Origin of the sequence: Blautia sp. KLE_1732_HM_1032 (assembly GCF_025147905.1) — a bacterium.
GTDB classification, from domain to species: Bacteria; Bacillota; Clostridia; order Lachnospirales; family Lachnospiraceae; genus Blautia_A; species Blautia_A fusiformis.
This window is the reverse complement of record NZ_CP102266.1, coordinates 3,384,029-3,499,371: the sequence shown is the minus strand read 5'-3', so window position 1 is coordinate 3,499,371 and position 115,343 is coordinate 3,384,029. Positions and strand designations below refer to the sequence as shown.

Here is a 115,343-nt window from a genome sequence, read left to right as displayed (position 1 = left end):
GCCAGGATATACGCCATTGTCATGAAGGTGGTGATACCTGCCAGAACCTCTGTTTTAGCGTCCGTTTTATTTGCGGACAGCTTGAAGATTTTTTCTAACATATTTCTTTCCCTTTCTTAAATATGTTTTTGGACAACATGTCTAGTTTATCATATAAAAATTTCATATGCAATTGTTAGTGTGCACAGATATGATTATAATAGGTGTTTTTTTGTAAAATACTTTTACAAGCAGGCAATTTGTGTGTAAAATACAGGAAAGAGAGTATTTAATTTACAGACGAGTTTATTTTGCAATGAAAGGGGGATGGATAATGTCTGAGAAAAAACTGCGGAATATTACAGATGTGCTCTGCTTTCTGATGATCTTTGGGTACGTGATGTATCTTGTGGCCACCTGGGGAAATCTGCCGGAGAGGGTGCCGATCCATTTTAATGTTCATGGGATCCCGGACCGGTATGGGAAGAAGGGCAGCCTTCTTCTGGAGCCGATTTTGGGGCTGCTGATCTTGGCACTTCTGATGTTCTGTCAGAGATTTCCACAGTGGTGGAATTATCCGGTTGAGGTGACAGAGGAAAACAGAGAGCATATCTTTGAAATCGCGTCAAAAATGATGTCTGTGATCAAGCTGTTATCCATTGGAGTATGTCTTGATGCCGGGATCAGCGGGAATCTGGGAACGGCACCTATGTGGCCGGTGTGGATACTGATCACAGGGATTTTCGTGACATTGATCCTGGGGATCCGGGGGATATATAAGGCTGGTAAAGAAACTGGCATGGATGAGGATGATAAATCGTGAAGCGGTTGCGTTTGTGATCATGCAGAAGAGTGGAAGGGAAATGTTCGATTTATTGTACTGAATATGGATGGAACCAGCGAAAGCGGATCGCGAATATCCGCTTGGCGAAATTATAATAAAAACAGGAAAGGAATCTCAGGAGCATATGGTAGATACAAGAACAGATGAGCTTTACAGAGCGCTTCAGGATAAGGGCTATCCCGATGAGCTGTGCCGGGAAATCGCCTATAAACATATGAATACCGATTACACAGCTACACGGATGCTGGGGTATTTATACAGGGTGACAAGTCCCAGAGTGGAGGATGTGATCGATGAGATGTTGGCGATCTTAAGTGACAGGGAAGCCATCGTCCGGAAGAAAGAGCTGGAGCACGCCCAGGCTACGATCAACAGCGTGTATCGGGAGGGTTTGTAACGGAAATCCCGGAGCTGTGCCAGTGCTGGCGGATCAGAAGCTTCATCCTTTAAGGAAAATCAGGAGATCATGGCTCTGGAGCATCATCTCCTTCCGCAGAAATTCATCATTGATAACTACATCAATATGAACGCACACTTTAATTTTATCCGTTTCTTTTAAACAGTATTGTTATTACGGTAGTGATTACTCTGATCGTAATTTATGCAAGTAATTGAAGATGGACAAAATAGTAATTGTATTAACTGATAAACCATAGTATAATACAAATATGAACACAACATATAAATCAAACAACAATGTCGTCTATTCCTGTAAATACCATGTAGTATGGTGTCCAAAGTATAGACGAAAAGTATTAATTAACGGTGTGGACGTCCGGCTGAAGGAGCTGCTCACAGAGTATGCTGCAAATCTTTCTGTAGACATTCTGGAGATGGAGATCATGCCAGACCATGTTCATATGCTTTTGGAAGTAGATCCTCAGTTTGGCATCCACAAAGCTGTAAAGTCATTTAAAGGCTATACGTCCAGAATTTTAAGACAGGAATTTCCCTATCTTAAAACGAAAATGCCGACTCTCTGGACAAACAGCTATTTTGTATCGACGGTAGGCGGTGCTCCGCAGGAAACAGTAAAACAGTATATTGAAAACCAGAAAACATCGCAGAGACAAAAGGATAAGATGGGATAATGCAAAAAGGAATTAAATTTAGGATCTACCCGAACAGAGAACAGAAAAACTTCATCCATCAGACCCTGGGATGTTGCCGGTTCATCTACAACCGGGGACTTGCCATGCGTAAGGAAGGCTATGAAAATGGGGAAAAGATCGGCTATTCCCAGACTTCCGCCATGCTGACTGAACTGAAAAAGCAAGAGGAGTTTGCCTTTCTGAAAGCAGCAGATTCCATTGCATTACAGCAGTCTTTGCGGGATCTCGACCGGGGATTTGTGAATTTCTTTGAGAAACGGGCTTCCTATCCAACCTTCAAAAGTAAACATAACCGGTTCCAGTCATACAGAACGGTAAATCAAAAAGATAATATTCGTATTGTGGGAAGATATATCAAACTTCCGAAACTTGGATTTGTTAAAATACGGCAGTCGATGGAAGTGGAAAAGATTAATCACGTGATCATTGAGCACACACCGGCTGGAAAATATTTTGCGGTTTTAAATGTTGATTTTGAACCGGAACCACGCTCAAATGCTGGCGGAACGATAGGGATTGATGTCGGGATCAAAGCGTTCTACTCCGACAGTAATGGAAATACGGTATCAAATCCCAGATATCTGGAACGCTCAATGCGAAAACTCATAAGAGAACAGCGCAGGCTTTCCCGAAAACAAAAAGATTCCCATAACCGCGAGAAGCAGCGGATCAGGGTGGCAAGAGTGTATGAGAAAGTAACCAATCAGCGGAATGATTTCCTGCAGAAACAGTCAACGATGCTGGTGCGTGAAAACCAAACCATCTGTATTGAAGATCTGAATGTTAAGGGGATGATCCGGAATCATAAACTGTCAAAATCGATAGCGAGTGTTTCCTGGGCAAAATTTTTTGAAATGCTGGAATATAAAGCTGGCTGGTATGGAAATGAAATTCACAGAGTACCAACGATGTATCCGAGCAGTCAGACCTGCAGCTGTTGTGGCTACAGAAATCCACGGATAAAAAATCTGGGCATTCGTATCTGGGAGTGTCCCAAATGCCATGCGGTTCATGACCGGGATACGAATGCAAGTATCAATATTCTGAAAAAAGGACTGCAGATGCAGTCTGCATAAAGATAAAAACTGTACCGTAGGGCATACGGGAACAGTATAAATATAGCTTGTGGACACTGTGTAAGACATTGCAGTACCGTAAGGTGTTTGCCAATGCAGTAGTGGGAGAAGCAAGAATCCCCCTGCTTTAGCTGTGGGGAGTGTCAAACAGGTCTGCGCTATGAGGGTGGACGAATGGTGGATATGTACCGTACTCTGGACAGTATCCCGGTTCTTGCAAAAGCAGGCGGTATTCTGGTGATGACCGATGAGATCCGTGGAACAGAGGCGGAAAAGAATCCGGAAAGCCTGAATATCCGGGTATTCCCGGGTGCTGACGGAAGCTTCCGATTGTATGAGGATGATAACGAAACCTGTGCTTACGAAAATGGTGCCTGTGTATTTACGGAAATGGATTATAAGGAAAAGGATCAGGGAGTGTTTACCATTCATCCCGCACAGGGAAAAACAGAGCTGATCCCGGCAAAGAGAGCTTATACCGTGGAGTTCTGTAATTTTGCGAAAACAGGAACAGATACTGTGAAGGTTCTGGTTAACGGAGCAGAGACTGAGGCTGCTGTAAAATATGAAGAGAAGCTTCAGAAGATCTGTGTGGAAGTGGAAGCAGACACAGCGGCAGAGGTGCAGATCATTCTCGCTGGCGAAGTGGCAGACAATCAGACAAAAGAGCGTATCTTTGATTTCCTGAACCAGGCAGAGATCGGTTTTGTGCTGAAGGACAGATTATATCAGCTGATCACAGCCGGAAAGAAGCTGCCGGTTCTTTTATCTGAGCTTCAGTCCATGGAGCTGGACAAGGATCTTTACGGAGCACTGATGGAGATACTGACTGCGTAAAACATGAATAAAATTGCGTTTCCAAACCATACTATCATTATTATCAAAAGAAAGGATGATCATAATGATATTAAAGGAAAAAGAACGCACAGTGATCCAGGATCTTCAGACACAGGAAAAAAGCTGCATTGAAAAATACGGAAAATACGCACAGCAGGCCAGGGATCCGGAGCTTAAAAGCTTATTTCAGACTCTTCAGAAAAAAGAGCAGGAGCATTACGATTCCCTGAGCCAGGTGCTTTCCGGTACAGTTCCACAGGTAAACTGTAATGACAGTGACGGCCGTGATTACCAGCCAAAGGCTGCTTACACATCGGTGATGTCCTCAGAGGATAAGGAACACGATGCTTTTCTTGCAACAGACTGTATCGGAACAGAAAAGCTGATTTCCGGAGAATACAACTCGGATGTTTTTGCTTTTGAAGACAGTGGTGTGCGGAAGCTTCTGGCAGATATCCAGGTGGAAGAGCAGAATCATGCGGAGATGCTTTACAAATATAAGACTGTGAACGGAATGTTCTGATATATAAAAAAGAGGGAGGATTTCAGTAATGGAATTCTTCCTTTTTTTATTATATAATCAGGAGAACAGCAGGGAGAAATACTTTCCTGCAAAGAGAGGAGAAATAAATATGAAGGGAACCAGCTGCGAATACTGTGCAAACTATACATATGATGAAGAGTGTGACGAATATTATTGTGATGTCAATCTGGATGAGGATGAATATTATCGTTTTGTGAGCAGTGATTACAAGGAATGTCCGTATTATCGTTCCGGAGATGAATATAAGGTGGTACGTCATCAGATGTGATACAGAGTAACGGAAAAAACAGAGCAGAAGATAATGTGATAAGACAAATGCAGGTTTTCCACGAAAAGGAATGCGAGTTTTGTGGAAAATCTGCATTTTGATGTTTTGATATGTGCAAAAGGCTTCAAATTTGTAAAAATTAGCGTGTTTACATTTGAAAAAAATATCTTTATAATAAAAATATTGGTCTGACAGGTGGAACCTTTATACCATCCAGACGATGATAATGCTACAGGATTTTGTCTGAGACGAAATTTCGGGTAAGCGTCTGACAGACTTATAATAGATTTTTTGATTTGACGGAGGATGTGACAGATTGGATATTATAAAGAAATTCGGGGATATGGTGGGAGAGAGATCCATCAGGGATCCGGAAAAAGCACGAAAACTTCTTCTCACTGGATACCGGCTTCAGGAAAAACGTCTGCAGCTTTTTCCTGACAGGAAGCTTCCGGCTTCGGGACAGTATGTAGCCCGTGTAGTCATGCAGAATATTATCAAAGCCCTCGCAAAACCGGACGATACCGCTCTGGTGAGCATTTTTGTACCGGGAGAGCTTCTGACAGCAGCAGGGCTCACTCCGTATTCCGTGGAGGCAATGTCCTGCTTCATCGCCGGAACCAGATGTGAGCAGGCATTTCTGGCACAGACGGAATCAGAGGGCTTTCCGGAAACCATGTGCTCCTATCACAGAGTTTTTCTGGGAGCGTCCATGACAGGATTGGTACCGAAGCCCAAATGTACCATCTACACAAACCTTGCCTGCGATGGAAACATGATGACGTTTCCTTATCTGAAACAGAAATATCAGATCCCGGGCTTTTATATTGACGTACCCTATGAAAAAAATCAGGATTCCATCAGCTATGTTGCAGATCAGCTCCGTGAGCTGAAGAAATTCTTGGAGGATGTAGGCGGGAAAAAAATCTCCGAGCAGTCGGTACAGCGTGCAGTTGCCAACAGCAATGAAGCGGCCTCCTATTACAGCAGCCAGCTTGCCCTCAGAAAGGATCACGATCCGGTGACTTCCCTGACAAATGAGCTGTATGCGATCTTTATGTGCCATCTTCTGGCGGGCTCAGAGGAATCCCTGAAATACACAAAAATGCTTCTTGAGGATGTGAAGAAGGCACCAAAGGGGGAAGGGCTTCATATTTTGTGGATGCATATGATGCCGTTTTTGCAGGAGCCGGTAAAGGCTGTATTTAATTACAGCCAGAACGTGCATATCCGTGCCTGTGATTTTGTTGCAGACGGTTTTCAGCGGATGCAGGCCTCGGATCCTTATGAGGCCCTTGCGGAAAAAATGGTCAACTGCATTTACAACGGAAGTGTGAAGCAGAGGATCCGGCGTGCCCAGGAGCTGGCGAACCTTACAGAGGCAGACGGCGGGATCCTTTTTGCGCATTGGGGCTGCAAGGGAACCATCGGAGCTTCCAGCCTGATCAAAAATTCTCTGGAAAATGCAGGACTTCCAACCATGGTCCTGGACGGTGACGGCTGTAACCCGGCCAATTCCAGTGACGGCCAGGTATCCACACGACTTCAGGCATATCTGGAAATGCTGTCAGAAGGTAAGGAGGAAAAACGGTCATGATACATTACGTCTGTAAATATACACCGCTGGAGCTGTTTAAGGGCTTTGGCGAGGAATGTGCGGTTCTTGAGGAAATGCCGGAGAATTTTGAGCTTTCGGACCAGATCGCCCATGCTAATCTCTGCGGCTTCGGAAAATCTGTGATCCAGGCAGTGCTGGAGGGAAAGGTAGAGCAGCTTGTTCTTGTTAACTGCTGTGATTCCATGCGCCGTGTGTACGACATTGTGGAAAGTACCGGTAAATGTAAATTTCTGTACATGCTGGACATGCCTCATGAGGATAACGACTGTGAAAAGGTGAAGCTTGCCCAGGGCATCCACCGTCTGAAGAAAGCTTATGAGAAATTTTCGGGGAAAACCTTCGACAGAAGTGGATTTCTGAATGCTTTTTCCCATGAGCCTGTGGATAACCAGCCGTATATCGGTGTTCTGGGTGTCCGTGTCAGCGGCATCTTGGAAAAAATGATCCGGGATAATATCCGCATGGATGTGGAAAACCTGACCTGTACAGGTGGAAGACGTCTTGCAGTGATCCGTGAGGAGCTGGAAAAAATGGAAGACGATGCCATGTTCCTGGCTTATGCGGATGCACTTCTTTCGCAGATGCCCTGCTTCCGTATGAACAACAGCACCCGAAGAAACCGGCTGTATCTGGATCCGAACCTGAAGGGGATCATTTATCATACTATTAAATTCTGCGACTATTACGGATTTGAGTATGCAAGTATCAAGCGTGATATCAAGGTTCCGCTTCTGAAGATCGAGACAGATTTTACAAGCCAGAGTGCAGGACAGCTCCTTACCAGAGTGCAGGCTTTTGCGGAGACCCTGGAAGGCTCTGAGGATATGGACCCATCAAAAGGAATCAGCGAGGAGATAAGGAAAAAAATGGAATCAGGAGTTTATTATGTGGCAGGGATCGACAGCGGTTCCACAAGTACGGATGTTGTGATCCTGGATAAAGACGGAAAAATTAAATCGACCATGATCATTCCCACAGGCGGCGGCGCTATGATGAGTGCAGAGAAGAGCCTGGAGATGGCCGTGGAAAAAGCAGGGATCAGGAAAGAAGATATCGTGCGTATCGTTACTACCGGATATGGACGTGCCTATATTGACAGTGGTGATGACAGTATCACAGAGATTACCTGTCACGCGAAGGGCGCTCATTATCTGAATCCGAATGTGCGTACAGTTATCGACATCGGCGGTCAGGATATCAAGGCGATCAGCATTGACGAGAACGGTGCGGTAAAAAATTTCCTGATGAACGATAAATGTGCAGCAGGAACCGGACGATTCCTGGAAATGATGGCCCGTACTCTTGGACTTTCCCTGGAGGAGATGAGTACCCGTGGCCTGGAGTGGAAAGAGAACGTAGTGATCTCAAGCATGTGTACTGTATTTGCAGAGTCCGAGGTAGTTTCCCTGGTTGCCCAGAATAAGGACGTGGCAGATATCATCCATGGTCTGAATGTATCTGTTGCTTCCAAGGTAGGAGCTCTTGCAGCCCGCCTTGGCAAAAAGAATCCGGGGGAATACATGATGACCGGTGGTGTTGCCAGAAATAAAGGTATCATCCAGGCATTGGAGGAGAAGCTGGGGGCGAAGCTTTATATCTGTGATGAGGCACAGCTTTGTGGTGCGCTTGGTGCGGCACTGTTTGCTTATGAGAAGTGTAATGCGGCACGGTGATCAGATCAGACAAGTTGCCTGCGCAGTAAATGCAGAGTGTGAATATCCTTTTGGTCAGGGGCGGCGTGCCCACTCACTGGGCGAACAGCCACAGTTCTTTCGGAAGTACCGGCTGAAGTGGGAGAGATTTGAAAATCCGCACAGCAGAGCCACCTGTTGAACAGGCAGAGCTTCGTTGGTGAGCAGATTTTTGGCTTTTTCCAGACGGAGCAGATTCAGGTCAGCATGAGGGGTGCTGTCAAAAAAATTCCGGTAACAGGAATAAAACTGACTTTTTTCGAGATTAGCCATGGCGCAGAGCTTTTCTGTTGTCCATGGCTTTTCGTAATTTGTAAGCATTTCCAGACGGATTTTTTGGAACAGGCTGCAGAGCTCCGAGTCTGAAGACTTGCCTGTATCTGTACTGCGGAGTTCCCGCGAGGCTGTGATCATCAGCTGGCAGAGCAGGGCATACTCGTAGTCCCGGGAAAAAACTTCTCTGTTCAGATATTCATGCTGCAGCTTCTGGATACAGTGATCGATCTCCTGGCAGTCACTGGGGTAAAAAATTTCGTTGCAGGGAAGTCCGAACCGTTTTGCCAGATTTTCTCCGCAGGAAAAATGGACATAACTGTTCCGGAATTTTCGCACAGCCTGATAATGCTGGGGATTTCCCGGAATATAAAAGATGCAGGCATTTTCCCGGGTGACAGTAAGCTGACCGCCCAGATAAACCTTCATTGGTGTTTTAAATAAAAGAAAAAGAAAATCTCCGCTTCCCTCCGGCCGGAAAATCCTGTCGTAATCTGAGTTGGAACGGTTGTATTCGCAGAAATTTAAGGTGAAATCCATGAAAATGCTGGCTCCTTTCATTACGTAGATCAGACAATCCGACTGTGGCATTGTAAAGAACTTTCTGTCTGGAAGTATAAAGTAAAGTGACAGAGGGACGTCCGTCTGGTAAGACTGTCTTTACGATAAATCTTACCGGAAAAAAAGTCAACTATTTCGGAAGATAATCACTGGTATGGATAGAACAGGATGGTAAAATGAAACATAGAAACGGTTGATTTCCGATCTGTCTGAGAGTGTGTGAGCGAACAGAGGCGTAAGAGCCTGTATATGGCGGAATCGGAAACAGAGTCCAATGCAGTGGCAGGCAGAAAATAATAATTTACAGGAGGATTTTTACAATGAAAAAAGCGCAGATCATCGTGGACAAATATTTCCTCACCGGAAAAACAGACAAAAGGATCTATGGTTCCTTTATAGAACATCTCGGACGTGCGGTTTATGAGGGGATTTATCAGGAAGGCAGCCCCCTTTCTGATGAGCAGGGATTTCGGAAGGATACTCTGGAACTGGTAAGGGAGCTTCAGGTACCGATCGTTCGTTATCCGGGCGGAAATTTTGTATCCGGATTCCGCTGGGAGGACAGCGTCGGACCGAAAGCTCAGCGTCCGTCCAGACCGGAGCTGGCCTGGGGTGTCATCGAGACAAACCAGTTTGGACTCAATGAGTTTGTGGACTGGTCCAGAAAAGCCGGCAGCGATGTGATGATGGCAGTAAACCTGGGAACAAGAGGACCGGAGGATGCGAAAAATCTTCTGGAATACTGTAACTTTAAGGGTGGTACCTATTACAGTGATCTCCGTAAGGCCCACGGCTATGAACACCCGCATGATATCAAATTATGGTGTCTCGGAAACGAGATGGACGGTCCGTGGCAGATGGGACATAAAACTGCGGCAGAGTACGGAAGAGTTGCAGCAGAGACTGCCCGCCTGATGAAATTTATGGATCCGGAGGTTGAGACTGTTGCATGCGGAAGCTCCAGTCTGGAAATGCCTACCTTTGGCTCCTGGGAGTATACGGTTCTTGACGAGGCTTACGATCAGGTGGATTATCTTTCCCTGCATCAGTACTATGGAAATGCATCGGGAGACACTGCCGATTTTCTGGCAAGCTCCAAGGGCATGGATGATTTTATCTCAGGAGTGGTTTCCATCTGCGATGCTGTAAAAGCAAAGAAGCATGGAAAAAAACAGATCAATCTTTCCTTCGACGAATGGAACGTATGGTACCACAGCAATGAACAGGATAAAAAGCTGGAAAAATGGGTACAGGCGCCCCATCAGCTGGAGGATGTTTATAACTTTGAGGATGCACTTCTTGTGGGAAGCATGTTGATCACACTTCTCCGTCATGCAGATCGTGTAAAGATCGCCTGCATGGCACAGCTGGTAAATGTTATTGCGCCGATCATGACATCCGATACAGGCGCATGGCGTCAGACGATCTTTTATCCGTATATGCTGACAAGTGTGTTTGGAAGAGGAACCGTCCTTAATACACAGGTTCTCACACCTATATATGAAAGCAAGACTTATGGAGAAGCTCCATATCTGGATTCTGTGTGTGTCTGGGATGAGGAAAAGGATACGCTGACGATCTTTGCAGTGAATAAGAGTCTGGATGAGGATATGGAAGTTTCCTGTGACTTAAGACAGTTTGAGGGATATAAGATCGTAGAGCATATTGTACTCAATAATGACGATCTTCAGGCAACCAATACAGAGGCTCAGCCGGAGAATGTAGTTCCTGTAAAAGCCAGTGCAGAGTGCTCAAAGCTGGACGGCGGAAAACTGGAAGCAGTTTTTGCAAAACACAGCTGGAATATGATCCGTCTTGCGAAATAAGGGTCGGTGAAGTATAGTAAAAGCAGTTACAGAAAATGTAAATCATGCTACATTATGTGAGGCCTTTTTTATGTACACACCTGCAAAGGAACGCTACGAAACTATGGAGTACAACCGCTGCGGTGAAAGCGGCCTGATGCTTCCGAAGGTGTCTCTTGGATTATGGCATAATTTCGGAGATACTTCTGATTATGAAAACATGAAGCAGCTGTGCTTTACAGCTTTTGACAATGGTATCACACAGTTTGACCTTGCCAATAATTACGGACCTGCCTATGGAAGTGCGGAACGGAATTTCGGCAAGATCCTGAAAGAAGAACTGATGCCATACCGTGATGAGCTGATCATCACAACAAAGGCAGGCTATGATATGTGGGAAGGCCCTTATGGAAACTGGGGCAGCCGCAAGTATCTTCTGGCGAGCCTTGACCAGAGCCTGAAGCGCATGGGTCTGGAATATGTGGATATTTTTTACCATCACAGAATGGACCCGGAGACTCCGCTTGAGGAGACTATGGGGGCGCTGGCAACAGCGGTTCAGCAGGGCAAGGCCCTTTATGTGGGACTTTCCAATTATGATGGAAAAACCTTAAGCCAGGCGGCAGCGATTCTGAAGGATCTGAAATGTCCCTTTGTGATCAACCAGAACCGGTATTCCATTTTTGACAGAACTGTGGAAGAAAACGGCCTCAAGAGAACCACCGGCATTTTGAAAAAAGGTCTGATCACCTTTAGCCCTCTTGCTCAGGGACAGCTGACAGACCGTTACCTGAACGGGATCCCGGAGGACAGCCGTATCCGCAAAGATGGAAGATTCCTTAAGGAAAGTGTGCTGACGCCGGAGCGTCTGGATCAGATCCGGAGACTGAACGATCTGGCAGCCCAGCGTGGAGAGAAGCTGGCTGATATGGCGCTTGGCTGGCTGCTTCAGCATAAGGAAGTTACCAGTGTTCTGATCGGAGCTTCCAAGCCGCAGCAGATCCTTGATAATGTGAAAGCGATCCACTGTGCACCGTTTAACAGCTGAGGAGTTGCGTCTGATCGACGAGATCTCAAAATAAGATTTATATACTTCCTGTTTTACTATGAAAAGTAGTGAAGCAGGGAGTTTTTTATGTCGAAATAATTGTTTAACTGAATCAGGAAAGTCTCCGGGTTACTGTTCACTGGTAATATTCCGCGAGGTGTTTTTTGTGAGCGAAGGTCACAGAAAACCCGAGACATACCGCGCGAATTTATGCGATTAGCATAAATTCTGTGCATCGCGAAGCGTGTTGCTGAGAACGGAGTGAACAGTAACGTCTCCGGCGGGAGTGCAAAGAGCAATAAGCAGTGGAGGTTTGACAACGGGATAGGTGTGTGCTATATTGAAAAACAGAAAAGAAAAGAGCCAGCGGGAGCTTGTGTGACAGGCTGAGAGGAAGATAGATCTTCGACCGTACCTGATTTGGGTAATGCCAACGGAGGGATTGTGATTTGAGAGCGTGTCTCCGTGGAGTTTTCCATGGGATGCGCTCTTTTCGGATGCAGGAATGGAACTGGAATGGTCTGACAATGTGGGGATGTGAAAGTGACAGAGACTGCATGTGGAGCTTCTGTGAAAGAGCGGGCAGGAAGGGGAGCGCCTTAATGTCTGGCAGGAGAGTGATATTCCGGAGGATTTTTCCGGAAGGATCATGTAAGCGATGGGAATCCGTGTTTTCGGAGTGAGAGGAAGTAAGGGAACTTCGACCGCCAAAATCTAAGGGCAGACTGCAGCAGACGGGAAGCTTTTGCCCGGATCTGACAGGGCTCTGCCTGATATTTCAGGGAGGAAAAACACAATGGAAAAACAAAGGATGCACACGCTTCGTATGGTAATGCTGGCAATGATGGTTGCGATCGGTGTCGTTATTTCACCGATCCTGAGGATTGAGGGAATGTGCCCCACGGCGCATCTTGTCAATATCGTATGCTCGGTTCTGATGGGACCGTGGTATTCCCTTCTCTGTGCGACCATGATCGGCGTGATCCGTATGATGTTCATGGGAATCCCGCCACTTGCACTGACCGGTGCAGTATTTGGCGCATTCCTTTCAGGTGTGTTCTACAGACTTTCCAAAGGCAAGATCATCTGCGCGGTGATCGGTGAGATCTTTGGAACAGGTATCATCGGATCCATGGTTTCTTATCCGGTGATGGCATTCCTGATGGGAAGAGGCGGACTGACAGCATTTTATTATACGCCGATGTTCCTTGCAGCAACCACAATGGGAGGATGTGTTGCCTATATTTTCCTGAAGGCTCTGAGTAAAGCAGGTCTTCTGGTGAAATTCCAGGCAGCTTTGGGTTCAAAAACATATGAGACAAAGAATTTTACAACTGCGAAAGCGAATTAAAGAAGAAAAGCCGCTGATCCATTGCATCACCAATCCGATCTCGATCCATGACTGTGCCAACGTGGTCCTTGCAGTAGGTGCAAGGCCGATCATGGCGGAGCATCCGGCAGAGGTGACAGATATTACGGCATCGGCTGGTGCGCTGATGCTGAATCTCGGGAATATTACCGATGCCAGAATCGAGTCAATGAAGCGTTCTATGAGAACCGCGATGGAAAATAAGATTCCGGTTCTTCTGGACCTGGTAGGGGTTGCATGCAGTGATCTCAGGCTGGATCTGGCGAGGGAGCTTTTAAGGATCGGTCATCCGGCAGTGCTGAAGGGAAATATGTCAGAGCTTCTGGCTGTTTCCGGGCTGCCGTCTCATGCGATCGGAATCGATGCGGGTGTCGAGGATGCTCTGACTGAGGAAAATATCGATGGAGTCAGTGAAGTGCTTAAGGCTTTTTCCAGAAATAATCAGGCAATCGTGCTGGCTACCGGGAAACAGGATTTTGTTACGGATGGTGAACGGGTTGTTCTGGTACAAAATGGCAGTGCGGCGCTGTCCGGGATCACAGGAACCGGCTGTATGGTCGGTGCACTGACTGCGGCGTTTTTGCCGGGGTGCGAAGATAATATTGCGAAAGAGATGACGGATAGTATAGAGGCAGGTGTCTGGTCTGGCGTTGAGATGGAATTAAATGGGAGATCCGGGAATTATCTGGCTGCGGCAGTGCTTGGTACTGCACTTATGGGTATCGCCGGCGAGGAAGCGGAGAAGATTTCCCGCGGTCCGGGAAGCTTTCAGGTAAATCTGCTGGATGAGATCTATGGGCTTTCGGATCGACAGCTGCTGGATCTGTTGAAGATTGAAATGTACTGAAAAAGAGGGGATTAGGATGGATAGAAAAGATTTGGATGTAACGTTGTATCTGGTGACGGATAGTTCTTATCATACGGAGGAGTCTTTGCTCCGTACGGTTGAGGAGGCTTGTAAGGGTGGCGTGACTCTGGTCCAGCTTCGCGAGAAGAATAAGGGTGGACGGGAGTATCTGGATAAGGCTTTTAAGGTGAAGGAGATCACAGATCGTTACAATGTGCCGCTGATCATTGATGATCGTGTGGATGTGGCGCTGGCCTGTGATGCGGCTGGTGTGCATGTTGGAGCTTCTGATATTCCGGTTGCTGTGGCAAGGAAGCTGATGGGACCGGATAAGATCGTGGGGGCTACTGCCAAGACGGTGGAGGCTGCTGTGAAGGCTTATGAGGCTGGTGCGGATTATCTTGGTGTGGGGGCGATTTATCCTACTACTACTAAGGTGGTGACGATCCTTACCAAGGTTTCTACGTTGAAGGATATCTGTGAGGCGGTTCCGATTCCGGCGGTTGCGATCGGGGGATTGAATGCCGGGAATATGGATGTGCTTGAGGGTGCCGGTATGAGTGGTATGGCGGTTGTTTCTGCGATCATGAAGGCGGAGGATCCGAAGAAGAATGCGCGGGAGCTGAAGGAGAAGATTGTTGCTTTGATGGGAAAGTGATTTAGGAAATGAAAGGAGAGCAGTGGTGGATTTGAGGTTCATTGCTGTTCTTTTTTTGTTGAAATACGGGCTGGTTTTTCAAGGCGGCAGGGGAGGGTGGTTACTCCACCGGCAGATCTCTGTGTTCTACGCTGGTGGAGAATACGATCTGTGTTTTGGTGCGGCCGAACTGCTGGAGTTCGTTGATGAAGTGGTCCAGTTCCATGGTGGAGCGGAAGGCTACTTCGATGAGCATGGAGTAATCGCCGGTGACGCAGTTGCATTCGATGACGTTTGGGATGGACTGGATGAAGGGATAGAAGTCTTTTTTTTGGTTGGGTTCTACTTCCAGGTTGATGAATGCTTTTATATGATAACCGAGAAATACCGGGTTGATCTGGGCGTGGTAGCCTGTGATCAGCCCGTTTTTTTCGAGGTGTTCGATCCTGGCGGAAACAGCGGGGGATGAGAGGAAGACTTCCTTTGCGATTTCCTTTACCGGGGTGCGGGCGTTTTTCTGAAGCATTTCGATGATCTTTCGGTCGATGTTGTCGAGTTTGTGTTCCATGTAGAATGTCTCCTTTCGATGAAAAAATGTCATTTGTAACTGGTACAGAGCTGCGTAGGGAAGTGGATTGAAAATATGTTTTTCTGTATTGATTATACTGCGTGTGTTATCACAACACAAGAAACGACTTAATAAAAATAAGAAAAATAAAAGAAATTCTTAAAAAGATTAATATAAACTATTGAAAAACACGGATAGTCGTGGTTTTCTATTAAAAGTATTTACAAGCCACAAAGAAAGTGTTAGCTTCTTAGGCATCAGAAAAACAGCTGCTGATAAAAATGAAAATAACAGAATGATTTGTAAACAGTGAATATCCGTCGGACTGAAAAAGATGAGATCAGAGGGCGGAGCAAATCAGATGTGCACAGGATCAGAAGAAAGAAGAGGGATGACAAAATGAAAACAGAAACAAGACTGGAAGCAGATTCGATCGGAACTATGGAAGTGCCTGCAGAGGCTTATTACGGAGTTCAGGCTTTAAGGGCAAAACAGAATTTTCCTATTACAGGTACAAAGCTTCATCCGGTATTTATCAGGAACCTGGCACAGATTAAAAAAGCAGCAGCTATCACTAATAATAATGCAGGGCTTCTTCCGGAGGATAAGGCAGACGCCATTGTCAGAGCCTGTGATGAAGTGATCGCAGGAAAATTGGCTGAGGAATTTATCGTAGATGCCATTCAGGGTGGTGCCGGAACCAGCGCAAATATGAATATGAATGAGGTGATCGCAAACAGAGCCGGTGAGATCCTCGGATGTCCGAAGGGTAGCTATAAAATGGTCCATCCAAATGATCACGTAAACATGGCGCAGTCCACCAATGATGTGATCCCGACGGCCGGTAAGCTTACCGTTCTGGATCTTCTTGCACCTCTGGAAAAAGCACTGGTAAGACTTGAGAAGGAGCTTGCAAAAAAGGCAGAGGAGTTCGATGATGTGATCACTATGGGACGTACACAGCTTCAGGATGCAGTTCCGATCCGCCTTGGTCAGGTGTTCCACGGTTATGCGTCTATGGTTTCCAGAGACAGGAAACGTATCGAAAAGGCTCACAGGGAAATGTACACCGTAAACCTTGGAGGAACTGCAGTGGGAACTGCTATCAATGTTTCCGATTCTTATTTTTATAAGATCGTGCCAAATCTGGAAAAGCTTACAGGTTATCCGCTGAAACAGGCCGAGGACCTTTTTGATGCAACAGAAAATCTGGACGGCTTTGTTGCCGTATCCGGTGTAGTAAAAACCTGTGCGGTGGATCTTTCCAAGATGTGCAACGATCTTCGACTGATGTCTTCCGGCCCGAAAACCGGATTTGGTGAGATCAATCTTCCGGCAAAGCAGAATGGGTCTTCCATCATGCCAGGTAAGGTAAATCCGGTCATTCCGGAGGTAGTAAGCCAGGTTGCTTTCCACATCGTAGGACATGATACCACCATTACCATGGCGGCAGAAGCCGGACAGCTGGAACTGAATGCTTTTGAGCCGGTAGTTTTCTGTAACCTGTTTGAGTCCATTACCACTTTGGAAAAAGCAGTGGATACCCTGATCGTAAACTGTATCACAGGAATCACCGCAAACCGCAAACACTGCAAAGACTTGATGGAAAGCAGTGCAGGAATTGCAACGGCTCTTTGCCCGCATATTGGTTACAAGGCGTCTGCAACCATCGCAAAAACTGCAGTAAAAACTGGCAAGTCTGTCCGGGAACTTGTTCTGGAACAAGGGATCATGACTGAGAAAGAGCTGGAAGAGGTTCTTGATCCGTATCTGATGACAGAAGTCGGAGAAGAGCGGAAAGAGGATGAAGCAAGAAGGAAAGCCTGCTGAGAAAGTTATCTGTACCAACGTATGACGGGAACGTCTGATGCAGCAATTCATTTCAGAGCAGCTGAACCTGATGCGGGATTTTATGGAAATGCTATAGGCAGATCAGGAATGAGATATCAATGAGTACTATAAGGAGACTTGCCACAGTGCAGGTCTCCTTTTATAATGGAAGAAACGCGATAAGAAAAGAAGGGAAAGATACATGCTTAAACGAACAGCCATACGGGCACTTTGTAATACAACGGCATATCAGAGAGGTCTTGATATTTATCGTACCGGAAAGAGGATCCAGTCGCTGGATATTAAGTCGGAAGGAGCTGTGGATAAAATATCTGCAGCAGTGAAGGGAAGTGGGCGTAATGTATACAATACAGGCTTTCAGTATGATACAGAAGCGGACCGCATAAAAGAAGCATACTGTGACTGCCCGGCCTTTCGCAGCTATTCCGGGATCTGTAAGCATTGCGTGGCAGTGCTTCTGGAATATGGAGACCGTAAGGCCTATGAGCGTGTGGAAATCCGCAGACAGCAGGATGAGGAACAGAAGCAGGCAGAGTTATTCAGCGGAACAGCATTTCCGGCTGCTTTATCCGGACCAGGGCAGCCTGCAACGAAAACCACCGTTGAGCTGAAAAGCCTCCTTAATCGCCAGCTATACAGCCGTATGCTTCCGTTTTCCGGGGATCCGTATTTTGGCAGGGTGGAGCTGGAAACCTGCCTGAAATTTAATTCTGTGAGAAATTGTTTTACCGTGGAATTCCGCGTTGGCTGTGAGAAAAAATATATCCTCAAGGATGTGTTGGCCTTTGTGTGGAATCTGGATCATAATGAGAAGGTTTCTTATGGAAAAAATCTGGAATTTATCCATTCAGATGAAGCCTTTTCAGAAGGATCCAGAAGCGTGCTGGCCTTTATCCGGGAATGGGTCGAGAATCATCACGGCACTTACATGTCCAGATATGAACAGCTGAAGAATATAGCTGTGGAAAAGGTGAGGGATCTTACCGTTGACAGAAAAGAACTTGAAAATCTGCTTCTTATACTTGGCGAAAAAAGTTTCAAGTTCAAAATGAACAATGATCCGGAAACAACATGGCATTCTGCCAGAGAAATTCCGGACAGGACGCTGATGATCCGGAAGAAGGATCAGGGGTTATCTCTTGAGATCGCGCCGGTATACAGTGTGACAGGCATACGGTATCATATGTATTTTGATAATGCGAAGGTATATCTGGTTTCCAGGCAGGAGCTTGGAGCAGTGGAGGAATTTGTTGCCTGTCTGGAGCGGCTTCCTGCAGGCCGAGGCTTTATTGATGAACCGGATGTGCCTGCGTTTGTGCGTGAGCTGCTTCCTTCCCTGAAAAAATTTTTCCACTGTGATCTCAGGGATTTCCCGGAAGAAACAGGTCTTGAATGCTACAAGGCTGCATATGAGATCTATCTGGATGCGCCGGAGCGTGATTGGATCACCTGTAAGGCATTTTCTGTTTACGGGAAGGATAAATTTTCGGTTTTTGACCGAGATGTGTCTGCCCGCACCAGGGATATTCCGGGAGAGCTTGGTGTGTTTGCGCTGCTGTCAAAATATTTTAACGGATATGATGACCAGCGGATGGAGCTGGCATTGGATTGTCGTGCCGAGGAACTGGAATCTTTGTGCAGGGAATGTTCAGGGAAACCTGACAGTGTGAAAGATTCCGAAGAAAAGCTCTACCAGCTTCTTACTGAAGGGATCCCCGCCATGCAGAAAGTTGCAGCTGTCTATATTTCCCAGTCCATCAAACAGATGCGGGTGACAAAGCTGCCAAATATCCGTCTTGGCGTTTCTCTGTCAGCCGGACTTCTGAACCTGGATCTGGATGTGGAGGGGATGGATCAGGCGCAGCTTTTTGATATTCTTTCCAGGTACGATCGCAGGAAAAAATATTTCCGCCTGAAGGATGGCAGCTTTCTGGATGTTTCCGATGGTCAGCTCAGGGAGCTTTCTGCTCTGAAAAATGGACTGCAGATCAGTGATCGTGAACTGAAAAAAGGAAAGACTCAGGTTCCGGCCTATCGTGCTATGTATCTGGATAGTCAGCTGAAGGGCGGCGATCTGATCAAGGTAGAGAAGGATAATGCCTTTCGTGCGTTGATCCGGAACATGCAGACAATGGAAGAACATAAATTTCAGATTCCCAGGGAGCAGGAAAAAATCCTCCGGGGCTATCAGAAAGAGGGCTTTTACTGGATCAAAACTCTGAAGCATAATCAGTTTGGAGGGATCCTGGCAGATGATATGGGACTTGGAAAAACCCTCCAGGTGATCACATTTCTCTGGTCAGAATTTCAGGAATCTGCGCCGGGAGAAAACAGACGTGCCCTTGTGATAACGCCTGCTTCGCTGGTGTTTAACTGGATGAACGAGATCGAACGTTTTGCGCCGGGACTTCCGGCTACCGTTGTGACTGGTGATGTGAAGGAGAGGAAAGCACTGATCAAAAATGCGGGAGAACGGGAGGTTCTGATCACCTCCTATGACCTTCTGAAACGGGATCTGAAGGCTTATCAGAACCTGGATTTTGCTGTGCAGATCATTGATGAGGCGCAGTATATCAAGAATCACGGAACTCAGGTGGCAAAGGCTGTGAAGGAGATCCGGTCGGAATTCAGGCTTGCGCTGACCGGTACACCGGTAGAGAACCGGCTCAGTGAGCTGTGGAGTATTTTTGATTTTCTGATGCCGGGATTTTTGTATTCTTATGAGAAATTCCGCAAGGAAATAGAGCTTCCAGCTGTGCAGTACAGCAATTCCGATGCGATGGAGCGTCTGCAGAAAATGATCCGTCCTTTTGTGCTGCGGAGATTGAAGAGGGATGTGCTGAAGGATCTTCCGGATAAGCTGGAAAAAGATATGTTTTCCCCGTTGGAAAGCGAGCAGAAGGAACTGTATGAGGCCCATACGGAACGACTTCGTCTGATGCTTGGGATGCAGTCGGATGCGGAGTTTCGCACTTCTAAACTGCAGATCCTTGCAGAGATCACGAGGCTGCGGCAGATCTGCTGTTATCCGGGACTTGTATATGAAGGATACAAAGGGAATTCTTCCAAGCTGGAGATGTGCATGGAGTTGGTTCAGAATGCGGTGAATGGCGGACATAAGCTCCTGTTGTTTTCCCAGTTTACTACCATGCTGGATGTGCTGGCTGTCCGTCTGAAAAAAGCAAAAGTTTCTTTTTATATGTTGACCGGATCGACTTCCAAGGAAAAACGGGCGCAGATGGTACATGCATTTAATGAGGACGATACTTCTGTTTTCTGCATTTCATTGAAAGCAGGAGGAACAGGCTTAAATCTTACTGCGGCAGATATTGTGATCCACTACGATCCCTGGTGGAATCTTGCCGTGCAGAATCAGGCAACAGACCGTGCCCACCGCATCGGTCAGCAGAACGTTGTCAGTGTCTACCGCCTCTTTATGAAAGACACCATAGAAGAACGAATCCGGGCTCTTCAGGAAAGAAAACGGGAACTGGCTGATGAGATCTTAAGCGGCGAGGGAATCGGCCAGGCTTTGATTAGCAGAGAGGAAGTACTGGAGCTGCTAGGCAGGTAAAATTCTTAACTGAATCAAGTAAGTTCCCTGCTTCAATTACGAAAAGCAATAAGCGGTGAGGGGACTTGCTTGTATCGGGAAGAATGCAGGTTGTGAATATCCGCCTGACTCAACAAAAACACCCCCGATGGAAATCGCGTGTGTAAATCACATACGATATCCGTCAGGGGTGTTTTATTTAAAGTTTTATTTTATGCAAAAAACTTATCGTACAGACCAAAGAAGAAGATAAACAGAATGATCAGCGGCAGGATATAAGTGATGTATCCGCGCATCCATTTCCGGATTTTCATGCCTTTTCCGGTGTTGGCTTCTTTTGTGAAGTTTTCCCAGCCCCAGCCACGTTTGGAAACGCAGAAAAGCAGGTATACAAGAGAGCCAAGCGGAAGCAGAATGTTGCTTACCAGAAAATCTTCAAGGTCGAGAATTGCGCCGCCGAATACCTTGAGCCAGTCCCAGGACCATACATTGTATCCAAGTACGCATGGCAGAGACAGAAGGATGATGGCGATGGCATTTACAAGACTGGATTTTTTTCGGCTCCAGCCGGTAAGCTCCATACCGCAGGAAATAATATTTTCAAATACAGCCAGGATGGTAGAGAAAGCTGCAAATGACATAAAGATGAAGAACAGGCTTCCCCACAGTCTTCCAAGCGGAATGTGGTTGAAAATATTCGGCAGTGTGATGAAGATCAGGCTCGGTCCGGAAGTCTGGTCAACATTGAATGTGAAACATGCCGGGAAAATAATAAGTCCGGAGGTGATCGCAACAAAAGTATCCAGAAGCGCAATATTCATGGATTCACCAAGCAGTGCATGATCTTTTCCGATGTAGCTTCCGAAGATAGCCATAGCACCGATACCAAGGCTGAGAGTAAAGAATGCCTGGTTCATAGCACCGGTAATGGTAGAAATAATACCGATCTCTTTCATACGCTCGAAATCCGGGATCAGGTAGAATTTCAGTCCCTCTTTGGCACCATCCATGGTAAAACTGTTGATGGCAAGAACAACCATGATCACCAGAAGAGAGATCATCATAACCTTGGTAACTTTTTCAAGGCCGTTCTGAAGACCGCGGGAGCAGACAAAAACACCTGCAATAACAACAACGATCATCCAGAATCCCATAGTAACGGGCTGGCCAAGCATGTTGGTAAACTGTCCTGCAACACCGTCGGAATCAAGTCCCTGGAATTTACCGGTGGCTGTCATATAGAAGTAATTCAGCATCCAGCCTGTAACAGTGGTGTAAAACATCATCAGGAGATAACATCCGATCAGAGTGATATATCCATGGATGTGCCATTTCTGTCCTGGTTTTTCCAGTGCGTAATATGCTTTGACAGGACTCTTCTGGCTGGCACGTCCAACAGAAAACTCCATAGTCATAACAGGAAGTCCAAGAAGGGCCAGGAAGATCAGGTAAAACAGTACGAATGTGCCGCCACCGCCCTGTCCGGCCATGTAAGGGAATTTCCAGACGTTTCCGATTCCGATGGCACAGCCAGCAGAAATCAGAATGAATCCCAGACGGGATCCAAGTTTTTCTCTTTCTTTCATAACTCACCTCATTATTGCAGTATGGTAAACTGCTATTTGTATAAAGTCGCAGGTTTTATCTTAACACATTCCGGGATATTGCACAATAAAAAGAACTTGCATTTTACATAAAACATATGTTAGAGTAAAATGTAATTTTAATAAGATGAAGCGGTGAAACGTTACGCTTTAATGATATAAAGATCATATGCCGATAGAACCTGGATAACTGTTCTTTTCAGTCAGGGATACAAAGTTTTTTGGAGAGATTCCGTAATATTTCCGGAAACATTTGCTGAAATATCCGGAATCAGAAAATCCGCATAAAGAAGCTACATTTTGAATGGAAGGGCTGTCTTCCAGAAGAAACTGTCTGGCTTTTTTCATGCGGCAGACATTGATATATGAGGTAAGTGTAACTCCGGATTCCTGACTGAATACAGCAGAGAGATGCTGGGGATTGACAAAAAAATGGGAAGCAATGGTTTCAAGACGAAGATCCGGCTGATTAAAATTCAGACAGATATATTCCTGAACCTGGGATACAAGAGCTGACTTCCGCGGATTTTTTTCATCAGCAAGAGAATCCAGAACTGCCTTGCAGGTAGACTGGAGCAGTTGTTTTAACTGCAGGGCACTCTGGCAGTTCTGGTAAGTATTCAGGGCGTTTTCCAGAAGAGGAAAAAGCGTTTCACGCTGACTGCACTCCGTGATAAAACCGTCAAGTACAGTAAGAAAAGCAGCAGCTACACTCCAGGTCTGCCGGATATGGATTTTTTTGGTGATGATATCGTTGAAATATTCATCAATATATTTACAGAGAGCCGGTGAATTTTGCTGGCGCAGAAAGATCAGGATATCATTATAAACCAGAGGCTTTAATGTAAAATCACCGGAATGGGACTGGGGCGTGAAATAAAGAAATCCGGAAGAAGACGCAGTTCTGTTATGAAAAACAGAAAGAGCCTCTTCATAGGAATAGCGGATTCCTTCCACGCCTTCATGAGGTGTTCCACAGCAGAAAAAAGTGGAAATCTGTGCGATATTATCATATATCCCGGCAAGTCTGAGACAGGATTGTTCCAGATCGGTAAAAGAAAAATCAGAGCTTTTTTCCATGATGATATACTGTCTCATCTGAGAATAGTCAATGTAAATAAGCTCTTTGCACACAGGCTGTAAGATTTCCCTGCATATATTTTCCAGGATGGTGTGGAGCAGAGAAAAATCACCTTTTTCATCCCATATTTCCGGATTGGCATTGTGGATCTCCATAAGAATGGTAAGATAATCGGAAGTTTTATGAATCGGAATTTTTTCCAGATCATCCGGGGAAATGGTTGTTCCGCTGATCACCTTCTGGAAGAAATTAAGCTGCATTTGCCGTGTATACAGATCGCGGAACTGAAAATAATTATTCACATAACTGTTTCTGGAATTTTCCTGATCGATCTCGTCACTTACTTTCTGGAGTGTCTCCATAAGCTCCCGGTGATCCAATGGCTTCAGGAGGTATCCGCGGACCTGAAGAGAGATGGCTTTTTTGGCATAGTCAAAATCTTCGTATCCTGTGGAAAGGATGAACCTGGTATGACAGTCTGTTCCAAGAGCTGCGATCATATCCAGACCGCTCATAACCGGCATGGATATATCCACAAGGGCAATATCGGGTTTAACATTTTCAATAAGCCGGATTCCGGCCTGTCCGTTATTAGCTTCCCCTGCAATGTTATAAAGGTTTTGTTTTTCAAGAAAATTGATCAGAGATTTTCTGAAAAAAACTTCGTCGTCAATAATTACAAGTGTTTTCACTTTATATTTCCCCCTCGATCAGATTTTTTTGTCAGGTATTACTATGGTTACAGTGGTTCCCTTTTCAGGTGAACTTTCGATGGTGAGTCCGTAATTCTCACCGTAGAGAAGAGCAATCCTGTGGTTGATACTTGGAAGCCCGAAAGAATGTCGGGCAGTTTTGAAGTCTCTGATAGAACGGTTAAGTTCGGCAAGTTTTTCCGGCGGGATACCGGAACCATTATCAGAAACAGAAATACAGATGGTACCATTTCTGATAGAAACATTTAAGTGAATATGGCATATCTGGCTGGTAAGTCCGTGGACAAAAATATTTTCCACAACAGGCTGTATGGTCAGCTTGGGTATCTCTGCCCCATGATCCTCCCAGGACGGCTCATAGGTGATCTCGTAATCAACAAAATCCATATACCGCAGATTCTGGATATAAAGATACTGTTCTGTAAGAAGCAGCTCCTGGCGCAGAGGAATGATAAACTGTCCCTTTGAAAGAGAGTTTCTGTAGAAAGATGACATGGAAGACACTGCTTTTACTGCGGTATCATTCATGTCAAGTTCTATGAGAGACTTGATGGTGTTTAAAGTATTATAAAGAAAATGGGGATTGATCTGGGACTGTAAAAGACGTACTTCCATTTTCTGTTTGGCATTTTGTTCCTCATAGATATCGTTAAGTAATGTCTGGATCTTCTGCATCATAAGGTTAAACTGGTTATAGAGAACTGCAAGTTCATCATTTGAAGAGTAACTGGCAGAAATATTCAGCTTTCCGGCAGACGCAGATTTCATTTTTTCCACAAGTTTCTGTATAGGTGCGGTGACAGTACCTGTACATAATATGGAAAAAAATACAGATAAAATAAACACTACAATGCTGATCAGAAGAATGTTGTGCAGGATCACCATATGATCCAGAGTCAGGCTTTCCAGAGGAATCAGGTTGATCACATTCCAGTTCAGGTCAGGATAGGATTTGCAGATAAAAAGAGTGTCAGTGCCGTCTACGGAAAAAAACTGCCTGTCGGTTTCTGTCAGGGTTTTATAATTCTCTGAACTGATTTTTGTATAGGATGAGAAGTCTTTATAAATACCTCCGGATGAAGAAGAGGAAAGTATCTGTCCATTTTCATCAGTAATATAGAAATCCCTGGAAGAGCTGTCCGGAAGGTCGCGGAATGTAGAGGAAATATTTGTTTCTCTGATCAGAAGGACCAGGGCGCCCAGATATTTGGTGTTATCAATGTTTGTAATACTTTTTAAGGCTACAAAGGTTGGCTCCCCACTTATCTGGAAGGGTCCGAGAAACTGAAAGGCCAGATTAGTCTGAAGGCTGTCAAGGACTTCGGGACCTAAAATGGAATCAAGCTGATCTGTTTCTGTGGTACTGCTGTGAAACCAGTGGTTTTCTGTATCCAGGATATCCCAGGCATAGATGTTTTTGTGAAGTCCGATGATACGCTGGGCCTGGTCTGTAAGCTCGGAATTTACCAGAAAATGTTCCAGTGTGTTTTCGGGAACTGTGGGATTTTCTTTTAAAACATCGGCGATATTGCTGTTGATGGAAAGGGTGATGGCATAGTTTGATATATTATCGATCTTTTCTCCAAGGTTGCTGGTGATCAGGGATAGCTGCTGCTGACTGGAAAGTGCGGCACGCTTGATCAGTACTTTTTTGGATGCAGTATAAAAAAACACGGAAGTAAGCATGAGTATCAGAGAACTGAGCAGCAGATATGTAATAAAAAGCCTGCGTTTCAGACTGATTCCTAAAAATAAGTGAAACACCTTTTTTTTCAGATTTTCTATCATGGAATCCCCCCTCTGGTTTTATTGGCTACATTATATAATAAGGGAAAAATTCTCACAAGTGTGGGGGAAAGATTGGAGAAAATATTCCAGGTACAGCGAAGATTTTCCATGTATTTTTCCGGACGGATTTAATATAATGGTCTCATCGATAAGGAAAGCGGAACAAAATATTCAATCCGGATGAATAGAAATGTACCAAAAGGAGGACGAAAATGAAATTAAAAAAAGTGATGGCTGCTACACTTGCCACAATGATGTGTCTCTCTTCATTCAGCATGATGAATGTGTGGGCAAATAAAAAAGAGGATTCCGAACCACTTGTGATCAATTATATCAGTGCCAGGGGCGAAACAGATGCGGCACTGAAAACATTGAAGAAGCTTGCAGAAGATTATAAAAAAGATCACCCGGATTTTGAATTCAATGTAGAGTCTATTGCAGACAGAGAAACATATCTTCAGAAGATCAAGATCCTTGCATCCAGCAATGAGCTGCCGGACTGGTTTGACGCAGATCCGGAGGCATTTTTTGAAGGACTTTGCAAAAAGGATCTGATCTACAGTGTGGATGACCTTTATGATGAACTGGGTATCAAAGACAAGTTCTTTGATATTGCACTGAATTATCCGAAACTCAGTGACGGAAGCAATTACCTTATGACCTGGCAGGGAAATGTAGAGTATTTCTGGTATCACAAAGACATGTTTGAAAAAGCCGGAATTACTGAAACACCTCAGACACTGGAAGACCTCCTGGATGTGTGCAAGAAGCTGAAAGATGCGGGAATGACCCCGATATCCGCAGGAAATTACGACATGATCATGCGTTATCCTGCATTTAAGGCTTTCAGACTGGAAGGAAATGACTTCATTGACAATGCAAGAATGGGAAAAGAAAAATTTAATTCTGAGACAGGTATCGCAACAGCCCAGTATACACAGGATATAGCCCAGTATTTCAGTGAAGGATGGACAAGTTCAGATGCTACCGCACAGATGGATCTGTTTCTGAACAGTGGTGCGGCAATGTTATACACCGGAACATGGGATACACCGGATCTTACAGATGATGAGGGAAATCTTAAAGATGACATTTCCATGTTCAAACTTCCTGTAGACAGCGAAGGAACCGCTACAGGAGAAAATGATTACTATGCGAATTGTGGAATCGGAACTGCCATTCTCAAGGATTCCATGAGTGATGAGATGAAAGATTTCATCAGTTATGTATGGGATAATTTTGCTGATACGGCAATGTATGAGTTCAATATGCTTCCATCCATGATGCCAAGTGATTCGGAGAAGCTTCCGGAGCTTACACAGCAGATTTTAAGTGATCTTGAGAACTGCGGCACTTTTGCCCAGTGCTGGGATGTTCGTCTGGATCCTTCTACAAACGAGGTTTACAGAAAAGAGTTGGCAAGCCTTGGAATGGGAGAATCAACTCCTGAAGAGTTCTGCGAAAACATGGACAAAGCTGTAGAACAGTATGCATCTGATTATTTTGACACTGAAGAATAACTGAGAGAATACGCAGATGCGGAATTTTATCTGCATCTGCGTATGAAAGGGGAGAGGATATGAAGCCCAGAAATAAAATCCAGCCTTTACCGTTTGTTCTTCCTGCACTGTTCGTATATATTCTTACTGTTATCATCCCAATTCTGTGGTCAATGGGTTACAGCCTTTTTTCCTGGAATGGAATCGGTGATATGAAGTTTATCGGACTGGAAAATTATGTGAGGATGTTTCAGGATGAGACATTTCGTGAGGCTGTTGTAAATAATCTTAAATTTGTTGTATTGGGAAGTTTGTTCCAGTTATGTGCAGGACTGATCCTGGCAATTTTGCTTACACATATTTCCAAAGGTGGAAATATTCTGCGGGTTATTTATTTTATTCCATGTATCATTTCATCTATGGCGATCTGCCAGATTTTTTCCAAAATGCTTTCTGTCCAGCCCCAGGGCCTGGTTTGCTATGTGATGGAAAAACTGGGAATGGAACCTATCGCTTTGCTGGCAAATTCCCATACAGCGCTGATTACCATAACCCTGATCGATGGATATAAATACTGTGGTCTGTACATGATCATTTTTTATTCCGCATTTGTATCCATATCAAAGGATGTGATCGAGGCATCTACAATGGATGGCTGCAATGTTTTTCAACAGTATCGTTACATAAAGCTTCCACTGGTGAAAAATATATTCAGCATTGTCATTGTAATGCTTGTAAATGGTTGTCTGAAAACCTTTGATGTATTCTATATTCTTGACAATAAATCCAGATCAACAGAGATGGTGGCAACTTATATGTATAAAACCGCTTTTAATTCGGCTGACTTTGGCTATGGAAGTACATTGTCCGTTTTTCTGGTCATTGAATGTCTGGTAGCAGTAGGGATTATACAGAAATGCCTGGGATCGGCGAAAGGAGATGGGTCAGAATGATAAAATCAAGAAAAAATATACCTATTCGTGCTGTGTTCTATGTAGTGATCCTTATTTTTGTCATGATACAGGTCTACCCTATTTTCTGGGTTATCTGCTCCAGTCTGAAAACACCGGATGAAATGACATATACTGCACAGTATGCCCTGCCATCAGGATTTTATCTTGGAAACTATATCAGCGCACTGACGATCTCATCCATTCCAAGATATTTTCTTAACAGTACGGTTGTGGCAGTTCTCACACTTCTTGGCATCGTAGTCCTGGGATGCCCGGTTGCATTTGTGATCAGCAAGGTAAAGGTAAAATATGCCAATGCACTGATGGCATTTTTCCTGTTTGGAATGATGGTGCCTATTTTTTCCTGCCTTATACCCATGTTCCAGATTTATAACAGGATCGGACTGAGAAATACATACTGGGCACTGGTGCTTCCGCAGATCGGGTTCGGACTTCCAATGTGTATCTATCTTTACACCGGATTTTTTAAATTTATGCCGGATTCTCTTCTGGAAGCAGCAGTTATTGACGGTGCCACAATGGGAACCACATTCCGCAAGATCGTGGTACCTATGGCTAAAAATACTACAATGACAGTTCTTACATACAATTTTGTTTTTGTATGGAACGAATTTACATATGCCAATACATTTATCTCATCTTCTGATATGAAAACTCTGCCAATTGGCCTGAATGACTTTGTGGGGCAGTTCGGAAGAGTGGACTGGGGAAGTACATTTGCGGCGATCGTAATATCGATCCTGCCTACACTGATCGTGTATTTTATTCTTAACAAAAACATAATCGAAGGTATGGCTGCAGGTGCGGTCAAGAGTTAGGAGGCTGAAATGGAAACAAGGATTGAATTGAAACAAGGATGGAAAATTTTGCAGGATGTTCATGATACAGGGGAAAAGACCGGGCTTTATGCTGCCAGGGAAGCGGATACTTCCGTAGGTTCCCAGGTGTCTGAATGGGAGGAACTGGAGGAACTGAAACATCTGCAGCTTATCTATGCCAGACAGCCATATTTCGGGCGTGAACTGAGATATTTCAATCAGGCGCCCTGGTGGTACAAAACAGAGTTTGAAGTTCCGGATCAGAAAGTTACGGATGCTGTCCTTAAATTTACCAATGTTGATTATTATGGAAAAGTATGGATTAACGGAGAATTTCTTGGAGAGCATGAAGGATATTCCGCTCCATTTTCCTTTAATGTAAAAGATAAGCTTGTTTTTGGAGAGAAAAATTATCTCATTGTAAAGGTAAGTTCTCCATGGGATGATGAGGTGGAGCTGGATGCACAGGATTCCAGAACCCACCTGGTAAAAAGAAATATGGTAAAAGGTACCTACGAACATTCTGATACATTTATCCAGAGAGATGTAAATCCTGTAGGAATCTACGGAAAAGTGGAACTGATCCTGACAGAAGAAGGTGTTCTGGAAGATCAGACAGATCTGAAGTATGAACTGGATCCGGATGTAAGGAAAGCAGACGTATATGTGGAAACTGAAGCGCGAGGTCTGAAATCCGGGGAGACATATGATTTTAATGTAAAGATCCGGGAAAAAGAGTCCGGTCTTATAAAGGCAGAAAAAACTGTTCAGATAATGGCAGAGAAAGCAGAGACAGGTTTTAAATGTGAGCTTAAAGTGGAAGATGTCAGACTGTGGTCCACATGGGATCATGGTTATCCCTGGATGTATCAGGCAGAACTTACGTTAAGCAGGGGAAAAGACATACTGAGCAGCAGAACAACGAATTTTGCTTTTCGGGACATTCAGATTGAGCGTAATGAAAAAATAACAAGATTCTGGCTTAATAACAGGAAACTGTATATAAGAGGAACCTCTTATTTTCCGGATTGTTATATTTCTGCAATGACAAAGGAACGGTACCTGAGAGATCTTCTTAATGTAAAGGCGGCAGGTTTTAATCTGGTACGAGTACATGTCCACACAGAGCAGGAAGTTTTTTATGATCTGTGTGACGAGCTGGGAATTGCAGTTTTTCAGGATTCGGAGTACAACTGGACGCATCCTTCAACAGATGAATGGGCGCAGAGATTTGCAGATGTTTACAGAGAAAATGTGAAACTTCTGAAGCATCATCCGTCTCTGATCTGCTGGATCATTATGAATGAACCGGGATGTATTGATCCGGATGGAAATGTGAGAAGGAGATTTATGGAGGAAAATCCGGGACCTGCTTTGTACAGGGAAGTACAGAAGATGGATCCGGGCAGACCGATCATCAAGGGTTCTTTCTGCGAAGACGATCTGCTTAGCGGGGACAGCCATAATTATCTGGGTTCTTTATGCGGTGGAGAATATGCAGATATTTATGAGCAGACAGAAAAGCTGAATACAGAGTACGGATTTGATGCACCGGGCAGCAGTGAAAATCTGAAAACTGTTCCGGCGGTATATCATCGTCTGGAAAAACTGGTGGATGATATCCCGAAGATCCAGGAATATCAGTATAAGCTTCTGAAATATTATACAGAGCATTACAGGATCCAGAAATATGAACCTTGCTCAGGATATATACAGTTTATGTTTATCGATCTGTGTCCTCAGAGCTTCTACGGATTATATGACTGGTGGGGAATTCCCAAAAAGGGTCTTCAGGCTATACTGGAAAGCAACGCACCAGTGGGTGTTTTTGCAAAGCACAAAGACCATCTGGACAGTCTGTATATTGTAAATGATACAGATGGAGCTCTGGGAGAGTGTGAACTTACATGGATCATTACAGAAACATTGAACGGAGAACTGGTGGAAAAGGGAAGTGTTAAAGCAGAAGTTCCGGCAGACAGCCGTGTCATGGTAAAAACCTTTGAGAAAGAATACGGAAAAGGCAAGAAGTGGAACCTTACACTAATTCTTTCTGATAATAGCGGTAAATGTATGGCAAAGAATACCTATCAGGATATCTGTACTTTGCTTTCAAGAGTTGATGGGCATCCGGACCGTATGAGCCATGAGTTTGGAATGAGACTCTACTGGGCCTGAGCTATCTGCAGCTCACAGGCACTTTCATCCTTGACTTGTATCAAAAATCACAACATGTTATACTTTGTGTATAAAGGAAGATTTTCGGCGTGGAAGGAGCGATATTATATGCGTTTACAGAAAGTACAGGATGCTCTGAACAAAAAAAATATCAAATTCGAATACACAGAGGAAGATGGTTGCGGAAGTCTGGATTTCATGTTCCGTGGACTGAAATTCCATGTATGGGAATACGAGGACAACGGTTGGGGTGCCGAGACCAATATTTATGCGGCTGGAAGAAGTGAGGACATTGACGGAGATTATGAAGAGAAGATTTCTGCAGAGATTCTTTCCTGGCCGGATATGATCAATAACTGAATATAATAATATTGAATAAAGTGGCTGTAACTGAACGAATACGCTCAGTTACAGCTACTTTTTATCGGAGAAAAGTTTTCTGAAGAACTATAGCTGTACGTTCAGGTATTCACTGGGAAACATCTGACAGTTCTTTTTAAAAACCTTGCTGAAGTAATTTCCATTGCTGAAACCAAGATGCCAGGCAATGTCGTCGAGAGTTATATCCGTAGACTGCAGAAGCCGTTTCACCTCGGTGAGCTTTAACTGCATAGCATAGGAAAAAAGATTCTGACGTTTTTTTAAAACAATCTGGACAGATGCTCCTTACTTAGAAAAAAGATTCTGCAATATCGGCCAGGGAGATATTTTCCAGATAATGTGCATTGATATAATCAAAAACATCACTGATTACCCTACTGGTGAATGCAGAGCAGAGTTCGGGTGATGAAGCAGAATCGGAAGTCCCAGTTTTGCCTGCTTCACTTTCCAACTGAGAAATTGTGGCTGAAAGCGCATTGTTCAAATTCTGGGGATCAACAGGCTTCAGTATGTAATCAATAACACCAGCCTGGATCGCAAGTCTTGTATATTTGAAATCGCTGAATCCGCTGATCACACTGATTTTGCTGTCGATGTGAAGTTCTTCCGGCTTTTTTTAGAGCTGTATTCCGTCCATGACGGGCATTTTCATATCTGTGATAATAATGTCAGGATGCTCTTTGAGAATGATCTTCAGGCCATCTTCGGCATTATCTGCTTCCAGAAGATCACTGTTTGCTCGGATTTATCCCATGGTGTTTTGAACTTCCGGATAAGGAATATGAAGAAGCTTGGGAGCAGATTATGAATGTCTGTGGAACGGTCCATCTTAGCCATTTTCAACGACACAGACACAGACAGCAATGGCAAATCTTCTGAAAGATTATCCGCAGACTTATGTGACAAATATGGTCTATCCGTAAGGTTTTTGGTTGTTACTGAAAAAGATTTCATGGTTCAGGATTCCACATCAGTGACATTGATCTCATCCTGGAATCCGTCAGTATAATGCAGTTCATAATCTTCTGTGATAAAAACGGCCTGCACGCCTTTTTTCTCTGCAAATTTCAGCCCGTCTTTCAGGCCAAGGGCGAAACAGGTGGTGCTTAAGGCATCGCCGTCCACAGACTGGTCGGAGATGATCGTCACAGAAATCAGGCCGTTATCATAAGGATAGCCGGTTTGGGGATTCAGGATATGATGATATAATTTACCGCCCTGCTTAAAGCACCTCTCATAAATCCCAGAGGATACAACGGATTTTCCGGCGATATCCATAACAGCCTCTGTTTCATTGCGATCTGCAAAGGGCTTCTGGATGCCTACTTTGAAGGGAGTGCCGTCAGGCTTCGAGCCGATGCAGAGGACATTGCCGCCAAGGTTGATGATAGCACTGTTTACGCCTTTTTTTACCAGAAAATCTTTCAGGCGGTCTGCAATATAGCCTTTGGCAATGGCGCCTACATCGAACTGGATGTCATCAGAGGGAAGTGTGATATCCTGCCCGCCAATGGTGACGCCGTCGGAGCTGCACAGGGGGAGAACTTTCTGAATATCTGCATCATCCGGAGCCTTCGGGTCTTCTGCTGTGAAATCCCAGAGAGAGGTCAAAGGCGCAATGGCGATGTCAAAGGCACCGTCGGACTCCCTGGTGATATCGAGTCCTTCGGAAAGCAGAGCGGCAAGGTCTTCAGATATATGCCAGGTGTCTGCTGTGCCGCTGACCGGATATGGAGTAGTCTGCCGGTCGGTATTGGAATCTTTATCCGATGTATCTTTGCGGTGATTTAATTTATAAAGCTCGCTTTTCTCATTTGTCCGGCTGAAGACCAGCTCATATTTATCGCACAGTGCCAGACAGTCATCCAGGAGAGCTTTATCCTGAGAATCGTAAATTGTGATCTGTACAGCTGTATTCAATTTGATACTGCTGATACTGATGGGCTGATTTCCGGTGGTGGATGTATCTGCATCCGTGATATTTCCGCAGCCTGTGAAAAGGAGCATTGGACAGACAAGGACTGTGCACAATATTAAATAGAAGAAACGGGAATGCGAGCGGCTTCTTTTGGAATGAAAAAAATAAGTTGACATAATATTCTCCTGCTTTCTGATTGACTGACTTAACTGAAGAGCATTTATTTGATGCAAATCTATGTAGTACATGTGGATGGGGTTATTCACTTAACCGGATCAAGCAGCGACGCGGATTGCGGATATACGCTTGACCGACATCGGACAGATTTATGAAATCTCATTATACCATGTATTTCTGAAATCAGAAAGGCATATGCCTGTCGCAAAAATCATTGTATTTTGCAATAATATAAGATATAATTTCTCCGAAAAAAGGACATATTTGCTATGGATGCTATGGAGCCGAATGATTGACCGGAATTTTTACAGATAAAAGGAGAAAATTTTCATGATAAAAGTAATTGCAAGTGATATGGACGGCACACTTCTTGGTGATGACCACAGGATCGCACCGGAAACCCTTGCGGCGGTCAGGCGTGCCTGCGATGCGGGAATCCGCTTTATGGTTGCCACCGGCCGGAATTTCCCCGGTGCCATGGAGGAACTGAAGGGAACAGAGCTGACCTGTGATTATGTGGTGAGCAGCGGTGCTGAAGTACGAAATCCGCAGCAGGAGGTTGTAAAGAGTACACCGATCTCTATTGAGCTGTGTGAGGAGGTTTACAATACGGCAAAAAAATACCCGGTATCTGTAGCATTTTTTACGGATCGCTATGATTACCGTATTGGAACAAAGAAAGAAATTGAAGACGGGATCATTCAGCAGATCCGTCTTTTCAATATGGACATAGATACCAGCGAGGAGATTGTACGGAAATCCCCGCAGTACCGCAGGATCGCCGGAAACACGAAAGGGATTTCCGATATCCGTTCCCTGGAGAGCAGCGGTGCGCCGGTATATAAGATCTTCATTTTTGCGGCAGATGTGGAGCAGCTGGAGAAACTCAGCGATGAGCTGAAAGAAAATCCAGCCGTTGCAGTGGCTTCTTCCTTTATATATAATCAGGAGATTACAGCAGTAGAGGCGCAGAAAGGCCCGGTGCTGAAAGAATATATCGAGTCTCTGGGTTATACCATGGATGAGGTGATGGTCCTTGGTGACAGCCTTAATGATTATTCCATGATTTCCATGGATTTCGGCGCAACTGTTGCAATGGAAAACGCAGTTCCGGAGATTAAAAGAGCAGCAAAATACATCACAAAGAACAACAATGAATTTGGTGTGGCCTATGCTATTGATCAGGTTCTGGAACGCCAGGGAAAATAGTTTTTCCCCCTTTTGAAAAAGTGTCATATATATTATAATGTAGAAAGATGAATACAGAAAAGCGAAAGGCTTGCGTTCCGGTGTATGAAGCAGAGTGGAATGAGAAGTTTCGCTTTACAAAAAACACAGACAAAGAGAGGAAATCACGATGGAAAAAATGAAAAATGTTTATATTATGGATCACCCGCTGATCAAACACAAAATTTCAATGCTCCGTGATAAAAATACAGGAACAAACGAGTTCCGTAAACTGGTGGAGGAAATCGGAATCCTGATGGGATATGAGGCGCTTCGTGATCTTCCTACAGAGGAAGTGGAAATCGAGACACCGATAGAAACCTGTAAGACACCGATGATCTCAGGTAAGAAGCTGGCAGTGATCCCGGTCCTCCGTGCAGGACTTGGAATGGTAAACAGCATTCTCACACTGGTACCGTCTGCAAAGGTCGGACATGTGGGACTTTACCGTGATCCGGTAACACATGAGCCCCATGAGTATTACTGTAAGCTTCCTGAATCTATTGACGAGCGTATTTCAGTGATCGTTGATCCGATGCTTGCAACCGGCGGTTCTGCCGAAGCTGCCATTGATTTTGTCAAGAAACAGGGCGGAAAGAATATCAAGTTTATGTGCATCATCGCAGCTCCTGAGGGACTGAAACGACTTCACGAGGCACATCCGGATGTACAGATCTACTGTGGTTCCCTTGACAGAGAGCTCAATGAGAACGCTTATATCTGCCCGGGACTTGGAGATGCCGGAGACCGTATTTTTGGTACTAAATAATTTTGAAAAAATCTAAAAAAATACTTGACACACCCGGCACTGTTATGGTATTGTACCTAAGAACGCTGCCGAAGACAGTAGGTGCCGTAAGGCATAAGGATCAAAACGCCTACCGAGGTCCAAGTATTCTGAGTTAAGATTACACAAGGCCTTATTGCGAAGCAGTAAGGTCTTTTTTTAAACAGATTGACTTATTGCGACGGCGGTATACAAAATCTATAAGGAGGTGTACCATTTCATGGCAAAAGTAGAACTGAAACAACCAATCGTAGAAGAGATCTCTAACAGCATTAAAGACGCACAGTCTGTTGTACTTGTAAACTACAGCGGTCTTACAGTTGAGCAGGATACAATTCTTCGTAAAGAGTTAAGAGAAGCTGGTGTTCAGTACAAGGTATATAAAAATACCATGATGCGTCGTGCATTCGAGGGTACAGCATTTGAGAGCCTCAGTGATCATTTACATGGCACAAATGCGATCGCTATCTCCGAGACAGACGCAACTGCTCCGGCAAGAATCCTTGCTAAATATGCAAAACAGTTCCCGGCACTGGAGCTGATCGCAGGTGTAGTTGAAGGTAACTACAATGATCAGGCCGGAATTCAGGCACTGTCCACAATTCCTTCAAGAGAGGAACTTCTTGGAAAACTGCTTGGAAGCATGCAGTCTCCGATCGCAAACTTCGCTCGTGTGCTTAATCAGATCGCAGAGCAGAACGGCGGAGCTGACGCAGCAGCTGCTGAGTAATCCCAGCAACGTGCAATTGGCGGCATAACGACCGCATGATTATTAATTAAAATTTATAAATGGAGGGAAATTAAAATGGCAAAATTAACAACAGAAGAATTTATTGCAGCAATCAAAGAATTATCTGTATTAGAGTTAAATGACCTTGTAAAAGCTTGTGAGGAAGAGTTCGGCGTTTCCGCAGCAGCAGGTGTTGTTGTAGCAGCAGCAGGTGCAGCAGGCGAGGCAGCTGAGGAGAAAGATGAGTTTGACGTAGAGCTTACAGAGGTTGGCGCTAACAAAGTTAAAGTTATCAAAGTTGTTCGTGAGGTTACAGGTCTTGGACTTAAAGAGGCTAAAGCTATCGTTGATGGTGCTCCGAAGGTTGTTAAAGAGGGCGCATCCAAAGCTGAGGCTGAGGACATCAAAACTAAACTTGAGGCTGAGGGAGCTAAGGTTACACTTAAATAATCCAGTCAGAATAAGAGCTTTGAGGCTGTTGTGCCTGCCGGTTTACCGGCGGCACAGCAGCTTTTTTAGTGAAAAAATCCAGGGTAAATCTTGCTTTTTGAAGAAAAAGAAAGGATAATAAAGGAGACAGGAAAGGGTGGATGGAATATGAAACGAAAAATAATGGCCTGTATCCTTGCTGCTGCGTTGGGAATCACAGGAGTTTCTTTTCCGACGGCAGCCAAGACAGTGTCTGTCGGAAAAAATGTAAAAAATATAAATGTAAACGTGAAAAATCCTCTGGATGAACTTCGGGCTCAGGAAGCTGCAATGCAGCAGCAGGAGGAGCTTGAAGAAGAGGAAAATATGCCGGAACAGGATCTGGATCCGCTTGTGCTGGATAACGATGGCAGTGTGGTTCCTGCATCACAGGCATCCTGGACAAAAATAGAGTCAGGTGCTGTAGAAGCAGTGGATGTATCAGAGGCACCGGGGGATGAGGAAATATCGGAAAATTCAACTGAAGACACATTTTCAGATGGAAGCACAGATGGAGATTTTGACACAAATAAGAATATTTCTGACAATGCAGCAACGGAAGCTGGCAGTGAGGATATTCAGACAGCAGATGGCAGTATCAGCGGAGAATTGCCGGCAGATTTTTCCGAAGGAACGGAGAATGGCGATAACGGTTCCGAAGAACTTCAGCTTCAGCAGGAAAACGGTAATGTAGAAAACGTCGCAGAGCCGGATAATAATAAAGCTGATGAAGGCGCAGGTCAGGCACAGGCTGATTTTACAGATGATGCCAATGCTGCTGGGGATTTTTCCGCAGGAGATGCTTCAGATGGAGAACTTGGAACTTATCAGACTGTGACTCTGGAAGTTGAGGAAGGACAGGATATCACAGCACCCTTGAACACACTGTTTCTTGAACTGAAAGATCAGGCCACAGATGAAAATCCCTGCAAGATCATAATTCCACCGGGAAATTATGAACTGACAGGTACACTTTGCATGTACAGTAATATGTACTTATATGCAAGAGACGCTAATATTACAAAAACGTCTACCACCAAACATCTGATCCTCCGTCTTGGAAATACCAAAGATTCAGAAGGCGGATATGATGGATATCGCAACATTGTGATCGATGGAGGAACCTGGGACTACAATTATCAGTGTGTGGAAAATAAGGATGCACCAGGCGGATTTGTGGGATTTTGCATTGGACATGCTACGAATGTTACGATTAAAAATGCTACATTTCTTAATAATCTGAAATCTCATTTTCTGGAATTTGGCGGAGTGAAAAATGCCAAGATCACAGGCTGTACATTCAGTGGCTATTATAAGAATTATGTGGAAGGCGGACAGGAATGTATTCAGATCGACTGCTGTACAGATGAGAGCAATGTTTTTCCGCAGTACAGACCTTATGATGGAACGACCTGTGAAGATTTTGTGATCGATGGAAATGTGTTCGAAGATGTCTTTACAGGGCTGGGAACGCACAGTATGATGTCCGGAAAAACATATAAAAGGATCACAGTTACGAATAATACTTTCCATAATGTAAAAAAACGCTGTATAAGGTTTATGAATTATGAAGATTCTACAGCAGAAAATAATACCATGGTAAATGTGGGAAATGGAGTGGACATTTCTTCTGTGAGCAGCAATACACACCAGACGCCAGGCTATGATGATGGGCCGGACATGCTGAAAAACAGGAATCTTCGTGTGGCAGGAAACTACATCAGTCTTGCCAGAACTACCAGTATTGGTGGAATTGCATGGATCTGCAGTGGTATAAAAGTTTCAGGCTATAATATGAAAAAAGATGGAGCTGTGCTCCCTAAAAAGATATATCCGGTGAAAGGTGTGACTGTAGAAGATAATCAGATCAGCGGATATGGAAACGGAATCAGCATGTCTCTTACTGACACAGATACCGTAACAGATAATCAGGTAACAATGAAAAAAACTTCTTCATATTCCAATTTTGGGATTTATGCCCAGGATTCCAGAGGAAGCGTTATCAGCAGGAATACAGTGTCCGGAACTGCAAATACGGGAATTTATCTCTCCGGTTCTGTCTATGCAGCAGGATCAGAACAGAGAAATCTTGTAGAGCAGAATACTGTTTCCGGAGCAGGCGGAGATGGAATTTATCTGCAATCTGTAAATACTTCATCCACTGCACAGAAGAATACTGTTAAATCAGTGGCCGGCTCGGGAATACGTGTAAATGCAGGAAAGAACAATAATGTTCTTGGTAATATCTGTTTATCCAACAAAAATCATGGCGTGAAAATTGAGTATGTGGCCGGCGGAGTAAGGGTAAAAAGCAATCGTGTGACATCAAATGCAAAAAGTGGTATTTTGCTCTGGAAATCAAAAGTATCCGAAGTATCAGGAAACCGTGCGGAGAAAAATAGGGGGAATGGTGTTTATGCATATGCATCTGTAATACCGGTCATGAAAAAGAATACATTTTGCGAAAACGGAAAGGTTCAGGCGGTATATGTAAAAAGCTGCAAAGGATGGAACGGCATCAACCGTCCTTCATGCAGAACTGTTACATCAAGAAGTACAGCTATAAGCGGAACTGCATCAGGCAGCCAGACAGTTATTGCATATGTGCAGCGTTCCGGAAAACAGACAAAGCTGGGTGTATCATCCGTAAACAAAAAGAAACAGTACGTTATTAAAATAAAGAAGCAAAAAAAGAATACTGCTCTGAAACTTGTCTCAAAAGATAAATACGGAAATACAGTAACAGTAAATACTGTTGTGAAGTAAGTATGTGTGATAAAAAAAGATTCTGTTCCGGATATCCATACATCGTATGTATAGAAGGAACAGAATCTTTTTTTTGAAAAATGTAAAAAAATCAAAAAAAGTGCTTGACACACTTTTTTTCTTATGTTAAAGTGGAGGATGCTATATTATGGCTAGATATGCCTGCCTAAAGGTCAGGCGGGATCATGTTGTAATAAATAATAAAAAAACAGGGGTGAAACGTCAATGGAAAAAAACAGAATTCGTTCTGTAAAAACTGGAAAAAGCATGCGTATGAGCTACCAGAGACAAAAAGAAGTCCTGGAAATGCCAAACCTGATCGAAGTTCAGAAAGATTCCTACCAGTGGTTTCTTGACGAAGGTTTAAAAGAAGTATTTGATGATATTTCTCCGATCGCAGATTACGGCGGAAAGCTCAGTCTGGAATTCATCGATTTCACATACGATGAAAAAGATGCAAAATATTCCATCGAGCAGTGTAAAGAACGTGACGTGACTTATGCCGCACCTTTGAAGGTTCGAGTAAGGCTGATCAATAAGGAAACAGAAGAGATCAACGAACACGAGATTTTCATGGGAGATTTACCGCTGATGACAGCTACGGGTACCTTTGTTATCAATGGTGCTGAGCGTGTTATTGTCAGCCAGTTAGTACGTTCCCCTGGAATCTACTACGCGATCGCTCATGATAAGCTTGGTAAGAGACTGTTTTCCAGTACTGTAATTCCGAACAGAGGTGCATGGCTGGAGTACGAGACAGATTCAAATGATGTATTTTATGTACGTGTAGACAGAACAAGAAAGGTTCCGATCACTGTTCTGATCCGTGCACTGGGCATTGGAACCAATGCTGAGATCATCGATCTGTTTGGTGAAGAGCCAAAGATCCTTGCCAGCTTTACAAAGGATACCTCCACAAACTATCAGGAAGGTCTCCTTGAGCTGTATAAGAAGATCCGTCCGGGCGAGCCGCTTGCAGTAGAGAGCGCAGAGAGCCTGATCATGGCAATGTTCTTCGATCCGAGAAGATATGACCTTGCCAAAGTCGGACGTTATAAATTTAATAAGAAGCTTCATTTCAATAAACGTATCGTAGGCCACAAGCTTTCTCAGGATGTTGTAGATACAACAACAGGTGAGATCCTTGCTGAGGCTGAGACACTTGTTACAAAAGAGCTTGCTGATACATTACAGAATTCCGCAGTTCCGTACGTATGGATCCAGGGTGAGGAGAGAGAGATCAAAGTCCTTTCCAGCCTTATGGTTGATATCCGTCACTATCTGCCGGAGCTTGAGGATCCGAAGTCCCTGGGTGTTACAGAATTAGTATACTACCCAGTGCTCGAAAAAATTCTGGAAGAAAATGACACATTTGAGGACAGATGTGATGCGATCAAACGTGATATCCACGACCTGATCCCGAAACACATCACCAAGGAAGATATCCTTGCGTCCATTAACTACAATATGCATCTGGAGTATGGCCTTGGTAACGATGATGATATCGACCACCTGGGCAACCGTCGTATCCGTGCTGTCGGTGAGCTGCTTCAGAATCAGTACCGCATCGGTCTTTCCAGACTTGAGCGTGTGGTACGTGAGAGAATGACAACACAGGACACAGAGAGTATTTCTCCGCAGTCCCTGATCAATATCAAACCTGTAACTGCAGCAGTAAAAGAGTTCTTCGGTTCTTCCCAGCTGTCACAGTTCATGGATCAGAACAACCCGCTTGGAGAGCTGACTCACAAGAGAAGACTTTCCGCACTGGGACCTGGCGGTCTGTCACGAGACAGAGCTGGATTCGAGGTTCGAGACGTACATTATTCCCACTATGGAAGAATGTGCCCGATCGAGACCCCTGAGGGACCGAACATCGGTCTTATCAACTCCCTTGCATCCTATGCAAGGATCAATCAGTACGGCTTCGTAGAGGCTCCGTACAGAAAGATCGACAAAACAGATCCTTCCAACCCGCGTGTAACCGATGAGGTTGTATACATGACAGCGGATGAGGAAGATAATTACCATGTAGCACAGGCGAATGAGCCGCTGGATGAAGAGGGACACTTCATTCATAAGAACGTTTCCGGTCGTTACCGCGAGGAGACACAGGAGTACGAGCAGCACATGTTCGATTACATGGATGTATCTCCGCGAATGGTATTCTCCGTTGCTACAGCCCTGATCCCGTTCCTGCAGAACGATGATGCGAACCGTGCGCTGATGGGATCCAACATGCAGCGTCAGGCCGTTCCGCTTCTTACAACAGAGGCTCCGGTTGTTGGTACAGGTATGGAGACCAAGACAGCTGTTGACTCCGGTGTATGCGTTGTTGCAAGAAAAGCAGGTACAGTACTTCGTTCCACATCTACAGATATCTCTATCAAGAATGATGACGGAACAAAAGATGATTATCATCTGACTAAATTCATGCGAAGCAACCAGAGCAACTGCTACAACCAGAGACCGATCGTGTTCCAGGGTGAGCATGTTGAGGCAGGACAGGTTATCGCGGATGGCCCGTCTACATCCAATGGTGAGCTTGCACTTGGTAAGAACCCGCTGATCGGATTTATGACCTGGGAGGGTTATAACTACGAGGATGCTGTTCTTCTTAGTGAGAAACTGGTACAGAATGATGTTTATACATCTGTCCATATTGAGGAATATGAGGCAGAATCCCGTGATACCAAGCTGGGACCGGAAGAGATCACACGTGACGTTCCGGGTGTCGGCGATGACGCTCTGAAGGATCTGGATGAGCGCGGTATCATCCGTATCGGTGCTGAGGTACGTGCCGGTGATATCCTTGTCGGTAAGGTTACTCCTAAGGGAGAGACTGAGCTTACTGCTGAGGAGCGTCTCCTTCGTGCTATCTTCGGTGAGAAGGCAAGAGAGGTACGTGATACTTCCCTTAAGGTACCGCACGGTGAGTATGGTATTATCGTAGATGCCAAGGTATTTACAAGAGAGAACGGCGATGAGCTGAGCCCTGGAGTAAATCAGGCAGTACGTATTTATATTGCACAGAAGAGAAAGATCTCCGTTGGTGATAAGATGGCTGGTCGTCATGGTAACAAGGGTGTCGTTTCCCGTGTACTTCCGGTTGAGGATATGCCATTCCTTCCAAACGGACGTCCTCTTGATATCGTGCTGAATCCTCTGGGTGTACCTTCCCGAATGAACATCGGACAGGTCCTGGAGATCCACTTGAGCCTTGCTGCCAAAGCACTTGGCTTCAATATTGCAACACCTGTATTCGATGGCGCAAACGAGGTTGATATCCAGGATACTCTGGAGCTTGCCAACGATTACGTTAATACGGAAGACTTTGAGGAATTCCGTGAGAAATATAAAGACATCCTTGCACCGGATGTTATGCAGTATCTCGATGAGAATAAAGCTCACAGAGCACTCTGGAAGGGCGTTCCGATCTCCAGAGACGGTAAGGTAAGACTTCGTGACGGACGAACAGGCGAGTACTTCGACAGCCCTGTAACGATCGGTCACATGCACTACCTGAAGCTGCATCATCTGGTAGATGATAAGATCCATGCACGTTCCACAGGTCCATACTCCCTGGTAACACAGCAGCCTCTGGGTGGTAAAGCTCAGTTCGGTGGACAGCGTTTCGGAGAGATGGAGGTTTGGGCACTGGAGGCATATGGTGCTTCCTACACACTGCAGGAGATCCTGACAGTGAAGTCTGATGATGTGATCGGACGTGTTAAGACCTATGAAGCGATCATCAAAGGTGACAACATTCCTGAGCCAGGTATTCCTGAGTCCTTTAAGGTACTTCTTAAAGAGCTTCAGTCTCTTGGTCTGGATGTACGTGTGCTCAGCGAGGACGGATCAGAGGTACACATTATGGAAACCTCTGATTACGGAGATACTGATCTTCGTCATGTCATCGAGGGCGATTCCAGAGGACGCAGAGATGAGGAGTCCTTCGGTAAACACGGCTACACCAAGCAGGAGTTCAGCGGAGAAGAGCTTGTCAATGTAGAAGAAGATGAGGACATGGAAGACGAAGATGATATGATCGAGTTTGAAGAGTCCTTTGATGATGAGGAATAAGAAAGGGGAAAGAATACATGGCAGAAACAACCAACGCCAATGAAACATATCAGCCAATGACTTTCGATGCCATCAAGATCGGACTGGCGTCCCCTGAGAAGATCAGAGAGTGGTCACACGGTGAGGTTTTAAAACCTGAAACGATCAACTACAGAACCTTGAAGCCTGAGAAGGATGGTCTTTTCTGTGAAAGGATTTTCGGACCGAGCAAGGACTGGGAGTGCCACTGTGGAAAGTACAAAAAAATTCGCTATAAAGGCGTTGTCTGCGACAGATGCGGTGTTGAAGTAACCAAATCTGCCGTTCGTAGAGAGCGTATGGGACACATCGAGCTTGCAGCTCCGGTGTCTCATATCTGGTACTTTAAAGGAATTCCGTCCCGTATGGGTCTGATCCTTGATATTTCTCCGAGAACACTGGAGAAAGTGCTTTACTTTGCTAACTATATCGTTCTGGATCCTGCAGATTCCGGACTTATGTACAAACAGGTACTCACCGAGCGTGAGTACCAGGAAGCACGTGAGTCTTACGGAGAAGGATTCCGTGTAGGTATGGGTGCCGAGTCCATCATGGAGCTCCTTCAGGCTATCGATCTTGAAAAGGATTCCGAAGAACTGAAGGCAGAGCTTGTGGATGCAACAGGCCAGAAACGTGCAAGGATCATCAAACGTCTTGAGGTTGTGGAGTCCTTCCGTGAGTCCGGCAACCGTCCTGAGTGGATGATCATGACCGTTATCCCGGTTATCCCGCCGGATCTTCGTCCTATGGTACAGCTGGACGGAGGACGTTTTGCAACATCTGACCTGAATGATCTTTACAGAAGGATCATCAACAGAAACAACCGTCTGAAAAGACTTCTGGAGCTTGGTGCTCCGGATATCATTGTCCGCAACGAGAAGCGTATGCTGCAGGAGGCTGTAGATGCCCTGATCGATAACGGACGCCGTGGACGTCCTGTAACAGGCCCTGGAAACAGAGCTCTGAAATCCCTTTCCGATATGCTGAAGGGTAAATCCGGACGTTTCCGTCAGAACCTTCTCGGTAAACGAGTTGACTATTCCGGACGTTCTGTAATCGTCGTAGGACCTGAACTGAAGATCTATCAGTGTGGTCTTCCGAAGGAGATGGCTATCGAGCTGTTCAAACCTTTCGTTATGAAAGAGCTTGTTGCCAACGGAACTTCCCACAACATCAAAAATGCCAAGAAAATGGTAGAGAAGCTTGAGCCGGCAGTATGGGATGTCCTTGAGGACGTCATTAAGGAGCATCCGGTTATGCTGAACCGTGCACCTACACTGCATCGTCTGGGTATCCAGGCATTCGAGCCGATCCTTGTAGAAGGTAAGGCGATCAAGCTTCATCCGCTTGTTTGTACCGCGTTCAACGCTGACTTCGATGGTGACCAGATGGCTGTACATCTTCCGCTTTCCCAGGAAGCACAGGCAGAGTGCCGTTTCCTTCTGTTATCACCGAACAACCTTCTGAAACCGTCAGATGGTGGTCCTGTAGCCGTTCCTTCACAGGATATGGTCCTTGGTATCTACTACCTGACACAGGAAAGACCTGGAAACAAGGGTGAGGGCAAGTTCTTTAAGAGTGTCAACGAGGCAATTCTTGCATATGAGAACAAGGTCATCACACTCCAGACAAAGATCATTGTCCATTGTCATAAGACAATGCCGGACGGAACTGTTTTAAGCGGCAATGTTCAGTCCACACTGGGACGTTTCCTGTTCAACGAGATCCTTCCGCAGGACCTTGGATTTGTGGACAGAAGCGTACCTGGAAACGAACTGCTTCTTGAGGTTGATTTCCTTGTAGGTAAGAAACAGCTGAAGCAGATCCTTGAAAAGGTTATCAATACTCACGGTGCAACAAAGACAGCCGAGGTACTTGACTCCGTTAAGTCTATGGGTTACAAATACTCCACACGTGCAGCCATGACCGTATCTATTTCCGATATGACCGTGCCGCCGCAGAAGCCGGAGATGATCAAGCAGGCTCAGGATACTGTTGACCGTATCACAAAGAACTACAAACGTGGTCTTATCACAGAGGAAGAGCGTTACAAAGAGGTTGTTGATACCTGGAAGAAGACCGATGATGAGCTTACAAAGGCACTTCTTACAGGTCTTGATAAGTACAACAACATCTTCATGATGGCTGACTCCGGAGCCCGTGGTTCCGATAAGCAGATCAAACAGCTTGCCGGAATGCGAGGACTGATGGCTGATACAACCGGTCATACCATCGAGCTCCCGATCAAGTCAAACTTCCGTGAAGGTCTTGACGTACTGGAGTACTTCATGTCCGCTCATGGAGCTCGTAAAGGTCTTTCTGATACCGCTCTTCGTACAGCCGATTCCGGATACCTGACAAGACGACTTGTTGACGTATCCCAGGATCTGATCGTTCGTGAGGCGGACTGCTGTGAGAACAGAGCAGAGATCTCCGGTATGGTCGTTCGTGGATTCATGGACGGAAAAGAAGAGATCGAGAGCCTTCAGGAGCGTATCACAGGACGTTTCTCCTGTGAGACAGTTAAGAATAAAGATGGAGAAATCCTTGTTAAAGCAAACCACATGATCACACCGAAGCGTGCAGCCCGTATCATGAAAGAGGGCGTAAGCAACCAGACAGGCGGACCGATTGACAAACTGAAGATCCGTACCATCCTTTCCTGTAAGTGCAAGGTTGGTGTCTGCGCAAAATGTTATGGTGCGAACATGGCTACCGGTGAGCCGGTACAGGTTGGTGAGTCTGTTGGTATCATCGCAGCACAGTCTATCGGTGAGCCAGGTACACAGCTGACCATGCGTACTTTCCATACCGGTGGTGTTGCCGGTGGAGATATCACACAGGGTCTTCCTCGTGTCGAGGAGCTTTTCGAGGCAAGAAAGCCGAAGGGTCTTGCGATCATCACAGAGATCCCAGGTGTTGCCACGATCAACGACACTAAGAAGAAACGTGAGATCATCGTAAACGATCCGGAGACAGGCGATTCCAAGACTTACCTGATCCCATACGGTTCTCGTATCAAAGTCCTTGACGGACAGGTTCTTGAGGCCGGCGATGAGCTGACAGAAGGTAGTGTAAATCCGCATGATATTCTGAGAATCAAGGGTGTGCGTGCAGTTCAGGATTACATGATCCGTGAGGTTCAGCGTGTATATCGTCTGCAGGGTGTTGAGATCAACGATAAGCATATCGAGGTTATCGTTCATCAGATGCTGAAGAAGATCCGTATCGAGGATAACGGAGATACAGAGTTCCTGCCAGGAACACTTGTTGATGTCCTTGATGTTGAGGAAGTTAACGAGAAACTTGAGGCAGAGGGCAAACAGCCGGCAGAGGGCAAACAGGTTATGCTTGGTATTACCAAAGCATCCCTTGCTACAAACTCCTTCCTGTCAGCAGCATCCTTCCAGGAAACAACAAAAGTCCTGACAGAGGCTGCTATCAAAGGTAAGATCGATCCGCTGATCGGTCTGAAAGAGAACGTTATCATCGGTAAGCTGATTCCTGCAGGTACAGGTATGAAGCGTTACAGTGAGATCAGTCTTGACACAGGAATGCCGGAGGTAAAAACAGCTTCCGAGGAGCCTGAGGATACAGAGGAAATTTCCGTAGAGGAAGAGAAGACTGAGACTGCTCCGGAGGAAGAGACCATTGCTGTTGAAGAGACAGCAGAGGAAACTGCACCGGTAGAAGAATAAGTCGATATACCTTGCTAATATAAATAAATCTCCCCCCGGAAATCCGGAGGGAGATTTCTGTTTATAAGCAGGGATTTTCTGAGAGAGGAGGGATTGCGATGGACAAGGAACTGCCAATTTCCCCGTGGCCGGAATGGAAGATCGTAAGCAAGATCGGGGAAGGCTCTTTTGGAAGAGTGTATAAAGCTCAGAGAACTGAGAAGGGACGTTCTTTTTACTCGGCAATTAAGATAATCACAATCCCCGCCAGTAAAGGGGAGCTGGACAGTGTGCGCTCAGAATCCGGTGATGAAAAATCTGTCCGCGGTTATTTTGAAAATCTGGTGGAGGAGTGCATTCAGGAAGTAAGCACCATGGAGTATTTCCGGGGAAATTCCCATATTGTATCTGTAGAAGATTACAAGGTGATGGAATATCTGGACGAGATCGGATGGGATATTTTTATCCGCATGGAATATCTCACAAGCTTCATGGAATATTATGCGGGAAAAAATCTCACAGAAAAAGAAGTGATGAAGCTGGGTATCGATCTTTGCAGATCACTGGAATACTGTGGGCAGCTTCACATCATCCACAGGGATATCAAACCTGAGAATATTTTTGTATCCAGGTTCGGGGATTTCAAGCTGGGGGACTTTGGAATCGCCAGAGAACTGGAAAAAACCATGAGTACCCTTTCCAAAAAGGGAACTTATTCCTATATGGCGCCGGAGATGTACAGGGGAGAACAGTACGACAGCAGAGTGGACATTTATGCACTTGGCCTGGTGTTATATAAACTGATGAATCATAACAGGCTTCCGTTTCTGAATCTTGAAAAACAGCTGATCACATACAGAGATAAGGAGAACGCACTCACGAGGAGGATGTCAGGCGAAACACCGCCACCCCCTGTGGATGCAGGAGAGGCTTTCGGCTCCGTTATCTTAAAAGCCTGTGCTTATGATGCAAAAGAACGATATCAGACTCCTGATAAGTTTCGGGAAGCACTGGAAGAAATCCGGTATGGAGCGGCAAACAGAGAACAGGGAGTTCATGAGAAACCGAAACCAGTGGAGGAAAGACCTGTTCCGGAGTCCATGCCGAAGTTTCTTCAGGAGGGTGCAGCCAGACAGCTGGCAAGAACGAGTCAGCTGAATACGGATGCGATCCGTCAGGCACGTAAAAATCCTGTGCCGGTATCCATACAGCCGGATAAACCGATAGCCGGAGAAATAGCAAAAAATGCAGCCCGGAATACGCCAAAGGCTCAGAGCACAATACAGAAGCCTCAGAAATCTGCATCCGGAAAAACAGCATCCGAAAAGGATAGCCTGTCCGGTTATCCGTCAGGACGTTCCCGTCAGTCAGATCCCGGTATAAGAAAAACCGGAGCTGTAAAGCCCAGAGTTACCTCTATCACAGATCTGGAAGACGACCGTGACCAGAATCTCCAGGAGTGGGAAGAATCCGTACCAGAGAATGACGGAAATGACGATGACAGAAGGAAACGGAAAGGTATTTTCAGAATGCTTATAACAGCCGGGATCCTTGTTGTGTTGATCGGCGGGATCCTTGCGGTACGAACGATACGGAAACCTGTGGATAACGGGGAACCTTCGTATACAGATTCCGATGATTCTGATGCTCTGAACAAAGGAAATTTCGGTACTGCAGACAATTCGGATAAAAGTTTCGCACAGGCAATGGAAACGATACGTGACCATGCGACAACCATAGAAAATGCTCTGGACAGCTATAGACGTGAAGGTACAGAGGGGGATCGCCTGCGCTTTTATAATGGATCAGGAGAGATCGCCAAAGTACTTGTATATCCCGGCAGTTCCGCAGATGGCGTTTATGAGGAATATTTTTACTGGGGCGAGCAGATGTTTTATACTTATGTATGGGACGGAGATGAGAAGCAGTATTTTTATTATCAGGACGGCCTTCTGATCCGATGGATCGATGCAGATGGTAAGGTTCATGATAAAGAGAGCGATAACGACAAATATGTAGAACTGGGAGACAAATACTGGAGTAATTCTGTAGTGGAGCTTCAGCAGTAATGTCGAAGGGTTTTTACGAAAGGAAAAAGAATGGCCTATCAGATTGATTATGCGTATACATGTCACACCGGAAAGGTGAGGACAAATAATGAGGATAATTTCTGGTGCTGCGGAGTGCGCCTGCCGGTGCACAACCAGGGGGTTGACGGAATCCTGGCAGGTCATACACAGCACTGGCAGCTTCCAATGCTGGCTGTTTTTGACGGCATGGGCGGAGAAAGCTGCGGTGAAATGGCAGCTTCTGCAGCTGTGGAAGCGCTGGGAGGCTTCTATGAAGAAAACAAAAAGACCCTGAAAAAAGAGCCTGTGGTTTTTCTGACAGGAGCCTGCGAAAATATGAATGAGGCAGTATGTCGCTACAGCAATGAAAACCGTATCAGAAGCATGGGAACAACCATGGCACTTTTGTCTTTCAGCGAAAAGGCAATCTATGCCTGCAACCTTGGGGATAGCCGTATCTACCGTCATTTTCAGGGGAAGTTCCAGCAGATTTCCACGGACCATGTGATCGGCGGAAAAATGCTGGGAAAAGCTCCGCTGACGCAGTATCTGGGCTTCCAGGAAGAAAACATGGCACTGGAGCCTTCTATCGTGGAGATCGGTTATCAGCCGGGAAGCTCGTATCTGATCTGTTCAGATGGAGTGACAGACATGCTTTCTGATCAGGAGCTTCAGAAGATCCTTGACGGGACAGAAACCGCAGAAGAAAAAGTAGGTAAGATCCTGGAACAGGCATTGGAAAGAGGCGGCAGAGATAATGTGACACTGGTCCTTGCACAGATCAGCGGCTATGAAGAAAAAAATATTCTCAAACGCTGGGCAGAGCGCCACAGTACCGGACGGTAATAAACCGGGGAGTAAGAAAAGGGATAAGGAGAAAATTTGCGATGAGAAATCGAATGCAGGATCTTGATTTTGAACAGACAGTTGCCTTCGATTCAGTGAAGGATTTTGAATTTACAAGAAAGGCGGCACAGAAGTTCCGCCAGGTTGTCAGTCTGGATTCCTTTGAGGATGAGGATGCAGATGTTATTTTTCATTATCTTTACAAGGAGATGGAACTGGTTTCCTTTGGTGACTATCTGAAACGATATGTGTATGAGCGTGCAGAGCTTGAGGAGCCTTTTTCCCAGGTGCCGCAGGAAGTCTACAGAGAGATCGTTGTGGAATCCTTCAAGGAAACCTACACACCGAAATCCATGTCACCTACATCAGCCAAGCTGAGTTCTCTGGTGAATAACTGGCTGACTCAGGCATCTGTGAAGCGTGAAACAGTTTTTCTGCTGGGGTTCGGACTTCGGATGAGTACAGAGGATGTTTCAGATTTTCTGACCCGGGTGCTTCGTGAGCAGGATTTTGATTTCCATAATCCGGAAGAAGTGATCTACTGGTATTGTTACCGGAATCATCTTGGCTATTATAAAGCGGAGGAATATAAAGAAACCTACAAACAGATGACTCCGGTGGAAAAAAAGACCGGAGAGATCGTGTATGGCACAGGGCTTTGTCTGGACAGTGAAGAAAAGCTTCTGGAATATCTGGCTTTTCTGAAAGGAAGACATGATGATCCGAAATCAGAGAAGAGCCAGGCTTTTCAGGAATTTATGATCCTTCTGGAGCGGGCAAGGAAGATCATTGCAGCCATGTATCAGGAAGATGAGGAAGAAAACGGTGGCAAAAAGATCTGGAAGCCTGAGAATATCAGTGCTTCGGATCTGGAAAAGGTTATCTGCAGCGGGATCCCCATTAATAAAATGGGAAATCTCAAAAAGATGTCCGCATCCATTCTGGCAAAGCATTTCAGCCAGAAGCGCTTCAGCCGCCAGAGGATCAACAATATCCTGAACCATAAATTTCCGGTGGAGCGGTTTGATCTGATCACGCTGGAGTTTTTTGTGATCTCTCAGGAGATGGCAGAGGATGATCCGTATACGAGATATCGCCATTTCCTGGAGGAGATCCAGGAGATCCTGGCCCGCTGCGAAATGAGTGAGATCTACATAGTGAATCCATATGAGTGCTTTCTTCTGATGTGCCTGCTGACAGACTGTCCGCTGGCAGTATTTTCCGAGATTTGGGAAAAATCCTATGAAGAGGGAGAAGAAAAGAACTGAAAAAAGGATGATGCGTTTCGGTGACGCATCATCCTTTTTTTTGTGTGCGCCCGGCGGCGCACGTTTCTAACGGGTGCAAGTCCCGAATCCGCCTGGTAGTGGGAAGGATATAGCCGAAGGCAAGGGTGTCCATCGTGAGGTGGAATCTGAAGGAAGCCGGATGTGGGAATAAACTAACCACGGGCAAATCTCTGGTCTGACGAACAGAAATCACATATAAGGTTTTGCATGAGGGTAAGGCTGCACAACAAGTCAAAGCCCAATAACTACACGGAATCATGCGGAATAGATGTGGCAGATAGATGGAGAGAAAGAAGCGTGTGATACCCGGGGAGGTCTGCGCGACATGCCTCGAAAGAGGTAACCACTGCCAAAAGCAGTGCTGAACGCACAGAAGTCAGCAGAGGTCATAGTAGCCGAGAGGTGAAGGACTGAATCAATAGGAGTCTCAAGTATGACCCGGAAAGGAGAAATGAGCAGATGGATGCAGAAAACAAGGAAAGCTGCTTGCAGAGAGATAGCGCGGAACGTAAAGGGTATGTAAGAGCGCACCGCTCATTCAACCGGATATGGAAAGAAAGGGACAGTGCAGAGCCGGATATCTTAGGTAAGATACTGAATAAGGACAACCTAAACAGAGCTTACAAAAGAGTGAAGGCAAACAAGGGAGCGCCGGGAGTAGATGGGATGACCATTGAAGAGGCGTTCCAGTGGATAAAGGAACATAACCACGAACTGACAGAACAGATTCGAAAGGGGCATTATACCCCATCGCCTGTGAGACGAGTGGAAATTCCCAAATCAGACGGAGGAGTACGAAAACTTGGTATTCCGACTGTCATAGACCGTATCATCCAACAGGCAATGTCACAACAGCTGATACCGATTTATGAGCCAAAGTTTTCGGATGGAAGTTTCGGATATCGTCCGGGACGGAGTGCGAAAGACGCAGTTCAGAGGATAGAGGAGTATGCAGAACAGGGATATACAAAAGCAGTAGTCCTAGACCTGTCAAAGTATTTCGATACACTGAACCATGAGTTACTTGTAAATATCCTGCGCAGAGATGTAAAGGATGAACGTGTAATACAGATGATAAAGAGGTATCTTAGAAGTGGAGTGATGGAAAACGGTGTAGTCATTAAGACGGAAGAAGGATCACCACAGGGAGGAAATCTCTCCCCACTGTTAGCCAATGTATATCTTAACGAGTTTGACCAGGAGTTCAACAAAAGAGGAGTACCGTGCATTCGCTATGCAGATGATATCGTATTGCTAGCGAAGAGCGAACGTGCATCCGAACGGTTGTTGGAAAGCAGTACGAAATATCTGGAAGGGACACTGAAACTAAAGGTGAACCGAGAGAAAAGTCGTACGGTCAGTGTGTTTGCAATAAGAAATTTTAAGTACCTTGGCTTCTGTTTCGGGAAGAGCGGAAAAGGAATCTATGTCCGTGTCCATGGAAAGTCATGGAAGAAAGCCAAGGAGAAGCTGAGAAAGCTCACTTCCCGGAGCAGGTGCGGAAGTATAGTAAAGACCATGGAACGTATAAAAGAATATATGCGAGGATGGCTGAACTATTACAGTATGGCAGACATGAAAAACAACGTCGAAAGGCTGAACAGGTGGCTGTATCGAAGGATACGAATGTGTATCTGGAAACAGTGGAAACTGCCAAAGACACGAAAACGGAAGCTGATGGGGTTGGGAATGCCAGAATGGGCAGCCTGTGAAGGAGCCTACAGCCGAAAAGCTTATTGGAGAATGGCAAATGCAGGAGTGGTCAAACGAGCACTAACAAAAGAAAGACTGATAAACTGGGGCTTTTATGATTTAGCCACAGCCTATCAGTCCATGCACGTCAACTATTGAAACCGCCGTGTACCGAGCGGTATGCACGGTGGTGTGAGAGGACGGCGGTTAGTCACCGCCTCCTACTCGATCCGATCCGGTAAGTCTGTTATTTTGCTTTTCCGGTTTTTACCGCACTTGCAGGTCCGGTCTTTACCTTCCTGTTTACTGTGCGGTATGGAACCAGTCTGTAGCTATATGTAACATTTTTTGCTGTCTTAAATGTATAGCTGGTATTTTTGGAAGAAATAGTTTTTACTTTTTTGAAGGAACCATTTCCTTTTTTCTGATAGATGACATAGCCGGTTGCTCCGGAAATCTTTTTCCAGGAAAGTGTCTGTTTTCCTTTGAGGGTTTTAAGCTTTGTGGACGGACGGAGCAGATTCGGTTTCACAGTCACTGCTTTGGAAGCTGGACTGTAAATATAACCGGAGGATGTTTTTTTGCTTGCACGGATCACGTAAGAATATTTATTTCCGATAGTGATCTTTGTGTCTTTGTATGAAGTAGTATTTGCGTTTAAAGTTTTGATCTTTGCGTATTTTCCGGAATTTGTTTTTCTGTAGAGAATATAGTTCCGGGCATTGTTTATACGGTTCCAGCGGAGCGTACAGCTGTTCCAGGAGGCAGAGGCCTTAATTGACGGTGCAGTTAATTTCGTGATCACAGGAGCCGGAGTGCCAGATGGCATTGGAGCCGGAGTGCCAGATGGCATTGGAGCCGGGGTAGTGGATGGCTTCGGAACTGGAGTGGCAGTAGGCTTCGGAGTCGGGGTAGCAGTAGGCTTCGGAGTTGGAGTGCTCGTTGGTGCCGGAGCAGATATTTTAAAGGTTAGGGACTGACTTGAAAAATAATTGTTGATTCCTGTAACCGTTACGGAGCCAGTGCCGGTTTTGGCGTTATCTTTCCAGGTAAGGATATAATCCGTGCCTTCCTGAAGCGTGTCCGAGCCGTATTTTACGGTAGGCTTCGGAGTTACTGCATTGCCGTTGAAGATCTGTTCCGGAATATCCGAAAGATCGCAAAGCTTTACAGATGTCATATGCCTTGAACCGGAATAATTCTGCTTATAGGAAAGTGAAAAATCCAGGATCTCATTGCTGGAGGAATAGTATACAGAAGTAATGCGAAAATCATCAGAGGTCAGTTGTGTGCCATTATAGGTGATGACCAGGTTATTTCGCAGATAAGAGGTTACACTTTCACTTTTGCAGTTTGGATCTGCCAGTTGGATGGTCTCACCGGAGAGCTTCAGTGGATTGATGGTGAAGTATTTGGAAAAACCGCTTCTGTAAATGCCGATACCGGTTATATGGACACGAGGTCTGTTGGTTCTGGAACTTGCCATGGTGTTATCATAATAAGAAAGGGTATAATCAACATCTTTCTTTAAAGTAACACCATTTAATGTGACCGTTGGCTCCGGCTTGAATTCTTTGCCAGGAGCATATTCATAATCCGGGATATCACCAATCTCAGCTTCCGTGATCGGGGTAAGGTCGATGTAGAAATATTTATTATTTTCACCGGTGAAATTTCCCTTACCGGAAACAGTAACATAAGCGTTTCCCTGCTGGGCATTGTTATGCCAGGAGAGTGTATAATCTACATTTTCTGTCAGGGTTATACCATTCCAGGTGACAGTGGGCTTCGGAGTTAGTGGAGTTCCGGTATACAGATAGGAGGACTGGGAAAAATCAATCTCTGCCTGAGAGAGATTGATCTGCCAGATACCGAAATTATTCGTCAGAGTTCCGGAATAAAGGCCAAGACCTGTGATCGTGAAAGTTCCCACACCGCTGTTCTGATTGTGGGAGAAAGAAATCGTATAATCTTTTCCCTCAGTCAGCGTACGACCATGGAATTTTAGTTCAGGAGAAAAAGTAATGGGACTTCCGGTATAGTTCCAGGAACTTGTATAGCGCAGAGAAGTCTCTCTGGAATTTTCCAGATCATAGTATGCATTGAGATCTGCAGACAGTGTTTTGTCCGGGCAGGATTTCAGTGTGGCAGAAACCGTAGTGGTTCCTCTGCTTTTCAGTCGGATAACACCGCTCTGATCCACAGTGGCAATGGAAGGATCTCCGGTTGACCATGTGAAAGAAGCTGGGTCAAGGCTGGAACTCATATAGCTGAATCCATTACAGGTTATATAGATAGCCAGTGTTTTCTGTTCTTCTGTGAATGTGATCGGAGAAGCTTCGTTGAAATGGATATTTATCAGCTTTGGAAGCACGGAAATAACAGGTGACACAGTCTGATTGGCAGGCTGTGTGCAGGCTTCTGTTGCGTGAGAAGAAAAGCACTGGATCCAGTAGAGATGACCGTTCTGTGAGTAGCAGCCGATTCCGGCAGAAACATTTTTGGAATTCATGATGTTCGTGTAATGTCCGGAAGATTCGATCCATGATTCCATAACTTCTTCAGGAGTTCCCTGGTTGATCGCAAGATTTTCACTTGGATCCTCAAAATAAGGAAAGGCTGAAAAACAGATGGAACCATTGGGACGGGTATGACTGGCGCAAACGGTCAGTTCTTCTGCTCTGGTCATGGCGCATTCCAGAAGGTTCTTATCCATAGTGACAGGATTCCGGTTCTTTTTGGCACGTTCCTGATTTACCAGATCAAGGACCTGGTAAGCATAATCATAGCGGCGGATACCCTGACTGAGTTTCAGCTGGACAGCAGTCTGGTCAGAGGCAGCCTGCACACGGACAATGTTGCCCGGCGCCAGCAGAAGAAGCAGAAGCAATAGCGCAGGCCATAATAAGTATCTTGTTTTTTTCTCTTTTGTCTGGTTCATGATGTTTTCCTTCCCAATATAAAATGAAGATAGTTTCTTTTGTTATTCGTTATAGTATCCATAGATCGCACGGCTGTCCTGTGCGATGGTGTTCTGTGCAGCAGAGGTATCGTTAAGATCCTGTGACATAAAGCAGACTACCAGGTCGATCCCCTTTGCAGTGTCATAGATGATGCCGGCATCGTTTTCTACGTGATCCAGTTCACCGGTTTTGTTGGCAACCTTTACCTCGGAAGGCATCTGAGCCGGGATCTTGTTTTTCCTGGTCTGCATTTTCAGAAGACGATACATATATTCGGCTCCTGCCAGAGTATCGTTGTTATCGGTAGCAGTACCCTTGTCGATCTGATAGATGGTCTTCAGAAATTTTCCACAATCCTTTGCGGAAGTGTAGTTATCCCCATTGGAATTATCTGCAAGAAGAAGACGTCCCATGGAAGTGCTGGTGTATCCGTGATCCTGACAGAATTTATTCACACGGGCCATTCCGGCTGCGTCATCCCCGCCGCCAAGATAATTGACAAGTGTATTGGCAGCATTATTGTCGCTGACTGTGATCATGGAGTTCAGTGCATTGTCCAGCTGATCCTTGCTGTATTTGGAGGAAAGACTGTCATAATCTTCATATACGGCACCCATGATATAGAGCTTGATCAGGCTGGCAGCCTGCATCTGCTGATCGTTGATGGTACCTTCGGTATTTTTTGCAAGATTGCATACATATACGGACCAGGTTCCGTTATCGGTGGGAAGAAGAGACTGTACCTGGTTCAGAAGGTTGTCCATGCTGGAATCCGAATTGTCTGTGAAAGTGCTTCCGCTGGATGGGGAAAGAGTTCCTTCTTCCTGAGTGGAAGAAGAACTGTCCTTGCTGCCAGAAGCTTCGGAAGAATCGGAGGCTGCAGATGTATCTGTGGATTCTTCCTGTGCGGAAGGACCCTGGACCTCAGCTGAAGATGCTGCGGCAGCAGCGCTGGAAACGGTAGGATCATCAGGATAAAGAGCATCCAGCTGATCGGCTTTGCTGCTGAGCTCAGCGGCAGAATCAGAAACCTCCTGCACACTTTTCTGCAGCTTGTTAACTTTTGTCTGGAGAGATGCAAGCTTGTCCAGGGAGCGGACATTCAGTGCCCCAAGTCCTGCCAGTGCGATGACAAGCACTGCGATCACAATATACAGAAATGTATTTTTTTTCATATATAAACAAACTCCTTTTTATTATTGGAAATAAGCATCGATTCCATTGGCGATCCCTTCTGCCATAGTCTGTTGGAAGGAGGAATCCGCCATTTTCAGATCATCGCTCTGGTTGGTCATAAATCCCATTTCCACAATCGTCACCGGGATCGTGCTCCAGTTAATACCTGTCATGGAATCTGTGTAGATGATCCCGCGGTTCTGGAAGCCGGTAGCTGCGCAGTAGGAATCCACAATGCATTTGGATAGTTTGTTGGAACTGTCATAGAGACTGGAAACATAAGGATTCTGCTGGGACGGACACATGGTCAGAGCACCGGAGACATCTGCAGAATCATCTCCGTTTGCATGGATACGGACACAGATCTCCGCACCCTGGGAAGCGACCAGCTCTGCACGCTCCTTGTTGCTGATAGCGGTATCATTGTCTGTCCTTGTCATTATTACCTGGTATCCACGCTGTTCCAGGATATCCCTAAGCAGAAGAGAAACGTCCAGATTCAGCTGATACTCCGGGAGACCGCTGAAGGAGCCTCTGGTTCCGGTGGAAGCCTTGGCCTTCATGGTGGAGGAACCGGGGCCGTTCGGCTCTGTGGCGCTCATATCAACATTTTCACTCTGATGTCCGGGATCGATCCCGACGATATGGCCGTTGTTGGAAGCAGAAGAGGTATCATTACCGCCATCGGTGAATCCTTCACCACCGGCTTCACTGAAAACAGAGGGTTTGGTCGTTTTCTGACTGTTTTCGGATTCCGGTGCCCGTTCATGTTCACCAGTGTTGTTTTTGACAGCTTTTTCTGTCTGTGCCCGCTGCTGCAGGTATTTGTTGGCTGCCTGTTTCTTTTCGATCTTGGCTGTATAAAGTTCGATATCCTCTTTCATGGATTTTTGCTTTTTCTGGACCGGTTTGATCACGGAGGCCATTTTCTGGTCAACGGCATCGATCTTCCGGTAGGTTTTATAGCTGAGTCCAAAAAGCAGTCCAATACAGATAAGACCCGTCAGAAACAGGACGATCGCCATCAGATGAGGCTTTTTTTCCATAAAAATACGTCCTTTCTTGGTGGGTGTTTGCATTTGTAAATATTATAAATAAGGAGATAGGAAAAAGCAATTGTGAAATTGGGCTTGACAACAGGGGAAAATATGATACTATATATGTAAAATAATTATATATAAAAATTTTATATATAAAATAATTACATAAAGAGGTGAGCGTATGTATTACTATCCGGTATCAGCTGTGCTGACAGAATGTCTGATCCTTTCTGTTGTGGAACAGCAGGATTCCTACGGATATGAGATCAGCCAGACTGTAAAGATGGTTGCATCCATCAAGGAGTCTACCCTGTATCCCATCCTGCGGAAGCTGGAGACAGGTGGTTATCTTACAACGTATTCCCAAGAGTTCCAGGGCAGGAAGCGAAAGTATTATTCCATCACAGAAGCCGGGCGTGATCAGCTGGAATATTTGAGGAAAGAGTGGAGAGAATACCGCGATACTATAGACGATATTGTGGAAGGGAGACTTCGAAAATGACAAGAAAAGAGTATATGGAGCAGCTGAAGAAATATCTGAAGCGGCTTCCAAAAGAAGATTATGACAATGCCATTGAGTATTTTTCGGAATACTTCGATGAGGCTGGACCTGAGAATGAACAGCAGGTTATGGAAGAACTGGGACAGCCTAAAGAGGCGGCAAGGGAACTGCTTCTGAACCTTTTACAGGAGAGTGTTGGTGACAGTAAAGACATCACCGAGGAAAAAACAGCAGCTTTGCCGGCAGCAGGTTCATATTACGGAGATAGCTCCCATGCACATAGCCGGACAGATTCAGGAAACCTGAGTACAACAGGGTACAGTACATCCGCAGGAAAGAAGCGTTCTCCCGGAAAGATCATTCTTCTCGCATTTCTGGTGATCTGTGCATCGCCGGTGAGCATTGCGCTGCTGTTTGCAGGCCTTGCAGTACTGGCAGCAGTGGTGCTTGTCATCGCAGCAGTGATCTTTTCCATGGCAGTTACAGGTGTATCAGCAATTGCCGGAGGTATCGTGCTCACAGGTTTCGGCATGACATTGATCGCAAGATCTCTGGCAGCAGCCTGCATGATGGTCGGCAGTGGATTTCTGATGGCAGGTGCGGGAATCCTCGTTGGAGTACTTACCATATATATATGTAAATGGTGTGCAATGGGAATCGGCCGTCTGGTTAACAGACTTGTAAGAAAGAAGGTGCATAAAAATGAATAAGATTGCAAAAACAGTGCTGATGACAGGTACAGCACTCTGTGTAGCGGGAGTTGTTCTTTCCACAGCAGGATATTTTGCAGGGGGAAAAGATTTCACATATACTTCAGATCATATGTATGTATCCGGAGGAAATTCTTCCAGTCGTAAAAATCTTACAGTAATGAAAAAAGAACAGATTGATGATTTTACGAAGCTGAATGTGGATTTTGAGGATTTTGATCTGGATATCCGTACCTCAGATGATGACCATTATTATATGGAATATAAGCTTGAGAAAAACGGGAGGAAAAATCCTCTGACCTGGAAGGATAAGGATGGAGAGCTCACGCTTGAGGAGCCTGCAGGCGGCAGTGGAAGTTATTATATAACCTATGATCTGGGGATATTCTCTACACATGCGGATCTGACAGAAAAGAAAGATGCATTGAATACGGTGGTTCTTTATATTCCGGAGAAGGCACAGCTTTCCGAAGCGGAGCTTCAGCTTTCCGACGGGGATCTTGCTGCCGATCAGCTTTTGTGTAAAGAAATGACCTTGGAACTTCTCAGTGGAGATCTGATGCTGGATAAGGGCGAGTTCGAAAAGTTTGATGCAAAGCTTTCCGACGGGGATCTGAATGTAAAAGAACTTCAATGTACAGATAACATGCAGCTGAAATCCGGAAACGGAGATGTGACCATAAAAAAGGCAGAGCTTGCAGATGGGCAGATAGCTCTCAGCGACGGAGATATTCAGATAGACAACAGCAGCTTTAACGGAGATATGAAGATCAATAGCTCCTGCGGTGATGTTTCTGTAGAAATGAAGAACGGCAGTGCAGAGAAAACCAATATTTATCTGAAAACTGCAGACGGAGATGTGGACACGGAGGGGCTTTCCAGGGGAAAAACCGACAATGAGGAAGACACCTCTGTTTATGAGAACAAGGCCGGTGCTTCAGCACCGACTTTAAATGTGGAATGCAGCGATGGGGATATTACATTAACAGAATCTGAAAAATAAAGAATATGAATATCCGTCTGACTATGCATCTGCTTGTAAAAATCCTAAAAAAGAATAAATGAAATTATATGAAGCGCAGGGGTTTTTCCGGAGAAAAATTCCTGTGTTTTTTGGCTGAAATGTATTGACAAATCCCTGTACTATGATATAATTCAATCAAATCACAGAAAACATATATAGTTACTAGGAAATAAGGAAATGGACATAAAGGAAATAAGGAGGATATCATCATGGGTAAAATTTACGGAAGCGCACTGGAACTGATCGGAAACACACCGCTTGTAGAGGTTAAGAACGTAGAGAAATCTGAGGGACTTGAGGCTACAGTACTTGCCAAGCTTGAGTATTTTAACCCGGCAGGAAGCGTTAAGGACAGAATCGGTAAGGCAATGATCGAGGATGCAGAGCAGAAAGGTGTCCTGAAACCAGGCGCAACCATTATCGAGCCAACATCCGGTAACACAGGAATCGGACTTGCAGCCATCGCAGCTGCCAAGGGCTATAAGACGATCCTCACCATGCCGGAGACCATGAGTGTTGAGAGAAGAAACATCCTGAAGGCATATGGTGCAGAGGTGGTTCTCACAGACGGAGCCAAGGGAATGAAGGGGGCCATTGCCAAGGCAGAAGAGCTTGCCAAGGAGATTCCGGGAAGCTTCATTCCAGGACAGTTTGAGAACCCGGCTAACCCGAAAGCACATGCGGCAACAACAGGTCCTGAGATCTGGAATGACACAGACGGAAAGGTAGACATTTTTGTGGCAGGTGTCGGCACAGGCGGAACGATCACAGGTACAGGTGAGTACCTGAAGAGCCAGAATCCGAATGTGAAGGTAGTTGCTGTTGAGCCTGCAACTTCTCCTGTACTTTCTGAGGGAAAAGCAGGCCCGCATAAGATCCAGGGTATCGGCGCAGGTTTTGTTCCGGACACACTTGACACCAAGGTTTATGACGAGATCATCCCGGTAGAGAATGAGGATGCATTTGAAACATCCAAACTCCTTACCAAGAAAGAGGGAATCCTTACAGGAATTTCCTCCGGTGCAGCTCTCTATGCTGCGATCCAGCTTGCAAAACGCCCGGAGAACAAGGGGAAAGTGATCGTAGCACTTCTTCCGGACAGTGGAGACCGTTACTACTCCACACCACTGTTTACAAAATAATCGATCCGAAGACCGCTTCTTTTGCCCCGAAGCGTGATCCTGCGGGATTATTTACGGCGCTCCTGAATGCCTGTCCAAGCAGGCTGCCGGAGCGCCGGTTTTATTCTTGATTTCATCGAATTAAGTAAGCCCTCTGTGGGGCTGCGGTTATTGTTCACTGGTAAGGTCCTGCGAAAAGCAATAAGCAGTGTGTGGGGACTTGCTTGTATCTTGTAGCTTTTTCAGGTATAATAGAGAAAACAAACAAAACCTATTAACAATATAAAGAATAAAGTCTGCAAAGCAGATTCTGCTTCCTATGAAAGAAGATACAGGAAGCTGCCTGTGCATCACAGAGAAGGGTGCCGGTTATGGAATACAGAGGAATATTTCCGGCTGAACAGCTGCACAATAACAGAAAGAGCAAAATGCTATAAATCAGAAGAATACTGAAATATTGGAGGTAAATATTACATGAGGATTTCTACAAGAGGAAGATATGCGCTGAGACTGATGTTGGATCTTGCTACAAATTATACAGGAAAACCGATCCGCCTGAAGGATGTGGCGAAGCGCCAGGAGATCTCAGATAAATATCTGGAGCAGATCATATCCATCCTGAACAAAGCAGGCTTTGTCCGCAGTGTCCGTGGCCCTCAGGGCGGCTATGCACTGCAGCAGACCCCGGATAAATACACGGTCGGAATGATCCTTCGTCTCACAGAAGGAAGCCTTTCCCCTGTGGAATGTCTGGACGACAACGGAGCCATCTGTGACCGTGAGGAGAACTGTGTCACCCAGATCCTCTGGAAAAAGCTGGACGACGCCATCAAAGGTGTGGTAGATCATATAACACTGGAAGACCTGATGAACTGGCAAGCCGTGAAGGCGGACGAATATATCATATAAAAAAAGCTGCGCAAGCAGCTTTTTTTATATCACATTTTTTTACTAACATTTTACAAAACCGCGATTTTATATTTTACCTTCCATTCCTATAATAACACCTGTATTTAAGCAGTAAGCAAGTAAAAATGATCATAGAAATGAGGAGAAAAAAATCATGAAAAAAAGAATCGCAGGTATCTTAACAGCAGCACTTATCGGAACTACAGTAATGGGAACCGTTGTAATGGCAGCACCATCCGGAGCGATCGACGTAATTTCCCGTGAGGACGGATCCGGAACACGTGGAGCATTCGTAGAGCTGTTTGGGATCGAAGAAGAAAAAGACGGCGAGAAAGTAGATATGACAACACAGGAAGCAAGCATCACAAACAACACAGATGTAATGCTTACCACAGTAGCAGGCGATGAGAACTCTATCGGATACGTATCCCTTGGTTCCCTCAACGATACAGTAAAAGCAGTAAAGATCGACGGAGCAGAGGCAACAGCAGAGAACGTTGCAGATGATACATACAAGGTAGCACGTCCGTTCAACATCGTAACAGGCGACAAGCTCAGTGATGCAGCACAGGATTTCATCAACTACATCATGAGCTCTGACGGACAGGACATCATCGAAAAAGAAGGCTACATCAAAGTAGATGAAAAAGCAGAGGCATACAAAGCCGGAGATGCAAAAGGCAAAGTCGTAGTTATGGGATCTTCTTCCGTAGGACCTGTAATGGAGAAGCTTGCAGAGGCATATCAGAAAACAAACAAAAACATCACAGTAGAAGTTCAGGTCAGCGACTCCACAACAGGAATCAATAGCGCAACAGAGGGTGTATGTGATATCGGAATGGCATCCCGTGAGCTGAAGGACGAGGAAACAGAGAAAGGTGTTAAAGCTACAGAGATCGCAAAAGATGGTATCGCAGTCATCGTAAATAACGACAATGACCTTGAGGAGCTTTCAAGTGACCAGGTAAAATCCATCTTCACAGGTGATATCACAGACTGGGAAGACGTGACCAAATAAATTCCCGGATAAAAAACGATTGAAGTATCTTACAAAGAGCGGCGATCATGACAAGGTCAGGAAAGCCGCTCCGTTATATATCAGCACAGTGGATATCCACTGGAACAGAGAGAAAGGTGTCTTATGAATCATTTAGGAGAAAAGGCCATGAAGGTCGTTTTTCTCATTGCGGCCTGTGCATCGGTTCTTGCAGTATTTCTTATTTGTGTGTTCCTTTTTGCAAACGGCCTTCCTGCAATGGGAAAGATCGGTCCCTTAAAATTCCTCTTCGGAACAGAATGGAGACCAACAAACGATAAATTCGGAATCCTGCCAATGATCGTGGCAAGTATTTATGTAACTGCAGGAGCAATCCTTATCGGAGTTCCGATCGCACTTTTTACATCCGTATTTATGGCAAGATATTGCCCGAAAAAAATCTATAAACCACTGAAATCCGGTATTGAGCTTATGGCAGGCGTTCCATCCATCGTATATGGCTATTTTGGTCTGGTTCTCCTGGTACCGCTGATCCGCCAGCTGTTCGGAGGAACCGGAAGCAGTATGCTGGCAGCATGTATCCTTCTGGGAATCATGATCCTTCCGACGATCATCGGAGTTACGGAATCGGCAGTACGAAGCGTTCCGGAAAGCTACTATGAAGGCTCACTTGCACTTGGCGCAACAAAAGAAAGAAGCATTTTCTTTGTTATGCTTCCGGCAGCAAAGTCCGGAATCCTGGCAGGCGTTGTCCTTGGAATCGGACGTGCCATCGGTGAGACCATGGCCGTGATCATGGTAGCCGGAAACCAGCCACGTATGCCGAAGGGACTTCTTCAGGGTGTACGTACCATGACTGCAAACATCGTAACAGAGATGGGATATGCATCAGGACTTCACAGAGAAGCACTGATCGCAACAGGAGTTGTACTCTTTGTATTTATCCTGATCATCAACTTAAGTCTTTCACTGCTGAACAGGAGGGCGGAGTATGCAAACTAACGTATCTGTAGCCGCAGATCCTGCGGCAGAAGCAAACATGAAAAAAAGAAATACACTTACCATAGGAGACCAGCTGAAGTCCTATGCGAAACATCCCGGTGCAGGAGTCCTGGCATTTCTCACACTGCTGGGAGCAGTGATCACTTTTGCACTGCTGTTCTTCCTGATCGGCTATGTGCTTGTAAAAGGTATTCCCTATCTGAATGCAAGTCTGTTCAGCCTTACCTATACCTCAGAGAACGTTTCCCTTCTCCCGTCACTGATCAATACCCTGATCATGACACTGGTATCTCTGGCGATTGCCGCTCCGGTAGGAATCTTTGCAGCGATCTTCCTTGTGGAATATGCAAAAAAAGGCAGCCGTTTTGTAAAGCTGATCCGTATTACCGCAGAGACACTTTCCGGTATTCCATCCATCGTATATGGTCTGTTCGGTATGCTGTTCTTTGTAACTGCACTGCACTGGGGCATGTCTCTTCTTTCCGGTGCCCTGACCATGGTGATCATGGTACTTCCCCTGATCATGCGTACCGCTGAGGAAGCACTGAAATCTGTTCCGGATTCTTACCGTGAGGCAAGCTTCGGACTTGGAGCAGGCAAGCTCCGTACTATTTTTACGATTGTACTTCCCTCCGCAGTTCCTGGAATCCTGGCAGGTGTGATCCTGGCCATCGGACGTGTGGTAGGTGAGACTGCAGCACTTCTTTATACCTCCGGTACTGTTGCGGCAGTTCCAAACAGCCTGATGGGTTCCGGACGTACCCTGGCACTTCACATGTATGTGCTTTCCAGTGAGGGACTTCATGTAAACCAGGCATCTGCAACAGCAGTAGTCATTCTGGCATTTGTACTTGTTATCAACGGACTGTCCGGTCTGGTAGCCAGAAAAATTGCGAAAGGATAATGATCGATCATGAGTGAAAATACAAAAATTTCAATTGACAATATGAATCTCCATTACGGAAACTTTCATGCCCTGAAGGGAATCAATATGGAGATCCCGGAAAAAGAGATCACAGCATTTATCGGACCAAGCGGCTGTGGTAAATCCACACTTCTGAAATCCTTAAACCGTATGAACGACCTTGTGGAAGGCTGTTCCATCACAGGAAAGGTAGAGCTTGACGGGGAAGATATTTACGGAGATATGGACGTGAATCTTCTGCGTAAACGTGTGGGAATGGTATTTCAGAAGCCCAATCCGTTCCCGATGAGCATTTATGATAATATTGCATACGGTCCGAGAACACACGGTATCCGTTCCAAGGCGAAGCTGGACGAGATCGTGGAAAAATCTCTCCGTGATGCGGCAATCTGGGATGAGGTCAAGGACCGCCTGAAAAAAAGTGCTCTTGGAATGTCAGGCGGACAGCAGCAGCGTCTCTGCATTGCCCGTGCCCTGGCAGTACAGCCGGAGGTGCTTCTTATGGATGAGCCCACATCTGCCCTGGACCCGATCTCCACTTCCAAGATCGAGGATCTGGCAGTAGAGCTTAAAAAGGATTACACCATTGTTATGGTCACACATAACATGCAGCAGGCAACCCGTATCTCCGACAAGACAGCATTTTTCCTTCTTGGTGAGGTTGTGGAATTTGCGGATACAGACAAGCTGTTCTCCATGCCGGCAGATAAGCGTACAGAGGATTATATTACAGGAAGGTTTGGTTGATATTATGTCAGAACGTTTTGTAAGACAGCTGGAAGAGCTTCACGTGGAACTGATCACCATGGGAAGTCTCTGCGAAAAAGCAATTTCACTTTCTGCCAAAGCTATTCAGGGTGAAGGCGGGATGACTCTCATTGGCAAGATCTTTGAGACGGAAAAAGAGATCGATGCACAGGAAAGAGAGATCGAAAATCTCTGCATGAAGCTTCTTCTTCATGAGCATCCGGTAGCCGGAGATCTGCGATCCATTTCCGCAGCGCTGAAGATGATCTCCGATATGGAACGCATCGGTGATCAGGCAGCAGATATTGCGGATCTTTCTAAGCATATCGAGGACAAAGCAGTTACCGGAGATATCATTAATATCCGGAAGATGGCAGAGGATACTGTCCGGATGGTTACAGAAAGCATCGATGCCTTTGTAAAGGGTGATCTTGAGCTTTGCAGAAAGGTTATTGACGATGATGATAAGGTGGACGATGCCTTCAATGATATTAAGGAAAAGCTGGCCGAGGTTCTGAATAACGGAAAGCCGGATGCAAGCATCGGTCTGGATATCCTTATGGCTGCAAAATATTTCGAGCGTATCGGTGATCACGCTGTGAACATTGCAGAGTGGGTGGAATATTCCATCACAGGAAACCACAGAAGCGGTTCCAGTCATACAGATAACTATTTTGTTGAGGAATAGAAATAAGTAAGAGCAGATTGCAAAGAGTTGCATTATTATAAAAAAGTGCTGTGGTATTGAAAGGATATCACAGCACTTTTTATAATGTGATGAAATTTACAAGGATTTAACTTTTTCCGGATAATTATTTTTACATTGCTTTTGTAAAATGCTATATAGATTTCGGAGAAAGGAAAGGGCTGAGCTTTGAGTAAAAAAATATTTAAGTATATCATGCTGGTTTCATCACTGATCACAGTACTGGGACTGGCATTTGTCGTGGGGATCCTTTATCACTATTTTCAGGGACAGCTGATGGGTGAGCTGAAGAAAGAAGCCGTGTATATTTCCAGAGGTGTGGAAAGTACCGGGACAGATTATCTGAAGAAGCTGAATGATGAGGATTCCAGGATCACTTATGTGGATGAAAGTGGAAAAGTTATCTACGACAATGAGGCAAATGTGGAAAGCATGGATAATCACGGACATCGCAAGGAGATCCGTGAAGCAGAGATCAACGGAGAAGGTGCGGATGAAAGAATGTCATCCACGCTTTCCGAAAAAACCATGTATTATGCAGTACGCCTTGAAAATGGCAATGTGCTGAGAGTTTCCAGTAACCAGGCTTCTGTATGGATGCTGCTCCTGCAGCTGCTTCCGCCTTTTGCTGTAGTTCTGATACTTATGCTGCTCCTGTCCGGCGTATTTGCATCCAGGCTTTCCGGGAAGGTTGTGGAACCTCTTAATGGGCTTGATCTGGAGCATCCGGAGGAGAATGATGCCTATGATGAGGTACAGCCGCTTCTCAGCAAGATCGGCAGACAGAGCCGGCAGATCCGTCTGCAGCTTGAGGCAGCCAGAAGACAGCAGAAAGAATTTTCTATTATCACGGAGAACATGCAGGAGGGACTTCTTGTGATCGACCGTTATACCATGGTACTTTCTGTCAACTCCAGTGTGGGAAAGCTTCTTAAGGTAAAGGAGATCAAAACAGGAGAAAGTGTATATCTTCTGAACCGCTCGGAGGAGTTTCGAGGTGTCGTTGGGCAGGTCCTTGAAGGAAAGCATGAGAACAAGATCCTTCGTCTGGATGGCAGTGAGATTCAGGTGATCGCCAATCCTGTCACAAGAGAAAATAAAACAGAGGGTGCGGTGATCCTTCTGGTGGATGTGACCGAAAAAGTAGAAAGGGAACAGCTGCGAAGAGAATTTTCCGCCAATGTTTCCCATGAACTGAAAACGCCGCTGACTTCCATTTCTGGATTTGCTGAGATCATGCAGGACGGATTTGTGAAGGATGAGGATGTGAAGGTTTTTGCAGGACGCATCTATAAGGAAGCGCAGAGACTGATCCGTCTGGTTGGGGATGTGATCCGGATCTCCCGTCTGGATGAGGGCGGATTGCCGTATCAGTGGGAAAAACTGGATCTTTACAGTCTGACTCATGATATTTTTTCTACCTTACATGAAGCTGCCGAAAAGCAGGAAGTGCATATGTATATGGAAGGCGGAAGTACAGTGCTGGATACAGTGCCGACGATCATGGAAGAGGTTCTCTATAATGTCTGCGATAATGCTGTCAAATATAACCGCCGGGGTGGAGAGGTCTTTGTGAGACTGAAGGATGGCGAGGATGCAGTTCGTGTGAATGTGCGGGATACAGGGATCGGTATTCCGAAGGAAGATCAGGAACGCATTTTTGAACGCTTTTATCGGGTGGACAAAAGCCATTCCAAGGAAATCGGCGGAACCGGTCTTGGCCTTTCCATTGTGAAGCACGGGGTAAAAACTCTGAACGGCAGGCTGTGGCTTAACAGTGAACCGGGACAGGGAACCGAGATCATTATGGAATTTCCGAAACATCATATGGAAAAGGAAGCAGCAGAGTGAACATAGGTCGTGTAGCGATGATGTTCATAGGCATGCAGCAGAGTGGAAGATGAACGGCCGTTCTGTTGTATGTATCTGCTGCTTTTTATATCATAGTATATTGCTGGTTGGAGGTTGATGGTTTGACAGACCGGAAGGGTTATGCTATCTTATGTAATAATAATCAGAATAAGCAACAGGAAAGCGGATGATAACGGTCCGCTTTCTGTATTATAATTGGTTCGGAATAATTCCGGACGACTATACTGAGGGGAATAAAAATATGATACAGGCAATTGTTTTACTGGTGTTCCTGATCTTTCTGAACTCTGTTTTTGCAGGTGCGGAAATGGCGATTCTGTCCATGAATGAAGCAAAGATGAGGGAGCTGGCGGAAGAGGGAGATCACCGGGCGCAGATTTTGATAAAGCTTACAGAACAGCCGGCACATTTTATGACAGCGATCCGTGTAACGGTAACTACGGCAGGATTTCTGCAGAGCGCTTTTGCGGCAGAATATTTTGCACAGCCGATGACAGAGGCACTGATAAGGTCAGGGATAGATGTACCACAGAATGTTCTGAAGATCGTATGCATGATCATTGTGACCATACTGCTTTCCTATGTAAGTCTTCTGTTCGGAGAACTGGTGCCAAGACGTCTGGGAATGAAAAATCCGGATGAGCTGTCTCTGCGTCTGGCAGGACTTCTTAAGATCGCAATGATCGCAGTCTGGCCGGCTACTGCACTTCTGACAGTAACTGCCAATGGTGTGCTGTATCTGATGGGGATCAAACCGGAAGAAAAAGAGGAGCAGGCCACAGAGGAAGAGATCCGTATGCTGCTTACAGAGGGAAATGAACAGGGCAGCATCCAGCAGGAAGAAAGCGAGATGATCCAGAATGTTTTTGACCTGGATGATACTGCGGCAGATGAGATCTGTACACACAGAAGAGATGTGGTTGTCCTCTATATGGAAGACTCCGATGAGGAATGGGAACGGATCATCAGAGAGAACCGTCACACCTTTTATCCGGTATGCGGGGAAGATCAGGATGATATTATCCATATTCTGGACACCAGAGATTATTTCCGCCTGGAGGACAGATCCAGAGAAGCTGTTCTGCAGCATGCCTGTTATTCACCGTTTTTTGTACCGGAATCCATGCGTGCCAACCTGATCTTCCGGGAAATGAGGGAAAAACGGGATTATTTTGCAGTAGTGCTGGATGAATACGGCTGCTTTGTGGGAATTGTCACTCTGCATGATCTTGTGGAGACGCTGGTGGGAGATATTGACGACAGGACAGATCTGCCGAAGCCGGATGATATTGAGAAGACAGGAGAACATATCTGGAAAATACAGGGAGGAGCGATCCTGGATGATGTGGCAGAGGTCATAAATGTGGAGCTTCCTGTAGAAAAATATGATACTTTCAGCGGCTTTGTCTGCGGAGTTCTGGAACGTGTACCGGAGGACGGAGAACAGTTCCGATGCAGCTGGAAAAACCTGGATATTGTGGTAAATCAGGTCAGAAACCATACCGTTGTGGAGGGGATCGTTCATGTTCAGCCAGAGAAAAAAGTGCAGGAACAGAAAGAAGAGATCTGACAAAACCTTGTTCAGCCAGGTCATGGGACAGTTATCGGGAGAAAGATCTCCGGGGATTTATGGACATTTTCGAACATGTTGTTGCTTGAAAGTATGTTATTTTTATGACATAATAAGGAAATAACCCGAGGAAAGCTTGTGATGGGGGAGAGAAAATGCCAGGTTTTACAAGACAGATCATACTGCATACACTGACGGAACTTATGAACGAAAAACCATTGTCCAAGATTACGGTAAAGGACATTGTGGAACGCTGTGGAGTAAACAGGAATACATTTTACTACCATTTCAGAGATATTCCGGATGCGGTGGAAGCAATGGTAAAGGAAGAGCTGAATGACATTCTGAAGGATCAGAAAGCACCGGAATCAGTCAGCGACTGTATGGAAATCCTTGTCAATGCAGTTCAGAAGAACAAAAAAGCCATGCTACATCTGTACCGCTCGATCCAGAGGGATGTATTTGCCGATTATCTGGATCATGCCGCAGAGCGTGTGGTGGAGGAGCTGATCAACAGGGCGGTCGGAGACTTTGAAATGGATCAGGAAGATAGGCATCTTATAAGCCGGTATTATAAATGTGTATTTGTGGGAGTGATCCTGGACTGGCTACGGCATGATATGGATTATGATATCCTGTCAGATATGCATAAGCTGGAGTATATTTACGAGAAGAGCCTTGAGAGTCAGTACAAAAATCTGAAATAAAAGCTATGATCTCAACTAAATGAAGATTAAAAATATCCATTTAGTGTAAAACAGGAATGTCCTCGAATATTATTAAGGTATAGAAACGGTTAATTTTGAGCTGGTGTCTGAAATTTAGGCACTGGCTCTTTTTTGTCTGTTTTTTTAAACGACACAGGGATGTATAATTCAGTACAATAAATGAGAAAAAATTATCAAGGAGGGAACGTATGGATGACCTGAAACAGCTGAAGCTTGTAAAAAACATCTACATCGTCATGTCATTACTGTTCTGTGTGCTGGGTATTTTTCTGATGGCAAGGCCCAAAAGCTCTGTAAAAATGCTGTGCGTGCTCATGGGAATCATGCTGATTCTGTACGGAGCTATTAAGATCAGTGGATATTTCACGAGAGATGCTTTCTGTCTGGCATTTCAGTTTGATCTGGCTTTCGGGATCCTGCTGATGGCAGTGGGAGTGATCCTGATAGCCAGAAAAAATTTCGCAGTGGATCTTATTTTTTCCGTGTTCGGAATCCTGATCCTGGCAGATGCCCTGTTTAAGATCCAGATGTCTGTAGATGCGAAGAGATTCGGTCTGGCGTTGTGGTGGCAGATCCTGCTGATCGCACTGGTCACCGGAGTGATCGGAGTTCTGGTTTTTATCAGACCATTTGAAGCAGCAGCTATGATGATGGTGTTGGTAGGATTTTCCATTTTACTGGAAGGGATCCTCAATCTATGGGTCGGGATCCTGACGATCAAGATCATCAAGAGTCGGCTTTAAACATAAACATAAAAATAACCAATCACTTTAGATAATAACATAGGAGGAAATAGAGTATGGGAATCGTAGACAAAGCAAAACAGGCAGCGATCGCAGCTACCGTAACAAAAGCACTGGATTATCTTGAGAAGGATCCGGAGACAAACATACCGAAGATCATGGAAATGGTTGATAAAGTAACACCGGATGGCTGGTATGCAGGACAGAGAAATGCGATCCGTCACTCCATCGAGGCAAAGGACAACTGGTATCAGCTGATCCTTCGTATGTATCAGCTGGATGCCGGCGTACGCCAGACATTTTTCCGCAACTTTATTGTAAATGCCAGTCTTAAGGGAAGTGCAACGCAGGAAAAGGTATCAGAAGAGAATGACTGCAATGTACCGTGGGCAATTCTTCTTGATCCTACCAGCGCATGTAACCTTCATTGCACAGGATGCTGGGCAGCAGAGTATGGACACAAGCTGAACCTGGATCTTGAGACCATCGATTCTATCGTAAAACAGGGTAAAGAACTGGGAACCTATATGTACATCTACACAGGCGGTGAGCCACTGGTCCGCAAAAAGGATCTCATTAAGATCTGTGAGATGAATCCGGACTGCGAGTTCCTTTCCTTCACAAACGGAACTCTTATTGACGAAGAATTCTGTCAGGAAATGCTCCGTGTGAAAAACTTCGTTCCGGCTATCAGCCTTGAGGGAACAGAGGCAACTACAGACGGACGTCGTGGAGATGGCGTATACCAGAAGGTTATGCATGCCATGGAGCTTCTGAAGAGCCACGGACTTCCGTTCGGTGTTTCCACATGTTACACATCCGCAAACGTAGATGCAGTAAGCAGTGAGGAGTATTTTGATCATCTGATCGAGTGCGGAGCTTATTTTGCATGGTTCTTCCACTATATGCCGGTTGGAAATGATGCAGCAGCAGATCTCCTTCCCACACCGGAGCAGAGAATCAAAATGTACGACAGTGTCCGCAGATTCCGTGCCACAAAATCTCTCTTCACTATGGACTTCCAGAACGATGCAGAGTATGTAGGCGGATGTATCGCAGGTGGTCGTCGTTACCTCCATATCAATGCAAACGGAGACGTGGATCCTTGCGTATTCATTCATTTCTCCAATGCGAACATTAAAGAATGTACACTCCTTGAGGCGCTGAAGAGCCCGATCTTTATGGAGTATCACAAGGGTCAGCCGTTCAACAAAAATATGCTTCGTCCATGTCCGATGCTTGAAAATCCTGAGCTTCTCCGCAAGATGGTTGAGCGTGCAGGAGCGAAATCTACAGATCTTCAGTCTCCGGAGACAGCGGAGCATCTCTGCGCAAAATGTGATCACTATGCAGAGGTATGGAAGAAACAGGCCGATGAGCTCTGGAGTGAGAGCCAGGCAAAAAAAGCTGCAAAAAAATCAACAACTTGTTAATTAACACTTGATATAGATGTTGGGATACTGTATAATGAACCCGTTTTTCAGGAGTCTGAAATAACAGTTCAGATAAGAGTGTCGAAACAGAAGAGACACGATACGTGTACTGACAGATAACAGGGCGGTTATATTCAGCAGTGGGTATAACTGCCTTCTTTTTTATGTTATCGTCAGGACATAGGGAAAGAAAGGATGGATTCATTATGGAAAAACAGGAGAAAAACACAGCCAGCCCTTATGAGCTGGACGGACGCCCACCTCTTAAGGTGGCAATTCCCCTTGGACTGCAGCACGTGCTTGCCATGTTTGTGGGTAATCTTACCCCGCTTCTGATCATCACAGCTGCCTGCGGGATCGAAGCAGGAGGGGATCTTCAGGTTGCATTACTTCAGAATGCAATGCTGATCGCAGGAATTGTTACACTTGTACAGGTCTTTACGATCGGACCGGTCGGTGGCAAGCTTCCTATCGTTATGGGAACAAGTTCAGGCTTCATCGGCGTATGTCAGAGTGTTGCCGGAGTCATGGGAAATGGTGTCGTTGCCTATGGTTCGATCATGGCAGCCTGCTTTATCGGCGGTCTTTTTGAGACTGTTCTGGGAAGCTTTCTGAAACCCTTAAGAAAATTTTTCCCATCTGTTGTAACAGGTACAGTTGTACTTTCAATCGGTCTTTCACTGATCGGTGTGGGAATCAGCTCTTTCGGTGGCGGAAGCTCCGCAAAGGATTACGGTTCTCTTGAAAACCTTTTCGTAGGCTTTGTAGTTCTGATCGTGATCATTGTACTGAAACATGGAACAAAAGGCTTCACAAGCTTTTCTTCAATCCTCATCGGTATTATCGTGGGATACGTTCTGGTAAGTATCATGGCTATGGTACTTCCTACAACATTTACATATGTAGATGACACAGGTGCTACTGTGGAGGCTACAAAGGCCTGGGTTCTCAACTGGGACAAGGTTGCTCAGGCAAAATGGTTTGCGGTACCGGCACTGATGCCTGTAAAATGGGTGTTTGACGCACGTGCGATCGTGCCGATCCTGATCATGTTTATTGTAACTGCAGTTGAAACAGTTGGTGATATTTCCGGAATCACAGAGGGTGGTCTTGGAAGAGAGGCTACAGACAAAGAGCTTTCCGGTGGTGTTATGTGTGACGGACTTGGATCTTCCTTCGCAGCACTGTTCGGTGTGCTTCCGAACACATCCTTCAGTCAGAACGTTGGTCTGGTTGCAATGAATAAGGTTGTAAACCGTTTTTGTATCGCTACAGGAGGAATCTTCCTGATCGCATGCGGACTGTTCCCGAAGCTTGCAGCACTGATCTCCATCATGCCGCAGAGTGTTCTTGGCGGCGCTGCTGTTATGATGTTCTCATCCATTGTTGTCAGCGGTATCCAGTTAATCACCAAGTGGCCGATCGGACCGAGAAATGTTACGATCGTTTCCGTAGCACTTGGTCTTGGTTATGGACTTGGCTCCAATACAGCGATCCTGGTGCATCTGCCACAGGCGATCAGCCTGATCTTCGGCGGTTCCGGTATTGTTCCGGCAGCAGTGTTTGCTATTATTCTTAATATTGTTCTTCCGAAGGATGAGAAGAGTGAGATTGAGAGAGCTGAGGAGATGCTGGAGAAAGTTAAGAATAAATAAGAAAGTGTAAGAATAAAAAGAGTTTTTTTCTTTTTTGAGACTGTTGGACTTTATTGGTCTGACGGTCTCTTTTTTTTATAATTTTCTATTTTGGGGATAAAGGTTCGGCCTTTTGGAAGGCGGTAATTTGCGAGAAGGGGAAGCACTCGGAGTTGCGAAGGCCGTCTCCCCTTCTCGCGCTCTTCCCCTCCTGGCCACGCCGCTGTTCGGCGTTGTAGTGGGTGTGAATGTTCTGACAGGGTGCGGGATTCGGGGGTGTCGAGGAGGGGAGACTGTGCCGATCTGTTGGGTGGTGGATAATAATAAAAAGGATCTGTAAAAGGCGAGATTTTACAAATAGTTCTGCCTTTTTCAGATCCTTTTTTGGTGTGCGCCCGGCGGCGCACGTTTCTAACGGGTGCAAGTCCCGAATCCGCCTGGTAGTGGGAAGGATATAGCCGAAGGCAAGGGTGTCCATCGTGAGGTGGAATCTGAAGGAAGCCGGATGTGGGAATAAACTAACCACGGGCAAATCTCTGGTCTGACGAACAGAAATCACATATAAGGTTTTGCATGAGGGTAAGGCTGCACAACAAGTCAAAGCCCAATAACTACACGGAATCATGCGGAATAGATGTGGCAGATAGATGGAGAGAAAGAAGCGTGTGATACCCGGGGAGGTCTGCGCGACATGCCTCGAAAGAGGTAACCACTGCCAAAAGCAGTGCTGAACGCACAGAAGTCAGCAGAGGTCATAGTAGCCGAGAGGTGAAGGACTGAATCAATAGGAGTCTCAAGTATGACCCGGAAAGGAGAAATGAGCAGATGGATGCAGAAAACAAGGAAAGCTGCTTGCAGAGAGATAGCGCGGAACGTAAAGGGTATGTAAGAGCGCACCGCTCATTCAACCGGATATGGAAAGAAAGGGACAGTGCAGAGCCGGATATCTTAGGTAAGATACTGAATAAGGACAACCTAAACAGAGCTTACAAAAGAGTGAAGGCAAACAAGGGAGCGCCGGGAGTAGATGGGATGACCATTGAAGAGGCGTTCCAGTGGATAAAGGAACATAACCACGAACTGACAGAACAGATTCGAAAGGGGCATTATACCCCATCGCCTGTGAGACGAGTGGAAATTCCCAAATCAGACGGAGGAGTACGAAAACTTGGTATTCCGACTGTCATAGACCGTATCATCCAACAGGCAATGTCACAACAGCTGATACCGATTTATGAGCCAAAGTTTTCGGATGGAAGTTTCGGATATCGTCCGGGACGGAGTGCGAAAGACGCAGTTCAGAGGATAGAGGAGTATGCAGAACAGGGATATACAAAAGCAGTAGTCCTAGACCTGTCAAAGTATTTCGATACACTGAACCATGAGTTACTTGTAAATATCCTGCGCAGAGATGTAAAGGATGAACGTGTAATACAGATGATAAAGAGGTATCTTAGAAGTGGAGTGATGGAAAACGGTGTAGTCGTTAAGACGGAAGAAGGATCACCACAGGGAGGAAATCTCTCCCCACTGTTAGCCAATGTATATCTTAACGAGTTTGACCAGGAGTTCAACAAAAGAGGAGTACCGTGCATTCGCTATGCAGATGATATCGTATTGCTAGCGAAGAGCGAACGTGCATCCGAACGGTTGTTGGAAAGCAGTACGAAATATCTGGAAGGGATACTGAAACTAAAGGTGAACCGAGAGAAAAGTCGTACGGTCAGTGTGTTTGCAATAAGAAATTTTAAGTACCTTGGCTTCTGTTTCGGGAAGAGCGGAAAAAGAATCTATGTCCGTGTCCATGGAAAGTTATGGAAGAAAGCCAAGGAGAAGCTGAGAAAGCTCACTTCCCGGAGCAGGTGCGGAAGTATAGTAAAGACCATGGAACGTATAAAAGAATATATGCGAGGATGGCTGAACTATTACAGTATGGCAGACATGAAAAACAACGTCGAAAGGCTGAACAGGTGGTTGTATCGAAGGATACGAATGTGTATCTGGAAACAGTGGAAACTGCCAAAGACACGAAAACGGAAGCTGATGGGGTTGGGAATGCCAGAATGGGCAGCCTGTGAAGGAGCCTACAGCCGAAAAGCTTATTGGAGAATGGCAAATGCAGGAGTGGTCAAACGAGCACTAACAAAAGAAAGACTGATAAACTGGGGCTTTTATGATTTAGCCACAGCCTATCAGTCCATGCACGTCAACTATTGAAACCGCCGTGTACCGAGCGGTATGCACGGTGGTGTGAGAGGACGGCGGTTAGTCACCGCCTCCTACTCGATTAGTAATTGTAGGCTCCCTCATAAGCATTGCATCGTTCCTTTCGATGTCCCTGCTCTACACAGGAGCTGCACCGGTCACAAAATTCCTGTTCATAGCAGGTAGAACAGACACATCCCTTACAGGCATCCCGGTCATAAGCCGGCGTGCAGGTAAAAGGAAGAGTATCCTTCGTAGTTTCCGTACTCATAAAGATCACGCTCCTTTTTTCTATATTATAGACCTATCAAAAAAGCGTTTCAATACAAATAATCAGAAAATACAAAAAGATACCTGATAAAAAGTTACTGTTCACTCCGTTTTCAGTAATACGCTTTGTGATGCACAGAATTTATACTGATCGTATAAATTCGCGCGGTATGTCTCGGGCTTTCTGTGACCTTCGCTAACTCCGAGTGCTTCCCCTTCTCGCAACCCTGCCCACGCCAAAGTGTCCCCTAGAAAGGAAAAACCCCAACTCACAGCAGTTCACAACAGCAGAAAAAAAGTGCCAGCTAATAAGGATGCCACAACATCCCTATCCTACCGGGAGGAGCTCCACCGTCCGGAAGCTCCGCAAGGAAGAACCAGACCACTTTCTGTTACAGGAAGTCCGATCTCCTGTGACTCCACATTACCCTTCCAGGGTTTCAGCTCCGTAGCAAGCATATAAGTCAGAACAGCCGGTGCAAGACCTGTAGTATAGGAATTTACCAGGAAAAACAGCGGATCATCGCTGAGGATCTTCGTACAAAGCTTGATCAGCGGATGGATCGCATCCTCGATCTTCCAGATCTCGCCCTTAGGTCCGCGGCCGTAAGAAGGCGGGTCCATAATGATCGCATCATAATGATTTCCTCTGCGGATCTCACGCTCTACGAACTTCACGCAGTCATCCACAAGCCAGCGGATCGGCGCACTGGAAAGTCCGGAAGCAGCAGCATTCTCTTTTGCCCAGTTCACCATACCCTTGGAAGCGTCCACGTGAGTAACGGAAGCACCGGCTGCAGCTGCAGCCAGAGTAGCGCCGCCGGTATAGGCAAAAAGATTTAAGACCTTGATCGGGCGTCCTGCATTGCGGATCTTTTCACCGAACCAGTCCCAGTTCACAGCCTGTTCCGGGAAAAGTCCTGTATGCTTGAAGCTGAAAGGCTTCAGATTAAAAGTAAGGTCCTTGTAATGAAGCTCCCACTGATGAGGCAGATCAAAGAACTCCCACTCACCGCCGCCACGGCTGCTTCTGTGATAATGTCCGTTCATATGCTTCCAGCCACGGTTTTTGCGGGGAGTATCCCAGATTACCTGCGGGTCCGGACGAACCAGAAGATAATCCCCCCAGCGCTCCAGCTTTTCTCCTTTTGATGTATCAATAACTTCATATTCTTTCCATCCATCTGCAATCCACATGATGATCAATACCTCTTTCATAATAGTAAATTTATAAGATATATATAGCATTTTTATATAGCATTTCCGGAGATTGCTGTACCAGATCCGGCTGATCGGGACATGAATCCATAAAAACGCCATAATAATGTTTTTTCCAGTATAGAGGAAAAATGGATGCTGTGCAAGAGAAGTACAGGATTTTCCACGAAAGATTTGACAACAGCGCTTTTACATACTAAAATGTACGCAGAGATTTTCTGCCGGGGCAGAGGCTTCCCGCTTCCGTGAAACTGTGGCTGTTTTTTGCGGAAGAGATTTTGCAGAGAATTCCTGACAGACAGAAATCGTTAACAGAAGAAACACAGCAACCGCAGATATGAAACTGTGCACAAAAAGAGGAGAAGCAAACTTATGAAAAAATATTGTGAGATGAGCAGGGAAGAGCTACTCGATTTAAAGAAAGAACTTGACCGTGAGTTCGACGAGATCAAAGCCGAAGGTCTGGCACTGGATATGTCCCGTGGTAAACCTGCACCGGATCAGCTTGATCTTTCCATGAAAATGATGGAAGTACTTGCAGGGGATGCAGATCTGAAATGTGAGACCGGTGTGGATTGCCGTAACTATGGAGTCATCGACGGAATCCCGGAAGCCAAGAGACTTCTCGGTGAGATGTCAGAGGTAGAGCCAGAGAACATTATCATCTATGGTAACTCCAGTCTGAACGTAATGTTCGATACCATTGCACGTTCCTATTCCCACGGAGTAATGGGAAATACACCATGGTGCAAGCTTGACAAGGTGAAATTCCTCTGTCCTGTACCAGGATACGACCGTCATTTTCGTATCACAGAATTTTTCGGCATTGAGATGATCAACATTCCGATGTCTCCGGAAGGCCCGGATATGGACATGGTTGAGAAATATGTCAATGAAGATCCGGCAGTAAAAGGAATCTGGTGTGTTCCGAAATATTCCAATCCGCAGGGCTACACCTATTCCGAAGAAACAGTTAAGCGTTTTGCGCATCTGAAGCCGGCTGCACCGGACTTCCGTATTTACTGGGATAACGCTTACAGCATCCATCATCTTTATGATGACAATCAGGATTTCCTTCTTGAGATCCTTGATGAGTGTGCGAAAGCAGGAAATCCGGACATTGTTTATAAATTTACTTCTACCTCCAAGGTAAGCTTTCCTGGTTCCGGTATCGCAGCAGTTGCTGCATCCAAGGCGAACCTGGATGACTTCCGCAAATACATGACTGTACAGACCATCGGACACGACAAACTGAACCAGCTTCGTCACGTTCGTTTCTTCAAAGATATCAACGGACTGCATGAGCATATGAAGAAACACGCAGACATCCTTCGTCCGAAATTCGAGCTTGTTCTCGCAACACTGGATAAAGAGCTTAATGGACTTGGAATCGGTGAGTGGACCAAACCTCACGGCGGATATTTCATTTCCTTTGATTCTATGGAAGGCTGTGCGAAAGCCATCGTTGCCAAAGCAAAAGAAGCAGGCGTTGTTATGACTGGAGCAGGCGCAACCTATCCATATGGAAAGGACCCGAAAGACAGCAATATCCGTATTGCACCAAGCTACCCAAGCGTTGAGGAGCTTGGCAAGGCAGCAGAGGTATTTGTTCTCTGTGTGAAGCTTGTAAGTGTGGAAAAACTTCTGGAGAAATAAATCGATCACATCAGACTGCCCGGTATTTCAGCATGCGTAATACCGGGCAGTCATAACTATTGGAGAGAGCTCATGGATGAGGAAAAAGAAAAAATGAAAACAGGCAAAAAGTTGGTCATTGCACTGATCATGATCCTGCTGATCCTTACAGCAGGGGCTTATGGATATGGTGTACACTATTTTACAGATCATTTTTTGCCGGGATCTCAGGTGAATGGTTTTAACTGCTCCTATAAAACTGCAGATGAAACAGAAAAGCTTCTTGCAAAGGAAGTGCAGGCATATGTTCTTACCGTTGATACAAGAAATAACGGAAAAGAGAGCATTACCGCAAAAGAAGCCGGACTGGTCTACAAGCCGGGTGGCGGAGCCAAAAAGCTGATCAAGAAACAGGACAGGTACAAATGGTTCCTTGCTTTTAATCAGAAGAAAAAATATACACTGGCAACGGATACTGCTTATGAAGATCAGAACAAGCTGATAGAGGCTGTGAAGAATCTGAAATGCATGCAGAAGGACAATATGGAAAAGCCTGCAGACGCATGCATTAAGGATAATGGCGAAACCTACGAGATCCAGCCGGAAAAAGAAGGAACGACCCTGGATACAAAAAAGGTTCAGAAGGTGATCCGTGCAGCTGTTTCCGCAGGAGACAAAACAGTTAGTCTGGAAAAGAAAAACTGCTACAAAAAACCATCGATATATAAAGACGATGAAGCTCTGAAAAAAGATTGTGACCAGATGAACAAGCTTATCAGCTGCGTGATCACCTATGATTTTTCGGACCGGTCGGAACAGCTTGACCGAAATACCATCAAAGACTGGCTGGTCAGGGACGCAAACGGAGATTATATAGTAAACAAAGATCAGGTTGCAGCTTATGTGAACAGCCTGGGATATAAATATGATACCTTTGGCTGCACGAGGACATTTACCACCTACGATGGCCGCCAGAAAACCATCAAGGGCGGTGATTACGGATGGGCTATCGATCAGACCGCAGAGACTGAATGGCTTTATAATGCCATTCTTGCAGGAACTACAGAAGTGAGACAGCCGGCGTATGCTTACAGCGGACTTTGCAGAGATACCAATGATATCGGAAATACATATGTAGAGATTGACCTGACCAACCAGAGAATGGTATTCTATAAAGACGGACAGCTTCTGGTAGATACACCGGTAGTTACCGGCTGTGTCCGAAAGGGCCATTCCACACCGACCGGATGCTTTGCACTGGATGCCATGCGTTCACCGGCAGTTTTGAAGGGACCTGGATATGCATCACCGGTTACATACTGGATGCCGTTTTCCGGAGGAGTCGGAATCCATGACGCAAGCTGGCGTTCACAGTATGGCGGGCAGATCTATATCACAAATGGTTCTCATGGCTGTGTAAACACCCCGAAGGATAAGGCGGCAATCATTTATAATAATATTAGTGTAGGAGTACCAATCGTAGTTTATGAATAAGAGATTAAAAGAAATATTAAAAGAATACGAAAAAAGAAAACACAAGATCATCAAGGGAGATGAAAGTATGAATATCGTTGTATTGGCAGGCGGAACCAGTACAGAAAGAGAGATCTCCATCGTAACAGGAACCGGTGTCTGCAAGGCACTTCGTAAAAAAGGCCATAATGCCATTCTTGTAGATATTTTCTGCGGACTGGAGCCGGTGGACTGGGATGAGCCCTTTGGAGATAAAGATTATGAGGTAGATTCTGCGGCAGAGTATATGAGAAGCTTCGATGATGATATCGAAGAGATCAAACGCACAAGAAGAAGCTTTTTCGGACCGAATGTACTGGAATTGTGTCAGGCAGCAGACATTGTATTTATGGGACTTCACGGTTCCAACGGAGAGGATGGAAAGGTTCAGGCAACCTTCGATCTTCTGGGGATCCGTTACACAGGAACCGGATATTTAAGCAGTGCCCTTGCTATGGATAAGGGCCTCACCAAGAAGATCTTTCTCATGGATCAGGTACCGACACCGAAGGGCGTTTCCATGCTGAAAGAAAACTGTACAAGAAACATCCATGATCTTGGTATGGAATTTCCTGTTGTTGTAAAAACATGCTGCGGTGGTTCCAGCGTAGGTGTTTATATTGTAAACAACCAGAAAGAATATGAGGATGCCATTGATGGTGCTTATTCTTATGAAGATGAGGTAGTTGTTGAAGAGTATATCAGGGGTCGTGAGTTTTCCGTTGCAGTTGTAGACGGAAAGGCTTATCCGATCATCGAGATCGCACCGAAGCAGGGCTTTTATGATTACAAGAACAAATATCAGGCAGGCTCCACAGTAGAAACCTGTCCGGCTGAGATCTCACCGGAACTGACCGAGAAAATGCAGCATTATGCGGAAGCTGGTGCAAAGGCTCTCTGCATTGAGGGCTATGCACGTTTTGACTTCATGATGAAAGAAAACGGTGATATGTACTGCCTGGAGGCAAACACACTTCCGGGAATGACACCCACCAGTCTGATCCCGCAGGAAGCAAAGGTCCTGGGAATCGACTATCCGGACCTCTGTGAAGAACTGATCCGCATTTCTTTTAAGAAATACAGCAAATAAAATATCTGACCGTAACTCCTCCTGTTGACAGGAGGAGTTTCTGGCAAAAGAAAGGATTTTATTCATGAAAAATCTTACATTGGAAAATATCACAAAAGTCTGCAATGGTATTTACCACGGCCCGCAGGAAAAACTTCAGGAGGAAGTGACTGCGATCACAACGGACAGCCGTAAGGTGGAAAAAGGAGGTCTTTTTGTACCGGTAGTAGGAGAGCGTGTGGATGCTCACCGTTTTATCCCGCAGGTAATGGAAGCAGGTGCACTCGCGACCTTATCCGAGAGAACTCTTGAAGGGGCGGATCATCCGTATATCCAGGTAGGCTCCTCCCTTCAGGCAGTAAAAGACATTGCGGAGTTTTATCTGGAGCAGCTTGATATTCCGGTTGTGGGAATCACAGGAAGCGTTGGAAAGACCAGCACAAAAGAGGTGATCGCCTCTGTGCTGAAGGAAAAATACCGTACACTGAAAACCCAGGGGAATTTCAACAATGAGCTGGGACTTCCACTGACAGTATTCCGCCTTCGTGATGAAGATGAGATTGCAGTTCTGGAAATGGGAATCAGTGATTTCGGTGAGATGACCCGTCTTGCAAAGATCGCAAAACCGGACACCTGCGTGATCACAAACATCGGAACCTGCCATCTGGAAAATCTTGGGGACAGAGACGGCGTCCTGAAGGCAAAAACAGAGATTTTTCAGTATGTGAAGAGAAATATCGTACTTAACGGTGATGATGATAAGCTTTCTACAGTAAAGGAATACAACGGCATGCAGCCGGTATTTTTCGGAAACGGAGAAAATGCTTCTGTTACCTGTGAAAATGTGGAAAGCCGTGGCCTGAAGGGAATGAGCTGTGACATCTGTCTGAAGGGAAAAATGGCAGAGAACGGAGAGTTCCAGACATTTCATGTAGATATTCCAATGCCGGGACGTCATATGGTATCCAATGCACTGGCAGCAGCGGCTGTGGGCAGACTTTACGGACTGAATGCAGAGCAGATCAAAAATGGCATCGAAAGCCTGGAACCGGTCAGCGGAAGATTCAATATGATCGAGACCGATAAATTCATGATCGTAGATGACTGCTACAACGCAAATCCCATGTCCATGAAGGCTTCCCTGGATGTTCTTCAGGACGGACTTGGAAGAAAGGTTGCCATCCTTGGCGATATGGGTGAGCTTGGAACGGATGAAGCTGCACTTCATGAAGGTGTAGGCGTTCATGCAGGTCAGTGCAGGATCGATGCATGCATCTGCGTAGGACCACTTGCAGCCCATATCGCGGAAAAGGCATCTCAGACCAATCCGGACCTGACAGTCATCCGGGAAAAAGATCTGGAAAGCCTTCTTAAGAACCTGAACACATATGTGAAACCTGGAGATACCATCCTCGTAAAGGCTTCTCACTTCATGAAATTTGAAAATGTAGTCAAAGTACTGCAGGAAATGTAAAAAGACCGAAAACAGGGGCAGCATTTGACGAACGAAAATTCTTTCCAGTTAAGTTATATAGAAGTATAATATTCCTAAGGCGATGAGCAGTGCGGCTAAAGAACAAAAGCACGCTCAGGCACTGTGCGGCAGTGAAAAAGGGAGGGCTTATGCTGGAGATGATCATGAAGCTGAACATCCCGCTTTACGTCATGACATCCATGGGATGTATCGGCGGTCTGGGGATGCTGGCAACAAACCTTACCTACCGAAGAATGATCCGAAATACGCAGCGATTACAGAATCTCAAAGAAAAATGGCTGAACCTGTGGAAATCAAGGGACAGGCTCTGGCATCGGATGAACCGATTTGTGTGGTATCCGTCACTGTTTTGTACATTTCTTCTTGGACTGTCTGTTTTTCTCAACAGCAGACTGGGATATAGGGAAGGATTGTCTATGCTTTATCTTTATATAGGGGCGGCAGTGCCGGTAGTACTGCTTCTTCTTCGTCAGGCATTGGACTTTTCTTATAAGGAAGAGCTTGTGATGGCTTCTCTTGCAGATTATGTGGAACAGGTCCGTACCTGGGTGGAGGAAGTACCGGTCGCAGAAAAGCCGGATCCTGTTCTGCAGGAAGAAATCGTAGATAAGATCACCAGAAGTATCCGTCAGACGGCTGCTACCGGAAGCCACTTCAGCAAGATGCTTTCTCCGGAGGAGGAAGAGATCATGCGGGAGATCATACGGGAGTTTATGAATGCAGAGTAAAAACATATCCCGGTATATTTGAGAAAATACAGAAATGTACACAAAGATATTCCGGAATAAGGAAACCGGATGCAATGATCTTTGGAAATGCTGAAGATTAACCGAATCAAGTAAGTTTCCTGTTTCAATTGCGAAAAGCAATAAGCAGCAGGTGGGGACTTGAGGATATCCGCTTGACGAAATATATACTTATAAAAAACTCTCCGGCAGATACGATTCTCTGTATCCGCCGGAGAGCTTTTTTATGTATGCAGTTGTGTAAGATAAGGAATTTATCAGCTATACCTTATCACCCCATGGAGATCGGGCCGCCACGGAGCTTGCCGGCTGTGGTGATCCTCTTGATCGCAACCATGTAAGCTGCCATACGGAGCGTTACATTTTTCTCCTGGCTGAGAGCATAAACTTCATTAAAGGCAGTAAGCATGATCTTCTGAAATATACCTCCCAGATTGGGAATTTTTAAAAAAAGAGAACGCAGGATAAGCATTCGTGGCTTTCCTGCGTCCTTTTATATGTTATTCAGTCTTCCTCGATCACCTGGATCTCCAGGTAGTCGAATTCAATATGTTCAATGAAATTATCCTGATAAAAACGGGCCTTATCATGCTTTTTGAAATCCCGCACTGTGGCATCCAGCCAGATAGGATTTCCCAGATCCATCTGATAACAGATTTCCTCAAGTCCGTGAAAGATCTTGTGGGTTCTGGTATCATCGCTGTCATCACAGACAACGGTGTCCTGAAGCATGCGATTGTCTTTCCATATTTTTCCCCATAAACGAAACATAAATAGTACCTCCGTATTGAAACTGCCACAGCCGGCAGAATATGAATATCCGTCCGATATGGTCTTCAGTATAGCGGATTTTGCAGGGAAAGTAAAGCACAGGACAATAACGCTTGTATACAAAACAATGCACCAGGTGTGCTCACTTTTATTGACTAATGTGTAAAAATCCTCTATAATAAACGAAATTATGAAAAAAAAAGAATCATTACAGATTGGAGGAACCGAAATGAAACTTTACGATACCGGCGTTTATCTTCAGAACGGACAGGAAATCATTCCCGAGAACCAGGCTGATCTGCCTGTAGCGAAAGAAGAGGCTGCTAAGAATACCATCGCATATTCTATTCTCAAGGCTCATAATAAATCCGATAACATGGAGAAACTTCAGATCAAATTCGATAAACTGACTTCCCATGATATCACATTTGTGGGAATCATCCAGACTGCAAGAGCTTCAGGACTTGAGAAGTTCCCGGTACCATATGTACTGACCAACTGCCATAACTCCCTCTGTGCAGTAGGCGGAACCATCAATGAAGATGACCACATGTTTGGTCTCACCTGTGCCAAAAAGTACGGCGGAGTTTATGTACCGCCTCATCAGGCAGTTATCCATCAGTTTGCAAGAGAAATGCTTGCAGGCGGCGGAAAGATGATCCTCGGCTCCGACAGTCATACAAGATACGGAGCACTTGGAACCATGGCTATGGGAGAGGGCGGACCGGAGCTTGTAAAACAGCTTCTCTGCCAGACATACGATATTAATATGCCAGGAGTAGTTGCTATTTATCTGAAAGGTGCTCCACGTCCGGGTGTAGGACCGCAGGATGTAGCGCTTGCCATCATCGGCGAGGTTTTTGCCAACGGCTATGTGAAGAATAAGGTTATGGAGTTCGTTGGACCAGGCGTTGCCAGCTTAAGCGCAGATTTCCGTATCGGTGTTGATGTTATGACAACAGAAACCACATGTCTTTCCTCCATCTGGCAGACAGATGCGAAGATCGAGGAATTCTATGCGATTCACGGAAGACCGGAGGATTACAAAGAACTGAAACCGGGCAACGTTGCATACTATGACGGCTGTGTAGAGATCGACCTCAGTGAGATCAAACCAATGATTGCAATGCCGTTCCACCCAAGTAACACCTACACCATCGATGAGCTGAAGGCAAACCTTGACGATATCCTTGCAGATGTGGAGAAGAGAGCACAGGTAAGCCTTGACGGAAAGATTCCGTTCACATTGAGAGACAAGGTAGTTGATGGCAAGCTTTATGTTGAGCAGGGAATCATTGCCGGTTGTGCAGGCGGTGGATTCGAGAATATCTGCGCTGCAGCAGATATCCTCAAGGGCAAAAATATCGGCCATGATGCCTTCACCTTAAGTGTATACCCGGCAAGTACTCCGATCTACATGGAACTGGCTAAGAATGGTGTTCTTGCAGAACTGATCGGAACAGGCGCAGTTGTGAAAACTGCATTCTGCGGACCGTGCTTCGGCGCCGGAGATACACCTGCAAACAATGCATTCAGTATCCGTCATACAACCAGAAACTTCCCGAACCGTGAAGGCTCCAAGATCCAGAACGGTCAGATCTCTTCGGTTGCACTTATGGATGCACGTTCCATTGCAGCTACAGCAGCAAACAAGGGATTCCTTACCTCAGCAGAGGAGTTTGACGGAAGTTATTCCGAGCATAAATACTACTTCGATAAGTCTATCTACGAGAACCGTGTATTTGACAGCAAGGGCGTGGCAGATCCAAGCGTAGAGATCCAGTTTGGACCGAATATCAAAGACTGGCCGGAGATGGCTGCACTTGCAGACAACCTGATCCTGAAGGTTGTTTCCGAGATCCACGATCCGGTTACTACCACTGACGAGCTGATCCCGTCCGGTGAGACATCCTCCTACCGTTCCAATCCGCTTGGACTTGCAGAATTCACACTGTCCAGAAAGGATCCGGCTTATGTTGGCCGTGCAAAAGAGATCCAGGCAGCACAGAAGGCAATCCAGGCAGGTAACTGCCCGGCAGAGGCTGTTCCGGAACTGAAACCGGTTATTAAAACCATCAACAAGACTTATCCGGATGTAGATAAGACCAACCTTGGCGTAGGAAGTACCATCTTTGCAGTGAAACCGGGCGATGGCTCTGCCAGAGAGCAGGCTGCATCCTGCCAGAAGGTACTTGGCGGCTGGGCAAACATTGCCAATGAGTATGCAACCAAGAGGTATCGTTCCAATCTGATCAACTGGGGTATGCTTCCATTCCTGATCCCGTCAGGAGATCTTCCGTTCAAGAACGGTGATTATCTGTTCTTCCCGGGAATCCGCAAGGCGGTTGAGGAAAAAGCAGACGTGATCAAGGGATATACTGTTGAAGGTGATTCTTTGAAGGAGTTCGATGTAACTCTGGGTGAGCTGACAGATGATGAGAGAGAGATCATCCTTAAGGGTTGTCTGATCAATTATAATCGTAAATAGATGCAGGGATTGAACACATATAGAGCGTGAAGGCGTTCAAGCTGTGTTCATGAATATGCTGCAGAGCGGAATATAGTAATTTAAGAATTTCCGTGTTGTTTTGCAGACTGGTGACCGTTTTAATCGAGGTTGCCGGTCTGCTTTTTTACTTTTAAGGTTATGGATACTTATTTATGGGATGTGGATGATGCGGACGCGTGAGGTGTCCTGTGGGGAGCAGAGGCTGTCGTTTCGCCTGGTCATACTAAGCGTCTGAGGCAACCTGTGAAAAGGCCGGCCCATAACTCGCCATGTACGCTGATGCGTACCTGGCTCAGACAGATGGGCCTTATTCTGCGGCCTGTATCCGCAGAATACCTTTCCACAGGTCACCTCAGCCGCCAAGTATGACCAAAGGCTCACTCCGAAGCCCCTGCTCTCCACAGGACACCTCACGCTGACATTCCCAGAGACAAATCCCAGCCCCGGTAAAAATATCAAGAAAAGCTCAACAAATGATGACCGTCTCAACACTCTTCGTTATTCAATTTTTCTTCTTCGTTCTTTCAAATAAAGTTTATCTCAATCCCCTGCAAACATTGCAAAGTACAAACATTGCAATGTTTGCAGGGCCAATACAGTCACACAGAAACTTTTCTAACTAACTTTCCATGTTCGAAAGTCAGGGCGGGAAGGACGGGAGGGGCGGGTGACTCTGCAGGAGTCGTAGTACTTCTTAGGCCGCGGGGAGGCTGCGTTGCTGGAAAAATCCCAGCTGTTTGAGCGTTAGCGAGTTCTGGGATTTTTTCAGCGGTTTTAGCAGAATCCCCGCAGCCTTAGAAGCACTAGACCTCCGAAGCCTCACCCGCCCCTCCCGTCCTTCCCGACCGTCCGTTTGCAACATACCATCCCGTTCTTCACAACTTCACAATAGCATAAATTAACAGAAAATAATAAAAAATACAAACAAATTATAAAATATAAACACCTAATAAAACAAATAAATAAAAATAATAGCATAAAAACACAAAAATGTATTGACAAATATCCGCAACGATGTTATTATAAGACCATCAAAAACAACAAGAAAAAAACAAAAAAGAAAATCATTCAATTCATAGCATAGATGCACATGAAGGATGAAGAAAGGAAAAGGTGATTCCAGTGGGAACATAAACAAACACCATCATCAATATGAGAGTGACAGGAACCGAATTTCCTGCAAGAAAGACCTGATACAGATCACATATGATACACCTTAAGAAAACAGAAGTTTCTTTTATGAAATATAAATAAGATCCTCTTAAATCTTACTTATATTTTAAGAAATCAGAAACAAAAGGAAATCAGTATTTCAGGTAATATAGAATCGGTAACTCATATTGAACAACTGTCACACACCTGATACAAAGATTTCAGGAAATATGTAAAGAAATATTTCCCGAAAGAGTAAAACCCTCAACTCACCGGTTCGTTGGAAAGAAGAGATTCCAAGAACAAACGTGAAGATGAGAACGATACTTTGAAATGCATATCAGAACCATTAGGATATGGATTGAAGCTTTGCATCAGAAGAATATCTGAGAGGATATTAAAAATAGAAGAATCGGGCAGGAACTTTTTTCCAGGATACTTTAAAGAACTGCAGAGGAGAAAATCCCAATAGGTCGATTTGAATCAGCAGATCGCAAAGTACAGAGATGACAAATGGTTTTGAATTTAAGAAGTTAAGTCCAGAATTGTTTAGTGAACAGGAAAAAGTATAACCACCGAAATTCTTCAGATAAACAGGAAATCAAACATCGTAAAAAATGATTTCTGATCTATAAAACTTTCTAAATAATCGAAGAGATATACTTACATATATCAGTCGTTTATGAGCAGGAAATAAAAAAGAAGAGAGAATCTGAAAAAGAAAAATTTCAAAATTGAATAAAGAGAATCGAAATTATTTTATAAAGTATATAAAATCAAAGATTTCGATTGATAAGTATAATAAGTATAACAAGAAAACTTTATTCGAAAGAACGAAGAGGAAGAAAAATTGAATAACGAAGAGTGTTGAGACGGTCATCATTTTTGGAAACTGTAAAAGTAAAAAAAGTGATGACCGTCTCGTTGTGTATATAAGATTGCATATATTAAGTATATAACCATTCCGAAAAGCCCTGGATAAAATAATATGATCCGAGCAGAGAGCAAAATTTTCGATCAGAGATTTTCCGAACAGTTATATTTATCAGTTGCCATCAAAAACATCATCAGTTATACTTCTGTGAGAAAGGAAGTAAGATGAGAAAATATGTGGAATTATCAGATTGAAGAAAATATTTTATATGAAGACAAAGAGATCCTTGTGTGCAGAAAAACAGCAGGAATGCCGGTGCAGGCAGCAAAAATAGGAACAATGGATATGGAAAGTGCTCTGAAAAATTATCTGGCACAAAAAACACCGGGAAAGATCCCATATCTGGGAGTAGTACATCGCCTTGATCAGCCAGTAGAAGGCATTCTTGTATTTGCGAAAACATCCGAAGCAGCAGGAAATTTGAGTAAACAGATGATGGCAGGAGGCGCCGGAAAATATTACCTGGCAGTAACAGAGGGAAAAGCAGAGAGCTCAGAAGGGACTCTTACAGACTATCTGAAAAAAAATGGAAAAGCCAACATGTCTCAGGTGGTGTCTGCCAATACACCGGGAGCAAAAAAAGCGATCCTTCACTATAAAGTTCTGGATCAGCAGGAGATAAACGGAAAATCCCGGACATTTCTTAAGATCAGGCTGGAAACAGGTCGGCATCATCAGATCCGTGTGCAGCTTTCTCATGAGGGACTGCCCCTTCTCGGAGACCGGAAATATAATCCTTCGGGAGAAAAAGGTACATCACTGGGACTTTGTTCCAGTTGTCTGGAATTCAAACACCCCAGAACAGGAAAAATGATGAAGTTTGAAACAGAGCCACAGGGAAGTGCGTTTCTGGATTTTGTGAAAAAAGTGTAAAAACTCTGGACGGAAATACGAAAAAGTGTATAATGTAAAAAGCAAGTAACCAAATGTAAGATTTTTGTAAAGTATAAGTTACTGTGGATGGACAAGGCAGACGATAAAGAACATAGAGAACAGTAACCAGCGAGGAAGAGGAGATTACAATGAAAAGAGCTGCAGTAGCGTCAGCAGCCTTGTTGGCTGTGGCAACCCTGCTGACAGGCTGTCAGAAAGAAGAAGTAGAAAAGCTTGTTGCACCGATTGTAGCAGATGTCCAGGAAACCCCTGAAGCAACCGAAGTGGAAGAAGAAAAAAGCCCGCTGATCCCTGAGATCGATGACACTCTTTCTATTGAAGAAGGTGCCAGAATAGCTGTTGTCAGCAAAAGCAAAAAAGGCGAGTTCTGGAATAAAGTAAAAGAAGGAATGGAAGCTGCTGTCAAGGACGTAAATGAAGCGTATGGTTTCAAAAAAGACAAGCAGATCACGATGACCTTTGAGGGTCCGGATGATGAAGAGGACGTAGAAAGTCAGATTAATACTCTTGATGCAGTGATCGCTGAGAATCCATCTGTAGTGTGTCTTTCTGCCGGAGATATGGATTCCTGTCAGGCACAGCTGGAAGCAGCGAAAGAGAACGGAATTCCGGTGGTCGCGTTTGATTCCAATGTCAGTGATACGAAGCTGGTCAGAGCTTTCCGTGGAACAGACAATACACAGATCGGCAAATATGCAGCATATAAGCTTGGCAGCGCCATTGGAAAAATGGGAAATGTGGCTGTTTTTTCCGCACAGGAGAAAACACAGAGTGCTCAGGAACGTGTAAAGGGATTTCTGGATAATATTGCAAATTATACGGATATTAAAGTGGTGGAAACCGTATATTCTGACCAGGTTGATGATATGAAGGAAGCCATGAAGGAAGTTCTGGATAAATATCCGGCACTGGATGGTGTTTTCTGCACCAATGCCGAGGTTTCTGAAATGTTTCTGGAGGTAAATAAGGACACAGGAGAAAATAAAGTTGCTATGGTAGGCGTAGATGCAACTAGCAAACAGCAGGAAGCGATCCAGAAAGGGGAAGAACTGGGAGTGCTTTCACAGAATCCTTATGCGATGGGATATCAGACCATGTGGGCGGCTATTCAGTCTACTGCACCGAAGAAGGAAACAAAGATTGATAAGAAGGTTTTACTTGATCCGGTATGGATCGATGCTGAGAATATCAAAAGCGAAGACATTGCAAATTACCTGTACAATTAACAAATAGAACAGATAGCCACTGTAGGTCGGGTGAATAGGTTAGTCCGCATTCACCGTCTGTTCATAATTGAAAGCCATCAGCCCGATGAAGATGTAAAAAACATTTTCATCGGGCTGATGGCTTTTTTGAATAAAAATAAAAAATATGAATAGAATAAACAAATAAAAAGTGTGCGAAAAAATGGCAAAAATATAACATATATGACGACTTTTTGACACAATACAAATAAATTTATCGTTAAATTGCATAATAAACATTGTTTTGAAAAAGCGATTGTGGTACAATTTGGATATGCAGAGAGGCGGTGATCAGATGATCCAGGAAACGATCAAGGCAGTGAAAGAGGCGGAGGCAAAAGCACAGCAGAAGATAAAGGATGCATCCGTCCGTGCACAGAGTATCATCAGCGAAGCTGAGAAAGAGGCAGAGAATATTATCAGAAAGGCGGAAACAGCCGCCGGCGAACAGGCGGCATCTGATATGAAAGCAGCCGAAGAACGTGCACACAGTACAGAGAACACTGTCGTTGGACAGGCGGAGGAAGAGCTTGCAGCTTTGAAAAAGAAAGCGGAGTCGAAGCACGAGCAGGCGATCCAGACAGTAATGGACAGTTTGTTCTGAGAGGGGGAGTGCGAAAATGGCAGTATTGCAGATGCAGCGAATCAGTATCTGCGCAATGAAAAAGAACCGTAAGGCCATATTGGAAGAACTGCAGTCACTTGGAGTATTGGAGATCGATGCAGCGGAATTGGATCCGGAGCTTAAGACGATGGATACTATGAATGCCCGGCTGATCTTTGAGAAGAACGCATCCCTTTGTGATCAGGCAATCGAAATACTGGATGAATTTTCGAAGGAAAAGCAATCCATGCTGGCATCCCTGGCAGGGAAACCGCTGATCGGAAGGAAGCAGGAGGAAGAAGCTATCCGGGATCAGGAAGAGATCCTGAGAACAGCCAGAGAAATTCAGGGATACCGGAAGAAGCTTACAGAGAACAGTGCGGCGGCAGTTAAGCTAGAACAGCAGGAAGCAGCTCTTGCTCCATGGCTGAAGCTGGATATTCCGATGAACTTCGGCGGTACAGCGAAAGCAGCGGTACTTGTGGGAAGTATTGATGGAAATATAACTCTGGATCAGGTATACAGTCAGCTGGCAGCGGATGCACCACAGCTTGAATCCTTTGACATTCGGGAAATCTCAAATGATGCCGGTAAGCTGAGCCTGGTGGTTGTCTGCCTGAAAGCACAGGCACAGGAACTGGAAGAAGCGCTTCGGATGCAGGGATTTGCAAGACCGGCACAGCTGGTATCAGAGGTTCCGGCACAGGAGCTGGAGAACCTTAAGAATGAAGTGGTACGCATTCAGGAAGAGTCCGAACAGATTCGGGAACAGATACGCGCTCTTCACGACAGGAAGAGCTCTCTTCAGCTTTTGTCCGATTATTTCCGAATCCGTGCACAGAAATATGAGGTATTAGGACAGATCCGCCAGTCGGAGAGCACTTTTTTTGTGACAGGATATCTTCCGAAGAAACAGGTTCCTGCAATGGAGAAACGGCTTACGGAGAAGTACGATATTGTTTTTGAAGCAGAAGATGCTGAGGGAGAAAATGTTCCGGTTGCCCTTCAGAACGGTAAATTCGGAGCAGCAGGAGAGGGAGTTCTGGCAGCATTTGGTCTTCCCGGAAAGGGAGAGATCGATCCTTCCACGATCATGACAGCCTGCTATGTATTTCTTTTCGGACTGATGCTGTCAGACGCAGCATATGGACTGATCGTCTTTGCAGTCTGTCTGGGAGTACTTCTGAAGTTCCCTAGGATGGAGAGCGGAATGCAGAAATCCATCCGGCTTTTTATGTACTGTGGATTGTCCACTTTGTTCTGGGGCGTGATGTTTGGCGGATATTTCGGAGATTTTATCGATGTATTTTCGAAGGTATATCTGCACAGGCCGGTCACGGTGAAGCCGGTATGGTTTGCACCGTTAAATGAGCCAATGAGACTTCTGGTGTTCTCCATGCTGTTTGGTCTGATCCATATGTTTCTGGGAATGGGTCTTAAGGGCTACATGCTGTTACGTGACAGAAAATATCTCGACTTTTTCTGTGACGTAGTACTCTGGTTCCTGCTTCTTATGGGACTGATCTTGATCTTTATCCCAAGCAGCATGTTCCGTTCTATTTCTCAGATGGATCTGAACCTTTCACCGGCAGTGATACAGGTCGGAAAATGGATGGCGATCATCGGTGCGGTGGGAATTCTCTTCATGTCAGGAAGAGATAAGAAGAATCCATTCCTGAGGCTGGCGCTTGGAGCCTATGATCTTTACAATATCACGGGATGGGTCAGTGATATTCTTTCCTATTCCAGACTTCTGGCCTTGGGACTTGCCACCGGAGTTATCGCATCGGTTATGAACCAGATGGGAAGTATGCTGGGAGACAGTATTCTGGGATGGATCGTATTTATTCTTGTATTTGTGATTGGTCATATCTTTAACCTTCTGATCAATCTTCTGGGTGCATACGTGCACACCTGCCGATTACAGTACGTAGAGTTTTTCGGCAAATTCTTTGAGGGCGGAGGAAAAGAGTTCCACCCCTTCCGCGAAAATACAAAATATGTAGATATTAAGGAGGATTAATATTATGAGTGGTATCGTTTGGGCATTATTGGGAGCAGCAATTTCCGTAGCTCTTGCAGGTATAGGTTCCGCCATCGGTGTTGGTACAGCCGGCCGTGCAGCAGCAGGCGTTGTAACAGAAGACCCGGACAAATTTGCCAAGGTTCTGCTTCTTCAGCTTCTTCCCGGTACGCAGGGTATTTACGGACTGCTGGTAGCATTCCTTGCACTTTCCAAGGTTGGTATCCTGGGCGGCGGTGTTGCTGATATTTCCCTGGAAACCGGTCTTATGATCTTTGTGGCTTGTCTTCCGATTGCTATCGCAGGTCTTCTTTCTGCAATCCATCAGGGAAAAACTTCCGTAGCTTCCATCGGTATCGTAGCCAAGAAACCGGAGCAGTTCGGTAAAGCCATGCTTTTCCCTGCAATGGTTGAGACATATGCGATTCTGGCTCTTCTGATCTCCATTCTTGCAGTCAGCGGAATTCAGGTTTGATTCATCAGGAGGGGCAGAGCATGACAGGATTAGAGAAGATGGTAAGCCAGATTCTTGAAGAGGCCGATGCTTCTGCAGCCGTTACGATCAGTGATGCGGAGAAAAAAGCCGCAGAGATCCTCAGGGAAGCCGGAGAAAAGGCAGATAAGATCCGGCAGCAGAGAGAAGAACAGTCCAGGGCAAAGGTGAAAAGCTATGAAGAGCGGACAGCTTCCGCTGCAGATATGAAGAAGCGTACCGCAGTTCTTGCAGCCAAGCAGGAGCTGATCGGAAATGTGATCGCAGATGCCTGTGACCGTGTGAAGAATCTGGATGAAGAAAAATATTTTGGGATCCTTAAGAATATGGCTGAGAAATATCTTCTTCCAAGAGAAGGAGAGATCTGTTTTTCAAAAAAGGATCTGGAACGTATGCCGGCAGGTTTCCGTGAGGAAATAAAGAGCCTGGCACAGAAAAAGGGTGGTGTGCTGGAAATTTCCGGTGAAACCCGAAACATAGACGGAGGTTTTATCCTGATATACGGCGGCATTGAGGAAAACTGTTCCATTGATGCCATGTTCGCAGAGAAGCGGGATGAGCTTCTGGATCAGGTAAGAAAGATTTTGTTTGCGTAAAACACCATCGCAAAAAGGAGGGCGTGAATGATGTTTGGTGAAGATTATGCCTATGCGGTGGCGCGGATACGTGTTCTGGAGACCGGACTTCTGAATCAGGCGGCGATCGAGCAGCTTCTGGCATGTCAGGATGAGCAGCAGTGCCTTCAGATTCTTACAGAGAAGGGCTGGGGAAACGGTGATCCTGCAGCCGGTGCGGATGCCATTCTTTCCCGGGAGAGAGAAAAGATCTGGGAGATCATGGATTCGCTGGTAGCGGACCGATCTGTTTTTTCTGTTCTTTCTTATCAGGATCTTTTCCATAATATGAAAGCGGCTGTGAAGGCAAGCATCCTGCAAGGGGCAGCGCCGAATATTTTTTTCAGCGACTGTTCCATTGACGGAGAGGATATGGTGAAATTCCTGAAGGATAAGGAATATGATCGTTTTCCTGAGGATATGCGGGAAGCGGCAAGAGAAGCCTATGAGACCTTTTTGCACACAAGAGACGGACAGCTTGCGGATATTATCGTAGACAGGGCAGCACTGGATGCCATAAAAAAAGCCGGAGGACGATCAAAAGAAGAGATCGTCCGGCAGTATGCGGAATCCACGGTAGCGGTAGCAGATATCCGGATCGCAGTCCGTGCCTGCAAAACAGGAAAAAGTTCGGACTTTATGAAAAAAGCCATGGCAGAATGTGACACACTGGATAAGGAGAGACTGATCCACGCGGCAGTAAGCGGAATGGATCAGATCATGGGTTATCTGGCAGAAACGAAATATGGGGACGGAGCTCTGGCACTGGCGGAATCAGCTTCCGCTTTTGAGAGATGGTGTGATAACCAGATCATGGAGACCATCCGCCCTCAGCTGTATAATTCATTTTCACTGGGACCGCTGGTAGCCTATGTGCTTGCCCGTGAAAATGAGATCAAGACGGTGCGGATCATTCTCACCGGAAAGCGCAGCGGCCTTCCGGAAGAGTTTATCCGGGAAAGGGCAAGGGAAATGTATGTATAAGATCGCAGTTTTAGGTGATTATAACAGCATTTACGGGTTTGCGGCTCTTGGCCTTGATACTTTTCCGGTGGAGGATCCTGCAGAAGGTAAAGAGAAGCTTAACCGTCTGGCAGCCGGTGAATATGCGGTTATTTATATTACGGAACAGCTGGCGGCCCAGCTTTCCGCAGAGATCAGTAAATACAGTGAGGAGCTGATGCCTGCGATCATTCAGATTCCCGGAATTTCCGGAAATACAGGTGCAGGTATCGAAAATGTAAAGAAATCCGTGGAGACGGCAGTTGGCTCCGATATTCTTTTCAGTAATGAGTGACAAGAAAGCAGGTGATTGGTTCAGATGAGCAGAGGAACCATTAAGAAGGTGGCAGGACCGCTGGTAATTGCCAAGGGTATGCGGGATGCAAATATGTATGACGTGGTTCGTGTAAGCAGCCAGCGTCTGATCGGTGAGATCATTGAGATGCATGAAGATGAGGCTTCCATACAGGTATATGAGGAGACTTCAGGACTTCGTCCGGGAGAACCGGTAGAGTCCATGGAGGTGCCCCTTTCCGTGGAGCTTGGTCCTGGCCTTATTACAAGCATTTACGATGGAATACAGCGTCCGCTGGATGACATCATGAAGGTAGCAGGCAGCAACAACCTGAAACGAGGCGTTGAGGTTCCTGCCCTGAAGCGGGACAAAAAATGGAATTTCATTCCGGTTGCGAAGGTGGGAGATCCGCTGGAGGGCGGCGATGTTCTTGGAACCGTTCAGGAGACTATCGTTGTTACACAGAAGATCATGGTACCTCCCAATATGAAAGGTACTCTGAAGGAAATTAAATCCGGCGAGTTTACCGTGGATGAGACCGTTGCAGTTCTTTCCACAGCAGACGGCGATAAAGAGTTGACCCTGATGCAGCACTGGCCGGTACGACGTGGCCGTCCATATAAGAAGAAACTTCCGCCAGCTAAACCTCTGGTAACAGGACAGCGTGTTATTGATACCATGTTCCCTATTGCCAAGGGTGGTGTGGCAGCAGTTCCCGGCCCGTTCGGAAGCGGTAAGACGGTTATCCAGCATCAGCTTGCAAAATGGGCTGAGGCAGATATCGTGGTTTATATCGGCTGCGGTGAGCGTGGAAATGAGATGACAGATGTTCTGAACGAGTTCCCGGAGCTGAAGGATCCGAAAACAGGACAATCCCTGATGGAGCGTACGGTTCTGATCGCCAATACCTCAGATATGCCGGTTGCAGCTCGTGAGGCGTCGATCTATACAGGTATTACAATTGCGGAGTATTTCCGTGATATGGGATATTCCGTAGCATTGATGGCAGATTCTACTTCCAGATGGGCTGAGGCTCTCCGTGAGATGTCCGGACGACTGGAGGAGATGCCAGGCGAGGAAGGTTATCCTGCATATCTTGGTTCCCGTCTTGCACAGTTCTATGAGCGTGCCGGACATGTGATCTGCAGTGGAAAAGACGGAAGAGAGGGTGCCCTGACAGCGATCGGCGCCGTATCTCCTCCAGGTGGTGATATCTCCGAGCCGGTTTCCCAGGCGACACTTCGAATCGTAAAGGTATTCTGGGGACTGGATGCAAACCTTGCATACAAACGTCATTTCCCGGCGATCAACTGGCTGACCAGCTATTCTCTGTATCTGGACAGCGTTGGCGGATGGTTTGACGAAAATGTAGCGAATGACTGGATGAAGCTCCGTCAGAGAATGATGACCCTTCTTCAGGAAGAGGCAGAGCTGGAAGAAATCGTAAAGATGGTAGGTATGGATGCGCTTTCTCCGGGTGACCGACTGAAAATGGAAGCAGCCCGTTCCATCCGAGAGGATTTCCTCCACCAGAACTCTTTCCACGAGATCGATACCTACACATCTCTGGAAAAACAGCACAATATGATGCGTCTGGTACTTGCATTTTATGATGCGGGTCTGGATGCGCTGAAACAGGGCGCAGATATCAATGATATCGTAAAGCTTCCGGTACGTGAGCAGATCGGCCGTTATAAATATACAAAAGAAGATCAGCTGGCAGCAGAATATGAGAAAGTAACCCGCCAGCTGGCAGCAGAGACTGCAGAACTTCTGGGAAAGGAGGGCCTGTAAAATGCCAAAAGAATATAGGACCATACAGGAAGTTGCCGGCCCTTTGATGCTGGTACGGGGCGTTGAAGATGTAGCATTTGACGAGCTTGGTGAGATCGAGCTTGCCGATGGCGAAACAAGAAGATGCCGTGTTCTGGAGATCGACGGAAGCAATGCTCTGGTGCAGCTGTTTGAGAGCTCCACAGGTATCAATCTTTCCAACAGCAAGGTACGTTTCCTGGGACGGAGCATGGAGCTTGGTGTATCCGGCGATATGCTGGGTCGTGTTTTTGACGGACTGGGACGTCCCATTGATGACGGCCCGGAGATCCTTCCGGAGGAAAGAAGAGATATCAACGGACTTCCCATGAATCCGGCGGCCAGAAGCTATCCGGAGGAGTTTATCCAGACGGGTGTATCTGCGATTGACGGACTGAATACTCTGGTACGCGGACAGAAGCTTCCGATCTTCTCCGCATCCGGTCTTCCCCATGCACAGCTTGCGGCACAGATTGCAAGACAGGCGAAGGTTCGCGGAAAAGATGAGCAGTTTGCCGTTGTATTTGCAGCCATGGGTATCACTTTCGAGGAGTCAAACTTCTTCGTAGAGAGCTTTAAGGAAACCGGAGCTATAGATCGTACTGTTCTGTTTGTGAACCTGGCAAATGACCCGGCTGTTGAGCGTATCGCTACTCCGCGAATGGCACTGACAGCGGCTGAATATCTTGCCTTCGAAAAAGACATGCACGTATTGGTAATCCTTACGGATATCACAAACTATGCGGATGCTCTCCGTGAGGTTTCCGCGGCTCGTAAGGAGGTTCCGGGACGTCGTGGATATCCCGGATATATGTACACAGATCTTGCTTCTCTTTATGAGCGTGCAGGCCGTCAGAAAGGAAAATCAGGAAGTATCACCATGGTTCCGATCCTGACTATGCCTGAGGATGATAAGACCCATCCGATCCCGGACCTTACCGGTTACATCACAGAGGGACAGATCATCCTGAGCCGTGAGCTTTACCGTAAGGGAATCACACCGCCCATCGATGTTCTTCCGTCTCTGTCACGACTGAAGGATAAGGGTATCGGTGAAGGCAAGACAAGAGCAGACCATGCCAACACCATGAATCAGCTGTTTGCCGCATATGCCCGTGGTAAAGAGGCCAAAGAGCTGATGACCATTCTTGGTGAGGCAGCTCTCTCCGATATTGACCTGATCTATGCAAAATTTGCGGATGCTTTCGAGAAGGAATATGTTTCCCAGGGCTATCAGGCTAACCGTGATATTGAGGAAACACTGGCCATCGGCTGGAAGCTGCTTTCCATTCTTCCGAGAAGCGAGCTGAAACGTATCGATGACAAATTCCTTGATCAGTATTACGGAAAAGTATAAAGGGGGGATGATTTGTGGCATCAACACAGGTGAATCCTACCCGTATGGAGCTTACGAAGCAGAAAAAGAAGCTGGTGACTGCAGTACGTGGCCATAAGCTTCTGAAGGATAAGCGGGACGAGCTGATGAGACAGTTCCTGGATCTGGTACGGGAGAATATGGAGCTGCGAAAAAAAGTAGAAGCCGGTATCCGAAGCGCCAACACCAATTTTGTCATTGCAAAAGCAGGAATGTCGGAGGAGACGCTGAATACGGCACTGATGGCTCCCAAGCAGGAAGTTTATCTGGAAACCGGAAAAAAGAATGTCATGAGTGTGGATATTCCTGTTTTTGAATACAAAACAAGAACACCGGATGCCAACGATATTTATTCCTATGGCTTTGCTTTTACATCCAGTGATCTGGACGGAGCGGTAAAATCCCTGGCAGACATCCTGCCGGATATGCTTCGTCTGGCAGAAGTGGAAAAGGCCTGTCAGCTTATGGCTTCCGAGATCGAAAAAACAAGGCGTCGTGTAAATGCTCTGGAGCATGTCATCATACCGGAAGCCCGGGCAAACATTAAATACATCACCATGAAGCTGGATGAGAACGAGAGAAGTACTCAGATCCGACTGATGAAGGTGAAAGATATGATGCTGGAGGAGGCACATCATTATAAGGAGCGGGAGGCAGAGCGCGGAGCGTAAAGCGCAGTCATCCTGAAAGAAAAAGAAAAGTTTATATAGAAAGTTTTAAGTAACGGAAAGGAGATGTCCCTGTACTGTGTGAAATTTCGGCAGTGCAGGGGCGTTTTATTTATAAAATATTTAGCTTTTGTTATTAGAAAATCAAGAAAAATACAGTATAATAGATAATAAGTAAATCAGACAGCTGCAGATGCAGAAATATAAAAGAAAGCTGCTCTGTCTGCTGAAAAATAAAGAAATAAAAAATAAAGAAAGAGGAGAAAGCTGATCTGACCAGGTAAACTGCCGGGCAGCTGCATGGCTATGAACAGCTGGCAAAGCAGATTGCGGTAGCGTCTGATCAGTAAGAGGTATATGAATATTTTACAGTCAATACAACAGCTGGACGGAGAAATCCTTCTCCTGATCCAGCGATATTTAAGAACGGATATGCTGACACCATTTATGAAATCTGTTACATTTCTGGGAAACGGAGGATGGTTCTGGATCCTCTGTGCAGTTGTTCTTCTTGCTGTTCCAAAGACAAGAAAAACAGGTTATGCGGCAGCCTTATCCCTGATCTTCGGGGCGATCGTTACCAACCTGCTTCTCAAAAATATAGTGGCAAGACCAAGGCCTTTTGCGGAAATCGAAGCTCTCATCCCTATGATCACCAAACCGAAGGATTTCTCTTTTCCGTCAGGTCACACCACAGCATCCTTTGCCGTTGCTCTGGTAATGCTTCGGATGCTTCCGAAGAAATTCGGAATCCCGGCAGTAGTCCTGGCAGCACTGGTGGCATTTTCCAGACTGTATCTTGGTGTCCATTATCCGACAGATGTTCTGGCCGGATTCGTGATCGCGCTGGTGGGAAGCACGTTGTCAGTATGGATCGTGCGAACGAAACCGGAAGACAAACAGGTACACTAGCATTGTCCATAGGAAATATGAAGCACTTTACCTGGACAAAGTATTGACACGCTGAAGCAAGACGGGGTAAAATTGTAGACAGTACAACAGATTCTGACTATGGTAGAAATAATGATATGAAACCCTGTAAAATCGGATAAAAGGAGAGAGCACAAAATGATATCAGAAAAAATGAAACCCTACGTGAAAAATAATTCCGCCATCCGTATGATGTTTGAGGAAGGAAACCGCCTCCGTGCGAAATATGGCGCAGACAAGGTTTTTGATTTCAGTCTCGGAAATCCAAGTGTACCGGCACCGGACAGCGTCCGCGAAGCAATTATCGAGCTTGTAAACACTACGGATCCGACAGTTCTTCACGGATATATGAGCAACGCAGGCTTTGAGGATGTACGCCAGACCATCGCAGAATCCCTCAACAGACGTTTCGATACGAAATTTTCCGCAAAGAATCTGATCATGACCGTCGGCGCTGCAAGCGGACTGAATGTGATCCTGAAAACAATCCTGAATCCTGGAGAAGAGGTGATCGTTTTTGCGCCATATTTTCTGGAATACGGTGCATATGTCCGCAATTATGATGGTGTCCTTGTGGAAATCTCTCCAGATACCACAACCTTCCAGCCAAATCTCGCTGAGTTTGAACAGAAGATCACACCGAAGACAAGAGCGGTTATCGTAAATACCCCGCACAATCCTACCGGAGTTGTATATTCAGAAGAAACGATCAAGAAACTTTCCGCAATCCTGGAAGCAAAACAGAAAGAGTTCGGAACTGTGATCTACCTGATCTCCGATGAGCCATACCGTGAGCTGGCTTATGATGGCGTGGAGGTCCCATACCTGACGAAATATTATAACAATACTGTTGTGGGCTATTCCTACAGCAAATCTCTTTCCCTTCCGGGTGAACGTATCGGATATCTGGTGATCCCTGATGAGGCAGACGGAAGCGAAGAGCTGATCTCTGCAGCAACCATTGCAAACCGTACACTTGGCTGTGTAAATGCACCGTCCCTGATCCAGAAAGTAGTTGCAAAATGTGTAGACGCCAAGACGGATCTTGTAGCTTATGATAAAAATCGGCAGGCACTTTATAATGGCCTGAAAGAATGCGGATTTGAGTGTATCAAACCACAGGGTGCCTTCTATCTCTTTGTAAAATCTCCGGTTGAAGACGAAAAAGCCTTCTGTGAAGCCGGTAAGAAATATAACATCCTTATGGTACCGGGAAGCTCCTTCGCATGCCCCGGTTATGTGAGACTTGCATATTGTGTATCTTATGAGACAATTGTGAATTCTCTTCCTGAATTTAAAAAACTTGCAGCAGAGTATGGCTTGAAATAAACGATCATTACAAAGCAGTTGAATAAAAGATCCCCGGTACAGTCTGTTCATGCAGCCCTGTATCGGGGATCTTTTGCAAGAGGGAATAAGCAAATGAAACGTAGTCGGGAGTGAATAGACTCCCGACTGTGTTTCATTAAAAGGATGTTCCACATTTATTTGGCTTTTTTCTTTTCTTTATTTGGCATTTCTCCGTAGTAAGCTTTCAGATAGATATCTTTCAGCTCGGATACAAGCGGATATCTCGGGTTGGCACCGGTACACTGGTCATTGAAGGCCTGCTCGGACATCTCATCCAGAGTTTCCAGGAAATGTTTCTCATCTACGCCGTAATCACGGATCGTCGGCAGGATCTCGATAGTTCTCATAAGCTCATCCAGTTTAGCAAGAAGTTTTTCGAATACTTCTGCATCGTTCTTGCCTGTAAGACCTACAGAACGTCCGATCTCAGCGTAGCGTGCAAGTGTCTTCGGATACTGATACTGTGGGAAAGTACCCATCTTAGTCGGAACCTCAGCACTGTTGTAACGCATAACATCCAGAAGAACAACTGCGTTTGCGATACCGTGTGGCAGGTGGTGGAAAGCACCGAGCTTGTGAGCGAGAGAGTGGTTAACGCCGAGGAATGCATTGGCGAATGCAAGACCTGCCATGCAGGAAGCGTTAGCCATATGATCTCTGGCCTCTACGTCATTGCCATCTTTATATGCACGCGGCAGATACTCAAATACAAGCTTGATCGCTTTCAGTGCAAGACCATCGGTGTAATCGGAAGCCATCATGGAAACATAAGCCTCAATGGCATGTGTCATAACATCGATACCGGAAGCACGGGTAAGTCCCTTCGGTGCGCTCATCATGTTATTGGTATCTACGATCGCCATATCCGGGAGAAGCTCGTAATCAGCCAGTGGCCATTTAACGCCGGTATCCTGATCTGTGATGATGGCGAAAGGAGTAACCTCGGAGCCTGTACCGGAAGAGGTCGGGATCGCTACGAAGTAAGCTTTTTTACCCATCTTCGGGAAGGTATAAACTCTCTTACGGATATCCATGAAGTCCATGGACATATCGGAAAAGTCAGCGTCCGGATTCTCATAAAGCATCCACATAACCTTGCCGGCATCCATTGCGGAACCGCCGCCAAGAGCGATGATGCAGTCTGGCTCAAAGGCTGTCATAGCCTTGGCACCGGCTTTGGCGGAAGCGAGAGACGGGTCAGGAGCTACATCAGAGAAGCATGTATGAACGATGCCCATCTGATCCAGTTTATCTTCGATCGGTTTGGTGTAGCCATTCTTGTAGAGGAAGGAGTCTGTTACGATGAAGCAGCGTTTCTTGCCCATAACAGTACCGAGCTCATCAAGAGCAACCGGCATACAGCCCTTCTTAAAGTAAACCTTTTCCGGTGTTCTCATCCAGAGCATATTCTCTCTCCTTTCAGCAACAGTCTTGGTATTGAGAAGGTGTTTGACACCAACGTTCTCGGATACGGAGTTACCGCCCCAGGAACCGCAGCCAAGAGTAAGGGATGGAGCAAGCTTGAAGTTGTAAAGGTCACCGATACCACCCTGGGAAGAAGGGGTATTGATAAGGATACGGCAGGTTTTCATAGCTGCTTCGAATTTATCCATCTTCTCTGTTTCATTTACGTTGATGTAGAGGGAAGAGGTATGACCATAGCCGCCGTCTGCAACGAGCTGCGCAGCCTTTGCAACAGCATCGTCAAAATTCTTGGCCTTGTACATGGCAAGTACAGGGGAAAGCTTCTCGTGTGCGAATTCTTCGCTGATATCAACGGACTCAACCTCACCGATCAGGATCTTGGTCTCAGCCGGTACAGTAACGCCTGCCATTTCAGCGATAGTAGCAGCTTTCTGTCCTACGATCTTGGCATTCAGTGCGCCGTTGATAAGGATGGTCTTTCTGACTTTCTCGATCTCGTCTTTTTTAAGAAAGTAGCATCCTCTGTAAAGGAACTCTTCCTTCACTTCTTTATAAATGCTCTCCAGAACAGTTACGGACTGCTCGGAAGCACAGATCATACCATTGTCAAAGGTCTTGGAGTGGATGATGGAGTTAACTGCAAGACGGATATCTGCGCTGTCATCAATAATGGCAGGTGTATTTCCGGGTCCTACACCAACAGCCGGTTTACCGGAGGAGTAAGCTGCTTTGACCATTCCGGGACCACCGGTGGCAAGGATGATATCTGCGTTCTGCATTACCATGTTGGTAAGGTCAAGGCTTGGGATATCGATCCATCCGATGATTCCTTCCGGCGCACCTGCGGCAACAGCTGCTTCCAGAACAACTTTTGCAGCTTCAATAGTGGATTTCTTAGCACGCGGATGCGGGCTGATGATGATCGCATTACGGGTTTTCAGGGAAATAAGAGATTTATAGATTGCTGTGGAGGTCGGGTTGGTTGTAGGGATAACTGCAGCGATCAGTCCTACAGGTTCCAGGATCTTCTTGAGTCCGTATGCCTTGTCTTCTTCTACAACACCACATGTCTGAGTGTTCTTATATGCATTGTAAACATACTCTGCTGCGTAATGGTTCTTGATAACCTTGTCTTCCATGATACCCATGCCTGTTTCCTCAACAGCCATTTTGGCAAGTGGGATACGCATCTTGTCAGCAGCAGTAGCAGCTGCCTTAAAGATCTTGTCGACCTGCTCCTGCGTGTAGGTAGCAAAGATCTTCTGTGCCTCTTTCATTGCAGCCATTTTCGCGGTCAGGGCTTCTGGAGTGTCGATGATGGTAGGGATAGTTTCTTTCTTTGCCATGTGGAATCCTCCTGTTTTCATATGATAATGGTCTGTGGTCCTGCGGGCTTATCCTTTTTTCGCCGGCAGATGCTGCAGAGTTTTTGTAAGTCCCCGCGCTGCGTTTCGTTGTTGATTCAATCTGATTGAATTTTCAGTTTCGATACTGATATAGTATCAAAATTCTGAAAAAAACGCAAATTCTGAATTTTGCCGCTATGTGCAAAATGACGAACAGAAAATTAGGGGAAAATACTGTAAATTTTACTTTGCAGAACGCTGAATTATTGGAAAAATATTAAAAAAAATTTTTGAAATTCAGCACTGTGCACAAAAAACATGTTAAAAAATTGTCAGCACTGACAAAAAACATGCACACATATGAAGGGTGGGCAAAAGATAAAACGCAGCATGTAGTTAAAACATTAACGTTAAACTTTTGTCAAACGATCATGTACACATTATAATTTAATTGATTTCAGACGTCAATAGAGAATTCGATAAATAATTCACAAAAATACGGAATAATTTTGATAAAAAAATCACAAAAATATTGTGGCAAAGTAAAGCGTGATAACATAAGAAACCAAAAAACTTGAAATTATTTAAATTTTCAGAATAATTAGGCGGAAATTATCGGGATTTTTTTCAGAAATGCAGAAAAAAACTGCCATACAGGAAATGCTTCCCATATGGCAGTTTATATAAATATAGGTCAGGCGGATAAAAGCATCCGCATTCACTATGCGGCTTTGCGCCGAATTACTGTAAAAGGTTTCTGCTCAACAGTAAATGATAGCCAGGTTCGATCAGCTCTTGCGGAATGCGGCACGTTTTCTGTCTCTGGAGTCCAGAATACGTTTACGGATACGAAGGCTTGTCGGTGTTACCTCAAGAAGCTCATCCTGGTCGATGAATTCAATGGCCTGCTCAAGACTTAAGATCTTTGGCGGAACAAGCTTCAGTGCATCGTCAGCGGAAGAGGAACGAGTATTGGTAAGGTGCTTGGTCTTGCAGACATTCAGTTCGATATCCTCGGCCTTTCCGTTCTGTCCGATGACCATACCGCTGTACACCTTCTCGCCAGGTCCGACAAAGAGAGTACCACGCTCCTGAGCAGAGAAAAGACCGTAGGTAACAGTCTCGCCTGCCTCGAAAGCGATGAGGGAACCCTGTTTACGGTACGGGAAGTCTCCCTTGTATGGTGCGTATCCGTCAAACATGGTGTTCAGGATACCGGTACCCTTGGTGGAGGTAAGGAATTCGTTACGGAATCCGATCAGTCCACGGGAGGGGATGGAGAACTCGAGACGTACAGTTCCGTCGCTTGCTGTGCTCATACCCTGAAGCTCACCTTTACGCTCGCTGAGTTTCTGGATGATAGTACCGGAAAATTCTTCCGGAACGTCAACGTATGCGATTTCGATCGGCTCCAGTTTACGTCCACGCTCGTCTGTGTGATAGAGAACCTCCGGTTTGCTGACTGCAAACTCGTATCCCTCACGGCGCATGTTCTCAATAAGAACGGAGAGGTGAAGCTCACCACGGCCGGAAACCTTGAAGCACTCGGTTGTATCGGTGTCTTCTACACGAAGGCTGACGTCTGTGTTCAGCTCACGGTAGAGACGGTCACGAAGGTGACGGGAAGTGATGTATTTACCTTCCTGTCCTGCAAGAGGACTGTCGTTTACAAGGAAGTTCATGGAGATTGTTGGCTCGGAAATCTTCTGGAACGGAATGGACTCCGGGTTGTCTCCTGCACAGAGGGTATCTCCAATGTGGATATCCGCGATACCGGAGATTGCAACAATAGCTCCGATGGTAGCGCTTTTAACTTCAACTTTGTTCAGTCCGTCAAATTCGTAGAGTTTGCTGATCTTTACGCGCTCGTGTTTGTCAGGGTCATGATGGTTCAGAAGCATCAGCTCCTGGTTCACGGAAATGGTTCCGCGCTCAACCTTACCGACACCGATACGGCCTACATACTCATTGTAGTCGATGGTGCTGATAAGAACCTGCGTATCTCCGTCCGGATCTCCCTCCGGAGCAGGAATCGCATCAAGGATGGTCTCAAAAAGCGGAGCCATATTCTCAGGTTTGTCCTCAAGGTTACGAACTGCATAGCCGGCTTTTGCGGAGGCATACAGGAACGGGCAGTCCAGCTGTTCGTCAGATGCGTCCAGATCCATGAGAAGCTCCAGAACCTCGTCGACAACCTCCTCCGGACGTGCTTCCGGACGGTCGATCTTATTGATGCAGACAATAACATGCAGGTTCAGTTCGAGAGCTTTACGAAGTACAAATTTAGTCTGAGGCATGGCACCCTCGAAGGCGTCCACAAGAAGAATAACGCCGTCTACCATCTTCAGCACACGCTCTACCTCGCCGCCGAAGTCCGCATGACCTGGAGTATCGATGATATTGATTTTTACATCCTTATAATGAACTGCGGTGTTTTTGGAGAGAATCGTAATGCCGCGCTCACGCTCAATATCGTTGGAGTCCATGACACGTTCCTGGACTTCCTGGTTCTCACGGAAAACACCGCTCTGTTTCAAAAGCTCGTCAACAAGTGTTGTTTTACCGTGATCGACATGGGCGATAATGGCCACGTTACGAACATCTTCACGCTTGGTCTTCATATAATCCAAATCCTTTCTTTCCATATATAAGTAATCTTTTTTGTTAAAAATGATGTCCAAATTTATAGTCTATCACATTTTTGTGAGATTACAAGACATAAAAAAATATTTTTGGTTTTTCATTTTTCAGGCATATTATACCGTAAATACACATAGATTGATATAGACGAAATACACGAAGAGGAAGGAGAGCTACTTATTATGGCAGATAAAATTATTGAAAACAATCAGGTATCCGTTATGGGACGGATCGCTACGGGGTTTACTTTCAGCCATCAGGTCTTTGGAGAAGGATTTTACATGATGGATATCCTGGTAAAACGTCTCAGCGATTCGGAGGACAGGATCCCGGTGATGGTGTCTGAGCGGCTGATCGATATCACACAGGATTATGTGGGAGAATATATCGAGATCCACGGACAGTTCCGATCCTATAACCGTCATGAAGAAAAGAGAAACCGGCTTGTGCTTTCAGTCTTTGCCCGGGAAGTGAAGTTTGTGGGGGAGGACGAAGAAACTGTGCCGGTCAATCAGATCTTTCTGGACGGATATATCTGTAAACCGCCTGTATACAGAAAAACACCGTTGGGAAGAGAGATCGCAGATCTTCTGATGGCAGTCAATCGACCTTACGGAAAATCCGATTACATACCATGTATATGCTGGGGAAGAAATGCCAGATATGCTTCTGCTTTTGAAGTAGGCGGGCATGTACTGATCTGGGGCAGGATCCAGAGCAGGGAGTACATGAAACGGATTAGTGAAAACGAAACAGAAAAAAGGATTGCCTATGAAGTTTCGGTGAGTAAATTGGAATATGTTGAGTAACATTGGATATATTTTGGAATAGTGGTGAGAACATTAAGGTAACACTTGCATTTCCAGCCAATCTGCGGTAATATTAAAAAAATCAGAAAAATGGGGAATTACCGGTTTCACTAACAGTAAGAGGAAAAATCATGGAAAGAGAAATAACAGAGGTTTATTGCGGGAACGGGAAAGGAAAGACAACTCTGGCTGTAGGCCGGGGGCTGCGCTTTGCTACACAGGGAAAAAGTGTGATCATCATACAGTTCCTCAAGGGCAGGGAACGCAGAGAACTGGATTTCCTTGAGGAACTGGATAATTTTGATTTCAAGATTTTCCGTTTCGAAAAAATGGACACCTGCTATAATGACCTGAGTGAGCAGGAAAAGGCAGAAGAGAGAACGAATATTCTCAATGGCCTTAATTTCGCACGGAAGGTAATTGCTACCAGAGAGTGTGATTTTCTGCTGCTGGATGAGATCCTCGGGCTTATGGATAAAGGAATCGCTCCAGTTGAGACGATCATCGATATGCTTAAGCAGAAGGATGAAAGTATGCATATAATTATGACCGGACGCTGGCTTCCGGATGCTTTGAAGCCCTATGTGGATAGTATTACCACGATAACAACAGAGCTGACTGACCAGGAACGGGAATAAGCAATATTTCACAGAAGAAAGAAGGAGGAAGACAAATGGCAATTTTTAAAGGAACAGGCGTTGCAATCGTAACACCTATGCATGAAGACGGTAAGGTGAATTTTGAGAAACTTGAGGAGATCCTTGAGGATCAAATCGCGAACAGCACAGACGCCATCGTTATCTGTGGAACAACAGGAGAATCTTCTACTCTGACACACGGAGAGCATCTTCAGACAATTAAGTTCACAATTGATAAAGTTAACAAACGTGTGCCTGTTATCGCAGGAACAGGTTCCAATTGTACAGAGACAGCGATCATGATGTCCAAGGAAGCAGCTTCCTATGGCGCAGACGCTCTTCTTATTGTAACACCTTACTATAACAAGGCTACACAGAAGGGTCTTATCGCTCATTACACAGCAATTGCCAATGCAGTTCCGGAAACTCCGCTCATCATGTACAACGTACCGAGCCGTACAGGCTGCAACATCCAGCCGGCTACAGCAGCTTACCTTGCAAAGAATGTAAAGAACATTGTCGGAATCAAGGAAGCAACAGGAGATCTTTCCCAGATCGCCAAGATGATGTCTCTGGCAGACGGACAGCTTGAGCTTTACTCCGGAAATGATGATCAGGTACTTCCGATTCTTTCTCTTGGCGGACTTGGAGTTATTTCCGTACTTTCCAACGTTGCACCGAAGTTTACACATGACATGGTCATGAAATATTTCGACGGCGACACCAAGGGAGCAACAGAGGATCAGCTGAAAGCTCTTCCGCTGATCAATGCGCTGTTCAGCGAAGTAAATCCGATTCCTGTTAAGACAGCTATGAATCTTATGGGAATGAACGTAGGGCCGCTTCGTATGCCGCTCTGCGAGATGGAAGAGGACACAAAGGCAGCTCTTGCAAAAGAGATCGAGAAATTCGGCCTTAAGCTTGCTAAGTGATCTGACTGTAAGCGAAAGGTAAAGGAGAATATACTATGGTAAAAATCATCATGCACGGCTGCAACGGACATATGGGCCAGGTCATCAGCGGCATTGTGGAGAAAGATCCGGATGCTGAGATCGTAGCAGGTATTGATATTGCAGATCAGGGAAAAAACAGCTATCCGGTATTTACCGATATTGACGCATGTCAGGTAGAGGCAGATGCGATCATTGATTTTTCTTCCGCAAAGGCAACAGACAAGCTTCTTGAGTACAGCGCGGCACGCCAGATCCCGGTTGTTCTGTGCAGTACCGGTTTAAGCCAGGAGCAGCTTGCAAAAGTGGAAGAAACATCCCGAAAGGTAGCAGTGCTGAAATCCGCAAACATGTCTCTTGGTATCAACACACTTCTGAAGCTGGTTCAGGACGCAGCCAGGGTTCTTGCAGCTGCAGGCTTTGATATGGAGATCGTAGAGAAGCATCACCGCCTGAAATTAGACGCACCAAGTGGTACTGCACTTGCGCTGGCAGACAGCATTAATGAAGCTATGGATAACCAGTATCATTATGTATATGACCGCAGCCAGAAACGTGAAAAACGCGATGATAAGGAGATCGGTATCTCCGCAGTTCGCGGCGGAACTATCGTAGGTGAGCATGAGATAATTTTTGCAGGTCAGGACGAAGTGATCGAGTTCAAGCATACTGCATATTCCAAGGCTATTTTTGGAAAAGGTGCTGTAGAAGCAGCCAAATTCCTTGCAGGCAAACCGGCAGGACGTTATGATATGAGTGACGTGATCGGCTGATCCTGACAGATTGAGCCGCAACAGAATAAAATTACAGGTAATACAGACGGGGTTCGTGTAAGATCGGACCCCGTCTTTTTTTGATGAAATTGCGGTTTTTGAAATTTTTCCCAGAATAGGATAGCGGAAAAAGTGCCATATTAGGAATACAGAATTTTTTAGAAAAAGGAGAAGATCATATGAAAAAATGGAAGGCGATTCTTTTTGGTACTTTGCTTACCCTGTCTCTGTGTACATTTACAGCCTGCGGCACAGAGGTAAACAATGCGGATGAAACAGTGGATGAAAAAGATAAAAACACGAAGGATAAGGAAAAAGATACAAACGAAAATACTGCCGCAGAAGATGAAACTATGGAAGAAAAAGCAGACAATGACGGTGTGAAGGACAATGGAGAGAGCATTAAGGATTCCGGCACGGATAACAATGAGATGTCCGATGGAAATATTACCGTGACGCCTGCAGGAAATGGAAATAACGGGACAGCAGCACCCGGAGCTGCGGATGCTGACAGAAACGAAAATGACGGAACTGTATCCGGTGAGCTGGGTGACAGTGTAAAGGACCTTGGCGACGGCGTAGGTAATGCAGTGGATGATATCGGAAACGCAGTGGGAAATGCGGTAGAAGGAAGATAACAGATATTTTACCACAGCATTGCATAAAACTGTTTCAGATGCTATTATCAGTGCATGGAAAGAAAATGGAGGACAGGATTATGAAATTCAGACCATGCATTGATATACATAACGGAAAAGTAAAACAGATCGTAGGAGGAAGCCTGAAGGATCAGGGGGATCAGGCGGCAGAAAATTTTGTGTCAGAGCAGGATGCGGCATTCTATGCAGAGCTTTATAAGAAGGCAGGATTAAAGGGCGGTCATGTGATCCTTCTGAACGGAAAGGATTCCCCGAACTATGAAGCAACGAAAGCCCAGGCACTTCAGGCTCTGGGGAAATATCCCGGAGGGCTTCAGATCGGAGGCGGCATCTGCCCGGAGAATGCGGCAGAATATCTGGAGGCTGGCGCCAGCCACGTGATCGTAACCTCCTATGTGTTTAAAAACGGAGTGATCTCCTGGGAAAATCTGGAGAAGATCCGTGATGCTGCAGGGAAAGAACATCTTGTACTTGACCTGAGCTGCCGCAAAAAAGATGGCAAATATTATATTGTCACAGACCGATGGCAGAAATTTACAGAAGAGATCGTGACACCGGAGCTGATGGAAAGGCTTGGAAGCTTCTGCGACGAATTTCTGGTCCATGCAGTGGATGTGGAAGGAAAGGCCCGAGGTGTGGAAACAGAGCTTGCAAAGCTTCTGGGACAGTATACAGCCCATCCGGTGACCTATGCAGGCGGTGTGGGTTCTATGGCAGATATTGAAGAGCTTCGAAAAGCAGGTCAGGGCAGACTGGATGTGACTGTTGGCAGTGCTTTGGATATTTTTGGCGGAAGTATACCCTTTGAAGTTCTGGCTAAAATGAAATAGTATATACAAATAGTGAAGCAGATGCTTTTGTCCCATCAATCTTCTGGCACTGGTGTGCAGATATACATTTGTAATGAATTAATTAGATGAAATACTCTAATAGTTGCGCATTCACGACAAAAAAAACATTTTGAAGGAATATATCGAATAAATTTGGAAAAAATTTATGAAATTTTTGAAAAGTGATGTTAAAATTCAATTTAATATGTTATAATAGCAACATAAAACAGCAAAGGGGATGGAAGTCATGAAATTTATTATTAGTGGAAAGAATATAGCAGTAACCGAAGGACTTAAAACAGCTGTTGAGGACAAGCTTGGTAAACTTGAAAGGTATTTCACTCCTGAAACTGAGATTTCAGTAACCTTAAGCGTTGAGAAGGATCGCCAGAAGATCGAGGTAACGATCCCTGTGAAAGGTAACATTATCCGTTCCGAACAGGTAAGCAATGATATGTATGTATCCATCGATCTGGTTGAAGAGGTAATTGAGCGTCAGCTTCGTAAATACAAGAACAAGATCGTTGACAAGCAGCAGGAATCCACAAACTTCCAGAAGGCATACCTTGATAAGGATTATGAAGAGGATGAGGAAGTTAAGATCATTCGTACCAAGAAATTCGGGATCAAACCAATGTATCCGGAAGATGCATGCGTACAGATGGAGCTTCTCGGACATAATTTCTTTGTATTCTTTAATGCTGAGACAGAGCAGGTTAACGTAGTTTATAAACGTAAAGGAAATACTTACGGACTGATCGAACCAGAGTTCTGATAGGGGATTTTATTATCACAACTGAATATTGAATGGAAGGCTCCGGGAATCTGTGTGAGAAATCGGCAGGTTTCCGGAGCCTTTTATGTCACAGCAAAATCAGGCTTCTTTTCTGTTGCAAGCAATAGGGGAGAATTATATAATGAAGACATATGCGAAAGGAGGAAGGAAAAATGAAAAAGAAGCTTCCTGTGGTGATCTTAAGTGTAGCTCTTGGTATGACCATGATACCGGCTACCTGTATGGCAGCGGAATTTAACAGTGGTGACACCATAAAAGAACAGACTGTGGAGGACCTGGAACTGAGTTTCGGAGAAAACAATACAAAGGATTCACAAAAGTCAGAAATACAATGGACAGGATTTAAATGGGACAGCTATTCCCAGGCAGAGATAACGCTTACGTCAGCCGTTAACGGCGTCTGCTATTATAAATGGGCAGAGCGGGGGGAAGACGGAAATCCCCAGGTGCCTCAGATCGAGACCGGAAATACCGTGAATGATGAGGTTTTGATCAGTGAGGATGAAGAGTTCGGGATCACACTTGCAGACCTGGATACAGACCAGGCAGTTGATCTGTATATCCAGATTGAGGATGAGAATGGGAAATTAA

94 protein-coding genes, 1 pseudogene, 1 riboswitch and 1 other annotated feature (2 of these 97 running past the window's edge) are annotated in these 115,343 nt (G+C 45.5%); of the genes and pseudogenes, 76 read left to right on the top strand and 19 right to left on the bottom strand.

Annotated features, from left to right (window positions below; genetic code table 11):
* Positions 1-101 carry the start of an NCS2 family permease gene (locus NQ489_RS16455; protein WP_015526334.1) on the bottom strand. 1,282 nt of this gene lie to the left of the window's left edge, so the window shows 101 of its 1,383 coding nt (coding positions 1-101); the start codon lies at positions 99-101; the stop codon falls past the left edge of the window.
* Positions 102-313: 212 nt separating this feature from the next.
* On the opposite strand from NQ489_RS16455, the gene NQ489_RS16450 reads away from it, so the two are divergent.
* The 9 genes from NQ489_RS16450 to NQ489_RS16410 all read left to right on the top strand — a co-directional run bounded on the left by NQ489_RS16450 (position 314) and on the right by NQ489_RS16410 (position 7,951).
* Entirely contained in the window at positions 314-802 is a 489-nt protein-coding gene (locus tag NQ489_RS16450) for a DUF1648 domain-containing protein (RefSeq protein ID WP_049946981.1), read from the top strand.
* A 145-nt stretch (positions 803-947) separates the two neighbouring features.
* Entirely contained in the window at positions 948-1,220 is a 273-nt protein-coding gene (locus NQ489_RS16445; RefSeq protein ID WP_044960934.1) for a hypothetical protein, read from the top strand.
* A 271-nt stretch (positions 1,221-1,491) separates the two neighbouring features.
* Entirely contained in the window at positions 1,492-1,914 is a 423-nt protein-coding gene (gene tnpA, locus NQ489_RS16440) for an IS200/IS605 family transposase (RefSeq protein ID WP_059086645.1), read from the top strand.
* Positions 1,914-3,011, top strand: a complete 1,098-nt coding sequence (gene tnpB, locus NQ489_RS16435; protein ID WP_147602701.1) for an IS200/IS605 family element RNA-guided endonuclease TnpB — start codon at positions 1,914-1,916, stop codon at positions 3,009-3,011. Before tnpA ends, tnpB begins: the two co-directional genes overlap by 1 nt.
* A gap of 174 nt (positions 3,012-3,185) precedes the next feature.
* Positions 3,186-3,848 carry a DUF5110 domain-containing protein gene (locus tag NQ489_RS16430; RefSeq protein ID WP_021652230.1) on the top strand — a complete coding sequence of 221 codons (663 nt, stop codon included), beginning with the start codon at positions 3,186-3,188 and terminating at the stop codon, positions 3,846-3,848.
* 64 nt (positions 3,849-3,912) lie between these two features.
* A complete protein-coding gene (locus NQ489_RS16425) occupies positions 3,913-4,371 on the top strand; it encodes a ferritin-like domain-containing protein (RefSeq protein ID WP_044961927.1) in 459 nt (152 codons plus the stop codon).
* A gap of 109 nt (positions 4,372-4,480) precedes the next feature.
* Complete coding sequence (locus NQ489_RS16420) at positions 4,481-4,660, top strand: DUF6472 family protein (RefSeq protein ID WP_015526328.1); 180 nt, start codon at positions 4,481-4,483, stop codon at positions 4,658-4,660.
* Between the two features lie 316 nt (positions 4,661-4,976).
* Entirely contained in the window at positions 4,977-6,257 is a 1,281-nt protein-coding gene (locus tag NQ489_RS16415; protein WP_021652227.1) for a 2-hydroxyacyl-CoA dehydratase subunit D, read from the top strand.
* Entirely contained in the window at positions 6,254-7,951 is a 1,698-nt protein-coding gene (locus tag NQ489_RS16410; protein WP_021652226.1) for an acyl-CoA dehydratase activase, read from the top strand. The genes NQ489_RS16415 and NQ489_RS16410 overlap by 4 nt, the downstream gene beginning before the upstream one ends.
* 54 nt (positions 7,952-8,005) lie before the next feature.
* On the opposite strand, the gene NQ489_RS16405 is transcribed toward NQ489_RS16410, so the two are convergent.
* Positions 8,006-8,782 carry a helix-turn-helix domain-containing protein gene (locus NQ489_RS16405; RefSeq protein ID WP_044961933.1) on the bottom strand — a complete coding sequence of 259 codons (777 nt, stop codon included), beginning with the start codon at positions 8,780-8,782 and terminating at the stop codon, positions 8,006-8,008.
* Positions 8,783-9,123: 341 nt separating this feature from the next.
* Between NQ489_RS16405 and arfA the strand changes: the two genes are divergently transcribed.
* From arfA to thiE, 5 genes and pseudogenes are all read left to right on the top strand, one after another.
* Positions 9,124-10,629: an arabinosylfuranosidase ArfA gene (arfA, locus tag NQ489_RS16400; protein WP_021652223.1), complete on the top strand. Its 1,506-nt coding sequence runs from the start codon at positions 9,124-9,126 to the stop codon at positions 10,627-10,629.
* A 70-nt stretch (positions 10,630-10,699) separates the two neighbouring features.
* A pseudogene (locus NQ489_RS16395) lies at positions 10,700-11,690 on the top strand (aldo/keto reductase).
* Between the two features lie 322 nt (positions 11,691-12,012).
* Positions 12,013-12,115, top strand: a riboswitch (TPP riboswitch).
* A 337-nt stretch (positions 12,116-12,452) separates the two neighbouring features.
* A complete protein-coding gene (gene thiW, locus NQ489_RS16390) occupies positions 12,453-13,007 on the top strand; it encodes an energy coupling factor transporter S component ThiW (protein ID WP_015526323.1) in 555 nt (184 codons plus the stop codon).
* Complete coding sequence (locus tag NQ489_RS16385; RefSeq protein WP_021652219.1) at positions 12,970-13,872, top strand: hydroxyethylthiazole kinase; 903 nt, start codon at positions 12,970-12,972, stop codon at positions 13,870-13,872. The genes thiW and NQ489_RS16385 overlap by 38 nt, the downstream gene beginning before the upstream one ends.
* Before the next feature lie 16 nt (positions 13,873-13,888).
* Positions 13,889-14,530: a thiamine phosphate synthase gene (thiE, locus tag NQ489_RS16380; protein WP_044961924.1), complete on the top strand. Its 642-nt coding sequence runs from the start codon at positions 13,889-13,891 to the stop codon at positions 14,528-14,530.
* 100 nt (positions 14,531-14,630) lie between these two features.
* Here the strand turns inward: thiE and NQ489_RS16375 are convergent, their stop codons facing one another.
* A complete protein-coding gene (locus NQ489_RS16375) occupies positions 14,631-15,077 on the bottom strand; it encodes an Lrp/AsnC family transcriptional regulator (RefSeq protein WP_021652217.1) in 447 nt (148 codons plus the stop codon).
* A 399-nt stretch (positions 15,078-15,476) separates the two neighbouring features.
* On the opposite strand from NQ489_RS16375, the gene NQ489_RS16370 reads away from it, so the two are divergent.
* Both NQ489_RS16370 and NQ489_RS16365 read left to right on the top strand, forming a co-directional pair.
* Positions 15,477-16,907, top strand: coding sequence for an aspartate ammonia-lyase (locus NQ489_RS16370; RefSeq protein WP_044961931.1), 1,431 nt, complete (start codon positions 15,477-15,479; stop codon positions 16,905-16,907).
* Positions 16,908-17,109: 202 nt separating this feature from the next.
* Entirely contained in the window at positions 17,110-20,502 is a 3,393-nt protein-coding gene (locus NQ489_RS16365; protein ID WP_021652214.1) for a DEAD/DEAH box helicase, read from the top strand.
* 191 nt (positions 20,503-20,693) lie between these two features.
* Here the strand turns inward: NQ489_RS16365 and NQ489_RS16360 are convergent, their stop codons facing one another.
* The 3 genes from NQ489_RS16360 to NQ489_RS16350 all read right to left on the bottom strand — a co-directional run bounded on the left by NQ489_RS16360 (position 20,694) and on the right by NQ489_RS16350 (position 25,667).
* Positions 20,694-22,067, bottom strand: a complete 1,374-nt coding sequence (locus tag NQ489_RS16360; RefSeq protein WP_021652213.1) for a sodium-dependent transporter — start codon at positions 22,065-22,067, stop codon at positions 20,694-20,696.
* A 183-nt stretch (positions 22,068-22,250) separates the two neighbouring features.
* Positions 22,251-23,858, bottom strand: coding sequence for a response regulator transcription factor (locus NQ489_RS16355; RefSeq protein ID WP_021652212.1), 1,608 nt, complete (start codon positions 23,856-23,858; stop codon positions 22,251-22,253).
* An 18-nt stretch (positions 23,859-23,876) separates the two neighbouring features.
* The gene (locus NQ489_RS16350) at positions 23,877-25,667 is read right to left on the bottom strand and encodes a sensor histidine kinase (RefSeq protein WP_021652211.1); all 1,791 of its coding nucleotides are present in this window, start codon (positions 25,665-25,667) and stop codon (positions 23,877-23,879) included.
* Positions 25,668-25,879: 212 nt separating this feature from the next.
* Between NQ489_RS16350 and NQ489_RS16345 the strand changes: the two genes are divergently transcribed.
* The 5 genes from NQ489_RS16345 to NQ489_RS16325 all read left to right on the top strand — a co-directional run bounded on the left by NQ489_RS16345 (position 25,880) and on the right by NQ489_RS16325 (position 31,496).
* Positions 25,880-27,187 (top strand): ABC transporter substrate-binding protein, encoded by a 1,308-nt coding sequence (locus tag NQ489_RS16345; protein ID WP_021652209.1) that lies wholly within the window; start codon positions 25,880-25,882, stop codon positions 27,185-27,187.
* Between the two features lie 59 nt (positions 27,188-27,246).
* The gene (locus NQ489_RS16340) at positions 27,247-28,119 is read left to right on the top strand and encodes a carbohydrate ABC transporter permease (protein WP_015526310.1); all 873 of its coding nucleotides are present in this window, start codon (positions 27,247-27,249) and stop codon (positions 28,117-28,119) included.
* Positions 28,116-28,958, top strand: coding sequence for a carbohydrate ABC transporter permease (locus NQ489_RS16335; protein ID WP_015526309.1), 843 nt, complete (start codon positions 28,116-28,118; stop codon positions 28,956-28,958). The genes NQ489_RS16340 and NQ489_RS16335 overlap by 4 nt, the downstream gene beginning before the upstream one ends.
* Before the next feature lie 9 nt (positions 28,959-28,967).
* Complete coding sequence (locus NQ489_RS16330; RefSeq protein WP_021652208.1) at positions 28,968-31,136, top strand: glycoside hydrolase family 2 protein; 2,169 nt, start codon at positions 28,968-28,970, stop codon at positions 31,134-31,136.
* Positions 31,137-31,244: 108 nt separating this feature from the next.
* Entirely contained in the window at positions 31,245-31,496 is a 252-nt protein-coding gene (locus NQ489_RS16325; RefSeq protein ID WP_044961921.1) for a hypothetical protein, read from the top strand.
* Positions 31,497-31,583: 87 nt separating this feature from the next.
* On the opposite strand, the gene NQ489_RS17885 is transcribed toward NQ489_RS16325, so the two are convergent.
* From NQ489_RS17885 to NQ489_RS16310, 4 genes are all read right to left on the bottom strand, one after another.
* Complete coding sequence (locus NQ489_RS17885) at positions 31,584-31,748, bottom strand: helix-turn-helix domain-containing protein (protein WP_021652206.1); 165 nt, start codon at positions 31,746-31,748, stop codon at positions 31,584-31,586.
* Positions 31,749-31,806: 58 nt separating this feature from the next.
* On the bottom strand, positions 31,807-32,094 hold the full coding sequence (locus NQ489_RS16315; protein ID WP_021652205.1) for a hypothetical protein: 288 nt from the start codon (positions 32,092-32,094) through the stop codon (positions 31,807-31,809).
* A gap of 39 nt (positions 32,095-32,133) precedes the next feature.
* Entirely contained in the window at positions 32,134-32,205 is a 72-nt protein-coding gene (locus NQ489_RS18005) for a hypothetical protein (RefSeq protein WP_412901754.1), read from the bottom strand.
* A 269-nt stretch (positions 32,206-32,474) separates the two neighbouring features.
* Positions 32,475-33,611, bottom strand: coding sequence for an FAD:protein FMN transferase (locus tag NQ489_RS16310; protein WP_049947012.1), 1,137 nt, complete (start codon positions 33,609-33,611; stop codon positions 32,475-32,477).
* A gap of 331 nt (positions 33,612-33,942) precedes the next feature.
* Between NQ489_RS16310 and NQ489_RS16305 the strand changes: the two genes are divergently transcribed.
* The 11 genes from NQ489_RS16305 to ltrA (NQ489_RS16255) all read left to right on the top strand — a co-directional run bounded on the left by NQ489_RS16305 (position 33,943) and on the right by ltrA (NQ489_RS16255) (position 53,423).
* A complete protein-coding gene (locus tag NQ489_RS16305) occupies positions 33,943-34,821 on the top strand; it encodes a Cof-type HAD-IIB family hydrolase (RefSeq protein WP_021652201.1) in 879 nt (292 codons plus the stop codon).
* Positions 34,822-34,978: 157 nt separating this feature from the next.
* Positions 34,979-35,608: a uracil phosphoribosyltransferase gene (gene upp / locus NQ489_RS16300; RefSeq protein ID WP_044961929.1), complete on the top strand. Its 630-nt coding sequence runs from the start codon at positions 34,979-34,981 to the stop codon at positions 35,606-35,608.
* A 50-nt stretch (positions 35,609-35,658) separates the two neighbouring features.
* Positions 35,659-35,795: a sequence feature (ribosomal protein L10 leader region), on the top strand.
* 51 nt (positions 35,796-35,846) lie between these two features.
* Complete coding sequence (rplJ, locus tag NQ489_RS16295; protein ID WP_021652200.1) at positions 35,847-36,356, top strand: 50S ribosomal protein L10; 510 nt, start codon at positions 35,847-35,849, stop codon at positions 36,354-36,356.
* Between the two features lie 75 nt (positions 36,357-36,431).
* Entirely contained in the window at positions 36,432-36,806 is a 375-nt protein-coding gene (gene rplL, locus NQ489_RS16290) for a 50S ribosomal protein L7/L12 (RefSeq protein ID WP_015526302.1), read from the top strand.
* Positions 36,807-36,953: 147 nt separating this feature from the next.
* A complete protein-coding gene (locus NQ489_RS16285; RefSeq protein WP_156906931.1) occupies positions 36,954-39,590 on the top strand; it encodes a right-handed parallel beta-helix repeat-containing protein in 2,637 nt (878 codons plus the stop codon).
* Between the two features lie 225 nt (positions 39,591-39,815).
* Entirely contained in the window at positions 39,816-43,673 is a 3,858-nt protein-coding gene (rpoB, locus tag NQ489_RS16280) for a DNA-directed RNA polymerase subunit beta (protein WP_021652198.1), read from the top strand.
* A gap of 17 nt (positions 43,674-43,690) precedes the next feature.
* Positions 43,691-47,389, top strand: a complete 3,699-nt coding sequence (rpoC, locus tag NQ489_RS16275) for a DNA-directed RNA polymerase subunit beta' (RefSeq protein ID WP_015526299.1) — start codon at positions 43,691-43,693, stop codon at positions 47,387-47,389.
* A gap of 98 nt (positions 47,390-47,487) precedes the next feature.
* A complete protein-coding gene (locus NQ489_RS16270) occupies positions 47,488-49,437 on the top strand; it encodes a serine/threonine protein kinase (protein WP_021652197.1) in 1,950 nt (649 codons plus the stop codon).
* 30 nt (positions 49,438-49,467) lie between these two features.
* On the top strand, positions 49,468-50,283 hold the full coding sequence (locus NQ489_RS16265; RefSeq protein WP_021652196.1) for a PP2C family protein-serine/threonine phosphatase: 816 nt from the start codon (positions 49,468-49,470) through the stop codon (positions 50,281-50,283).
* Between the two features lie 41 nt (positions 50,284-50,324).
* Positions 50,325-51,551 (top strand): hypothetical protein, encoded by a 1,227-nt coding sequence (locus NQ489_RS16260; RefSeq protein ID WP_015526296.1) that lies wholly within the window; start codon positions 50,325-50,327, stop codon positions 51,549-51,551.
* Positions 51,552-52,031: 480 nt separating this feature from the next.
* Positions 52,032-53,423 (top strand): group II intron reverse transcriptase/maturase, encoded by a 1,392-nt coding sequence (ltrA, locus tag NQ489_RS16255; RefSeq protein WP_021650934.1) that lies wholly within the window; start codon positions 52,032-52,034, stop codon positions 53,421-53,423.
* Between the two features lie 88 nt (positions 53,424-53,511).
* On the opposite strand, the gene NQ489_RS16250 is transcribed toward ltrA (NQ489_RS16255), so the two are convergent.
* The 3 genes from NQ489_RS16250 to NQ489_RS16240 are packed head-to-tail and all read right to left on the bottom strand — an operon-like array spanning position 53,512 to position 58,449.
* Positions 53,512-56,205 carry a CAP domain-containing protein gene (locus tag NQ489_RS16250; protein WP_021652484.1) on the bottom strand — a complete coding sequence of 898 codons (2,694 nt, stop codon included), beginning with the start codon at positions 56,203-56,205 and terminating at the stop codon, positions 53,512-53,514.
* Between the two features lie 42 nt (positions 56,206-56,247).
* Positions 56,248-57,402: a serine hydrolase gene (locus NQ489_RS16245; RefSeq protein WP_021652483.1), complete on the bottom strand. Its 1,155-nt coding sequence runs from the start codon at positions 57,400-57,402 to the stop codon at positions 56,248-56,250.
* Positions 57,403-57,423: 21 nt separating this feature from the next.
* The gene (locus NQ489_RS16240; RefSeq protein WP_227945550.1) at positions 57,424-58,449 is read right to left on the bottom strand and encodes an N-acetylmuramoyl-L-alanine amidase family protein; all 1,026 of its coding nucleotides are present in this window, start codon (positions 58,447-58,449) and stop codon (positions 57,424-57,426) included.
* 175 nt (positions 58,450-58,624) lie between these two features.
* Here NQ489_RS16240 and NQ489_RS16235 point away from each other — a divergent pair, with 175 nt between their 5' ends.
* The 17 genes from NQ489_RS16235 to ltrA (NQ489_RS16155) all read left to right on the top strand — a co-directional run bounded on the left by NQ489_RS16235 (position 58,625) and on the right by ltrA (NQ489_RS16155) (position 77,283).
* Entirely contained in the window at positions 58,625-58,945 is a 321-nt protein-coding gene (locus tag NQ489_RS16235; RefSeq protein ID WP_021652481.1) for a PadR family transcriptional regulator, read from the top strand.
* Positions 58,942-59,655, top strand: a complete 714-nt coding sequence (locus tag NQ489_RS16230) for a DUF1700 domain-containing protein (protein ID WP_021652480.1) — start codon at positions 58,942-58,944, stop codon at positions 59,653-59,655. Before NQ489_RS16235 ends, NQ489_RS16230 begins: the two co-directional genes overlap by 4 nt.
* Positions 59,648-60,658 (top strand): DUF4097 family beta strand repeat-containing protein, encoded by a 1,011-nt coding sequence (locus tag NQ489_RS16225; RefSeq protein ID WP_021652479.1) that lies wholly within the window; start codon positions 59,648-59,650, stop codon positions 60,656-60,658. Before NQ489_RS16230 ends, NQ489_RS16225 begins: the two co-directional genes overlap by 8 nt.
* A 230-nt stretch (positions 60,659-60,888) precedes the next feature.
* A complete protein-coding gene (gene cysK / locus NQ489_RS16220; RefSeq protein ID WP_015526291.1) occupies positions 60,889-61,821 on the top strand; it encodes a cysteine synthase A in 933 nt (310 codons plus the stop codon).
* Positions 61,822-62,274: 453 nt separating this feature from the next.
* Positions 62,275-62,709, top strand: coding sequence for an RrF2 family transcriptional regulator (locus NQ489_RS16215; RefSeq protein ID WP_044962087.1), 435 nt, complete (start codon positions 62,275-62,277; stop codon positions 62,707-62,709).
* A 154-nt stretch (positions 62,710-62,863) separates the two neighbouring features.
* A complete protein-coding gene (locus tag NQ489_RS16210; RefSeq protein WP_021652475.1) occupies positions 62,864-63,727 on the top strand; it encodes a substrate-binding domain-containing protein in 864 nt (287 codons plus the stop codon).
* Positions 63,728-63,850: 123 nt separating this feature from the next.
* The gene (gene pstC, locus NQ489_RS16205) at positions 63,851-64,708 is read left to right on the top strand and encodes a phosphate ABC transporter permease subunit PstC (protein WP_021652474.1); all 858 of its coding nucleotides are present in this window, start codon (positions 63,851-63,853) and stop codon (positions 64,706-64,708) included.
* Complete coding sequence (pstA, locus tag NQ489_RS16200) at positions 64,698-65,612, top strand: phosphate ABC transporter permease PstA (protein ID WP_021652473.1); 915 nt, start codon at positions 64,698-64,700, stop codon at positions 65,610-65,612. Before pstC ends, pstA begins: the two co-directional genes overlap by 11 nt.
* 9 nt (positions 65,613-65,621) lie before the next feature.
* Positions 65,622-66,380: a phosphate ABC transporter ATP-binding protein PstB gene (pstB, locus tag NQ489_RS16195; RefSeq protein ID WP_021652472.1), complete on the top strand. Its 759-nt coding sequence runs from the start codon at positions 65,622-65,624 to the stop codon at positions 66,378-66,380.
* 4 nt (positions 66,381-66,384) lie between these two features.
* On the top strand, positions 66,385-67,068 hold the full coding sequence (gene phoU, locus NQ489_RS16190; protein ID WP_015526283.1) for a phosphate signaling complex protein PhoU: 684 nt from the start codon (positions 66,385-66,387) through the stop codon (positions 67,066-67,068).
* 186 nt (positions 67,069-67,254) lie between these two features.
* The gene (locus NQ489_RS16185) at positions 67,255-68,937 is read left to right on the top strand and encodes a sensor histidine kinase (protein WP_044962085.1); all 1,683 of its coding nucleotides are present in this window, start codon (positions 67,255-67,257) and stop codon (positions 68,935-68,937) included.
* Between the two features lie 262 nt (positions 68,938-69,199).
* Entirely contained in the window at positions 69,200-70,528 is a 1,329-nt protein-coding gene (locus tag NQ489_RS16180) for a hemolysin family protein (RefSeq protein WP_044962091.1), read from the top strand.
* 155 nt (positions 70,529-70,683) lie between these two features.
* Complete coding sequence (locus NQ489_RS16175; protein WP_021652467.1) at positions 70,684-71,235, top strand: TetR/AcrR family transcriptional regulator C-terminal domain-containing protein; 552 nt, start codon at positions 70,684-70,686, stop codon at positions 71,233-71,235.
* 209 nt (positions 71,236-71,444) lie between these two features.
* Positions 71,445-71,999, top strand: coding sequence for an HdeD family acid-resistance protein (locus NQ489_RS16170; protein WP_015526279.1), 555 nt, complete (start codon positions 71,445-71,447; stop codon positions 71,997-71,999).
* A gap of 56 nt (positions 72,000-72,055) precedes the next feature.
* On the top strand, positions 72,056-73,432 hold the full coding sequence (locus tag NQ489_RS16165) for a radical SAM protein (protein WP_021652466.1): 1,377 nt from the start codon (positions 72,056-72,058) through the stop codon (positions 73,430-73,432).
* Between the two features lie 206 nt (positions 73,433-73,638).
* Positions 73,639-75,087 (top strand): uracil-xanthine permease family protein, encoded by a 1,449-nt coding sequence (locus NQ489_RS16160; RefSeq protein ID WP_044962082.1) that lies wholly within the window; start codon positions 73,639-73,641, stop codon positions 75,085-75,087.
* Positions 75,088-75,891: 804 nt separating this feature from the next.
* Complete coding sequence (ltrA, locus tag NQ489_RS16155) at positions 75,892-77,283, top strand: group II intron reverse transcriptase/maturase (RefSeq protein ID WP_227945549.1); 1,392 nt, start codon at positions 75,892-75,894, stop codon at positions 77,281-77,283.
* A gap of 70 nt (positions 77,284-77,353) precedes the next feature.
* Here the strand turns inward: ltrA (NQ489_RS16155) and NQ489_RS16150 are convergent, their stop codons facing one another.
* Both NQ489_RS16150 and NQ489_RS16145 read right to left on the bottom strand, forming a co-directional pair.
* Positions 77,354-77,542, bottom strand: a complete 189-nt coding sequence (locus NQ489_RS16150) for a hypothetical protein (protein WP_015526276.1) — start codon at positions 77,540-77,542, stop codon at positions 77,354-77,356.
* A 332-nt stretch (positions 77,543-77,874) separates the two neighbouring features.
* Positions 77,875-78,738, bottom strand: coding sequence for a class I SAM-dependent methyltransferase (locus NQ489_RS16145; protein WP_044961513.1), 864 nt, complete (start codon positions 78,736-78,738; stop codon positions 77,875-77,877).
* A 393-nt stretch (positions 78,739-79,131) separates the two neighbouring features.
* Here NQ489_RS16145 and NQ489_RS16140 point away from each other — a divergent pair, with 393 nt between their 5' ends.
* From NQ489_RS16140 to NQ489_RS16120, 5 genes are all read left to right on the top strand, one after another.
* On the top strand, positions 79,132-80,415 hold the full coding sequence (locus NQ489_RS16140) for a hypothetical protein (RefSeq protein ID WP_021651427.1): 1,284 nt from the start codon (positions 79,132-79,134) through the stop codon (positions 80,413-80,415).
* Positions 80,416-80,487: 72 nt separating this feature from the next.
* The gene (locus NQ489_RS16135; protein WP_021651428.1) at positions 80,488-81,888 is read left to right on the top strand and encodes a L,D-transpeptidase family protein; all 1,401 of its coding nucleotides are present in this window, start codon (positions 80,488-80,490) and stop codon (positions 81,886-81,888) included.
* A gap of 67 nt (positions 81,889-81,955) precedes the next feature.
* A complete protein-coding gene (locus NQ489_RS16130; RefSeq protein WP_044961514.1) occupies positions 81,956-82,996 on the top strand; it encodes a D-alanine--D-alanine ligase family protein in 1,041 nt (346 codons plus the stop codon).
* A gap of 64 nt (positions 82,997-83,060) precedes the next feature.
* Entirely contained in the window at positions 83,061-84,449 is a 1,389-nt protein-coding gene (locus NQ489_RS16125; protein ID WP_021651430.1) for a UDP-N-acetylmuramoyl-tripeptide--D-alanyl-D-alanine ligase, read from the top strand.
* A gap of 149 nt (positions 84,450-84,598) precedes the next feature.
* Entirely contained in the window at positions 84,599-85,198 is a 600-nt protein-coding gene (locus NQ489_RS16120; protein WP_022427348.1) for a hypothetical protein, read from the top strand.
* A gap of 289 nt (positions 85,199-85,487) precedes the next feature.
* On the opposite strand, the gene NQ489_RS16115 is transcribed toward NQ489_RS16120, so the two are convergent.
* Together NQ489_RS16115 and NQ489_RS16110 are read right to left on the bottom strand one after the other, a co-directional pair.
* Positions 85,488-85,688, bottom strand: coding sequence for a hypothetical protein (locus NQ489_RS16115; RefSeq protein WP_021651433.1), 201 nt, complete (start codon positions 85,686-85,688; stop codon positions 85,488-85,490).
* A 32-nt stretch (positions 85,689-85,720) separates the two neighbouring features.
* On the bottom strand, positions 85,721-85,987 hold the full coding sequence (locus NQ489_RS16110) for a hypothetical protein (protein ID WP_015526267.1): 267 nt from the start codon (positions 85,985-85,987) through the stop codon (positions 85,721-85,723).
* A gap of 229 nt (positions 85,988-86,216) precedes the next feature.
* Between NQ489_RS16110 and NQ489_RS16105 the strand changes: the two genes are divergently transcribed.
* The 14 genes from NQ489_RS16105 to NQ489_RS16040 all read left to right on the top strand — a co-directional run bounded on the left by NQ489_RS16105 (position 86,217) and on the right by NQ489_RS16040 (position 103,865).
* Positions 86,217-88,475, top strand: coding sequence for a hydratase (locus tag NQ489_RS16105; RefSeq protein WP_044961510.1), 2,259 nt, complete (start codon positions 86,217-86,219; stop codon positions 88,473-88,475).
* 2,281 nt (positions 88,476-90,756) lie between these two features.
* A complete protein-coding gene (locus NQ489_RS16100; protein ID WP_021652671.1) occupies positions 90,757-91,455 on the top strand; it encodes an RluA family pseudouridine synthase in 699 nt (232 codons plus the stop codon).
* Between the two features lie 149 nt (positions 91,456-91,604).
* Complete coding sequence (locus NQ489_RS16095; protein WP_021652672.1) at positions 91,605-92,702, top strand: substrate-binding domain-containing protein; 1,098 nt, start codon at positions 91,605-91,607, stop codon at positions 92,700-92,702.
* A gap of 313 nt (positions 92,703-93,015) precedes the next feature.
* On the top strand, positions 93,016-93,324 hold the full coding sequence (locus NQ489_RS16090) for a V-type ATPase subunit subunit G family protein (protein WP_022427344.1): 309 nt from the start codon (positions 93,016-93,018) through the stop codon (positions 93,322-93,324).
* A 16-nt stretch (positions 93,325-93,340) separates the two neighbouring features.
* The gene (locus NQ489_RS16085) at positions 93,341-95,347 is read left to right on the top strand and encodes a V-type ATP synthase subunit I (protein ID WP_021652675.1); all 2,007 of its coding nucleotides are present in this window, start codon (positions 93,341-93,343) and stop codon (positions 95,345-95,347) included.
* Between the two features lie 4 nt (positions 95,348-95,351).
* Positions 95,352-95,822 (top strand): V-type ATP synthase subunit K, encoded by a 471-nt coding sequence (locus NQ489_RS16080; protein ID WP_015526259.1) that lies wholly within the window; start codon positions 95,352-95,354, stop codon positions 95,820-95,822.
* Positions 95,823-95,842: 20 nt separating this feature from the next.
* Positions 95,843-96,436 (top strand): V-type ATP synthase subunit E, encoded by a 594-nt coding sequence (locus NQ489_RS16075; RefSeq protein ID WP_015526258.1) that lies wholly within the window; start codon positions 95,843-95,845, stop codon positions 96,434-96,436.
* Positions 96,437-96,466: 30 nt separating this feature from the next.
* On the top strand, positions 96,467-97,438 hold the full coding sequence (locus NQ489_RS16070) for a V0D/AC39 family V-type ATPase subunit (protein ID WP_044962242.1): 972 nt from the start codon (positions 96,467-96,469) through the stop codon (positions 97,436-97,438).
* On the top strand, positions 97,431-97,751 hold the full coding sequence (locus NQ489_RS16065) for a V-type ATP synthase subunit F (RefSeq protein ID WP_021652678.1): 321 nt from the start codon (positions 97,431-97,433) through the stop codon (positions 97,749-97,751). Before NQ489_RS16070 ends, NQ489_RS16065 begins: the two co-directional genes overlap by 8 nt.
* 24 nt (positions 97,752-97,775) lie before the next feature.
* Positions 97,776-99,545 (top strand): V-type ATP synthase subunit A, encoded by a 1,770-nt coding sequence (locus tag NQ489_RS16060; RefSeq protein WP_021652679.1) that lies wholly within the window; start codon positions 97,776-97,778, stop codon positions 99,543-99,545.
* A 1-nt stretch (position 99,546) separates the two neighbouring features.
* Positions 99,547-100,920 (top strand): V-type ATP synthase subunit B, encoded by a 1,374-nt coding sequence (locus NQ489_RS16055; RefSeq protein ID WP_015526254.1) that lies wholly within the window; start codon positions 99,547-99,549, stop codon positions 100,918-100,920.
* A gap of 14 nt (positions 100,921-100,934) precedes the next feature.
* Complete coding sequence (locus tag NQ489_RS16050; protein WP_022427340.1) at positions 100,935-101,609, top strand: V-type ATP synthase subunit D; 675 nt, start codon at positions 100,935-100,937, stop codon at positions 101,607-101,609.
* A gap of 354 nt (positions 101,610-101,963) precedes the next feature.
* Complete coding sequence (locus NQ489_RS16045; RefSeq protein WP_021652681.1) at positions 101,964-102,518, top strand: phosphatase PAP2 family protein; 555 nt, start codon at positions 101,964-101,966, stop codon at positions 102,516-102,518.
* 156 nt (positions 102,519-102,674) lie between these two features.
* Positions 102,675-103,865: a pyridoxal phosphate-dependent aminotransferase gene (locus tag NQ489_RS16040; protein ID WP_021652682.1), complete on the top strand. Its 1,191-nt coding sequence runs from the start codon at positions 102,675-102,677 to the stop codon at positions 103,863-103,865.
* Positions 103,866-104,020: 155 nt separating this feature from the next.
* Here NQ489_RS16040 and adhE read toward each other — a convergent pair whose 3' ends face one another.
* A complete protein-coding gene (gene adhE, locus NQ489_RS16035) occupies positions 104,021-106,657 on the bottom strand; it encodes a bifunctional acetaldehyde-CoA/alcohol dehydrogenase (protein ID WP_044962213.1) in 2,637 nt (878 codons plus the stop codon).
* Between the two features lie 788 nt (positions 106,658-107,445).
* Positions 107,446-109,278 (bottom strand): translational GTPase TypA, encoded by a 1,833-nt coding sequence (gene typA / locus NQ489_RS16030; RefSeq protein ID WP_044962244.1) that lies wholly within the window; start codon positions 109,276-109,278, stop codon positions 107,446-107,448.
* A gap of 201 nt (positions 109,279-109,479) precedes the next feature.
* Between typA and NQ489_RS16025 the strand changes: the two genes are divergently transcribed.
* The 8 genes from NQ489_RS16025 to NQ489_RS15990 form a co-directional block, all read left to right on the top strand.
* On the top strand, positions 109,480-110,106 hold the full coding sequence (locus tag NQ489_RS16025) for a single-stranded DNA-binding protein (RefSeq protein ID WP_021652685.1): 627 nt from the start codon (positions 109,480-109,482) through the stop codon (positions 110,104-110,106).
* Between the two features lie 131 nt (positions 110,107-110,237).
* The gene (locus NQ489_RS16020; protein WP_015526247.1) at positions 110,238-110,744 is read left to right on the top strand and encodes a cob(I)yrinic acid a,c-diamide adenosyltransferase; all 507 of its coding nucleotides are present in this window, start codon (positions 110,238-110,240) and stop codon (positions 110,742-110,744) included.
* A 35-nt stretch (positions 110,745-110,779) separates the two neighbouring features.
* Positions 110,780-111,676 carry a 4-hydroxy-tetrahydrodipicolinate synthase gene (gene dapA, locus NQ489_RS16015; protein WP_015526246.1) on the top strand — a complete coding sequence of 299 codons (897 nt, stop codon included), beginning with the start codon at positions 110,780-110,782 and terminating at the stop codon, positions 111,674-111,676.
* Positions 111,677-111,711: 35 nt separating this feature from the next.
* Positions 111,712-112,467, top strand: coding sequence for a 4-hydroxy-tetrahydrodipicolinate reductase (gene dapB / locus NQ489_RS16010; RefSeq protein ID WP_021652686.1), 756 nt, complete (start codon positions 111,712-111,714; stop codon positions 112,465-112,467).
* A 179-nt stretch (positions 112,468-112,646) separates the two neighbouring features.
* Positions 112,647-113,105: a hypothetical protein gene (locus NQ489_RS16005; RefSeq protein ID WP_021652687.1), complete on the top strand. Its 459-nt coding sequence runs from the start codon at positions 112,647-112,649 to the stop codon at positions 113,103-113,105.
* Positions 113,106-113,185: 80 nt separating this feature from the next.
* Complete coding sequence (gene hisA / locus NQ489_RS16000; protein ID WP_044962215.1) at positions 113,186-113,956, top strand: phosphoribosylformimino-5-aminoimidazole carboxamide ribotide isomerase; 771 nt, start codon at positions 113,186-113,188, stop codon at positions 113,954-113,956.
* Between the two features lie 247 nt (positions 113,957-114,203).
* Complete coding sequence (gene hpf, locus NQ489_RS15995; RefSeq protein WP_015526242.1) at positions 114,204-114,731, top strand: ribosome hibernation-promoting factor, HPF/YfiA family; 528 nt, start codon at positions 114,204-114,206, stop codon at positions 114,729-114,731.
* 173 nt (positions 114,732-114,904) lie between these two features.
* On the top strand, positions 114,905-115,343 hold the 5' portion of the coding sequence (locus NQ489_RS15990) for a hypothetical protein (RefSeq protein ID WP_044962217.1). The gene runs 431 nt beyond the window's last position; the window shows 439 of its 870 coding nt (coding positions 1-439); its start codon is at positions 114,905-114,907; its stop codon lies beyond the right edge, outside the window.

What these genes read in the sequence shown, in the direction of transcription:
- NQ489_RS16095 (WP_021652672.1), top strand. Translation starts at nt 91,605, where the DNA reads ATGAAAAGAGCTGCAGTAGCGTCAGCAGCCTTGTTGGCTGTGGCAACC.
- NQ489_RS16450 (WP_049946981.1), top strand. Translation starts at nt 314, where the DNA reads ATGTCTGAGAAAAAACTGCGGAATATTACAGATGTGCTCTGCTTTCTG.
- rplJ (WP_021652200.1), top strand. Translation starts at nt 35,847, where the DNA reads ATGGCAAAAGTAGAACTGAAACAACCAATCGTAGAAGAGATCTCTAAC.
- NQ489_RS16225 (WP_021652479.1), top strand. Translation starts at nt 59,648, where the DNA reads ATGAATAAGATTGCAAAAACAGTGCTGATGACAGGTACAGCACTCTGT.
- NQ489_RS16160 (WP_044962082.1), top strand. Translation starts at nt 73,639, where the DNA reads ATGGAAAAACAGGAGAAAAACACAGCCAGCCCTTATGAGCTGGACGGA.
- NQ489_RS16120 (WP_022427348.1), top strand. Translation starts at nt 84,599, where the DNA reads ATGCTGGAGATGATCATGAAGCTGAACATCCCGCTTTACGTCATGACA.
- NQ489_RS16425 (WP_044961927.1), top strand. Translation starts at nt 3,913, where the DNA reads ATGATATTAAAGGAAAAAGAACGCACAGTGATCCAGGATCTTCAGACA.
- NQ489_RS16350 (WP_021652211.1), bottom strand. Translation starts at nt 25,667, where the DNA reads ATGATAGAAAATCTGAAAAAAAAGGTGTTTCACTTATTTTTAGGAATC.
- hisA (WP_044962215.1), top strand. Translation starts at nt 113,186, where the DNA reads ATGAAATTCAGACCATGCATTGATATACATAACGGAAAAGTAAAACAG.
- thiE (WP_044961924.1), top strand. Translation starts at nt 13,889, where the DNA reads ATGGATAGAAAAGATTTGGATGTAACGTTGTATCTGGTGACGGATAGT.
- NQ489_RS17885 (WP_021652206.1), bottom strand. Translation starts at nt 31,748, where the DNA reads ATGCAGTTAAAGCTCACCGAGGTGAAACGGCTTCTGCAGTCTACGGAT.
- NQ489_RS16115 (WP_021651433.1), bottom strand. Translation starts at nt 85,688, where the DNA reads ATGCTTATCCTGCGTTCTCTTTTTTTAAAAATTCCCAATCTGGGAGGT.
- NQ489_RS16310 (WP_049947012.1), bottom strand. Translation starts at nt 33,611, where the DNA reads ATGTCAACTTATTTTTTTCATTCCAAAAGAAGCCGCTCGCATTCCCGT.
- NQ489_RS16365 (WP_021652214.1), top strand. Translation starts at nt 17,110, where the DNA reads ATGCTTAAACGAACAGCCATACGGGCACTTTGTAATACAACGGCATAT.
- NQ489_RS16005 (WP_021652687.1), top strand. Translation starts at nt 112,647, where the DNA reads ATGAAAAAATGGAAGGCGATTCTTTTTGGTACTTTGCTTACCCTGTCT.
- NQ489_RS16085 (WP_021652675.1), top strand. Translation starts at nt 93,341, where the DNA reads ATGGCAGTATTGCAGATGCAGCGAATCAGTATCTGCGCAATGAAAAAG.
- NQ489_RS16140 (WP_021651427.1), top strand. Translation starts at nt 79,132, where the DNA reads ATGAAAAAATATTGTGAGATGAGCAGGGAAGAGCTACTCGATTTAAAG.
- NQ489_RS16110 (WP_015526267.1), bottom strand. Translation starts at nt 85,987, where the DNA reads ATGTTTCGTTTATGGGGAAAAATATGGAAAGACAATCGCATGCTTCAG.
- NQ489_RS16060 (WP_021652679.1), top strand. Translation starts at nt 97,776, where the DNA reads ATGAGCAGAGGAACCATTAAGAAGGTGGCAGGACCGCTGGTAATTGCC.
- NQ489_RS16040 (WP_021652682.1), top strand. Translation starts at nt 102,675, where the DNA reads ATGATATCAGAAAAAATGAAACCCTACGTGAAAAATAATTCCGCCATC.
- NQ489_RS16330 (WP_021652208.1), top strand. Translation starts at nt 28,968, where the DNA reads ATGGAAACAAGGATTGAATTGAAACAAGGATGGAAAATTTTGCAGGAT.
- adhE (WP_044962213.1), bottom strand. Translation starts at nt 106,657, where the DNA reads ATGGCAAAGAAAGAAACTATCCCTACCATCATCGACACTCCAGAAGCC.
- NQ489_RS16025 (WP_021652685.1), top strand. Translation starts at nt 109,480, where the DNA reads ATGGCAGATAAAATTATTGAAAACAATCAGGTATCCGTTATGGGACGG.
- ltrA (WP_227945549.1), top strand. Translation starts at nt 75,892, where the DNA reads ATGGATGCAGAAAACAAGGAAAGCTGCTTGCAGAGAGATAGCGCGGAA.
- NQ489_RS16170 (WP_015526279.1), top strand. Translation starts at nt 71,445, where the DNA reads ATGGATGACCTGAAACAGCTGAAGCTTGTAAAAAACATCTACATCGTC.
- rplL (WP_015526302.1), top strand. Translation starts at nt 36,432, where the DNA reads ATGGCAAAATTAACAACAGAAGAATTTATTGCAGCAATCAAAGAATTA.
- NQ489_RS16360 (WP_021652213.1), bottom strand. Translation starts at nt 22,067, where the DNA reads ATGAAAGAAAGAGAAAAACTTGGATCCCGTCTGGGATTCATTCTGATT.
- phoU (WP_015526283.1), top strand. Translation starts at nt 66,385, where the DNA reads ATGTCAGAACGTTTTGTAAGACAGCTGGAAGAGCTTCACGTGGAACTG.
- NQ489_RS16445 (WP_044960934.1), top strand. Translation starts at nt 948, where the DNA reads ATGGTAGATACAAGAACAGATGAGCTTTACAGAGCGCTTCAGGATAAG.
- NQ489_RS16135 (WP_021651428.1), top strand. Translation starts at nt 80,488, where the DNA reads ATGGATGAGGAAAAAGAAAAAATGAAAACAGGCAAAAAGTTGGTCATT.
- rpoC (WP_015526299.1), top strand. Translation starts at nt 43,691, where the DNA reads ATGGCAGAAACAACCAACGCCAATGAAACATATCAGCCAATGACTTTC.
- tnpA (WP_059086645.1), top strand. Translation starts at nt 1,492, where the DNA reads ATGAACACAACATATAAATCAAACAACAATGTCGTCTATTCCTGTAAA.
- NQ489_RS16210 (WP_021652475.1), top strand. Translation starts at nt 62,864, where the DNA reads ATGAAAAAAAGAATCGCAGGTATCTTAACAGCAGCACTTATCGGAACT.
- NQ489_RS16270 (WP_021652197.1), top strand. Translation starts at nt 47,488, where the DNA reads ATGGACAAGGAACTGCCAATTTCCCCGTGGCCGGAATGGAAGATCGTA.
- NQ489_RS16410 (WP_021652226.1), top strand. Translation starts at nt 6,254, where the DNA reads ATGATACATTACGTCTGTAAATATACACCGCTGGAGCTGTTTAAGGGC.
- NQ489_RS16175 (WP_021652467.1), top strand. Translation starts at nt 70,684, where the DNA reads ATGCCAGGTTTTACAAGACAGATCATACTGCATACACTGACGGAACTT.
- NQ489_RS16235 (WP_021652481.1), top strand. Translation starts at nt 58,625, where the DNA reads ATGTATTACTATCCGGTATCAGCTGTGCTGACAGAATGTCTGATCCTT.
- NQ489_RS16305 (WP_021652201.1), top strand. Translation starts at nt 33,943, where the DNA reads ATGATAAAAGTAATTGCAAGTGATATGGACGGCACACTTCTTGGTGAT.
- pstA (WP_021652473.1), top strand. Translation starts at nt 64,698, where the DNA reads ATGCAAACTAACGTATCTGTAGCCGCAGATCCTGCGGCAGAAGCAAAC.
- NQ489_RS16145 (WP_044961513.1), bottom strand. Translation starts at nt 78,738, where the DNA reads ATGTGGATTGCAGATGGATGGAAAGAATATGAAGTTATTGATACATCA.
- NQ489_RS16105 (WP_044961510.1), top strand. Translation starts at nt 86,217, where the DNA reads ATGAAACTTTACGATACCGGCGTTTATCTTCAGAACGGACAGGAAATC.
- NQ489_RS16340 (WP_015526310.1), top strand. Translation starts at nt 27,247, where the DNA reads ATGAAGCCCAGAAATAAAATCCAGCCTTTACCGTTTGTTCTTCCTGCA.
- NQ489_RS16075 (WP_015526258.1), top strand. Translation starts at nt 95,843, where the DNA reads ATGACAGGATTAGAGAAGATGGTAAGCCAGATTCTTGAAGAGGCCGAT.
- NQ489_RS16345 (WP_021652209.1), top strand. Translation starts at nt 25,880, where the DNA reads ATGAAATTAAAAAAAGTGATGGCTGCTACACTTGCCACAATGATGTGT.
- NQ489_RS16065 (WP_021652678.1), top strand. Translation starts at nt 97,431, where the DNA reads ATGTATAAGATCGCAGTTTTAGGTGATTATAACAGCATTTACGGGTTT.
- NQ489_RS16090 (WP_022427344.1), top strand. Translation starts at nt 93,016, where the DNA reads ATGATCCAGGAAACGATCAAGGCAGTGAAAGAGGCGGAGGCAAAAGCA.
- upp (WP_044961929.1), top strand. Translation starts at nt 34,979, where the DNA reads ATGAAAAATGTTTATATTATGGATCACCCGCTGATCAAACACAAAATT.
- arfA (WP_021652223.1), top strand. Translation starts at nt 9,124, where the DNA reads ATGAAAAAAGCGCAGATCATCGTGGACAAATATTTCCTCACCGGAAAA.
- NQ489_RS16180 (WP_044962091.1), top strand. Translation starts at nt 69,200, where the DNA reads ATGATACAGGCAATTGTTTTACTGGTGTTCCTGATCTTTCTGAACTCT.
- NQ489_RS16245 (WP_021652483.1), bottom strand. Translation starts at nt 57,402, where the DNA reads ATGAAAAAAAATACATTTCTGTATATTGTGATCGCAGTGCTTGTCATC.
- NQ489_RS16260 (WP_015526296.1), top strand. Translation starts at nt 50,325, where the DNA reads ATGAGAAATCGAATGCAGGATCTTGATTTTGAACAGACAGTTGCCTTC.
- NQ489_RS16265 (WP_021652196.1), top strand. Translation starts at nt 49,468, where the DNA reads ATGGCCTATCAGATTGATTATGCGTATACATGTCACACCGGAAAGGTG.
- thiW (WP_015526323.1), top strand. Translation starts at nt 12,453, where the DNA reads ATGGAAAAACAAAGGATGCACACGCTTCGTATGGTAATGCTGGCAATG.
- rpoB (WP_021652198.1), top strand. Translation starts at nt 39,816, where the DNA reads ATGGAAAAAAACAGAATTCGTTCTGTAAAAACTGGAAAAAGCATGCGT.
- NQ489_RS16285 (WP_156906931.1), top strand. Translation starts at nt 36,954, where the DNA reads ATGAAACGAAAAATAATGGCCTGTATCCTTGCTGCTGCGTTGGGAATC.
- NQ489_RS16125 (WP_021651430.1), top strand. Translation starts at nt 83,061, where the DNA reads ATGAAAAATCTTACATTGGAAAATATCACAAAAGTCTGCAATGGTATT.
- NQ489_RS16385 (WP_021652219.1), top strand. Translation starts at nt 12,970, where the DNA reads ATGAGACAAAGAATTTTACAACTGCGAAAGCGAATTAAAGAAGAAAAG.
- tnpB (WP_147602701.1), top strand. Translation starts at nt 1,914, where the DNA reads ATGCAAAAAGGAATTAAATTTAGGATCTACCCGAACAGAGAACAGAAA.
- NQ489_RS16375 (WP_021652217.1), bottom strand. Translation starts at nt 15,077, where the DNA reads ATGGAACACAAACTCGACAACATCGACCGAAAGATCATCGAAATGCTT.
- NQ489_RS16055 (WP_015526254.1), top strand. Translation starts at nt 99,547, where the DNA reads ATGCCAAAAGAATATAGGACCATACAGGAAGTTGCCGGCCCTTTGATG.
- NQ489_RS16335 (WP_015526309.1), top strand. Translation starts at nt 28,116, where the DNA reads ATGATAAAATCAAGAAAAAATATACCTATTCGTGCTGTGTTCTATGTA.
- ltrA (WP_021650934.1), top strand. Translation starts at nt 52,032, where the DNA reads ATGGATGCAGAAAACAAGGAAAGCTGCTTGCAGAGAGATAGCGCGGAA.
- pstB (WP_021652472.1), top strand. Translation starts at nt 65,622, where the DNA reads ATGAGTGAAAATACAAAAATTTCAATTGACAATATGAATCTCCATTAC.
- NQ489_RS16250 (WP_021652484.1), bottom strand. Translation starts at nt 56,205, where the DNA reads ATGAACCAGACAAAAGAGAAAAAAACAAGATACTTATTATGGCCTGCG.
- NQ489_RS16325 (WP_044961921.1), top strand. Translation starts at nt 31,245, where the DNA reads ATGCGTTTACAGAAAGTACAGGATGCTCTGAACAAAAAAAATATCAAA.
- NQ489_RS16430 (WP_021652230.1), top strand. Translation starts at nt 3,186, where the DNA reads ATGGTGGATATGTACCGTACTCTGGACAGTATCCCGGTTCTTGCAAAA.
- NQ489_RS16150 (WP_015526276.1), bottom strand. Translation starts at nt 77,542, where the DNA reads ATGAGTACGGAAACTACGAAGGATACTCTTCCTTTTACCTGCACGCCG.
- NQ489_RS16420 (WP_015526328.1), top strand. Translation starts at nt 4,481, where the DNA reads ATGAAGGGAACCAGCTGCGAATACTGTGCAAACTATACATATGATGAA.
- NQ489_RS16045 (WP_021652681.1), top strand. Translation starts at nt 101,964, where the DNA reads ATGAATATTTTACAGTCAATACAACAGCTGGACGGAGAAATCCTTCTC.
- NQ489_RS16215 (WP_044962087.1), top strand. Translation starts at nt 62,275, where the DNA reads ATGAGGATTTCTACAAGAGGAAGATATGCGCTGAGACTGATGTTGGAT.
- pstC (WP_021652474.1), top strand. Translation starts at nt 63,851, where the DNA reads ATGAATCATTTAGGAGAAAAGGCCATGAAGGTCGTTTTTCTCATTGCG.
- NQ489_RS16405 (WP_044961933.1), bottom strand. Translation starts at nt 8,782, where the DNA reads ATGGATTTCACCTTAAATTTCTGCGAATACAACCGTTCCAACTCAGAT.
- dapA (WP_015526246.1), top strand. Translation starts at nt 110,780, where the DNA reads ATGGCAATTTTTAAAGGAACAGGCGTTGCAATCGTAACACCTATGCAT.
- NQ489_RS16080 (WP_015526259.1), top strand. Translation starts at nt 95,352, where the DNA reads ATGAGTGGTATCGTTTGGGCATTATTGGGAGCAGCAATTTCCGTAGCT.
- cysK (WP_015526291.1), top strand. Translation starts at nt 60,889, where the DNA reads ATGGGTAAAATTTACGGAAGCGCACTGGAACTGATCGGAAACACACCG.
- NQ489_RS16070 (WP_044962242.1), top strand. Translation starts at nt 96,467, where the DNA reads ATGTTTGGTGAAGATTATGCCTATGCGGTGGCGCGGATACGTGTTCTG.
- hpf (WP_015526242.1), top strand. Translation starts at nt 114,204, where the DNA reads ATGAAATTTATTATTAGTGGAAAGAATATAGCAGTAACCGAAGGACTT.
- NQ489_RS16230 (WP_021652480.1), top strand. Translation starts at nt 58,942, where the DNA reads ATGACAAGAAAAGAGTATATGGAGCAGCTGAAGAAATATCTGAAGCGG.
- NQ489_RS16370 (WP_044961931.1), top strand. Translation starts at nt 15,477, where the DNA reads ATGAAAACAGAAACAAGACTGGAAGCAGATTCGATCGGAACTATGGAA.
- NQ489_RS16240 (WP_227945550.1), bottom strand. Translation starts at nt 58,449, where the DNA reads ATGGAAAAAAAGCCTCATCTGATGGCGATCGTCCTGTTTCTGACGGGT.
- dapB (WP_021652686.1), top strand. Translation starts at nt 111,712, where the DNA reads ATGGTAAAAATCATCATGCACGGCTGCAACGGACATATGGGCCAGGTC.
- typA (WP_044962244.1), bottom strand. Translation starts at nt 109,278, where the DNA reads ATGAAGACCAAGCGTGAAGATGTTCGTAACGTGGCCATTATCGCCCAT.
- NQ489_RS16020 (WP_015526247.1), top strand. Translation starts at nt 110,238, where the DNA reads ATGGAAAGAGAAATAACAGAGGTTTATTGCGGGAACGGGAAAGGAAAG.
- NQ489_RS16165 (WP_021652466.1), top strand. Translation starts at nt 72,056, where the DNA reads ATGGGAATCGTAGACAAAGCAAAACAGGCAGCGATCGCAGCTACCGTA.
- NQ489_RS16100 (WP_021652671.1), top strand. Translation starts at nt 90,757, where the DNA reads ATGTGGAATTATCAGATTGAAGAAAATATTTTATATGAAGACAAAGAG.
- NQ489_RS16130 (WP_044961514.1), top strand. Translation starts at nt 81,956, where the DNA reads ATGAATATCGTTGTATTGGCAGGCGGAACCAGTACAGAAAGAGAGATC.